This window comes from Marinomonas phycocola (assembly GCF_047525455.1).
Lineage (GTDB): Bacteria > Pseudomonadota > Gammaproteobacteria > Pseudomonadales > Marinomonadaceae > Marinomonas.
This window is the reverse complement of record NZ_JBLIXL010000001.1, coordinates 115,343-230,685: the sequence shown is the minus strand read 5'-3', so window position 1 is coordinate 230,685 and position 115,343 is coordinate 115,343. Positions and strand designations below refer to the sequence as shown.

The 115,343-nt window shown below is 39.9% G+C and carries 113 protein-coding genes, 1 tRNA gene, 1 pseudogene and 1 riboswitch (2 of these 116 running past the window's edge); of the genes and pseudogenes, 59 read left to right on the top strand and 56 right to left on the bottom strand.

From position 1 onward, the window contains the following. From ACMUMJ_RS01125 to sbcB, 3 genes are all read right to left on the bottom strand, one after another. Positions 1 to 1,496, bottom strand: partial view of a methyl-accepting chemotaxis protein gene (locus ACMUMJ_RS01125; protein ID WP_414676956.1) — the 5' portion only. 322 nt of this gene lie to the left of the window's left edge; the window shows 1,496 of its 1,818 coding nt (coding positions 1-1,496); the start codon lies at positions 1,494 to 1,496; its stop codon lies beyond the left edge, outside the window. A gap of 158 nt (positions 1,497 to 1,654) precedes the next feature. Continuing rightward, a complete protein-coding gene (locus ACMUMJ_RS01120) occupies positions 1,655 to 2,671 on the bottom strand; it encodes an AI-2E family transporter (protein WP_414676955.1) in 1,017 nt (338 codons plus the stop codon). Positions 2,672 to 2,683: 12 nt separating this feature from the next. Then, on the bottom strand, positions 2,684 to 4,147 hold the full coding sequence (sbcB, locus tag ACMUMJ_RS01115; protein WP_414676954.1) for an exodeoxyribonuclease I: 1,464 nt from the start codon (positions 4,145 to 4,147) through the stop codon (positions 2,684 to 2,686). Between the two features lie 79 nt (positions 4,148 to 4,226). Between sbcB and ACMUMJ_RS01110 the strand changes: the two genes are divergently transcribed. Then, entirely contained in the window at positions 4,227 to 4,730 is a 504-nt protein-coding gene (locus ACMUMJ_RS01110) for a YchJ family protein (RefSeq protein ID WP_414676953.1), read from the top strand. Positions 4,731 to 4,778: 48 nt separating this feature from the next. Next, positions 4,779 to 5,414, top strand: a complete 636-nt coding sequence (locus tag ACMUMJ_RS01105; RefSeq protein WP_414676952.1) for a GNAT family N-acetyltransferase — start codon at positions 4,779 to 4,781, stop codon at positions 5,412 to 5,414. 115 nt (positions 5,415 to 5,529) lie between these two features. Here ACMUMJ_RS01105 and ACMUMJ_RS01100 read toward each other — a convergent pair whose 3' ends face one another. Genes ACMUMJ_RS01100 through alc form a run of 3 tightly spaced genes read right to left on the bottom strand, consistent with a single transcriptional unit; the run spans position 5,530 to position 8,410 of the window. Then, complete coding sequence (locus ACMUMJ_RS01100) at positions 5,530 to 6,834, bottom strand: urate hydroxylase PuuD (protein WP_414676951.1); 1,305 nt, start codon at positions 6,832 to 6,834, stop codon at positions 5,530 to 5,532. Between the two features lie 10 nt (positions 6,835 to 6,844). Then, entirely contained in the window at positions 6,845 to 7,375 is a 531-nt protein-coding gene (locus tag ACMUMJ_RS01095; RefSeq protein ID WP_527195812.1) for an ureidoglycolate lyase, read from the bottom strand. Positions 7,376 to 7,417: 42 nt separating this feature from the next. Continuing rightward, positions 7,418 to 8,410 carry an allantoicase gene (gene alc / locus ACMUMJ_RS01090; RefSeq protein ID WP_414676949.1) on the bottom strand — a complete coding sequence of 331 codons (993 nt, stop codon included), beginning with the start codon at positions 8,408 to 8,410 and terminating at the stop codon, positions 7,418 to 7,420. A 215-nt stretch (positions 8,411 to 8,625) separates the two neighbouring features. Here alc and ACMUMJ_RS01085 point away from each other — a divergent pair, with 215 nt between their 5' ends. After that, positions 8,626 to 9,513 carry a MurR/RpiR family transcriptional regulator gene (locus ACMUMJ_RS01085; protein ID WP_414676948.1) on the top strand — a complete coding sequence of 296 codons (888 nt, stop codon included), beginning with the start codon at positions 8,626 to 8,628 and terminating at the stop codon, positions 9,511 to 9,513. Between the two features lie 169 nt (positions 9,514 to 9,682). Beyond that, entirely contained in the window at positions 9,683 to 10,957 is a 1,275-nt protein-coding gene (gene aroA / locus ACMUMJ_RS01080; RefSeq protein ID WP_414676947.1) for a 3-phosphoshikimate 1-carboxyvinyltransferase, read from the top strand. Between the two features lie 171 nt (positions 10,958 to 11,128). On the opposite strand, the gene ACMUMJ_RS01075 is transcribed toward aroA, so the two are convergent. The 10 genes and pseudogenes from ACMUMJ_RS01075 to ACMUMJ_RS01025 all read right to left on the bottom strand — a co-directional run bounded on the left by ACMUMJ_RS01075 (position 11,129) and on the right by ACMUMJ_RS01025 (position 20,127). Next, a complete protein-coding gene (locus ACMUMJ_RS01075; RefSeq protein ID WP_414676946.1) occupies positions 11,129 to 11,503 on the bottom strand; it encodes a hypothetical protein in 375 nt (124 codons plus the stop codon). Positions 11,504 to 11,672: 169 nt separating this feature from the next. Next, positions 11,673 to 12,842, bottom strand: a complete 1,170-nt coding sequence (gene thiH, locus ACMUMJ_RS01070) for a 2-iminoacetate synthase ThiH (RefSeq protein ID WP_414676945.1) — start codon at positions 12,840 to 12,842, stop codon at positions 11,673 to 11,675. Then, positions 12,842 to 13,630: a thiazole synthase gene (locus ACMUMJ_RS01065; protein WP_414676944.1), complete on the bottom strand. Its 789-nt coding sequence runs from the start codon at positions 13,628 to 13,630 to the stop codon at positions 12,842 to 12,844. Before ACMUMJ_RS01065 ends, thiH begins: the two co-directional genes overlap by 1 nt. Position 13,631: 1 nt before the next feature. Further along, on the bottom strand, positions 13,632 to 13,832 hold the full coding sequence (thiS, locus tag ACMUMJ_RS01060; protein ID WP_414676943.1) for a sulfur carrier protein ThiS: 201 nt from the start codon (positions 13,830 to 13,832) through the stop codon (positions 13,632 to 13,634). Continuing rightward, the gene (thiE, locus tag ACMUMJ_RS01055) at positions 13,832 to 15,463 is read right to left on the bottom strand and encodes a thiamine phosphate synthase (RefSeq protein ID WP_414676942.1); all 1,632 of its coding nucleotides are present in this window, start codon (positions 15,461 to 15,463) and stop codon (positions 13,832 to 13,834) included. Before thiE ends, thiS begins: the two co-directional genes overlap by 1 nt. Then, entirely contained in the window at positions 15,463 to 17,493 is a 2,031-nt protein-coding gene (gene thiC, locus ACMUMJ_RS01050; RefSeq protein WP_414676941.1) for a phosphomethylpyrimidine synthase ThiC, read from the bottom strand. Before thiC ends, thiE begins: the two co-directional genes overlap by 1 nt. A 168-nt stretch (positions 17,494 to 17,661) precedes the next feature. Next, a riboswitch (TPP riboswitch) is annotated at positions 17,662 to 17,764 on the bottom strand. A 99-nt stretch (positions 17,765 to 17,863) separates the two neighbouring features. After that, positions 17,864 to 18,004 carry a hypothetical protein gene (locus ACMUMJ_RS01045; RefSeq protein ID WP_414676940.1) on the bottom strand — a complete coding sequence of 47 codons (141 nt, stop codon included), beginning with the start codon at positions 18,002 to 18,004 and terminating at the stop codon, positions 17,864 to 17,866. A gap of 134 nt (positions 18,005 to 18,138) precedes the next feature. Beyond that, positions 18,139 to 18,336: a DUF1289 domain-containing protein gene (locus ACMUMJ_RS01040; protein ID WP_414676939.1), complete on the bottom strand. Its 198-nt coding sequence runs from the start codon at positions 18,334 to 18,336 to the stop codon at positions 18,139 to 18,141. A 227-nt stretch (positions 18,337 to 18,563) separates the two neighbouring features. Then, a pseudogene (locus tag ACMUMJ_RS01030) lies at positions 18,564 to 18,878 on the bottom strand (histidine kinase). A gap of 226 nt (positions 18,879 to 19,104) precedes the next feature. Further along, positions 19,105 to 20,127, bottom strand: a complete 1,023-nt coding sequence (locus ACMUMJ_RS01025) for an ester cyclase (RefSeq protein ID WP_414676938.1) — start codon at positions 20,125 to 20,127, stop codon at positions 19,105 to 19,107. A gap of 201 nt (positions 20,128 to 20,328) precedes the next feature. On the opposite strand from ACMUMJ_RS01025, the gene ACMUMJ_RS01020 reads away from it, so the two are divergent. The 13 genes from ACMUMJ_RS01020 to ACMUMJ_RS00960 all read left to right on the top strand — a co-directional run bounded on the left by ACMUMJ_RS01020 (position 20,329) and on the right by ACMUMJ_RS00960 (position 33,448). Then, positions 20,329 to 21,384: an ABC transporter ATP-binding protein gene (locus ACMUMJ_RS01020; protein ID WP_414676937.1), complete on the top strand. Its 1,056-nt coding sequence runs from the start codon at positions 20,329 to 20,331 to the stop codon at positions 21,382 to 21,384. 50 nt (positions 21,385 to 21,434) lie between these two features. Then, positions 21,435 to 22,643, top strand: coding sequence for an ABC transporter substrate-binding protein (locus tag ACMUMJ_RS01015; protein WP_414676936.1), 1,209 nt, complete (start codon positions 21,435 to 21,437; stop codon positions 22,641 to 22,643). A 74-nt stretch (positions 22,644 to 22,717) separates the two neighbouring features. Continuing rightward, complete coding sequence (locus ACMUMJ_RS01010) at positions 22,718 to 23,740, top strand: carbohydrate ABC transporter permease (protein ID WP_414676935.1); 1,023 nt, start codon at positions 22,718 to 22,720, stop codon at positions 23,738 to 23,740. A gap of 4 nt (positions 23,741 to 23,744) precedes the next feature. After that, positions 23,745 to 24,962 carry a carbohydrate ABC transporter permease gene (locus ACMUMJ_RS01005; protein ID WP_414676934.1) on the top strand — a complete coding sequence of 406 codons (1,218 nt, stop codon included), beginning with the start codon at positions 23,745 to 23,747 and terminating at the stop codon, positions 24,960 to 24,962. Between the two features lie 44 nt (positions 24,963 to 25,006). Continuing rightward, the gene (locus ACMUMJ_RS01000; RefSeq protein WP_414676933.1) at positions 25,007 to 25,540 is read left to right on the top strand and encodes an ester cyclase; all 534 of its coding nucleotides are present in this window, start codon (positions 25,007 to 25,009) and stop codon (positions 25,538 to 25,540) included. 94 nt (positions 25,541 to 25,634) lie between these two features. Next, positions 25,635 to 26,603 carry a nuclear transport factor 2 family protein gene (locus ACMUMJ_RS00995; RefSeq protein ID WP_414676932.1) on the top strand — a complete coding sequence of 323 codons (969 nt, stop codon included), beginning with the start codon at positions 25,635 to 25,637 and terminating at the stop codon, positions 26,601 to 26,603. Positions 26,604 to 26,654: 51 nt separating this feature from the next. Beyond that, positions 26,655 to 27,665, top strand: a complete 1,011-nt coding sequence (locus tag ACMUMJ_RS00990; protein ID WP_414676931.1) for a nuclear transport factor 2 family protein — start codon at positions 26,655 to 26,657, stop codon at positions 27,663 to 27,665. 118 nt (positions 27,666 to 27,783) lie between these two features. Beyond that, positions 27,784 to 28,800 (top strand): LacI family DNA-binding transcriptional regulator, encoded by a 1,017-nt coding sequence (locus ACMUMJ_RS00985; RefSeq protein ID WP_414676930.1) that lies wholly within the window; start codon positions 27,784 to 27,786, stop codon positions 28,798 to 28,800. Positions 28,801 to 28,966: 166 nt separating this feature from the next. After that, on the top strand, positions 28,967 to 30,280 hold the full coding sequence (gene hisD / locus ACMUMJ_RS00980; protein WP_414676929.1) for a histidinol dehydrogenase: 1,314 nt from the start codon (positions 28,967 to 28,969) through the stop codon (positions 30,278 to 30,280). A gap of 3 nt (positions 30,281 to 30,283) precedes the next feature. Then, positions 30,284 to 31,051: an SDR family NAD(P)-dependent oxidoreductase gene (locus ACMUMJ_RS00975; RefSeq protein WP_414676928.1), complete on the top strand. Its 768-nt coding sequence runs from the start codon at positions 30,284 to 30,286 to the stop codon at positions 31,049 to 31,051. A gap of 21 nt (positions 31,052 to 31,072) precedes the next feature. Next, a complete protein-coding gene (locus tag ACMUMJ_RS00970; RefSeq protein ID WP_414676927.1) occupies positions 31,073 to 32,041 on the top strand; it encodes a cupin domain-containing protein in 969 nt (322 codons plus the stop codon). Next, positions 32,034 to 32,747, top strand: coding sequence for an alpha/beta fold hydrolase (locus tag ACMUMJ_RS00965; protein WP_414676926.1), 714 nt, complete (start codon positions 32,034 to 32,036; stop codon positions 32,745 to 32,747). The genes ACMUMJ_RS00970 and ACMUMJ_RS00965 overlap by 8 nt, the downstream gene beginning before the upstream one ends. Continuing rightward, positions 32,744 to 33,448 (top strand): RraA family protein, encoded by a 705-nt coding sequence (locus ACMUMJ_RS00960; RefSeq protein WP_414676925.1) that lies wholly within the window; start codon positions 32,744 to 32,746, stop codon positions 33,446 to 33,448. Before ACMUMJ_RS00965 ends, ACMUMJ_RS00960 begins: the two co-directional genes overlap by 4 nt. A 217-nt stretch (positions 33,449 to 33,665) precedes the next feature. Here ACMUMJ_RS00960 and murI read toward each other — a convergent pair whose 3' ends face one another. Both murI and ACMUMJ_RS00950 read right to left on the bottom strand, forming a co-directional pair. Further along, positions 33,666 to 34,316, bottom strand: coding sequence for a glutamate racemase (gene murI, locus ACMUMJ_RS00955; RefSeq protein WP_414676924.1), 651 nt, complete (start codon positions 34,314 to 34,316; stop codon positions 33,666 to 33,668). Positions 34,317 to 34,400: 84 nt separating this feature from the next. Continuing rightward, entirely contained in the window at positions 34,401 to 36,050 is a 1,650-nt protein-coding gene (locus tag ACMUMJ_RS00950) for an NAD+ synthase (protein ID WP_414676923.1), read from the bottom strand. Between the two features lie 73 nt (positions 36,051 to 36,123). Between ACMUMJ_RS00950 and ACMUMJ_RS00945 the strand changes: the two genes are divergently transcribed. Continuing rightward, positions 36,124 to 36,360, top strand: a complete 237-nt coding sequence (locus ACMUMJ_RS00945; RefSeq protein ID WP_414676922.1) for a PP0621 family protein — start codon at positions 36,124 to 36,126, stop codon at positions 36,358 to 36,360. A 95-nt stretch (positions 36,361 to 36,455) separates the two neighbouring features. Here ACMUMJ_RS00945 and ACMUMJ_RS00940 read toward each other — a convergent pair whose 3' ends face one another. The 6 genes from ACMUMJ_RS00940 to ACMUMJ_RS00915 form a co-directional block, all read right to left on the bottom strand. Next, entirely contained in the window at positions 36,456 to 36,989 is a 534-nt protein-coding gene (locus ACMUMJ_RS00940) for a hypothetical protein (RefSeq protein WP_414676921.1), read from the bottom strand. Between the two features lie 30 nt (positions 36,990 to 37,019). Continuing rightward, complete coding sequence (locus ACMUMJ_RS00935; RefSeq protein WP_414676920.1) at positions 37,020 to 37,937, bottom strand: type II secretion system protein; 918 nt, start codon at positions 37,935 to 37,937, stop codon at positions 37,020 to 37,022. 40 nt (positions 37,938 to 37,977) lie between these two features. Beyond that, complete coding sequence (locus ACMUMJ_RS00930; protein WP_414676919.1) at positions 37,978 to 38,334, bottom strand: hypothetical protein; 357 nt, start codon at positions 38,332 to 38,334, stop codon at positions 37,978 to 37,980. Further along, positions 38,334 to 38,834 (bottom strand): GspH/FimT family protein, encoded by a 501-nt coding sequence (locus ACMUMJ_RS00925; protein ID WP_414676918.1) that lies wholly within the window; start codon positions 38,832 to 38,834, stop codon positions 38,334 to 38,336. Before ACMUMJ_RS00925 ends, ACMUMJ_RS00930 begins: the two co-directional genes overlap by 1 nt. Positions 38,835 to 38,921: 87 nt before the next feature. Then, positions 38,922 to 40,256, bottom strand: coding sequence for a DUF5610 domain-containing protein (locus ACMUMJ_RS00920; protein ID WP_414676917.1), 1,335 nt, complete (start codon positions 40,254 to 40,256; stop codon positions 38,922 to 38,924). A 174-nt stretch (positions 40,257 to 40,430) separates the two neighbouring features. Beyond that, complete coding sequence (locus ACMUMJ_RS00915; protein WP_414676916.1) at positions 40,431 to 41,306, bottom strand: alpha/beta fold hydrolase; 876 nt, start codon at positions 41,304 to 41,306, stop codon at positions 40,431 to 40,433. A 70-nt stretch (positions 41,307 to 41,376) separates the two neighbouring features. Here ACMUMJ_RS00915 and pabB point away from each other — a divergent pair, with 70 nt between their 5' ends. The 3 genes from pabB to ACMUMJ_RS00900 all read left to right on the top strand — a co-directional run bounded on the left by pabB (position 41,377) and on the right by ACMUMJ_RS00900 (position 44,297). Continuing rightward, positions 41,377 to 42,783 carry an aminodeoxychorismate synthase component I gene (gene pabB, locus ACMUMJ_RS00910; RefSeq protein WP_414676915.1) on the top strand — a complete coding sequence of 469 codons (1,407 nt, stop codon included), beginning with the start codon at positions 41,377 to 41,379 and terminating at the stop codon, positions 42,781 to 42,783. Between the two features lie 9 nt (positions 42,784 to 42,792). Further along, the gene (locus ACMUMJ_RS00905; protein WP_414676914.1) at positions 42,793 to 43,443 is read left to right on the top strand and encodes an NUDIX hydrolase; all 651 of its coding nucleotides are present in this window, start codon (positions 42,793 to 42,795) and stop codon (positions 43,441 to 43,443) included. A gap of 119 nt (positions 43,444 to 43,562) precedes the next feature. Further along, positions 43,563 to 44,297, top strand: coding sequence for a phosphoadenylyl-sulfate reductase (locus ACMUMJ_RS00900; protein ID WP_414676913.1), 735 nt, complete (start codon positions 43,563 to 43,565; stop codon positions 44,295 to 44,297). A gap of 38 nt (positions 44,298 to 44,335) precedes the next feature. On the opposite strand, the gene ACMUMJ_RS00895 is transcribed toward ACMUMJ_RS00900, so the two are convergent. Continuing rightward, positions 44,336 to 44,626: a LysR family transcriptional regulator gene (locus ACMUMJ_RS00895; protein WP_414676912.1), complete on the bottom strand. Its 291-nt coding sequence runs from the start codon at positions 44,624 to 44,626 to the stop codon at positions 44,336 to 44,338. A gap of 125 nt (positions 44,627 to 44,751) precedes the next feature. Between ACMUMJ_RS00895 and ACMUMJ_RS00890 the strand changes: the two genes are divergently transcribed. Then, a complete protein-coding gene (locus ACMUMJ_RS00890) occupies positions 44,752 to 46,092 on the top strand; it encodes an anti-phage deoxyguanosine triphosphatase (RefSeq protein ID WP_414676911.1) in 1,341 nt (446 codons plus the stop codon). Here the strand turns inward: ACMUMJ_RS00890 and ACMUMJ_RS00885 are convergent, their stop codons facing one another. Genes ACMUMJ_RS00885 through ACMUMJ_RS00875 form a run of 3 tightly spaced genes read right to left on the bottom strand, consistent with a single transcriptional unit; the run spans position 46,093 to position 48,445 of the window. Then, entirely contained in the window at positions 46,093 to 46,635 is a 543-nt protein-coding gene (locus tag ACMUMJ_RS00885; RefSeq protein ID WP_414676910.1) for a GNAT family N-acetyltransferase, read from the bottom strand. A 6-nt stretch (positions 46,636 to 46,641) separates the two neighbouring features. Then, positions 46,642 to 47,691, bottom strand: coding sequence for a DUF2333 family protein (locus ACMUMJ_RS00880; RefSeq protein ID WP_414676909.1), 1,050 nt, complete (start codon positions 47,689 to 47,691; stop codon positions 46,642 to 46,644). Between the two features lie 10 nt (positions 47,692 to 47,701). Beyond that, positions 47,702 to 48,445, bottom strand: a complete 744-nt coding sequence (locus ACMUMJ_RS00875; RefSeq protein WP_414676908.1) for a hypothetical protein — start codon at positions 48,443 to 48,445, stop codon at positions 47,702 to 47,704. Positions 48,446 to 48,599: 154 nt separating this feature from the next. Here ACMUMJ_RS00875 and ACMUMJ_RS00870 point away from each other — a divergent pair, with 154 nt between their 5' ends. The 10 genes from ACMUMJ_RS00870 (at position 48,600) to purD (ending at position 59,703) form a co-directional block, all read left to right on the top strand. Continuing rightward, complete coding sequence (locus ACMUMJ_RS00870) at positions 48,600 to 50,453, top strand: protein-disulfide reductase DsbD (protein ID WP_414676907.1); 1,854 nt, start codon at positions 48,600 to 48,602, stop codon at positions 50,451 to 50,453. A 128-nt stretch (positions 50,454 to 50,581) separates the two neighbouring features. Continuing rightward, positions 50,582 to 51,031, top strand: a complete 450-nt coding sequence (gene aroQ / locus ACMUMJ_RS00865; protein ID WP_414676906.1) for a type II 3-dehydroquinate dehydratase — start codon at positions 50,582 to 50,584, stop codon at positions 51,029 to 51,031. A gap of 63 nt (positions 51,032 to 51,094) precedes the next feature. Beyond that, positions 51,095 to 51,541 carry an acetyl-CoA carboxylase biotin carboxyl carrier protein gene (gene accB / locus ACMUMJ_RS00860; RefSeq protein ID WP_414676905.1) on the top strand — a complete coding sequence of 149 codons (447 nt, stop codon included), beginning with the start codon at positions 51,095 to 51,097 and terminating at the stop codon, positions 51,539 to 51,541. 20 nt (positions 51,542 to 51,561) lie between these two features. Continuing rightward, positions 51,562 to 52,902, top strand: a complete 1,341-nt coding sequence (gene accC, locus ACMUMJ_RS00855; RefSeq protein ID WP_414676904.1) for an acetyl-CoA carboxylase biotin carboxylase subunit — start codon at positions 51,562 to 51,564, stop codon at positions 52,900 to 52,902. A gap of 59 nt (positions 52,903 to 52,961) precedes the next feature. Next, positions 52,962 to 53,858 (top strand): 50S ribosomal protein L11 methyltransferase, encoded by an 897-nt coding sequence (gene prmA, locus ACMUMJ_RS00850; RefSeq protein ID WP_414676903.1) that lies wholly within the window; start codon positions 52,962 to 52,964, stop codon positions 53,856 to 53,858. A gap of 38 nt (positions 53,859 to 53,896) precedes the next feature. Further along, positions 53,897 to 55,213, top strand: coding sequence for a DUF3426 domain-containing protein (locus ACMUMJ_RS00845; RefSeq protein WP_414676902.1), 1,317 nt, complete (start codon positions 53,897 to 53,899; stop codon positions 55,211 to 55,213). Positions 55,214 to 55,381: 168 nt separating this feature from the next. Further along, positions 55,382 to 56,356, top strand: a complete 975-nt coding sequence (dusB, locus tag ACMUMJ_RS00840) for a tRNA dihydrouridine synthase DusB (protein ID WP_414676901.1) — start codon at positions 55,382 to 55,384, stop codon at positions 56,354 to 56,356. Between the two features lie 101 nt (positions 56,357 to 56,457). Next, positions 56,458 to 56,736, top strand: a complete 279-nt coding sequence (gene fis, locus ACMUMJ_RS00835; protein ID WP_191602910.1) for a DNA-binding transcriptional regulator Fis — start codon at positions 56,458 to 56,460, stop codon at positions 56,734 to 56,736. A gap of 81 nt (positions 56,737 to 56,817) precedes the next feature. Continuing rightward, positions 56,818 to 58,395, top strand: coding sequence for a bifunctional phosphoribosylaminoimidazolecarboxamide formyltransferase/IMP cyclohydrolase (gene purH, locus ACMUMJ_RS00830; RefSeq protein ID WP_414676900.1), 1,578 nt, complete (start codon positions 56,818 to 56,820; stop codon positions 58,393 to 58,395). A gap of 24 nt (positions 58,396 to 58,419) precedes the next feature. Continuing rightward, positions 58,420 to 59,703 carry a phosphoribosylamine--glycine ligase gene (gene purD / locus ACMUMJ_RS00825; RefSeq protein WP_414676899.1) on the top strand — a complete coding sequence of 428 codons (1,284 nt, stop codon included), beginning with the start codon at positions 58,420 to 58,422 and terminating at the stop codon, positions 59,701 to 59,703. Between the two features lie 125 nt (positions 59,704 to 59,828). On the opposite strand, the gene ACMUMJ_RS00820 is transcribed toward purD, so the two are convergent. Further along, positions 59,829 to 60,086 carry a hypothetical protein gene (locus ACMUMJ_RS00820; protein ID WP_414676898.1) on the bottom strand — a complete coding sequence of 86 codons (258 nt, stop codon included), beginning with the start codon at positions 60,084 to 60,086 and terminating at the stop codon, positions 59,829 to 59,831. Positions 60,087 to 60,142: 56 nt separating this feature from the next. On the opposite strand from ACMUMJ_RS00820, the gene ACMUMJ_RS00815 reads away from it, so the two are divergent. From ACMUMJ_RS00815 to yfaE, 8 genes are all read left to right on the top strand, one after another. Next, positions 60,143 to 62,407 (top strand): 7TMR-DISM family protein, encoded by a 2,265-nt coding sequence (locus ACMUMJ_RS00815; protein ID WP_414676897.1) that lies wholly within the window; start codon positions 60,143 to 60,145, stop codon positions 62,405 to 62,407. A gap of 36 nt (positions 62,408 to 62,443) precedes the next feature. Next, entirely contained in the window at positions 62,444 to 62,785 is a 342-nt protein-coding gene (locus tag ACMUMJ_RS00810) for a histidine triad nucleotide-binding protein (RefSeq protein WP_414676896.1), read from the top strand. A 16-nt stretch (positions 62,786 to 62,801) separates the two neighbouring features. Then, entirely contained in the window at positions 62,802 to 63,434 is a 633-nt protein-coding gene (gene coq7, locus ACMUMJ_RS00805) for a 2-polyprenyl-3-methyl-6-methoxy-1,4-benzoquinone monooxygenase (RefSeq protein ID WP_414676895.1), read from the top strand. Positions 63,435 to 63,437: 3 nt separating this feature from the next. After that, entirely contained in the window at positions 63,438 to 64,079 is a 642-nt protein-coding gene (pdxH, locus tag ACMUMJ_RS00800; RefSeq protein ID WP_414676894.1) for a pyridoxamine 5'-phosphate oxidase, read from the top strand. Between the two features lie 78 nt (positions 64,080 to 64,157). Next, complete coding sequence (locus ACMUMJ_RS00795; protein ID WP_414676893.1) at positions 64,158 to 64,895, top strand: heparan-alpha-glucosaminide N-acetyltransferase; 738 nt, start codon at positions 64,158 to 64,160, stop codon at positions 64,893 to 64,895. A 312-nt stretch (positions 64,896 to 65,207) separates the two neighbouring features. Beyond that, positions 65,208 to 67,472: a class 1a ribonucleoside-diphosphate reductase subunit alpha gene (gene nrdA / locus ACMUMJ_RS00790; RefSeq protein ID WP_414676892.1), complete on the top strand. Its 2,265-nt coding sequence runs from the start codon at positions 65,208 to 65,210 to the stop codon at positions 67,470 to 67,472. Between the two features lie 115 nt (positions 67,473 to 67,587). Then, positions 67,588 to 68,721, top strand: coding sequence for a class Ia ribonucleoside-diphosphate reductase subunit beta (gene nrdB / locus ACMUMJ_RS00785; protein WP_414676891.1), 1,134 nt, complete (start codon positions 67,588 to 67,590; stop codon positions 68,719 to 68,721). Continuing rightward, positions 68,705 to 69,001, top strand: coding sequence for a class I ribonucleotide reductase maintenance protein YfaE (yfaE, locus tag ACMUMJ_RS00780; protein ID WP_414676890.1), 297 nt, complete (start codon positions 68,705 to 68,707; stop codon positions 68,999 to 69,001). Before nrdB ends, yfaE begins: the two co-directional genes overlap by 17 nt. A gap of 6 nt (positions 69,002 to 69,007) precedes the next feature. On the opposite strand, the gene ACMUMJ_RS00775 is transcribed toward yfaE, so the two are convergent. Then, positions 69,008 to 69,613, bottom strand: a complete 606-nt coding sequence (locus ACMUMJ_RS00775; protein WP_414676889.1) for a CDP-alcohol phosphatidyltransferase family protein — start codon at positions 69,611 to 69,613, stop codon at positions 69,008 to 69,010. Between the two features lie 70 nt (positions 69,614 to 69,683). On the opposite strand from ACMUMJ_RS00775, the gene ACMUMJ_RS00770 reads away from it, so the two are divergent. Further along, a complete protein-coding gene (locus ACMUMJ_RS00770; RefSeq protein WP_414676888.1) occupies positions 69,684 to 70,445 on the top strand; it encodes an alpha/beta fold hydrolase in 762 nt (253 codons plus the stop codon). On the opposite strand, the gene ACMUMJ_RS00765 is transcribed toward ACMUMJ_RS00770, so the two are convergent. Genes ACMUMJ_RS00765 through ACMUMJ_RS00755 form a run of 3 tightly spaced genes read right to left on the bottom strand, consistent with a single transcriptional unit; the run spans position 70,416 to position 74,239 of the window. Beyond that, positions 70,416 to 71,333 carry an ABC transporter substrate-binding protein gene (locus ACMUMJ_RS00765; RefSeq protein ID WP_414676887.1) on the bottom strand — a complete coding sequence of 306 codons (918 nt, stop codon included), beginning with the start codon at positions 71,331 to 71,333 and terminating at the stop codon, positions 70,416 to 70,418. The genes ACMUMJ_RS00770 and ACMUMJ_RS00765 overlap by 30 nt on opposite strands. 21 nt (positions 71,334 to 71,354) lie before the next feature. After that, entirely contained in the window at positions 71,355 to 73,367 is a 2,013-nt protein-coding gene (locus tag ACMUMJ_RS00760) for a TonB-dependent receptor plug domain-containing protein (RefSeq protein WP_414676886.1), read from the bottom strand. After that, positions 73,364 to 74,239: a prephenate dehydratase gene (locus ACMUMJ_RS00755; RefSeq protein WP_414676885.1), complete on the bottom strand. Its 876-nt coding sequence runs from the start codon at positions 74,237 to 74,239 to the stop codon at positions 73,364 to 73,366. Before ACMUMJ_RS00755 ends, ACMUMJ_RS00760 begins: the two co-directional genes overlap by 4 nt. 137 nt (positions 74,240 to 74,376) lie before the next feature. Here ACMUMJ_RS00755 and yidD point away from each other — a divergent pair, with 137 nt between their 5' ends. Further along, a complete protein-coding gene (gene yidD / locus ACMUMJ_RS00750) occupies positions 74,377 to 74,601 on the top strand; it encodes a membrane protein insertion efficiency factor YidD (RefSeq protein ID WP_414677092.1) in 225 nt (74 codons plus the stop codon). Between the two features lie 35 nt (positions 74,602 to 74,636). Here yidD and acs read toward each other — a convergent pair whose 3' ends face one another. The 3 genes from acs to ACMUMJ_RS00735 all read right to left on the bottom strand — a co-directional run bounded on the left by acs (position 74,637) and on the right by ACMUMJ_RS00735 (position 78,181). Then, positions 74,637 to 76,589: an acetate--CoA ligase gene (acs, locus tag ACMUMJ_RS00745; protein ID WP_414676884.1), complete on the bottom strand. Its 1,953-nt coding sequence runs from the start codon at positions 76,587 to 76,589 to the stop codon at positions 74,637 to 74,639. 87 nt (positions 76,590 to 76,676) lie between these two features. Continuing rightward, positions 76,677 to 77,432 (bottom strand): class I SAM-dependent methyltransferase, encoded by a 756-nt coding sequence (locus ACMUMJ_RS00740; RefSeq protein WP_414676883.1) that lies wholly within the window; start codon positions 77,430 to 77,432, stop codon positions 76,677 to 76,679. Between the two features lie 134 nt (positions 77,433 to 77,566). Next, the gene (locus ACMUMJ_RS00735) at positions 77,567 to 78,181 is read right to left on the bottom strand and encodes an HAD family hydrolase (protein WP_414676882.1); all 615 of its coding nucleotides are present in this window, start codon (positions 78,179 to 78,181) and stop codon (positions 77,567 to 77,569) included. A gap of 258 nt (positions 78,182 to 78,439) precedes the next feature. Here ACMUMJ_RS00735 and ACMUMJ_RS00730 point away from each other — a divergent pair, with 258 nt between their 5' ends. After that, positions 78,440 to 79,468 (top strand): TAXI family TRAP transporter solute-binding subunit, encoded by a 1,029-nt coding sequence (locus ACMUMJ_RS00730; protein WP_414676881.1) that lies wholly within the window; start codon positions 78,440 to 78,442, stop codon positions 79,466 to 79,468. 153 nt (positions 79,469 to 79,621) lie between these two features. Further along, positions 79,622 to 81,739, top strand: a complete 2,118-nt coding sequence (locus ACMUMJ_RS00725; protein ID WP_414676880.1) for a TRAP transporter permease — start codon at positions 79,622 to 79,624, stop codon at positions 81,737 to 81,739. 173 nt (positions 81,740 to 81,912) lie between these two features. On the opposite strand, the gene ACMUMJ_RS00720 is transcribed toward ACMUMJ_RS00725, so the two are convergent. The 3 genes from ACMUMJ_RS00720 to ACMUMJ_RS00710 all read right to left on the bottom strand — a co-directional run bounded on the left by ACMUMJ_RS00720 (position 81,913) and on the right by ACMUMJ_RS00710 (position 85,214). Continuing rightward, positions 81,913 to 83,766 carry an ABC transporter ATP-binding protein gene (locus tag ACMUMJ_RS00720; protein WP_414676879.1) on the bottom strand — a complete coding sequence of 618 codons (1,854 nt, stop codon included), beginning with the start codon at positions 83,764 to 83,766 and terminating at the stop codon, positions 81,913 to 81,915. A gap of 138 nt (positions 83,767 to 83,904) precedes the next feature. Then, positions 83,905 to 84,357: a GNAT family N-acetyltransferase gene (locus tag ACMUMJ_RS00715; protein WP_414676878.1), complete on the bottom strand. Its 453-nt coding sequence runs from the start codon at positions 84,355 to 84,357 to the stop codon at positions 83,905 to 83,907. A gap of 152 nt (positions 84,358 to 84,509) precedes the next feature. Beyond that, the gene (locus ACMUMJ_RS00710; RefSeq protein ID WP_414676877.1) at positions 84,510 to 85,214 is read right to left on the bottom strand and encodes a pirin family protein; all 705 of its coding nucleotides are present in this window, start codon (positions 85,212 to 85,214) and stop codon (positions 84,510 to 84,512) included. A gap of 136 nt (positions 85,215 to 85,350) precedes the next feature. Here ACMUMJ_RS00710 and ACMUMJ_RS00705 point away from each other — a divergent pair, with 136 nt between their 5' ends. After that, a complete protein-coding gene (locus ACMUMJ_RS00705) occupies positions 85,351 to 86,262 on the top strand; it encodes a LysR family transcriptional regulator (protein ID WP_414676876.1) in 912 nt (303 codons plus the stop codon). 40 nt (positions 86,263 to 86,302) lie between these two features. On the opposite strand, the gene ACMUMJ_RS00700 is transcribed toward ACMUMJ_RS00705, so the two are convergent. Both ACMUMJ_RS00700 and ACMUMJ_RS00695 read right to left on the bottom strand, forming a co-directional pair. Beyond that, complete coding sequence (locus ACMUMJ_RS00700; protein WP_414676875.1) at positions 86,303 to 86,881, bottom strand: NAD(P)H-dependent oxidoreductase; 579 nt, start codon at positions 86,879 to 86,881, stop codon at positions 86,303 to 86,305. A 106-nt stretch (positions 86,882 to 86,987) separates the two neighbouring features. After that, positions 86,988 to 87,326 carry a MerR family transcriptional regulator gene (locus ACMUMJ_RS00695; RefSeq protein ID WP_414676874.1) on the bottom strand — a complete coding sequence of 113 codons (339 nt, stop codon included), beginning with the start codon at positions 87,324 to 87,326 and terminating at the stop codon, positions 86,988 to 86,990. Between the two features lie 136 nt (positions 87,327 to 87,462). On the opposite strand from ACMUMJ_RS00695, the gene ACMUMJ_RS00690 reads away from it, so the two are divergent. Further along, positions 87,463 to 87,813, top strand: a complete 351-nt coding sequence (locus tag ACMUMJ_RS00690) for a HopJ type III effector protein (RefSeq protein WP_414676873.1) — start codon at positions 87,463 to 87,465, stop codon at positions 87,811 to 87,813. A gap of 3 nt (positions 87,814 to 87,816) precedes the next feature. Here the strand turns inward: ACMUMJ_RS00690 and ACMUMJ_RS00685 are convergent, their stop codons facing one another. After that, positions 87,817 to 88,020 carry a DUF1289 domain-containing protein gene (locus tag ACMUMJ_RS00685; protein WP_414676872.1) on the bottom strand — a complete coding sequence of 68 codons (204 nt, stop codon included), beginning with the start codon at positions 88,018 to 88,020 and terminating at the stop codon, positions 87,817 to 87,819. Positions 88,021 to 88,227: 207 nt separating this feature from the next. On the opposite strand from ACMUMJ_RS00685, the gene ACMUMJ_RS00680 reads away from it, so the two are divergent. Both ACMUMJ_RS00680 and ACMUMJ_RS00675 read left to right on the top strand, forming a co-directional pair. After that, entirely contained in the window at positions 88,228 to 89,055 is an 828-nt protein-coding gene (locus ACMUMJ_RS00680; protein WP_414676871.1) for an HAD family hydrolase, read from the top strand. A gap of 204 nt (positions 89,056 to 89,259) precedes the next feature. Beyond that, positions 89,260 to 89,424: a hypothetical protein gene (locus ACMUMJ_RS00675; RefSeq protein WP_414676870.1), complete on the top strand. Its 165-nt coding sequence runs from the start codon at positions 89,260 to 89,262 to the stop codon at positions 89,422 to 89,424. A gap of 54 nt (positions 89,425 to 89,478) precedes the next feature. Here the strand turns inward: ACMUMJ_RS00675 and ACMUMJ_RS00670 are convergent, their stop codons facing one another. Both ACMUMJ_RS00670 and ACMUMJ_RS00665 read right to left on the bottom strand, forming a co-directional pair. Beyond that, entirely contained in the window at positions 89,479 to 91,005 is a 1,527-nt protein-coding gene (locus ACMUMJ_RS00670; RefSeq protein WP_414676869.1) for a TyrR/PhhR family helix-turn-helix DNA-binding protein, read from the bottom strand. A 473-nt stretch (positions 91,006 to 91,478) separates the two neighbouring features. Beyond that, positions 91,479 to 92,720, bottom strand: coding sequence for an ROK family transcriptional regulator (locus ACMUMJ_RS00665; protein ID WP_414676868.1), 1,242 nt, complete (start codon positions 92,718 to 92,720; stop codon positions 91,479 to 91,481). Positions 92,721 to 92,864: 144 nt separating this feature from the next. Here ACMUMJ_RS00665 and ACMUMJ_RS00660 point away from each other — a divergent pair, with 144 nt between their 5' ends. Together ACMUMJ_RS00660 and ACMUMJ_RS00655 are read left to right on the top strand one after the other, a co-directional pair. Next, complete coding sequence (locus tag ACMUMJ_RS00660; RefSeq protein WP_414676867.1) at positions 92,865 to 94,049, top strand: AGE family epimerase/isomerase; 1,185 nt, start codon at positions 92,865 to 92,867, stop codon at positions 94,047 to 94,049. A gap of 246 nt (positions 94,050 to 94,295) precedes the next feature. Then, entirely contained in the window at positions 94,296 to 95,249 is a 954-nt protein-coding gene (locus ACMUMJ_RS00655) for a LysR family transcriptional regulator (RefSeq protein WP_414676866.1), read from the top strand. A gap of 155 nt (positions 95,250 to 95,404) precedes the next feature. On the opposite strand, the gene can is transcribed toward ACMUMJ_RS00655, so the two are convergent. From can to ACMUMJ_RS00635, 4 genes are all read right to left on the bottom strand, one after another. Further along, on the bottom strand, positions 95,405 to 96,016 hold the full coding sequence (gene can, locus ACMUMJ_RS00650; RefSeq protein WP_414676865.1) for a carbonate dehydratase: 612 nt from the start codon (positions 96,014 to 96,016) through the stop codon (positions 95,405 to 95,407). After that, positions 96,009 to 96,875, bottom strand: coding sequence for a putative RNA methyltransferase (locus tag ACMUMJ_RS00645; RefSeq protein ID WP_414676864.1), 867 nt, complete (start codon positions 96,873 to 96,875; stop codon positions 96,009 to 96,011). Before ACMUMJ_RS00645 ends, can begins: the two co-directional genes overlap by 8 nt. A 105-nt stretch (positions 96,876 to 96,980) precedes the next feature. Then, positions 96,981 to 97,904: a DUF1853 family protein gene (locus tag ACMUMJ_RS00640; protein WP_414676863.1), complete on the bottom strand. Its 924-nt coding sequence runs from the start codon at positions 97,902 to 97,904 to the stop codon at positions 96,981 to 96,983. A gap of 5 nt (positions 97,905 to 97,909) precedes the next feature. Next, positions 97,910 to 98,311: a YqcC family protein gene (locus ACMUMJ_RS00635; protein ID WP_414676862.1), complete on the bottom strand. Its 402-nt coding sequence runs from the start codon at positions 98,309 to 98,311 to the stop codon at positions 97,910 to 97,912. A 1-nt stretch (position 98,312) separates the two neighbouring features. Here ACMUMJ_RS00635 and ACMUMJ_RS00630 point away from each other — a divergent pair, with 1 nt between their 5' ends. Beyond that, positions 98,313 to 99,380, top strand: a complete 1,068-nt coding sequence (locus ACMUMJ_RS00630) for a DUF3549 family protein (RefSeq protein WP_414676861.1) — start codon at positions 98,313 to 98,315, stop codon at positions 99,378 to 99,380. Between the two features lie 103 nt (positions 99,381 to 99,483). Here the strand turns inward: ACMUMJ_RS00630 and ACMUMJ_RS00625 are convergent, their stop codons facing one another. The 3 genes from ACMUMJ_RS00625 to rlmKL form a co-directional block, all read right to left on the bottom strand. Next, positions 99,484 to 99,744 carry a formyltetrahydrofolate deformylase gene (locus ACMUMJ_RS00625; RefSeq protein WP_414676860.1) on the bottom strand — a complete coding sequence of 87 codons (261 nt, stop codon included), beginning with the start codon at positions 99,742 to 99,744 and terminating at the stop codon, positions 99,484 to 99,486. 414 nt (positions 99,745 to 100,158) lie between these two features. After that, positions 100,159 to 101,016 (bottom strand): formyltetrahydrofolate deformylase, encoded by an 858-nt coding sequence (gene purU / locus ACMUMJ_RS00620; protein WP_414676859.1) that lies wholly within the window; start codon positions 101,014 to 101,016, stop codon positions 100,159 to 100,161. Positions 101,017 to 101,159: 143 nt separating this feature from the next. Then, on the bottom strand, positions 101,160 to 103,370 hold the full coding sequence (rlmKL, locus tag ACMUMJ_RS00615) for a bifunctional 23S rRNA (guanine(2069)-N(7))-methyltransferase RlmK/23S rRNA (guanine(2445)-N(2))-methyltransferase RlmL (RefSeq protein WP_414676858.1): 2,211 nt from the start codon (positions 103,368 to 103,370) through the stop codon (positions 101,160 to 101,162). 128 nt (positions 103,371 to 103,498) lie between these two features. Here rlmKL and rmf point away from each other — a divergent pair, with 128 nt between their 5' ends. After that, positions 103,499 to 103,708, top strand: coding sequence for a ribosome modulation factor (rmf, locus tag ACMUMJ_RS00610; protein WP_414676857.1), 210 nt, complete (start codon positions 103,499 to 103,501; stop codon positions 103,706 to 103,708). A gap of 94 nt (positions 103,709 to 103,802) precedes the next feature. On the opposite strand, the gene ACMUMJ_RS00605 is transcribed toward rmf, so the two are convergent. Beyond that, positions 103,803 to 104,837 (bottom strand): quinone-dependent dihydroorotate dehydrogenase, encoded by a 1,035-nt coding sequence (locus tag ACMUMJ_RS00605; protein WP_414676856.1) that lies wholly within the window; start codon positions 104,835 to 104,837, stop codon positions 103,803 to 103,805. 75 nt (positions 104,838 to 104,912) lie between these two features. Next, a complete protein-coding gene (locus tag ACMUMJ_RS00600; RefSeq protein WP_414676855.1) occupies positions 104,913 to 105,134 on the bottom strand; it encodes a DUF2835 family protein in 222 nt (73 codons plus the stop codon). Between the two features lie 126 nt (positions 105,135 to 105,260). On the opposite strand from ACMUMJ_RS00600, the gene ACMUMJ_RS00595 reads away from it, so the two are divergent. Genes ACMUMJ_RS00595 through ACMUMJ_RS00565 form a run of 7 tightly spaced genes read left to right on the top strand, consistent with a single transcriptional unit; the run spans position 105,261 to position 113,170 of the window. Continuing rightward, a complete protein-coding gene (locus ACMUMJ_RS00595) occupies positions 105,261 to 106,229 on the top strand; it encodes an AAA family ATPase (protein ID WP_414676854.1) in 969 nt (322 codons plus the stop codon). Between the two features lie 14 nt (positions 106,230 to 106,243). Continuing rightward, positions 106,244 to 107,161 (top strand): DUF58 domain-containing protein, encoded by a 918-nt coding sequence (locus tag ACMUMJ_RS00590; RefSeq protein WP_414676853.1) that lies wholly within the window; start codon positions 106,244 to 106,246, stop codon positions 107,159 to 107,161. Beyond that, positions 107,161 to 107,637, top strand: a complete 477-nt coding sequence (locus ACMUMJ_RS00585) for a DUF4381 domain-containing protein (protein ID WP_414676852.1) — start codon at positions 107,161 to 107,163, stop codon at positions 107,635 to 107,637. The genes ACMUMJ_RS00590 and ACMUMJ_RS00585 overlap by 1 nt, the downstream gene beginning before the upstream one ends. Next, positions 107,630 to 108,625, top strand: coding sequence for a vWA domain-containing protein (locus ACMUMJ_RS00580; RefSeq protein ID WP_414676851.1), 996 nt, complete (start codon positions 107,630 to 107,632; stop codon positions 108,623 to 108,625). Before ACMUMJ_RS00585 ends, ACMUMJ_RS00580 begins: the two co-directional genes overlap by 8 nt. Continuing rightward, a complete protein-coding gene (locus ACMUMJ_RS00575; protein WP_414676850.1) occupies positions 108,625 to 110,394 on the top strand; it encodes a VWA domain-containing protein in 1,770 nt (589 codons plus the stop codon). Before ACMUMJ_RS00580 ends, ACMUMJ_RS00575 begins: the two co-directional genes overlap by 1 nt. Further along, the gene (locus tag ACMUMJ_RS00570) at positions 110,388 to 112,211 is read left to right on the top strand and encodes a BatD family protein (RefSeq protein ID WP_414676849.1); all 1,824 of its coding nucleotides are present in this window, start codon (positions 110,388 to 110,390) and stop codon (positions 112,209 to 112,211) included. Before ACMUMJ_RS00575 ends, ACMUMJ_RS00570 begins: the two co-directional genes overlap by 7 nt. Before the next feature lie 50 nt (positions 112,212 to 112,261). Beyond that, positions 112,262 to 113,170 carry a Dyp-type peroxidase gene (locus ACMUMJ_RS00565; protein WP_414676848.1) on the top strand — a complete coding sequence of 303 codons (909 nt, stop codon included), beginning with the start codon at positions 112,262 to 112,264 and terminating at the stop codon, positions 113,168 to 113,170. 85 nt (positions 113,171 to 113,255) lie between these two features. Here the strand turns inward: ACMUMJ_RS00565 and ACMUMJ_RS00560 are convergent, their stop codons facing one another. The 3 genes from ACMUMJ_RS00560 to hbs form a co-directional block, all read right to left on the bottom strand. Beyond that, positions 113,256 to 115,085, bottom strand: coding sequence for a SurA N-terminal domain-containing protein (locus tag ACMUMJ_RS00560; RefSeq protein WP_414676847.1), 1,830 nt, complete (start codon positions 115,083 to 115,085; stop codon positions 113,256 to 113,258). An 80-nt stretch (positions 115,086 to 115,165) separates the two neighbouring features. Next, a tRNA-Asp gene (locus ACMUMJ_RS00555) sits at positions 115,166 to 115,242 on the bottom strand. Between the two features lie 58 nt (positions 115,243 to 115,300). Beyond that, positions 115,301 to 115,343 carry the 3' end of a non-specific DNA-binding protein Hbs gene (hbs, locus tag ACMUMJ_RS00550; protein WP_414676846.1) on the bottom strand. The gene runs 230 nt beyond the window's last position, so only the last 43 of its 273 coding nucleotides appear in the window; the start codon falls outside the window, past its right edge; it ends in the stop codon at positions 115,301 to 115,303.

Sequence of the window (115,343 nt, the reverse complement as noted above, 5' to 3'; positions counted from 1 at the left end):
TCGTTGAATGAAGTAATCATTGATGAAATTTCTTCCGTCGACTGATGAGTGCGTTGCGATAAAACCCTAACCTCATCAGCAACCACAGCAAAACCACGTCCTTGTTCACCTGCACGAGCCGCTTCAATCGCAGCATTTAAAGCCAGTAAATTTGTTTGTTCTGCAATACCACTAATAGTCTCCACGATAGAGTTAACTTGAAGACTTTGTTTCTCTAATTGAGAAATAATACTAGTCGCGCTATTTACCTCACTAGACAGTTTATTAATGGAAACCTCGCAACTTTCAGCCACCACTTGACCCTGGTTTCCTATTTCCACAGAATGGTTTGACGCTCTTGCTGTTTTTTCAGCATTTTTTGCTATTTCATGCGTTGCTGACGACATTTCAGTCACTGCAGTAGCTACCATAGTAATTTCATCTTGCTGAGCTTTTGTACTTTTAATTTGATTCGCCGCCGAATTAGAAACCGATTTAGCTTCCGTCGTTAATTCAGATGTTACATCTTCAATTTTCAATAAAATATCTTGTAAATGTTGCGCGAAATTATTGAAATTACTAGCAAGCCGACCAATCTCATCGGATGAATTAACCGGGATACGTTTCGTTAAATCCCCATTACCTTCAGCAGCCAATTGCAATGCACTAGAAACTGTCGTCAAACTAGAAAGCAAAATTTTAATACCTTTTGAGGCAATCACTAAGAAAACAACAATTAACACAATAGCCAATACAATCAAGAAATTCATTAAGTCTTTGACTGGTTGAAACAATACAGATTGCTGACCTGACATGATAAGATAGAAGTTCGTTCCTTCTAAAGGCGTTTTAGAAACAAAATAACCTTCACCATCAAAGTTCAATTCAAAAACCATGTCATTTAAACTATCATCTTGAATCATATTAAGGGTTAAATCTGTATCTAATTCTGAAATAGGCTTAGTATTAAATGCCGATTCAGGATGTACGATAACAGTACCGTTTTGCGCAACGATAAACGCAAAACCATCACCAGGAACATATAGCCCTTTAATTGTCTCCAACATATAACCTAAATTGATAGTGCCGGCCATAACCCCCAGAGTATGACCATTGTTTATCACTTTTTTAGCCACACTAACAATCAGTGCACCTGATGCAGCAGAGGTGAAAGGGGCTGTAGTAATCACATCATCACTCTCTAATGCAGCTTTATACCACCCTCTTTTTCTTGGATCGTAGTTTTTGATTATGTTCAAACCTTCTGGCATATGCATATCCCCATTTGGCAAACCATAATATGCTTTTGATAAACCAACACCTTCTTGCACAGCAACTAACATTTCTGCGATATCCGCATGTTCTGTTTTTCCACGAACCGCTTTTGATAAAGACACCACCCCATCTCGCTGAACTTTCAACCAGTTCGATAATCGAGTAGCGTTAACCTTCCCTATGTGCAATAAATCGTCTTCAATGGTTACTTGCGTTTGCTTATTGATATTGTAGATAGACACAACGGTTAAAATACCTGAAAGAAATACAAGCATAAGCGAAAAAGTTATAAATATTTTTTTAAAGAGAGACATTTTTTACCTTCAAAGCGTTTTTACTTAGAATCACTAAATGTAATTATAACTCTATTCCAAAATAAAGCATGACATAAACATTATAGTCAATGATCTCCCAAAAGCACTGCAACCCAATGGGTTTTAGGGTTGGTTTCCATTGCAATTTTCACAATGATTGTCAGAGGGATCGATAACAGCATACCAACCGGCCCAAATACCCAGCCCCATAATAACAATGATAAAAAGACCACTAACGTAGAAAGCCCTAATCCTTTCCCCATGTATCTTGGCTCAATAATATTCCCGACAACTAAGTTAATCACCACATAACCAAGCGCCGTTAAACCTGCCGCAAAACCGCCTAATTGCACAAACGCCAACATAACAGCAGGAATGGCTGCGATAATCGAACCAATGTTAGGCACAAAATTCAGGAAAAAAGCAGAAACCCCCCACAGTATGGGAAAGTCGACACCCAAAATAAACAACCAAGTACTGACCACACAACCAGTTAGAATGCTCACAATGGTTTTAATCGCTAAGTAACGGTTCACCGCACTGGCGAAATCTTTAAAATTCTTCAGAGAAGAACGAGCATCACCCAATGCATGTGACAGCTTTTCAGGGAAGTCTGCCGCTTCGAATAATAAGAACACTACTGTCATTATGACTAGAAACGTATTCGTCAACACATTTCCAAGACCTGACAGGGTGTTAGCAACAACCTGCATTAAAACCGATGGGTCAAAGTATCCTCTTAATTGTTCACTAGAAACATGCAGCCCAAAACGATTAAGCAGCTCAATAATCCCCCCTAACTCTTGGGTCATGCGAATCTTATAATTTGGCAGCTCTTTATAGAAGCCATCTAACGATGCCCCAACAAACACCCCTAAAGATCCGACGCTAATCAGTATTAGCAATACAATAATTGTCACCGCAATCCATGTTGGCACACCTCGACGCCTTAAAGCCGCTAAAAAAGGCGCGCAGATTATGGCAATGAACGCAGACAACATAAAAGGCACGACAATTTCAGACGCCGCCTTCAAACCTGCAATGATAATCACCAAGGCAGACAGCCCAATCAACCAAGAAGTACCACGATTTAATTCACTCATTCTGATTCCTTTTTACTCGTATTCTTCATTCAGAGGATAAATACTTTGCCCGTAGTCTGCCAAGTCTTGCAACATGATTTGCCGAGCGTTTGTTAACGCCTCATCTTGTGCAATTTGATTGAGTTTTGCGAAATAGGCGTCCATATGAATACTGCCACCACCATCCGCTTCCATCAGGCGAACTCGTCGATATTCTTCCCACTCTTCACGCTGAGTATCGGACAATTGATCAGGGTAATTCCGCCCAATGTAACGCATTAGCATTTCAGGTAAACGTCGATCATCAAAAGATAAAGACAATTCAGATAAATGCTCTGGAGACGTTGTACGAATAATTTCCATGCGCTTTTTGTCATCATTTGAAAAGAACCCACCCGAATACAGCATTTCATCAGGATCCTTATGAACGGGGCGGGATTCTTGTAAAAAAACTTGTGATATTTTTTCTGTTAATCCCTGTGCATTTTTAATAATCGACAAATTCTTACGACACACATCCCCATCTAGAGCCAACCGTTCCACCACAGAAGCGTCCTTCAAAAAAGCACTCGGAGCAACCGCAGGGCAACGATTGTAATGCACAACTTTTAATGGAATACGCGACTCCCCTCCCAAATCCTCCGCTTTACTGAATACTCGATTACGAATGTCATCGACAGATAAATCCAATAGAACTTGTGCATCTTCCATTAGATCAAATAATATCACACCATTCTTGTTGGTTGGGTGAGGGGCAATCGGAACCACAAATGCAGCGTATTTTTTATCTCGGCCAAACATACCGGATATATGTAGGAAAGGCGTCATTTTGAATGCATTAATAAAAGTTTGTAGCTCAGATTTTTGACGCATTTTAAAATAATAGTCAAACAACTTTGGCTGTTTATCTTTAATTAACTTCGCCATTTCGATCGTGCCGTACACATCTGATAATGCATCATGAGCCTGCTCGTGCATAATGCCATTGGCCTTAGTCAGAGACTCCAATTTTAGAGAAACGTTACCTTCCTCGTCCGTAGGCCACTTAATTCCATCAGGTCGAATAGCGTACGCCATTCTCACCAAGTCGATGACATCCCAACGGGAGCAATTATTTTGCCATTCACGTGCATATGCATCGATAAAATTGCGGTAAAAACTAAAGCGCACCACTTCATCATCAAACCTTAAAGTGTTGTACCCAAGAGAACAGGTGCCAGGGACAGACAATTCTTTTTCGATTTCTTGCATAAACTCAGCTTCGCACAAGCCTTCCCTATTTGCATCTTGAGGGGCAATTCCTGTCAATAAGCAAGCTTCAGGGTTTGGCAAAACATCTTCAGCTAAGCGGCAATAAAACATAATTGGCTCGCCGATAAGGTTAAATTCCAAGTCTGTACGAATCCCTGCAAACTGTATGGGGCGGTCTTTAGCTGGATCAACGCCTGTAGTTTCAAAATCGAACCAAAAAAACGAGGTAGGTGCTGAAGAAGTCACTAATTATTCCTGTTAGACAATAAAATAAAAGGTATTATACGCACCTTGGGGATTTTTTGGCGACAAGAGGATAGAGAATATGCCGACACCGAGTAATTGCCCGTGCGGAACAGCACGTCCTTATGAAATGTGCTGCGCTATGTACCATAATAATCCTGGCACGGCGCCAACAGCAGAAACCCTAATGAGGTCTCGTTATTCTGCATTTACTTTGAATAAATTTGATTACATTCAAGACACGCAAAAATTGGACTCAGGCCAAGAACAATCGGCTGGAGACATTGCAGACAGTAACGATCATACCCAATGGATAAAACTGGAAGTTATCGACACACAAGACGGTGGAGAGAAAGACCAAACCGGCATGGTGTCATTTTGCGCCCACTTTAAAGAGGGCAAACACATAGGGCGTTTGTCCGAGCGTTCTCTATTCAAACGAATTAATGGTACTTGGTACTACACATCAGGTGAGCACGAAGTACAAGGTAATACACCGTTAATTAAAACACCCGACATGAACATTGGTCGTAACGATCCATGTCATTGCGGTTCCACTAAAAAATTTAAAAAATGCTGCGGCTAAGACACCTATTATTGTGAGCGAATTAAATGAGTATGTTGAGGTTTTTGTATGAACTGGGTTGAAATTCTTGGGTATGTTGCATCATTTTTAGTAGCAATATCTCTCATGATGAGCTCAATTGTTCGGCTTCGCTGGATCAATCTTGCTGGTGGCATTGCGTTTTCTGCTTATGGCTTCATTATTGGAGCCTACCCAGTTGCTGCGGTCAATGCATTTATTGCGTGCATTAATATTTTCTTTCTTATTAAAATTTATCGTTCACAGGTGGTGTTTAATGTCATCGAAAGTGGCTCAGAATCTGGGCAATCTGGTTACATCGGTTACTTTTTAGACTTCTTTTCTGCAGACATTGATGCAATTTACCCAGACTTTAAACGTCGCTTAAACATGCCGAATCGTGAATATTTTCTACTAACAGAAAAAGAGCACGTTGTTGGCATTATTTCAGGCATTCAGCACACAAAAAGTCACTTTGAAATCGATTTAGACATAGTGACTCCTGCTTATCGTGACTACAAATTGGGGAACTATTTATTTGGAGAGGACAACAATTTCGCTAGCAAGTTTGCTTTCACCAAAGTAACAGCCAATGTTCAAACAGAAGCATACCAAGCGTATTTATTAAAAGTGGGATTCATTCCAGAAAATCAACATATCTGGGAATACCGCATACCAAATACGTAATTATGCAAAGTTTGAAAATTAAAAATAATAGAAAATTAAAAAGGCCGTTCTATCAGCTTTTTTATTTTCACACTGTATGTTGTTTCTGGATTGAGCTGAATTCACACTTATATCACTATTCATGTGCTAAAAACCACTCTTCTACTGTCGCTCTTTCTTCATCCAACATTTTAGTTAGGTTCCCTAATGGCATGGTTTTTTGCAAGACAGACTGTTGATAAATTTTGATCCTCTGCGTTTGAATCTGTGCGGCCGTGTCAAACATAACGCCCGCTGGTGGGGTAGAAAACATTTGAAAGCTAGGTTGCGCACTGTGACACGTCGTGCATCTTGCCTCTACAATCATCTGAACTTTCTCATCCAGACTTTCAAGTAATGGCGCTTGCTTTGATTCTATGACACCACTTTCTAGGTTCGTCTTTACATTGACAACGTGTTTATTCACATTTTTACTCGCCGACAAACTCTGTTGATCCTGAACCGTGGAGTCACTTATCTGAGTTTTTTTCGGAAGTACATATCTTTCAGGTTGCGTAACCCATGCTAAGCTTAATAAGCAAAGGCAGGCTACAGGCAAAATCCACACAGATTTTTCCGGCTTGTGGCGAATATTAAAGTAATGTCTGATTCCTGCGCTTAATACAATAAGCACCATTAATATCAACCAATTCAGATCACTTCCGTAAGTCGAAGGATAATGATTGCTTATCATTATGAATAAAATTGGTAACGTTAAATAATTATTATGCCTAGAACGAAGCAGCGCTTTGGCTCCGTATTTAGGATCAACCGCTTCGCCTTTTCCTACCGCGGATAACAAAGCTCTTTGAGACGGCATAATGACGTGAGCAACATTCGCAACCATAATAGTACCGATCATAGCCCCTATATTTATAAAAGCGCCTCTCCCACTAAAAATAAGAGAGAGGCCATAGGCTACTAGAGCAAAGCTACCCAAACCTAAAATGGTAAGTAACATGGGTTTATGAGCTAGTGTATTACTTGCCAAATCATACACGATCCACGAAGCCAAAATACAAACCATACTGATCATCACGGCTTGCCAAGGTGCGAGTTCCAACACAGCTGGATCGATCAAATACAAACTGGCATTGAAGTAATATTGCACGATGAGCAAGCCCATACCTGTTAGCCAAGTAGTATAAGCCTCCCATTTAAACCAATGTAAGGTTTTCGGCATAACCTCTGGTGCTGTTTCGTATTTCTCTAATCGATAAATTCCTCCTCCATGAATCGCCCATAAATAGCCCGCTATGCCTTCTTTTTGTGGGCCACTGCGAACTAGATTATTTTCCAACCAATTAAAATAAAATGATGCACCTATCCACGCAATACCGGCCGTGATATGGAACCATCTAACAAATAAATTGAGCCATTCAAGTAAATGACCTTCTAACATAATTCCTCACTTAACTGGAAAATCGAGCAAAATCCGTTTCATCTATTTGATAAACGAATGCTTCATCAAATTCATACTCATCACAATTATGACCTGAGCCTATTCGGTCAATAACCAAAAAATCCGCCGCGTCACCCAAGGCAATTAAAGGATGGTGCCACGTGCCACACGCATAATTCACGCCTTGTGATGCCTTAGCCCAAAACACTTTCATTTTATGAATATCTGGACGATGTTCATCCAATGATGGAGCAACCACAATAAGATACGGTTTTTGATTCAGTGGCATAAATGCTTGTGACCCTAATGGATGGCGCTCTAGCATACTGATACGCAAAGGAAAGACTCTGGCATCTCCACGAAATATACTAATTCCAACATTGGCTGGATTGACGTCATCCGACACAATATCTACTTTCGCAAGATCATGGAAACGCGTTGTCGTCCCTTTATTTATTAAATAATGAGTCGCTGCGTTTTGAGCATCAATAACATCTCCATAGAATTGGAAGTTCTCTGGCGTTAATCGGTCTATCTGCATGTGCATACTTCACCTTTTATAAAATACATTTATCATCATGCATTATGAAAATATCGGTTTACCCAATAAACGTATTCGGCTAACACCCCCATCCGGAAAGATATTTAAACGAATGTGCGTAACTTTACCCACTGCGGCGATTTCTTCATTAAAACAATGCTCATAATCCGCTTTCAAACTTTGCTTAGGCAACAGTTCTTGCCAATAAATACTTTGAGCCGCCAGACTGGTGTCAGGCAACCCTTCAATGTTTGCATATTGAATAGAGCAAGCATCTGGGAAATTGCCTTTAAAATACGCCGTATCTACTACTATTGAATGGATCTCTCCAGCATGCCCCAGAGCCATAATGACCCAATCGTTGCCGGGTTCTCTGCGTCGTCGAGTCTCCCAACCGTCTCCCATATTCAACCCTTTACCCGGTAGGTTTAAATTTTGAATACAGCCATAGTGTTCATCGTTTGCCTCTATGGCTCTTCCACCATGTTCCAAAGCAAGTAAATCGATATTCGTGGCATGTTTAAAAGATTGCCAATCAATATTAGGTTGACCATACACTCGCAAACGCGCCACACCGCCATCAGGGTAGATAGTTAATTTCACATGAGTAAATACTTGTTGGCTCTGAACGTCGACAAGATGCTGCTTGTCGCCTTCTAGAGAAACAGTCTCCGTTATATCCACCCATACAGTTTCGTCGCTTATCTCACCTTCAGCATAGCAGGCTTGTATTAACGCCGCTGGAGGGTAATTTCCTGTAAAATGCCGTGTGTCTATATCTAAAACATTGATTCGCCCAGATACACCTAATTTCACAATGCAATAATCATAACCTTCTGTTCTTTTTCGACGAGATTCCCAGCCGTCCATCCATTTGCCATGCTCATCGTACTTACCTTCTATAAACACGGCATCATGATCTTGTAACATACGTTCTTTAGGCGCAAAAAAATCATCGCTCGCATAGATCGCTTGTGCCCCTAACCTTTCTGAGGCCAAATTAACACCGTACCAGTTTGTAGATTTATTAGACATAGACGCTCCTAGAAAACACAAAAAGACAGAATAGTTAAAACACCCAAAAAAAACAATAATTTCACAATAACAAAAAAGAAACAATTGTTTCGTATTTATTCTTGAAAATATCCTATCTTTTCGAGACATTTTGCAATCAACAAAGTTTAGCCCTTCCAAGAACCTCTTTTTTCCGTCATTATTCCCTAAACTTTGTCTATGAAATCAATGAAACAATGCAAGACCAATCAATAGAGCAACGAATTAAAGAGATTTACGAAAAGTTATCTCCAACACAACAGAAGCTAGCAACTTGCATCCTTAACCACCAAGGAGACATTGCAACCTATTCAGCGACGGAATTATCTAAGCTGGCAGGAGTTTCAAAATCAGCTGTTACCCGTTTACTACAACGACTTGGTTATCGTGACTTTGGGGAAGTTAAAAAGCAGGTGCGAACAGCAAGGCGATGGGGAGCACCTGTCGCGCAAAAAATATCCGAAGGACAAACATTATCCACCTTGTTTCAAGATCACATTAAGTGCGATCAAAACAACATTCAAAAAACACTCGAATCCATTCATCCAGAAAGCTATCAAACCGCCATTACGTGGATTAGTCAGGCACAAAAAGTCTATATCATTGGTTATCGAAATAATTATGCACTGGGATTGCACTTACGCCAGCAATTGACACAATGCCGCTCCAATATCACGCTTCTTCCGATTCCAGGTCAAACCTTGGGAGAAGAAGTCGCTTCTTTCATGAAAGAAGACATTGTGATTGTAATGGGCATACGTCGCCGACCTTCGTGGCTAAAAAATCTCATGGGCACCATTAAAACAAAAGGCATTCGTTTGATCTACATTACCGATCATGCGGATGTGGCCCCAAGTGACATCAGCGATTTGCATTTTTCATGTGCTGTACGTGGTGTCTCTGCCTTCGATTCTTATGCCAGTGTCATGAACCTTATTAGCATGATGGCGAACAGTGTGTATCAAGAGTCTTATAATGATGCTCATACTCGCATTCAAAAAATTGAATCAACGTACAAAACACTCAATGAGTTAGACATGGCGGCATTAACGAATGGTGCATCATTAGACGATGTGGATGATTAGTTTGCATCATGAATACCCGATTAAAGACGGTTCTACCGTTAGCTAATTCAAAAATCATTCTTAATGTCTTTTGAGTCAGAACAATGTCCTAACCTGTTTACTGGTCATCACTAAAACGTAACGAATTATCAATATTAAACTATCACGCTTATCAACATCAGGAATTACAATGCATTCAATTACTCTTGGCCCCCTAACCTCTGCTAATGGTGAAATTCAGATTCCAGGATCAAAAAGCCTATCAAATAGAATTTTACTGCTGGCAGCGTTAGCAAAAGGCACGACTCGGATTACCAATCTATTAGAAAGTGATGACATCCGACATATGCTCAATGCACTTACCTCTCTTGGTATCAAGTACACCCTTGAAGATCAAAACACCTGTATTGTTGAAGGCAATGGTGGCCCATTTAACGCGACTGAAGCGGACCTCTTCCTTGGCAATGCGGGTACGGCAATGCGCCCTTTGACCGCGGCATTATGTTTAGGCGAAGGTCAATTCCGCTTACATGGTGAGCCAAGAATGCACGAACGACCAATTGGCGATTTAGTTAAATCATTAAAAGCCCTAGGCGTTGATATAGAATACCAAGAGACCGAAGGTTACCCACCATTGCTTATTAAAGCGAATGGCTTATCTGGTGGTGAAGTGTCTATTAAAGGCCATATTTCTAGCCAATTTTTAACGGCTATTTTAATGTCTGCGCCCCTCGCTCAATCCGATTTAACCATTCATGTTGACGGTGATTTGGTTTCTAAGCCTTACATCGATATCACTCTACATGCTATGAAACAATTTGGTGTTGTTGTAGAAAACAATAACTACCAATCCTTCATTGTTAAAGGCCAGCAAACATACCAAAGCCCAGGCGATATTATGGTTGAGGGTGATGCCTCTTCTGCGTCTTACTTCCTTGCAGCCGCAGCCATTGCGGGCGGTAAAATCAAAGTGCACGGTGTTGGCTCAGATAGCGTCCAAGGTGATGTCAAATTTGCAGAAGTCTTATCTGCAATGGGAGCAAAAATCACCTATGGGCCAACATGGATCGAAGCTGAAAAAGATCAATTGAATGGCGTTGATTTGGATATGAACCACATTCCAGATGCGGCTATGACGATTGCCACTACCGCTCTTTTTGCAAACGGCCCGACACGTATTCGTAATATTTATAACTGGCGTGTAAAAGAAACAGACCGTTTAGCTGCGATGGCAACCGAATTGAAAAAATTAGGAGCCACAGTCGACGAAGGTGAAGATTATATTTACGTTGAACCATTAAAAGACGTAAAACATGCGGCTATTGATACTTACGATGATCATCGTATCGCGATGTGTTTTTCATTAGTCGCTTTCTCTAACTCACAGGTGACGATTAATGACCCAGGCTGTACATCAAAAACCTTCCCGACGTATTTTGACTTATTTGGAAAAGTTTCAAGCTAGCTATTGGACCTTTACCTAAAAAGCATAGCAAAAAAAAACCCCAACTTAATTAAGTTGGGGTTAACGAGGGTCTGTACAGAGGCTAGTTTAAACAAACTCAATAGGACTGGGATAAAACGTCAAGTCACAAAAAATACTTGTCTAAAGACTGCAGACAAAACTAATGCTGTATTAACCTTTGTCTTCCATTTTGTCCTTCATTTTATCCTTCATTTCTTTGCCATACTTACCGTGTTTACCACGATGTTTCTTCATTTTTTGCAATTTTTCGACTTGCTCTGGAGTCAATAAAGCTTCCAATTGTGTCTTATGAGATTCACGTAACGTTTTCATTTCTAATGAATTTTTCTCTAGCAAGGTCGTTACTTCCGCTTTAGTCGCGTCATCTAATTCCAATACATGAGCCAAACGATCTGCCATTTTGGATGAATCATGCATTCCATTTCCATTTTTATGACCGTCAGCCATAACATTGGTTGCTAAAGATGCCGTGACCAAAGCCGTAAAGCCGACTGCGCTCATTAGTCCCATTTTTTTAACATTCATAATGATCTCCTATTTGTTTCTATTTCGTTCGTTTCGATGAGTTCATTATGAATCACTTTATTGTCAATGTGTGTCAAACTCAGGTAACCACTAGGTAAAGGTTGTCAGATGACCGTCAGTAACTTTAGTTTCGTGCAAATAACGCGACCCAACTCTACTTGAATTCAAGTTATGAGTTGTACGCTTTATCCCAATCTTTCCAAATTACCTCTAAGCCATGAGACTGGATTAATTTGGCAATGTCAGAAACCTGTCTCTCATCCGATATTTCAAATTGCTTTAATGCGGATTGAGCATCTTCTGCGTAACCACCCGGTTGAGTTTTTGATTCTGCACTCATGCTGGTAAAGCCGATAGGCAATACATGATCTCGAAAATGTGCGGATTCACGTGTCGACAACGAAAGCTCTACATCTGCATCGAACAGTCGCCAAGCACAGACTAATTGGACTAATTGTTTATCGGTAATTTCGGATCCCACCTCTATACCTCCTTCACAGGGTCGAATGCGTGGAAAGGAGATACTAAAACGAGATCGCCAATACTGTTTTTGTAAGTGACGTAAATGATGCGCCAGAAACACGCTGTCCGTTCGCCAATCGTCCAATCCTAACAACACACCTAAACCAATTTTGTGCACCTGTGCTTGGCCAATCCTATCAGGAGCATCCAAACGATAATTAAAATCCGACTTCTTACCCTTGATATGATGTTTTGCGTACGTCGTTTTGTTGTAGGTTTCTTGATAAACCAAAACAGCGTTCAAACCCAAGCCACGTAAAGCAGAATACTCATCCACCTCTAATGGCTGAATCTCCATTGAAAGGTAGTTAAAGGATGGCGTAATGATTGGCAGCATTTTTTTAAAATACGACAAAGACACTTTTGATGTCTCACCAGTGACCAGTAATATGTGATCAAACCCTTTTGTTTTTAACGCACGTACTTCATTTTCAACATCACTTTCATTAAGTGTCAAACGTTTAATAGGATTACTCATCGAAAAGCCGCAGTAACTGCATTCGTTCGCACAGGTATTCGACAAATACAAAGGCGCAAACAAACTCATACCAAAACCAAAGCGCTGTCGAGTAAGTTGCTGACTTTTGGCTACCATTTCAGGTAAAAAAGCTTGAGCAGCAGGGGATACCAGCGTGATAAAATCGTCTATTTGAAGATTTTTTTTCACCAAGACCCTTCGAACATCTTCTGCGGTTTGACTGTCAATACTTGCCGCCGTGGTTTGCCAATTTAGCGACGATACGACATCGCTAAATTGACCCTGAACAGCAGTCGATTGACCGATAAAATTTAATGGTGCAGCAATACTGTTCGACATTAGACCAATCCTGCTAAAAAATCGGTCATTGGGCTCGACGCCGCCGCATGCTCTTCCATAGCCAGACCAGAGCGAAACGCCAAACGCCCAGCTTCTACCGCTAAACAAAAGGCATATCCCATGGATTCTGGTTGGCGGGCCACCGCCATTGCGGTATTTACCAAAACAGCATCTGCACCCAATTGCATGGCTAATGCCGCATCCGCAGGGGAGCCAATCCCAGCATCGACAATGACAGGAACACTGCTTTGTTCAATAATAATTTCCAAAAAGGTACGGCTGGCCAATCCTTTGTTTGATCCGATAGGCGAGCCTAATGGCATAACACAATGACAACCAACTTCCTCCAACCTTTTACACAAAACAGGATCAGCGTGAACATAAGGCATCACAATAAACCCCTGCTTTATAAGTTGCTCTGCTGCTTCGAGTGTTTCAACTGGATCTGGCATTAAATAGCGTGAGTCAGGGTGAATTTCTAGTTTCACCCAATTGGTCTCTAACGCTTCTCTTGATAAATTCGCAGCGAATACCGCTTCCTTTGCGGTTCTCGCTCCAGAAGTATTTGGCAACAATTTCATTCCGTGCTGTTGTAATGGCTGCAAGATATTATCACTTTGATTAACAAAATCCATCCGTCGCAGAGACAAGGTGACTAACTCACTGCCACTGGCTTTAATTGATTCAATCATTGATTCTGAATTGGCGTACTTTCCTGTCCCAGTAAACAAACGTGACTGAAATGAATGGTCGCTAATAATAAGAGGATCATTTTTTATCGTATTCATGTTATCCACCCACGATCGATTCAAAAATTAGTACCGTGTCTCCATGACGTATCAAGGTCTTTCCCCATACGCTTTTAGGCACAATGTCGTCATTCAGAGCGACAGCGACGCCCTCTTTATTTGATTCTAAATGCCGAATTAAGTCTTCCACCGATTCGCCAGAGAACGAAAACAAAGAATCATTAAGTTGGATCTCTTTCATTACACAGTCATCCTTTTTCTTGATACGTTATAAGAAGACATTCTTTGCAAAAAACCCGTCACAACGGCTTCAGGGTTAGATGATTCAGTAATCGCCGTCACCATCGCAATACCATCCACATTGGTCTGTAAAACATCATCAAAGGCGGCTTCCCCAATGCCTCCAATGGCGACAGTGGGATACACGCCTGATAACAAGCGAATGTATTTTGTTAATCGCTCTATACCTTGTGGTTGAGAAGGCATGTCTTTGGTTTTTGTTGGAAAAATATGACCAAGAGCAATGTAGCTAGGGCTCACATTTTGCGCTCTCGCTATTTCAAAATAACCATGAGTACTCACCCCCAGACGAAGCCCAGACGCGGCAATGTAGGCCAAATCGGCTTCAAGCAAATCCTCTTGACCAAGATGAACACCATAAGCACCGTATTCAATGGCTTTTTGCCAATAATCATTAATGAAAACCTGAGCACTGTAGCGTTTACCAAGCTTGACCGCTGTTTTGATGTTTTGGTCTAAACAGGGTGATTGAGGGTTTTTGATGCGCAATTGAATCGTTTGAATGCCCGCTTTCAGTAACCGCTCAATCCATTCAGGGGAATCGACCACTGGATACAACCCGAATGAACGAGGCTCCATGGATAAAAATGGCTGAGTAGACCGATCCGATTGAAAAACGTCTTGTTCGTTTGAAGTCAGTATCTCGGGCAAATGCTCAATTTTATCTGGCCAACCACACGTCCCTAAAGGCCCCTCTCCTTTACCCACTTGATAGCTTTTTTCTAGAGCATGATTAATATAACTTTTCGCTAAGGTGATACTGTCTAGCGTATCGTACCCTAAAGACAAAAAAGCACTTAATGCCGTTGCAAAACTGCATCCTGTTCCACGGCTGTGACTCTGTGTTTGCCTTTTCGATGAAAAACCAATAGGGAAAGACAAACCCTCCACCTTCACACTGGAGGTAAAAAGCCAATCTACACAGTCTTCAGAAGCATTCGACTTTCCCCAAGCATGGCCACCTTTAATCAACCATTTTTTCTCTCTAAAGCTCGGTGACTGCACCATAAACGCATTAAAACATTCAAATAAACGGCTAGTGATCGATGAATCAATTATCGGTCGATCCTCCTTCAGGTTCACCATCAACGCGAATTCATCGGTATTTGGCGTAATCCAATCCACTATTGTCAGAAGCGCCATTAACGATTCAAACGAATCATGCCCTTCAGCTTCATCATGAATAGAGGAACAAAATAAGCTCTGCCCCGTGGAAGAGACGCCCACAGGATCAAGCACAATTTGACAATCTGGGTAGCCAATCTTTATTTTCTTTAACCAAAAAGACGTCGCCAGCATTAATTCATAATTAGACAAGAGTCCAATTTTTATAATGTTTGGCTGCATGTCCGATAAAATGCTTTCCCACTGCGCATCAAATTGCTGCTTTGCAATGGGAAATACATGGGAGACACCTTGTGAGTTTTGAGCAGTTAACGACGTGACAACGGTGACAATATGCACGCCTAAATCCTGCCCAACACGGATATCAGCTTGTAAGCCAGCATGCGCACTCGGGTCAGAGCCCCCGACACACAAAACAATCGGCATTAATGAGTTTGTTGAGAACATTAATCCTCCTCACGTTGTAACTGCTTACCCTGATTGAGTGACACCTCATCCTGTAATCGATCCGTTGTTAAATACACATCGCTGCCTAGTGCTTTAAATTGCTCAGACATTTTTTGCATACCTGATTGGGCATCTAAATCCGTGAGCTCTGTTGCGTCAATACGCTGTAGTTTTGTGTCATCAAGACCTTTGGCATAGTCCCTTACTTCTTGTGTAATTTTCATCGAGCAGAACTTTGGTCCACACATAGAACAAAAATGAGCCACTTTTCCTGACGCCTGAGGAATCGTTTCGTCGTGATAGGCTCTTGCTCTGATTGGGTCTAGAGAGAGGTTAAACTGATCTTCCCAACGAAACTCAAAACGAGCTTTAGACAAAGCATTATCACGCACTTGAGCGCCCGGATGTCCTTTTGCCAAATCCGCAGCATGGGCCGCAATTTTGTAGGTAATTAAACCTTCTTTAACGTCTTCTTTGTTTGGTAAGCCTAAATGCTCTTTTGGTGTGACATAACACAACATGGCACAGCCATACCAACCAATTTGTGCGGCACCAATGCCTGATGTGATGTGATCATACGCAGGGGCGATATCTTGTGTTAACGGGCCTAATGTATAAAACGGTGCTTCATGACAGTGCTTCAACTGCTCCGCCATATTTTCTTCAATCAGTTGCATCGGTACGTGGCCTGGACCTTCAATCATAACCTGCACATCGTATTCCCAAGCCACCTTGGTTAATTCACCCAAGGTTCTTAACTCTGACATCTGAGCCTCGTCGTTCGCATCCAGAATAGACCCGGGACGCAAACCATCACCCAAAGACAATGCCACATCATATTGAGCACAAATTTCACAAACTTCTCGAAAACGCGTGTAAATGAAATTCTCTTCATGATGAGATAAGCACCATTTCGCCATAATCGAACCACCGCGAGACACAATGCCAGTCAAACGCTTCGCTGTCATGGGGACAAAACGCAATAACACTCCCGCATGGATAGTAAAATAATCCACTCCTTGCTCGGCTTGCTCAAGTAAGGTGTCACGAAATACGTCCCAATTTAAATCTTCAGCTACGCCATTCACTTTTTCCAACGCTTGATAAATAGGAACCGTTCCGATTGGTACAGGTGAGTTTCTCAGTATCCATTCTCGGGTCTCATGAATGTTTTTACCCGTGGACAAATCCATCACGGTGTCTGCACCCCAACGAGTCGACCAAACCAGTTTCTCAACTTCTTCTTCAATCGATGAAGTTACGGCTGAATTACCGATGTTTGCATTCACCTTAACTAAGAAGTTGCGCCCTATGATCATTGGCTCGGATTCAGGGTGATTAATATTATTCGGTATGATTGCACGGCCTCTCGCCACTTCATCACGAACAAACTCTGGTGTAATGTGTTGCTGAATATTCGCTCCGACGCTTTTCCCTGAATGTTGTCTACGCAAGAGCTCGCCTTGAATTGCATCAAAATTTTGGTTTTCACGAATGGCTATGAATTCCATCTCAGGCGTAATAATGCCTTGTCGAGCGTAATGCATCTGCGTTACGTTTTTACCTGGCTTTGCTTTCTCTGGTTTTGGTAAATTCTTAAAACGTAATTCATCCAAAGCCGCATTTTCTAAGCGTTCATTAGAAAACTTCGACGATAATTGTGTTAATTGTTCCGTATCTTTACGAGCATCAATCCAACTTTCTCTTAACCTTGGTAACCCTTTATGGACATCGATCGTTGCCTTAGGGTCTGCATACGCGCCGGAGCAATCGTAAATATAAATGGGGTCATTTGATTCAAAGGTGAGATTGTTTGGATCTGAACCAATCGCAGTATCAGAGACATTAATTTGACGCATAGGAACACGGATAGAGGGATCTGAACCTTCAATATAGATGCGTTCTGAAGAAGGAAAAGGTGTCGCTTGAAGCGATTCAATAAAGGCTTTAGCTGCTTGACGAGATGCTTCTCGGCTGACTTTATTTGGTTTTTTTATAATGTTGTTTACTGATTCATTATTCGATGACATAAGCCGTTCCCTAAAAGTAAAATGAGAATTGCTTGTCTAAAATGAGGCTCATTGAAGGCATTCCAAAAATGGAATTATGCTTCAAAAATTTTCTACAGGGATTAATACGACAGCACCAAATACAACCGTAAAATCCCGGTAGAAGTACATTCGATGCAGAAAAGAAAAGATTACGATTTTCTTGTTTCCTACGCAGGTTTTTAACCCTGATCAGGTTCTGCGGATCCCGCTTATAAGCGATCTCAGCCAAATGGCACTCCGACAAGTAATTGCACAATACCCAGTAATAATACGCTTGTAAAGCCTTAAAATTTGTCTGGTTATGTGAGAGCCATATTCATTTGGCGTATTTTTAATGTTACAGGCAACATTAAAATTCATCGACGGCTAGGACTTTGCGCCCTTGACTAAGCAGTTCCTCTACTCGATTTTTCATATTAGTAAACGCGTCTTCAGAGCCCCAACTGATCGAACCCGCCTCTTCCACGCAATTCTCTTTGCCAATGCTCACACCCTACTCACTGATCGTATTGACCGATCCATTCGAAAATATCGCTTTAATGATTTTTGGCCCACCTGCAGGGCCACGTCGATGAGATGACTGTAATAATAAGAATAAGAAGCGTATTAAACAATACGACTTCATTACTCACTGTAAAAAGGGCTGTTTTTCTCTCTTTCTTTTACTTTCTCTAATATTTCTTTTTGTTCTGCAATGCTTGCCCGACCCCATTTAGTAATTTCCCCACCCGTTCGGTAACAACCAATACAAATATCGTCATCATCTAAGCTACACACATTGGTGCAGGGAGAAACAACAACACCTTTATCTTGTGACTTCATTTTCACATTCCTCAAACAAGAGTAACCGTGTATAAAAAATTACGGTATTTTAACTACATTTGCTTAAAGAGATAGGTATTATTTCGGCTAACTGGAAGGGTTCTATTCAATTCTTTAAGTATCAAGGAATATCGCCCCTGTTCATCTTTACTAACTTGACTGATTTTTAGACACCTGTACGATCACCGCGCGGTGTATTCTTCAAAATACGATTATGCCACTTTCAACTAGGGGTTGAATCGTAAAAAGGGCGTACTTAGGTACTTAGCTTCTTCTAACCCACTTTCAATAATCAAATTGTATTCTAATCGATCCCCCATTCTTACTTTTTGAATCGCCAAGTAAGCCTTTACGGTTTCTAATTCATTTTTAATACAAATAATTTGTGTTTGAGCTTTGGTTATGGATGCTCTCAAAAGATCCGTCATTTTCTTTGAGGAATCAGGCTATAAATCAATTAACACACGAATATTTTCCAATGTATTAAAGAGAAAATGCGGCTCCATTTGAGATTGCAAAACGTTATAACTAGACTCTGCCATTTTTTCTTACAGTAATGTTTTCAACTCCTGCTCTTGTAGCTCTTTATCTTTTCGATTAAGTCTATGAGTAATATAAAAAATATAAGTAATGAAAAAACTAAATAATACTCTTAATAGCACCTCTGAAAACGGTGCTTCCAGTATTCACTTCTGTACTTCACCAAACAAAAACAGCGTTACAGCCCATGTATTCTTATTCGGTCTAAATAAACAGGCTGTAAGTGGGCTATTTTTCAAATTGAAGTAAACGAGCCTTATTTAGCTCTTTCATCCTTCCAAGTACATCAACACCAATTTGATTATAAACATCCAACAAATCAATTAAGACCCAGTTTTCTCTAATTAAATGGCCTTCTACACGCCAAAAATCTAAACTACGCATAGTAATTTCCTGATTCGAAGGAGCAATACCTAACCACCCGCCATGACTAATTGTCATTGACATGCCAGGCCACGCAGTGAACCCCACGTAATCACCATCAGCAAATAGAAAACCTTTCTGAGTATCTCCAACACGGTTTGGCAACGCGTTTAAAAATGGTATTTGATGCCAGTTTCTAAACCCTTTAATACCTCTCGCAGTACCAATACCTGATGGTCCATACCAACTGCAATTTGGATGCCAATATTGATCTAGTTTCATAGCATCAACGCCCCCATCAGAAAACTCCCCCAATGACTCGCACATATTAGCGACGATATCCAAGCTTATCGCTGAGCGCTCCGAATTGTCATCAGAAGCAATAATGCCATCTTGTGTTGCAGGCCCAGGAACATGCCATTCACGACCAAGACTTACAGACAATGGCCAAACACCTGCCTGCATCATCACTTCAGGAATATCCCATACTGCCTGCATTTCAACAATTCTTCCCTCTTCTATCCGGAAAAACTCATGAAATCTCATACTCACTTGATGACCAGTAGGCAATATATCTAACCAAGGCTTTTCAAACGACCCTGTATAATAACCACAACATCCTACCCACTGACTTTGATGATTTGAACTCCCCGCCATTACAATAGTATCTCTACGCTCTAACCCTATAAACGCTTCCGATAAAGGGCGAAAAACTCGACTTATTAAATCTTGTTTTGATGCTAACGTTTCAAACGGAAAAGAAAGTTGCAACACCGCATTCTCTGAGAAAATCTCATCAACAACGCTGGAGAAGTTGCTTTCAGAGTAGTTATACAGTGACTCTCTCAATTTTTTAACTAACCCTTTGTTTTTAATATTAATTAGCATGATAAAAATAACCTCTAACGATGGATTTAGTATAATCTACAGAATAAAATAGATTCCCAAATATCTTTATATTTCAATAAAAATGGAACGTCTAAAAACAGATATATCAAAACGTTAATACAAAAAAATATTGCAAGAATCAAGGAATTATGGTTATTTATTGCATACGTATTCAAAGAAATCAACAAAACGAGTGAGAGTATGGCCAAGATACAGTTAAAAAACATTTGCAAGCGCTGGGGGTCTACCACTGGCGTAAAAGATTTTAATTTAGATATAGAAGATAAAGAGTTTATCGTATTCTTAGGCCCATCAGGTTGTGGAAAGACAACAACCATGAGAATGATTGCTGGTTTAGAAGACCCTACAGAAGGCGAGATTTACATTGGAGATACGTGTGTTAATGGTTTTGATCCTAAAGACAGAGACATTTCCATGGTATTTCAAAGCTACGGTCTATATCCAAACCTCACTGTCTATGAAAACATAAGGTTTCCTTTAAAAATTCGTAAAGTCGACTCTAACACTCATGATGAAAGAGTCAATAGAGCCTCTGATATGGTTGAATTGGGCCAATTACTCGAGCGCTATCCGCGTGAGTTATCTGGAGGACAACGTCAAAGGGTAGCCTTGGCTAGAGCCATCGTTCGTGAACCAAATGTGTTTTTAATGGACGAACCACTTTCTAACTTGGATGCAAAACTCAGAGTCTCGACTCGTGCTCAAATTAAGCATTTACAACATACCTTACAAACAACCACTATTTATGTAACTCATGATCAAATTGAAGCAATGACCCTTGCTGATAGAGTCGTAGTTATGAGTATGGGAGAACTGCAGCAACTAGGTACACCTACTGAAATTTATGACAGGCCAGCCAATACATTTGTTGCTAGCTTTATCGGCTCACCCGCTATGAATTTATTAGATGGTGACATAATAAATAACCAATTTACGGCAGAACATACTAAGGTTGATAATGTCTCAAATCAACTGCCTAGTAATATCACCATGGGATTTCGCGCTGAAGATATTCAAGTAAGTACAGAGGTAGAAGGCGACATCACTGCCCCTGTATACAGTATCGAGTTACTTGGAGATTCAACTCTTATTTCCATAAAAATAAAAGACGCCCTGCTTATTGCAAAGGCAGATAAAACTTTCCGTGCAAAAATCGGTCAGCCCGTCAGCTTCATTATCCCACCGGAAGCAAGACACTGGTTCAATCGTGAAGACGGATCACGTATTGATATTTAATTAATCCAATAATAATAAAACGCCTCTACAAATCACACAGGAACCTAAAAATGAAAAAACTAACTCTTACATCTCTTATTGCTTTAAGCACCCTAAGCACTTTTGCCTATGCAGACTGTGCATTTGAAAACACTCAAGAAGTAAAAACCATTTCAGCAAGCTTTGCCGCCTGGAAAGCTGTTACAAAATCAATGGCGGAGTGTGGCAATGTCAGCTCCACCCTTGATTCAGAATTTAAAACAAAAGTTGGTGCGGCATTATCTGCAACCCCTTCTTTGTATCATATCAGTGGCGTTGCAAATGGCACTTTTGTCCCTTTATTGAATAATGGTTTATTAAGGCCACTGGACGATCTTGTCGTGAAATATGGAAAAAACCTGAACGCCAATCAGTTTATCCAAATAGACGGCAAAACGATGGCTATTGCCATGATGATCAATACACAACACTTTATGTATCGTAAAGATATTTTAGATCAAGTCGGTTTAGAAGCACCTACAACATGGGAAGAGGTACTCGTTGCAGCCGAAAAAATAAAGCAGGCCGACATTATCCAATATCCGTTAGGAGGAACTTACAAAACCGGTTGGAACCTAGCAATGGAATTCATAAATATGTATTTGGGCTTCGGCACCGACTTATTTGATGGTGATAAACCTAATGTTGATAATGAATCTGGCATAAAAACATTGGAAATGATGAAAAAGCTAACTGCTTATATGGATCCTGAATACTTAATCGCCGACTCTACTTTTGTTCAAAAACAGTTCCAACAAGGGAATGTTGCGATGGCGAATCTTTGGGCTACTCGCGCAACAGCTCTCGACAATAAAGAAGAATCACAAGTTGTTGGCAAGGTTTACATGACCGCAGCGCCTAAATCGATACCTGAAGGTCATCCTGCAAGCACCATGTGGTGGGACGGTATTACTATTGCAAAAAACATCACAGATGAAGAAGCGGATAATGCTTTTAGAGTTGCTCTAGAAGGTTTAGATGAAGAGATGGTCAAAGAAAACACAGATGCCGCTATATGGTTAATAAAAGGATACGTTCCAACACGCCTAAGTAATGGAGCCATTCAAAATGCAATAAACAGAACACCAAGCTACCCTCTGACAGCGAATATCGGATTAATCCATACCGCATTGGGAAAAAATGTGTCTGACTATTTAACAGGCCAGAAAACAGCAAAAGAAACGTTACAGTCCGTTGAGGAAGATTATATCTCAGCGGCAAAAGAGTCTGGATTATTGTAATACATACCTCTTTTTAAACGGGTTGGTTTTTTGAAGCCAACTCCACTTAACGTTTATTTAATGCGGTAACGAGCATGAAAAACAAAACTTTCTTTACCTTTGTTGCACCGTCGCTTGTGATGATGCTTGTATTTATTGCCATTCCATTAGTGTCGGTATTTATACAAAGTTTTTATGTCACACAGGGTGTATTCGAAACAGTCACAGTAGAAACCTGTACTCCCAGTTTTCCTACTTCAATTTGTGAGTCAACTGAAAAAACAATTCCTATTTTAGACGCAAATAATAATCCCTTAACACAGACTGTATTTGTAGGGTTAGATACTTATCGAGCGTTGCTAGAACCGGATCATGTCTCTGATTTGATGAGTAATGGGCAATTTTTGGATGTTTTTAGCTCCATTGATTTCTATAAAGCACTACGCTTTACCTTAATGTTTACCTTAATCACTCTCCCTTTAGTGATTGGTGTTGGTTTATTAATTGCTTTAGCTGTTAATAATGCATCTAAAAAAGTCAAAGGCCCTATCATTTTCGTTTCTCTACTGCCTTTTATCATTACTCCCGTCATTGGTGCGCTTTCTATTAAATGGTTATTTATTGGGGAAGGTTTACTAACAAGAGCATTAGAAAACATAACAGGGGAAGAAATCTCAATGTTTGCCCAAGGCTGGACGATTGAGCTCTTAATGATGTTCTACCGTGTCTGGCACGTTGCACCTTTTGCATTCGTTATCTTTTATGCAGGTCTGCAATCTGTCAATCAAGATACCCTCGAATCCGCCATTATTGATGGTGCATCTCGTTTCGAACGCATTAGATACGTCGTTATTCCACACTTAATGCCATTGATTTACTTTATCGCATTAATTCATTTGATGGATACCTATCGTGTATTCGAAGAAATTATTGGTTTCTCAAGTGAAGCTCATGTTATTTCACTACAGTGGTTAACTTTTGACTTTTTAGAACCTGATGATACAGGGAATAGAGCGATATCAAGAGCCTCAGCGTCATCCATGTTAACCATGGTTGGTATCATTATTTTACTCGTGCCAGTGCTAAGCCGCACACTTCGCGATCAGAAAAAAGGATAATAAGATGGAAGACGATACGCCTAAAGCGTTCCAACAAACGCCTTTATTACGCTTCACCAGCTATAGCTTCCTTGCCTTTTGGGCACTTATTGCTGCGTTTCCGCTTTTTTGGATTTTCATCATGAGCTTTAAGCTACCAATTGATGCATTTGCCCAAAACCCTTTAGACGTCATCTTAGGGGATAACACAGCAAACTCTGCCAATGCACTGAGCATTATTGATGTTCTTCTAGTCGGCTTTTTTGCTTATTATGCATATCAAATTCCGATCAGACTGTATCGAACAACATTGGAGTATTTTGTACCCAATCAAAATCAGAAAATGGGGGCCTTCTTTCTTGGACTGTCCTATATTTTAATCTTAATTGGTTTTGCATTTTATCTTGTGCCTGTTGTCAGTAACCTTATCAATACCGTTTTTAGTGTTATCCCATTATTGTCTTTGCTCGCGGAGCCTTTAATCGGTTATACACTTGAACATTATTATGCGGTTTGGGTAGAAAATGAATTTTATGTCCAGTTCAAAAACTCATTAATCGTTACCACAGGGGTAGTGACTATTTCATTAACAGTGGGAACGTTAGCGGCTTATGCACTATCTAGAACAACGTCTAACATTGCTATTTGGCTACTTATCACCGCCCTGGTTTTTAGAGCTTTACCACATTCTGTGCTAGTCACTGGTTACTTACCTTTCTTTATAGAGTCTAAAGAAATACTAGAACCTCTGTGGGGCATGCCTATTATTGGCTGGATTCTAAGTGCTTTATCGGACACGCCACCAACCTTATATGGCCAACCTCTGGCAGTTATTGCGGTACTGGTTGCCATTAATCAGCCTTTTACTATTTGGATGCTGCGCTCTTTCTTTATGAATGTGCCAAAAGAATTGGATGAAGCCGCACGTGTAGATGGATGCACCCACTTTCAAGCATTTAGAAAGGTGATTTTACCTGTAATGTGGCCTGGGCTTATTACTACTGGATTGTTCTCATTCTTACTGGCATATAACGATTATCTAGTAACGTCATTACTGCTTGATAATCAAAATCAAACGATGGTTCCAGCGATTACCGCATATTTTAACAGAGAAACCACAGCAACAGATCAAGTCGAAGCCATTGCAGCGGCGACATCCATTACTGCACCGTTGTTTCTTCTCGTAATGCTATTCCAAAAACAAATTGTTTCTGGTCTCACCGCTGGCGCAGTGAAAGGGTAACCTTTCACTGCTATATACATTTACAAAATGATTGGAGCTCTATAATGAAAAGACCCGAAGTACAACAAGCGCCTTTTACGTTAGACAACGACTTAAGCAAAACAGAGAAAACTAGGGCCGTTGTTGAGGCAATGGTAAATGGTCTCAACGATCATGATATTGCAGGCATGGGTCGCTTCTTTGACGAAGATTTTCGCTGGATCGGTAACACGGGGTGCGGATTTAAAAATGGCTTAGAAGAGTTCCAGAATAACTGGCAACGCCCTTTCCAAGCAGCATTCAGTGAGAAAGTGTGTACCGATGAAGTTCGTATTGCCGAAGGAGAATGGATGGCTGCTTTTGGTCGCCAAAATGCGAAACATACGGGTGTCTTTATGGGGATTGAGCCGACAGGGAAAGATGTGGAAATTCGTTATATGGATTTCTGGAAAGTGGTTGATGATAAAATTGTCGACAATTGGGTTATGATTGATTTTCCTTATGTATTAAAACAATTAGGGAAAGACATCTTCAACGGAGAGGGCTGGGAGAAATTGGACTCTACAGAGATACAACACCCTGTTACGCCGTTAAAATAATAATAGAGAGTATTAAATACAATTCGCTTCGAACTGAGTTTAATACTCTATTTACCCTTCGTCTCTAATGCATGCTTTTTGTGAGTAACCTATAATGCAAAACTTTGATTCTAAATTCCTTGATTTACCCGACTACATTATCAAAATCACCAAAGAAATTTGGGAAGATCGAGGATTAAGTACGCTTCATCAATATTATGGAAAGGATATTATTGTCCGAGTGCCTGCGACAATCATTCGAGGAAACACCAATGTTATTGCCTCTACAATGGCAACATTAAATGAGTTCCCTGACAGAACACTACTAGGCGAAGATGTTATTTGGTCCGGGGATGATCAAGCAGGATACTTGTCATCACACAGGATTTTTTCTCAAGCAACACACCTAAAAGACGGCGTTTTTGGAAAAGCCACAGGCAAAAAACTCGGTTTCCGCATTATTGCTGATTGTTATTGCATCGATAATCAAATAACAGATGAATGGATGATTCGAGATCAAGGTGCCGTTGTTACACAACTGGGTTTAGACCCTAAGACCTACGCCCATAATCAAATTCAGGATGAAGGAGGGGTCGATAAGGCGACTGTACCCTTTAACCCCTCCATCGATGTGGTTGGGCCTTATACAGGAAAAGGCAACGATAACTCAGTGGGGCAAGCGTATGCCGGAACGTTACAACGATTAATGAATGCTGATTTTAATGCCATTTTCACGCTTTTTGATAGAGCAGTACAAACAGAGTACCCTAATGGTGTTTCGGACCATGGTCATAACAGTGTAGATTCTTTTTGGCTAGGTTTACGCTCCTCTTTTCCGAATGCAACCTTTTCTATTCACCACACCATTGGTCGCAACGACGCTGGTCTGGCCGATAGAGCCGCTATTCGTTGGTCACTTTCTGGTAAACATGAAGGTTGGGGGCGTTACGGACAACCAAGCAATGCAGAGGTTTATATTATGGGTATAAGCCATGTTGAATACGGTCCACGAGGCATTACTCGTGAATACGTGACCATAGACGATACAGCAATTTGGAAACAAATTTTATTACATACAGGTTAAAAAAAATTAACAACCTGAATTAGATCAACTTCCTATATGTAGACCTTAATTATGAGTATGTTTCAAGAAAGCAAACAATTAGTACGAGCGTATTTTAATGCTATTGAACAAGCAAGCGTAGATACGTTAGACGAGGTCATGTCGGAATACATAGCTACTGACTATCTCTGGCGAGGCGTTTACCCTTGGAGAGAAATAAATAATGTTAACGACGTTACTCAATCCTTTTGGAAACCTTTATTCACGTCTATAAAACACCTACAACGTCGGCAAGATATTTTTATTGCAGGTGAAAATGAGCTAGGTGGAGAGCACTGGGTAATGAGTATGGGTAACTTTATGGGGCTATTTGATGAAGACTTTTTAGGAATCAAAGCCACTCGAAAAATTATCAACTTACGCTACGCAGAATTCAATTGTGTTGAAAATAGAAAAATCACAAAGACAGGCTTGTTTATCGATCTTATTGGATTAATGGATCAAGCAGGAGCTTACCCCCTACCGCCATCCACAGGTGTTTATTATAACTATCCTGGACCAAGAAATCATGATGGTTTATTGTTTCAAGATGCGCCAAAAAGCGAAGGCACGAAAACGCTCGCCCTCATTAATGAAATGATTACGGACTTAGATACCCTCAACAAAAGTGGTTCAATGACTTGCACCCCTGATGTATTAGAAAAAACGTGGTCTAAAAATATGATGTGGTACGGCCCTGCGGGTGTTGGGGCAACCTATACCATTCCTCGATACCAAGAACAACACCAACTGCCTTTTCGCTCAAGCATGGGAGATAAAACGTTTCGCGGTCATGAATGTCGTTTTGCTGAAGGAAACTTCGCTTGTTTCTTCGGCTGGCCAAACCTATCCAATACCCCTCTAGGAGGATGGCTTGGTTTGCCTGGAGGTAACGTTAATGCAGAGATGCAAGTTGTCGACATTTATTGTCGTGAAGGAGACAAACTCAGTGAGAACTGGATACTTATTGATATCCCCTATTGGTTAAAACAACAAGGACTGGATGTACTAAAGCGAACAGAGGGTATTCTTAATCCAAATTAGTCGTAACTCTAGCGCTGGGATGAGTCGCTGTACTTTAAAAAAAAGCTTATAATGCGTTGTTTTTAGCATTGTAAGCTTTTTCAAAATACCTGTTTAGACTATGACGAATAACTCGAATATGAATAAAAAACCCAGTTCTGTAGATGTTGCCAAAGCCGCTGGTGTAAGCCAGTCTATGGTGAGTCGGGCTTTTACACCAGGCTCCTCTATCAATCCAGAAAAAAGAGAACTCATTTTTTCTAAGGCAAAAGAACTTGGGTATCGGCCTAATATTATGGCTCGTTCCATGATTACGAAAAAAAGTAAAATTATTGGTTTTGTATTTGGCTATCTAGAAAATCAATACTACCCTCTTGCTCTTGAAAAGCTTTCTCGTGAGTTTCAAGCAAAGGGCTATCACAGCCTCATGTTCTTTTCTGATAATCAAAGCTCTGCCGATGAAATCGTTCAAGAATTTCTTCAATATCAAATTGATGCCGTTATTTTAGCGTCCGTATCATTATCTCCAGATTGGATTGAAGCATGCCACTCACTCTCTGTCCCCGTCGTTCTCTTTAACCGAGCAATAGAAACTGATGATGTCACCTCTGTTACCTCTGAAAACTATGAAGGAGGCAAAAAAGTAGCTCACTACTTAGTTAAAACAGGCCATAAAAGAATCAGCTATATCTCTGGATTTATTGAGTCATCTACTAATAAAGATAGGGAAAGAGGACTGATTGATGGGTTAAAAGAACGAGGTCTTGAGATTTTTTCAATAGAAAGTGGTAACTACAACCAAGAACAAGCCAAGCAAGCGACTCTTTCCATGTTCTCAGAAGACAAAGACCTTAAACCAGATGCAATTTTCGTAGCCAGTGATCACATGGCATTCGCCGTCATCGACACCTTACGATACGATTTGGGCTTGCATATCCCTAACGATATCTCTGTTATTGGATACGATGATGTTCCTTTAGGCTCTGCACCCTCTTACAATCTCACAACAATGAGTCAACCTATTGATGAAATGGTGTCACTCACCGTAAACGCAGTGCTAAACCGAATAGATCAGCCTGATCATATACCTGAAAGAATTGAAATTCCTAGCCAACTGGTCAAACGTAACACAGTCAAAGATCACACCCATTTTTAACCGCCACTAAAAAATTTATAAATTGATATCAGTTTATGAAAATTTTTTAGATCACCTATTGCATACGTATTCAAAAGGATTAATATGAAGAGAGATTTATTAAAGACATACGCCTACGTAGGCGTTTTTATTAGAGAACAACTAAAAAATACTCAGAGGCACCTTAATGGCTATTTATTTAAAAACCGGGAAAGAAGAAAGCATTGTTGCTGAAATAAATGCTCAAGTAAGAACCATTGTTGAGACAGCCATTCTTGACGTCGAAGCACGTGGAGATGCGGCAGTCCGCGAAATGTCCAATAAATTTGATAGCTGGGATCGTGAAAGCTATCAGCTAACGCCAGCCGAAATTCAAGCGTGTTTAGACAGTCTAAGTGATCAAGAGTTGAAGGACATTGAATTTGCTCAAACACAAGTACGTCGCTTTGCTGAACACCAGAAAGCATCAATGGTTGATATTGAAGTTGAAACATTACCTGGTGTTATCTTAGGCCATAAAAACATTCCAATGAACTCAGTGGGCTGTTATGTCCCAGGGGGAAAATACCCTATGGTTGCCTCTGCACACATGTCTGTACTAACGGCAAATGTTGCAGGAGTTAAACGGATTGTATCTTGCGCACCACCTTATAAAGGCAAACCGTCCGCTGCTATTGTTGCTGCTCAATACTTAGCTGGTGCAAATGAAATTTATGCTCTTGGTGGCATTCAAGCCGTTGCAGCAATGGCCATCGGCACAGAAACAATCAAACCTATCGACATGTTAGTTGGTCCTGGTAATGCGTTCGTTGCGGAAGCGAAGCGTCAGCTCTTTGGCCGTGTCGGAATTGATTTGTTCGCAGGCCCAACAGAAACACTTGTTATTGCTGATGAAACCGTCGATGGAGAAATCTGCGCTGTTGACTTGCTTGGCCAAGCGGAGCATGGAACCAACTCCCCTGCGATTCTATTGACCAATTCAGAAAAACTGGCCAAAGACACAATGGCTGAAATTGAGCGCCAGTTAATGATTTTACCGACAGCGGAAGCGGCTCGCCAAAGCTGGGAAGAATATGGGCAAATCATTGTTGCTGAAAGCTACGAAGAAATGCTTGAAATCGCAAATGAACTTGCTTTTGAACACGTTCAAGTAATGACTGAACGTGACGACTGGTTCCAAGAGAACATGACAAACTTCGGAGCATTGTTCCTAGGCCCTAGAACCAATGTTTCTTACGGTGATAAATGCATCGGCACAAACCATACATTACCAACAAAAAGAGCGGCTCGCTTCACTGGTGGGCTTTGGGTTGGTAAATTCATTAAAACCTGTACCTACCAAAAAGTATTAACAGATGAAGCATCCGCTCATGTAGGCGAACACTGCTCTCGTTTGTGTGCTCTTGAAGGATTCGCAGGTCATGGAGAACAAGCCAACATCCGCGTTCGCCGATACGGTAATCGCGTTGTAGAGCCTTATACAGCAGTACAACCTGAGTAACTCATGATGAACTTACCTAAAACACCGTCTTTTAAACTCCAAGGCAAACGAGCCTTGGTAACTGGAGCAGGCAGAGGGATTGGCTTAGCATCTGCTGTCGCATTGGCGGAAGCAGGTGCGCATGTCACTCTTACCGCGCGCAGTCAAAATGAAATAGAAAGTGCGGCTCAAACAATTCGTAAACAAGGATGGCTTGCAGACGCAATAACACTGGATGTTACAGACTTAAATCAAGTTGAGCAGTTTATTGAGCACTCTGATCCTTTTGATATTTTAATTTCCAGTGCAGGAGGCGCTCGCCACAGCGCGGCTCTAGAAGTTTCAGAACAGGATTTTGATTTTACATTTTCTCTAAATACAAAGTCTGCATTCTTTGTAGCTCAATGTGTCTCAAAAAAGCTTATTCAACATAACTTACCTGGAAGCTTAATTACAATATCCAGCCAAATGGGCCATGTTGGTGGCCCAAATAGAGCCATTTATTGTGCAAGTAAGCATGCCGTTGAAGGCTTTACAAAAGCCATGTCAAAAGAATTAGGTGCGCATCACATTCGTATAAACACCTTGTGCCCTACTTTTATTAAAACCCCAATGACCGAACCCGCCCTACAAAATGCCGACTTCAAAGCGTTTGTTGAAGATATGATTGCTTTGCGTCGGGTGGGCGAAATTGAAGATATTATGGGCCCAGTTGTTTTTCTTGCATCCGACGCAAGCGCTCTTATTACCGGTAGCGCATTAATGGTCGACGGTGGCTGGACAGCGTATTAAATGACATTCAAGGTGAAAAAATTGGATAAGTACTCTTTAGAACAACGCATTGTTAGGTATGGGGAACTCGTTCCTTGTAGAACCGCCTTCATTGATACCCATACCCCAGGGTCAGATCAAAAAGAAAATTTTACAATCATTGGTGCGGGGGTATCTGAAAGTGCGGATCAACACGTTCATATCCGTGATACGCCAGGTTTCAATATTGGTGCCGCCGGACAGCCTCCCGGATGTACGAACTCACTGCACACTCATCGCACAGCAGAAGTATTCTTTGTACATAAAGGAACATGGCGTTTTTTTTGGGGTATTGACGGCAAAGATGGAGAATTTATTGCTACTGAAGGCGATTTATTCAACATTCCCACTGACATCTTTCGAGGATTTGAAAATGTGGGTAAAGAATACGGCGTGATTATGGCGGTACTTGGTGGGGATGATGCAGGTGGCGGTGTTATTTGGGCGCCTCAGGTCATTCAAACAGCCAAAGAGCATGGGTTAATTCTGGCTGAGACAGGTCGCCTATACGATTCCAAAAAAGGAGAATCCTTACCTGAAGGCGTTAATCCAATGCCATTACTCAGTGAAGATGAGTTAGCTAGGTTCCCTGTTTTAACCGAACAAGATGTGATACCTAAATACGTCGCACGCTATTTAGACATGAAAGCCATGGGCAATAAAGCATCAGTCCAAGTATTAGGTGAAAAAGGTCTATTAAAAGACAAGCCAGGATTTGAAATAGATTTCCTACAAGCAGGACAAACGAATATAGGCCAACCCTATTCGTGCCAAGAACACGAAATCTTTATGGTTCATGAAGGTCACTGGAGAATCGAAGTTGACGGTGTCTCATCTGTCCTCGCACCAGGAGACACCTGTGCGGTTCCACCAAACTTAATAAGAAACATAAAACCAAGCATGAGTGGCTCTACTGGATTATTTCTTATTCGTAGTACAGATGATGAAGCAGGTTACACACAACATGACTAAAACAAAAGTGCCTCTGGTGCTAATTCCAGGCATGATGTGTGATCATCGGCTGTTTACACATCAACTTGCCGCATTTTCTAACACCAGAGACGTTCTAATTGTGAATGCATCTCATGGATCAACAATGGAGGACATTGCTCTCTCTATCTTTGATCAAATTCCCTTCAATTACTTTGCTCTTGGGGGATTATCCATGGGCGGGATTGTTGCAATGGAAATGGCACGCCAGCGCCCTGAATCCATTGCAGGGCTTGCTTTAATGGACACAAATCCATGGGCAGAAAAAGAAGAGATTAAAGCAAAAAGGCAACCCCAACTTGATATGGCGAATAATGGCGAGTTTCTCAAAGTAATTAGCGAGCAAATGGCGCCAAACTATGGTGGTACAGAAAAAGAACAAGTCAGTCAGCTTGACTGTATTCTAAGTATGGCTGAAAGCCTAGGCAAAGACGTTTTTATCCAGCAGTCTTTAGCATTACGAGATCGACCAGATCAAACCCACACACTGGCAAATTTTCATAACCCCTCTATCGCATTAGTCGGTGAACATGATTTGCTCTGCCCATTAGATCGCCATCAAGCAATTGCCAATATCATGCCAGATTGCCAATTATCTGTTATCCCAAATGCGGGTCACTTAATTACATTACAAGCGCCTACAGCAACAAACTACGCTCTTGCTGCTTGGCTGGAGACTCTTACATGAAATTTGATAAATCGTATTTTGACGCTCTACGCTCTGTAGATACACCATCAATAGCCAACGCCATTGAAGTGGTTCTGGGGAAACGCCAAGGCACGGGATTCACTCGCAAAACAGTATTAGCCGCCGATCCCGCTTTGCCTCCAATTTGCGGTTTTGCTAGAACAGCAAAAATTAAAGCCGCTATAGCAAGTAAAGAAGAGCCTCACATCATTGCAACTCGTCGAATGGCTTACTATGAATATATGGCAAACTCACCTGAACACAGCATCGCAGTTCTAGAGGACTTAGATTATCCAGACTGCGTCGGTGCCTATTGGGGAGAGGTAAATACTACGGTTCATAAAGGTTTTGGCTTAGGTGGCACGCTAACCAATGGGGTAATGAGAGATCTCGATGCATTAGCGGAAGGGTTTCAAGTGATTGCAGGTTCTATTGGTCCATCCCATGCGTTTGTACGTGTAGAAGAAATAGACACAACCGTCACCCTGTTTGACCTAACCATTCACCCTGGAGATATGATCCATGCAGATAAACATGGAGCTGTCGTTATACCTAAAGCGGCTCAATCTGGTTTAGTCAGCGCCATAGAGAAAATGATTTTACGGGAAAAAATTGTGTTAGACGCAGCAACAAAACCAGGCTTTAATTTCGAATCCTTTAAACAAGCTTGGGCAGAATTTGAAGCACAACGGGAAAAATAACACGACGGCACTTACTGCGGTTAATTGAACAGCACGGCGTCATTCTAATAATGAACTGACCCTTAATAATTGGATTGTACCGTGCTTTTTCACATGAGGGTAATGCACTCTATCGATAAACGGTTCTGAGAGATGTAGGCTGTTGAAAAATACTGAGCATCACCCAAGCTTTCTTTTGATAGGTGGTTTTGTGTTACTACTTTGATAACAGAATGTTCTAATAAAAAAACACCCTTTCAGCAATCGCTGAACCAGAATCTATTAATTGAACACTCTCACCAAGTATGGCTTGAATTTCTTCTTTTAAAATTGGGAAATGAGTACAGCCTAAGACCAAACAATCAACATCCTGATGAATAGACAACGCTTGTAATTCACGACGTACTTTTGATAGTGAAACCGACCCCTTCCAGAATTTTTCTTCCGCCAAGTGCACCAACTCTGTTGAACCATACAAATAAACAGGTTTATCTGGTACATACTGCTCAACCAAGTTATTAACATATGCACTCTTCACTGTGGCGGGTGTCGCTAATAAACCCACGCTTTTTTGACTCATGGCACTAGCGGGTTTAATAGCCGGCACCACCCCCACAATTGGAATGTTGGTGCTTGCTCTTAAAAAATCTAATCCTTGTGTACTCGCGGTATTACACGCAACAACAATCAAGTCTATGGTAGGAACCATTTGAATGGCAGTTCGCAGCTTTGCTAATAAACGTTTGTGTAGAGTTGACAAAGTCAATTTGCCATAAGGCCTATAAAGATTGTCCATAAAGTAGTAAAAGCGAGTGTGTGGAAGTTTACTTTGTAAATGGTCCAATACGCTGGTACCACCAACACCCGAATCAAAGACAGCGATATTCATCTTTATTGCACTCTAACAAATCAATACCATTCAAAGCATACAAGATAAGCGTTACTCACATGCTTTGAACGGATTGAAAAAACGTTACTCCCCAATATGCCAACCATTTGTCATAGGATAACGACGATCACGCCCAAACCCGCGCTCTGTCAATCTAACGCCTGTGGGCGCTTGACGACGCTTATACTCATTAATATCAACCAGTCTTAAAATACGATACACCGTTTCACGATCAAATTTTTGCGTCTCTAAGATGTCCTCTGCACTCATATCTTGTTCAATATACATTTGCAGAATTTGATCTAACGTATCGTAATCAGGAAGTGAGTCTTCATCTTTTTGATCTGGTGCTAACTCAGCTGAAGGTGGGCGAGTTATCACTCTATCGGGAATGACGTAACCCAATGTATTTCTATAACGACACAACTTAAATACCAAGGTTTTAAAAGCGTCTTTCAATACAGAATAGCCGCCCACCATATCCCCATAAAGAGTGGCATAACCGACTGCCATTTCACTCTTATTACCCGTTGTTACCACCATATAGCCTTTCTTATTTGAAATAGCCATTAAGGTAACGCCGCGAGTTCGTGCTTGTAAATTTTCCTCTGTTGTATCTCTAGAGTAACCAGCAAATTCAGGCGCTAAGATATCAGTGAAAGCCGTCACCATCGATTCGATTGGTAAAACACTGTATTCCACACCTAAAAGTGTCGCCTCTTCTTCTGCATCTTCAAGGCTCATTGACGATGTATAGGTATAAGGCATCATTACCGCTTGCACTCGATCAGAGCCAATAGCATCGACAGCAACAGCAAGTGTTAAAGCCGAATCAATACCACCACTTAAACCAAGCACAACACCCTTAAAACGGTTCTTCTCAACGTAATCTCGTAAACCAAGCACCATCGCTTGGTAGACACTGGCTTCCACAGACAAGGCTGGCGCAATGCTTCCTGAACACACCTCGACTCGTGGTAACACATCTCGGCTCTGCTCATCATGAATGATAAACTCAGCGATAAAGAGTCCACTTTCATACCAAGGCGCTTGAATCACTTTTTGTCCACGATCATCTACAACAAATGACCCTCCTTCATAGACTAACTCGTCTTGAGCTCCCATATAATTGACGTACACTATGGGTAACTGAGTTTCAATCGCTCTTTTATAAAGCAGTTGCTCACGCTCTCCCATTTTCTCAATATGAAATGGCGATGCATTCAAATTTAAAACCAGTTCAGCGCCAGCGGCTTTTGCTTGTGCAATAGGTTCAGGATGCCAAATATCCTCACAAATACTTAAACCAACTTTAACGCCGTCAATATCAACAACTAGTGGGTCTCTACCTTCAGTAAAGTAACGCTTGTCATCAAACACTTTAAAATTAGGCAGTTTTTGCTTAGCGTATTCTCCAAGTAAATGACCGTTATAAATAACACACGCGGAGTTAAACAATTCACCATTAATGCGTCTTGGATACCCTACTACAACATAAATGTCATAAACTTCCTCTAGGATAGTGTGCAAAGCTTGTTCTATACGATGATCCAAGCTAGGTCTTAACAAAAGATCTTCTGGCGGGTAACCTGTCAATGTTAATTCAGGGAAAACAACCACTCTTGCTTGATTGTTTTGTTTTGCCTCTTTTGCAGCTGCTATTACTTTTTGAGTATTACCTTTAATGTCGCCAACCAGCATATCAAGCTGGGCCATTGCTACTCTGAATGTCATACGGTTACTATCTCGTTAACTCTGTTAAAATAGAGCTCTATTGTCGTGGAATTACCCAACTAAGGTAAAGTATATGATCGTCCGTTTCATCGTTTTTATTATTATTTCCCTGCTTCTTTGGTGGCTTTATCGCAATATTAAAGCCCTAATTGGACAAAAGACAGACTCTAAAAAAGATTCTGCATCTAAAGAAGCGAAGGACGTGGACATGGTTCAATGTGAATATTGCAAAATATATACACCTAAAACCCATGCAGTGAAAGGCCCTAAAAACACTTTTTTTTGCAGCCAAGAACATAAAGAAAAGTAAGTCTAAATACGAATGCAACACTCTATTTAATTTAATTCATTTATTACATGATAAGTCCTTGCTTATTCATTCTAAACTTTTATGGACAAAAGCCATTAATCTGGTTGAATGTAAAAGACCATTTGACCAAATATGCTGAATTTATCGTTTACTTGGTTCAACCACCAGCAATGAATTTCAGGTGAATCAAGATATTGTGGCACTGATGACTTTGTTAAAGACACTAACGCGACGGCTTGAGCACAAATCCGAAACGTTATCTTATTTTCCCCTTCACTCTCTACAAATTTGAAGGAATTCATATTCCATTGAATTTGCACACCATTATCTAATGTCGCTTTATATACCCAAACGGTATTCTCTTTAATGGGGCAAAAACCATAACACACACTTGGCGTTGCTTTTGTAATGTCTGCATTATAAACAATCTTTTGAATGAAGCCCCCCCAATAATTAGCATCCGCGGTAATAGGTGCCTGCAAAGCGTTCCAATGTCGCATATCAGACAACTTTTGATAAAACACTAATGTAAAACTGGCAATTGCCAAGGACAATAAAACAATAGGGAAACCAATCCAGCCTCGTAAAGCATATCGATTCACAAAGCACTGCCTGTTAAATTGAATCATTCAACCTCCTGCTGAATTTTGCCCTGTATTTTAAAGGACAGACAACGGAACAATGAAATCAATAATCGAGTCACAACGGCTTTGGTAGCTCCATGTATCCCCTCGAAAGGTAGTATATTGACTTGTAGGAAAAGACGGGGCATTTGTGCAATCTTCAAAAGTAACCAAGGCCTCAACCCAAAGCGCATTGAGTTTTGAGCGATCATACTCTCCGTATTCAGTCGACAATTCATCCAATACACCATCCGAGTCATTGTCTAGCATCGGATAAATGGCTATCTTTTTTACGCCACTCCATAACTCCAATGAATTGCCGGAACGCAATGGCGTTCTCCAAAATGCTGCGTGCCCATTTTTTCCCTTCGATACGTACCAAACATAGGGTTCAAACCTAAATAGTGCCCCACTGGGCCAAACACCTAATGAATTCGGTTGAATTGCGTTAAATTGAACGGTAATTCTTGCCCCTGAAACCTGAGAAACCCAGCCTTGATACTCAGCTTCACAATGTGAAAACAAAACCGTTTGATTCGTTTTCCATTGACAGGACGAGTCGAATTCAAACTCATTTCCATTGATTGTTTGAGTCGATCCACACTGACCTGAAATACCTCCTTTTAACCAATCACTTCCTTTTTCTAACGTTTTATTTTTAATCCGTGAAGGTATTTGAGACGAATTAAACTGTCCGATTTCAATTATCGATTCAGCCCCAGAATAACAACCATTTCGTACAATGGATTGCCATTGCGCCATGACATTATCTTTGAATCCTTCCGACCATGACAAACTTAGAAGACGTTGCTGAACTACCGTGCTGTGATCTTTTGACTGTATTAAAATAGGCACAGTATACGACAGTAATATCATGATAATGGCCGTACTTATTACAACTTCAAATAGAACCCAACCAGATTGAGACGAGCGAATTTTAACAAATTGGTTCATGCTATTCCTTTAGCGTTGAAAGCGTCACAACATACCTTATTTAATAACGACTCTTAAACCATCGTTCTAACTCTTTTCCTGAGCAACGATTGCAATTTGGCCGTGACACCGAAGGTTTATTTATGGCGCTCGTTCCTTGACTCACCGAACTTTCCTTTAATTTAGTACTTTCTACCAAAAGCCAGGTTTGGTTTTGAAGCATGTGCCGCATCATAATCAATTCAGACTCTTGTTGATGTTTTCTATGATTTTCAAGTTCATGACCAATAGCATCCCACTGAGAGCGTATTTGAGTTTGAAGAACCATCAAAACCACACCAAGTAAAATGCAACTTCCCATCACTTCAAGCAATATCCAACCTCTTTGTGAAGCTCGGTGAGAACAAACGTATGGCATTAACACAAAATATCCTCTGTGTTTTCTATTTGCATTTCAAGTAAAGGTGAAGAATAAAATCGCCCACTTTGATTCAAACGAATATAGCTATAAAACGTAGCATCACAGAGATAAAAAGTACCGTTTTGATAGCTTGATAAACCATTAGGCAAGAAAGAGACAGATGTTTTATGCACAGGAAAACCTTTCCATTTCACCTCAATGTCATTTGGGAATACGTGAGAGTAAAGAACATCATTTTGAATTAAAATGGATACGCCTTGAGACCAATTACCATTGCAAGAAACCCCGCCACAGAGGATTACTTCTGTTTGTGAGTTCACAGCAAGCTGCCTAGCCCTTAATAAGGATAGCCCCAGATTTTCTTTTGCTTTTAATAACGTGTTTTCATTAGAAAGAAGAGAAAATGCATTCGACGAAGATAAAAAAACACTGACTGACGATACAATCGTAATAACGACCAATACCTCAATTAACGTAAATCCTTTAACTTTATTCATAAAGAAACATCCTTGTCTCTTATTTTAATAAACTAACACTTATTTATTGGTCACAGCGACAATTAAAAGCGCGACGCGCTGTGTCATTTATACTTGAGTGCTGTCTCTTTCTGGGGCAGTAACACCACTGCTTTCAGAATTGACTGTAGAAGCACTAGGATCAAGATCATTTATAGGGTCATTTTTAGACAATGCATTTGAAAATAAAGAATTACTGAAGCCCAAAATATCTGCAACATACTGCTTCCTTTCTTCCCATTCAGCACGCATCTCTAAAATACGATCTAGAGTCTGGCTGGCCACCTCATTCATATTTTCAAATTGAGAGGTTACCTTTTGAGACAATTCACTTAACTTTTTATTGTATTCAGCCAAAGGCTTAATCACAGATTGCCCTAAGCTCTCTGGCGCATTTCCTTGAGTCCGACCATACGCTGCGGCAGCACTTGACTGCCTAAATGATTCAGTATGGTTTAATTCCATTGCAAAACCCGACAATTCACTAGAGTCATAACCCAATTTGAGGCCTTGCTCGAACGCAGATTTCATATCGCCACTAAAAAAGGTGTCTGCCACATCAGCCAGATCAGTAACAAGAGCATTGATTGCTTCTAACTCTGCGTCATCTAATTCACCATCAAGAGAGAACTCAAAAGCAAACTCGCTTTGGCTGCTCGTATAACGAGAATACTCACTGGCACTGCCTGATTCATTTTGCACTTTTGCAGAGGATATTTGCTCTTGATACGCCTGTAACGCGGACAGAGATAAGCTAACAGTGTCGCCATCACGAGTCTCAATCTGAATATCAGTGGAGCTTGTACGACGATATTGCGTCTCGGATGTAATTGCCGCCCCACTTTCAATGGCTTCAATCTCCGCCGCTTTTTGAATGTCAAAAAAGCGATCTGATAGTGATTCAAACCCTTTAGCAATGTGACTTTCAGTATCCGCAATATTTGCTTTCACACCATCATTAAGCCATTCTAAGCCTTTTAACTGTTCAGTTGCATCTTCTATGCCTTTGCTAACGGCTGCTTGCGCTGTTTCAAATACGCTTTTCAATCTTTCTTCACTGGCACCGCCATCACGCAATTTGTCCATATAATTACCGACAAAGCCAATAATTCGCTGACTGACCGATTCGGGAGAATAATCATTTTTAGAGGCTTGATTCTTACCCGCTTCGCTTGTTTTTTCTGAGGTAACGACTTCTTGTGACGAAGAGGTTCTCGAAACATAAGAAAATAAACGCTCTTGCACAACACCCATTGCACGGGCGCTTTGACTTGCAGGGTCGTACTTATCAGATGAACGAAATGTTTGATTAACAGGAGATTGAAGCTCTCTTTCAGTTCTTTGAAAGTTACTGTGGTAATTTACTTTTGATAAATCACTCGCTGCTTTAAAAAAGTCAGACATCATATGCCGCCTTGGTCAAAAACCTAATAAATTTACTGTATCGTCAGTTATCGGCCAAGACCGAGCAAACTTTAATCAATTATTGCATTAAAAAAAAATATTTGAAAATATCTAAAAATACCTTTAAAAACAAATAATTCTTTGATCATAAAGAATTACAATATCAAAAATACCTCATGGCTCTTTTAATGAAAACCAATTATCGAGTATTTTTCCGATTTTTCTTGGCTTTTGGAAGGGCAACGAATGATCTGCTCCAACAATACTCTGATGCCGCCACCCATCAAATTGACTCTCCAATACATCATAATGCTGAATTAAAGACTGATGGCTAATACCACCCGAAAGAATGAGTACTTGATTGGTTAGTCGTAGCAAATCATCTCTTAAATGAGAGTGCTTAACATACTCATCCACCAACTCTGTCACTGAATCAAGTGCATAAGCAAAACCAAACGGTCTATGAGCAAGCCTTGATTTGGCTATAGTTTCAGTAGAGGTTTGCTTTCTTCTATTAGGAGACACACCATCCATAAAATTTGAAACGCCCAATTCAACATCACCAGTTTCACGAATCACATCTGATGCTGCACGATATTTATTGCGCAACTCTTGCAATTCAAATAGATCCACACGATCTAAAGCTGCCGGCTCTAAAAGCGCCATTTTCGTTAATTTAGGCAAGCCTAATCCAATCCTTAATTGGTTTAATAATAAAGTAACCAAACCACCTAAAGAATAGCCGATTACATCAAATGTCTGCCATTGTAAAAACTGAGTGAGAGCGTGAATGTCTTCTGCTAATTCGATTACAGACACAGGCTCCTCTTCTCCCGAATGTCCATAGCTTTCACCCATACCTTTTAAATCTGGAACCAATATAGTTTCCCAATTCGTTAAATAAGGCAGCATCGCGTCCCACGTTAACTCACCTCCTACTCCCGCGCCATGTAGCAACATTAAACACGACCCTTTTGGCGCTTGAGAGTGGTGATACTCTCTATAAGCCAATCGCGTATGAGGAGACTTTATAAAAAAAACGTCTGTCACTTTATAATATACCTGTGAGAACTTAAATTATGTCGATACAATACCAAACTTTATATTTCTTAGGTTTATTATGGCAGACATTAGACTGATAAATCTTCCTTATCAAGAAGAATTAGTAACACTGTTCGAACAATTTCGAGACCTTCCTTTACCGATACTGTTAGACAGTAATCATAATCATTTCTCAGACACACGATTTGATATTATCGTTGCGGATCCATTAGCAACGATAAGCGCAAATGCGCACACCCATACATTAGAATGGAAAGATCAAGCATTATACGACTTTTCTAAAAAGCGTTCTCCCTTTAAAACAATTAACACGTTACTTTCTCTTATTTGTGATGAACCATGGGCAAAAAGAGCCTCCAAAAAATACCCTTTTACAGGAGGCGTCATGGGATACTTTGCTTATGAAAGCGGTCAATATTTGGAAGAATTACCAGAGTCAACAAAGCGAGATATCACATTACCAGATGTAGTAGCAGGTCTGTATGGGTGGGCTATTATTAGCCTTCATGAATCTAAAGAGACCGTATTGATCTTAACGCCTTGGTGCGATCAAACTAGTGAACAAGACATTGTAAAGCGACTGACAAAAGACAATCTCAGAACACGCACTGAATTTACTTTACACGATAAATTCACATCAAATATGTCTGCCTTCGACTACTCTGATAAATTCAATCAAGTGCAGCACTACATTCGCGCAGGAGATTGTTATCAAGTAAACCTAGCGCAACGTTTTAGTGCAACATGCCACGGTGATGCATTTGTAGCCTACCAAAAACTTAGAAAAAGCTGCCCTACTCCGTTTTCAGCATACATTGACGTAGCACCACAGCAATCCATATTAAGCCACTCACCAGAACGATTCTTCTTGTGTAATGATGGCCAAGTAGAGTCCAAACCGATTAAAGGCACCCGCCCTAGAGGAAAAACGCCTCAAGAAGATCAGCAATTGGCACAAGATCTGCTAAATTCAGACAAAGACAAAGCAGAAAATGTCATGATTGTGGATTTACTCAGGAATGATATGGGGAGAAGTTGTTTAACAGGCAGTATAAAAGTCCCCAAATTGTTTTCGCTTGAAAGTTACGCAAATGTGCATCATTTAGTTTCAACGATTACAGGTAAGATTGCGAATAATTGGGAGCATTTCACTGTCTTTCAAAATGGTTTCCCTGGGGGGTCGATTACAGGTGCCCCTAAGATCCGCTCAATGGAAATCATCGATGAATTAGAGCCTCATGTACGTTCAGTCTATTGCGGCTCTATCGCGTATTTTAGTAGTAATGGAGAAATGGATTCCAGTATTACCATACGAACTCTTGTTGTTGATCAAGAAAACATTCATTGCTGGGCGGGAGGTGGATTAGTACTGGACTCAAAGAGTGAAGAAGAATATCAAGAAACCTTCACAAAAGTAGAAAAATTAACCCATACTTTAGAAGTAAACTTTCATAGAAGTAAATGACGGATATATATGAGCGATATTAAACAGTTTTTAGGCTCCCCCCCTCTGTCTCCCAACATTGAACAGATTCGTATTGCGTTAGATGCTTATGAATCTGACCGAATAATGCTTAATCCAGGCATCAAGCTTAGCTCTGAAACAAATTCACTTTCATTTAAAACAGCCGCTGTTCTACTTCCAATTTGGAAAGATGATACTGGTGTTCTGCATGTATTATTAACTCAACGAGCAAAACATTTAAGAAACCATCCAGGGCAAATGGCTTTCCCCGGAGGTCAGCATGACAAGGAAGATTCAAGTCTAATTCAAACAGCGTTTAGAGAAACTCATGAAGAAATAGGCCTATCGCCAGACTGTTTTCAATTGGTCGGCGAACTCGGTGATTATTTGACCATATCCGGTTTTTGCGTAAAACCCGTTATCGCTGAGGTAATTAATTTGCAAACACTGACATTGTCCAGTGATGAGGTAGAATCCACTTATTGGATACCACTTGATTATTTATTGACGCCTACGAATTACAGCTTCACTCGAAAAAGTCTGTCCGACATTCACACTGGATACTTTGAAGTCAAATATCAAGATATCACTATCTGGGGGCTCACTGCTGGGATCCTATACGGTTTATACAAAGCGCTGGACTCTCAAATCCGTAATTAATTTTATTAAGACGGTTTCTACTTTATAACTTCAATTATAAGGTTAGTGCGCTTTTGTCTTTCCTCTCTTTTCAACATATTGATACAGTCGCATTATCAACGATTAAATCGGAACTTTTTATGACTACATTTGATATAAATGACTTCATACAATCTCATGACATCACGGCTGCGAAAAAAATCATTCATAGTGCTTTATCGGCTTTTGATAACATTGCTATCTCTTTTAGTGGGGCAGAAGATATCATTTTGATTGATATGGCTGTAAAAGCCCAAAAAAACATACATGTTTTTTCTCTTGATACTGGCAGACTGCACCCTGAAACCTACCAATTTTTAGAAACAGTTCGTAAACATTATAATTTACCTATCCACATTTTATCTCCAGATAAAAATGACCTCGACGCGTTTACTCATGAGAAAGGCTTATTTAGTTTTTTTGAAGATGGACATAAGGAATGCTGTGGCATCCGTAAGGTTGCGCCATTAAAGAAAAAGCTACATACATTGGATGCATGGATTACAGGGCAAAGAAAAGACCAAAGTCATGGCACTCGAAGCCAATTAGACATAGCCGAACTGGACACCAGTTTCAGCACAGAAGAAAGCCCTCTCTACAAATTCAACCCGCTCGCGAACTGGAGCTCTGAAGACGTTTGGAATTACATCAAAATGTTCGATGTCCCTTACAATCCATTGCATCAAAAAGGCTTTATCAGTATTGGTTGTGAGCCCTGCACCCGTGCGGTACTACCGAATCAGCATGAACGTGAAGGCCGATGGTGGTGGGAAGAAACTGAACATAAAGAGTGTGGTTTGCACATTGGCAACATCATTCCAACTCAAAACAGTTAATTCAAGTGACACATCGAAGGTACTTAACAAGGAAGGCGTTATGCCGCGCCCTCCCCTTGCACACTTGTTTCTTTTTGATACCAGTTTTCTAAAAAAGCTTGGTACTGGTCGGCCAGCTTAATCGTATATTGATACAACATTTCACCTGCGGGTGTCATCTCAAGTGATTTTGCTCGACGAATAACAAGCACCTTTCCTAATTCTTTCTCTAATTTTTGGATATGTTGTGTAACCGCTGGCTGAGTAAGACCTAATTCTTTAGCTGCTTGAGTAAAACTAAGCGACTCAACCAAGGTTTTAAACGTATTAAGATGATGACTACTAAGCATAAATTGTCCTTATAGAAAGCACTATTATGCCCAATTCAAATCGCTCAAACATTGACCTATATCCGCTTTTAATGAAAGATATGAATTAAAGTTGCCACTTTTCTTACATCGATCGAGGTATTACGATGAAAAGCACACTTCATTTACCATGGCAGGAACGTCAATCAGGTGCCGCTCTGTCTAGAAATAATGATTACCGAACGCCTTATCAGCGGGATAGAGCGAGAATCATCCACAGCGCTGCGTTTCGCCGCCTTCAATCAAAAACTCAAATCCTCGCCATTAGACAGAATGATTACAGCAGAACACGATTAACTCATTCTTTAGAAGTGGCTCAGATTGGTAGCGGCCTAGTACATCAATTGAAGCATGCTTTTTCTGATAATAACGGATTACAAGAATGGTTAGCCGACGAAGCTTTAATTGAAACCATTTGTTTAAGCCACGATATTGGACACCCGCCATTTGGACACGGTGGAGAAGTTGCGCTTAATTTTATGATGACAGAGCACGGTGGCTTTGAAGGCAATGGTCAATCTCTTCGAATTTTGGGAAAGCGTGGCTCCTACTCCCCAACGTTTGGAATGGACATTACGCGGCGCGCCTTGTTAGGCGTTCTGAAGTACCCTGTGTTGCATCATACCGTCGTTGGGCCTTACCCAAAAAAACCAGACAACTTCAGGCAAATCAAAGCCTCTATTTGGTCTCCTCCAAAGTGCATTTATGAAGAAGAACAACAATTGCTCGAATGGATATTGTCCCCTTTTTCTGAACAAGATAAAAAAGCACTCCAAACAGTCGAGCATTCTCAGGAAAAACGACACAGCTATTCATCTCATTCCAGTTTTGATGCTAGCATCATGGATTTAGCAGATGATATTGCCTATGGTGTCCATGACCTAGAAGACGCTATCGTATTAGGAATGATCACTTTACCAATGTGGGAAGAACATCTTCAGCCTATTCTAAGCGAATTACCTTGTGACTTTTTACGCGCTCAACTACCCACACTAAAAAGCAATCTATTTAGTGGCCAAAGTCATTTACGCAAAGACGCAATAGGCCAGCTAGTCAGTTGGTTTATTACATCCTGTATTGTGCATGAAAATACTCACTTTGATCATCCTCTATTACGTTTTCAGGCGGCCTTACCCACAATACAAAAAACGGCTCTGAATGCACTTAAAGGCTTTGAGATGCAACACATTATTTTAAAACCTGAAGTACAAATGCTCGTTTATAAAGGCCAGCAAATGATCATGGAAATATTTGATGCATTAAGTTCTGACCCAATGCGTTTATTGCCTAGAGAAATAGCAAAAGAGTGGAAAAACATTGAACATAGCGGCGGTAATTGCCACAGAATTATTTGTGATTACATGGCATCTATGACGGATGACTACGCCAGCAGACTGTATAACAAACTCTTTGTACCAAGCCTAGGCTCGGTTTTTGAACCGATGTAACTAAAATAACTGTTTCCCTAAAAGCAACAAATCGTGTCTATTACCATCAATAGACGCGATATTAGGCAGACACCCCCACTGCTCATAGTTATTTTTTTCAAACAAGCAAATGCTATTTAAGTTATGTCTATAAATACAAGCAACTATATGTGAAACATCTATTCTTCTAACAAACGCTTCCAAAAAAATAAGCGATTTAGAAGCCAACCCTTGATTTTGTGCAGAAGGAGAAATATATATTCCAACTTCCACTGCACTAGAAAACGCAGGCAATCCATAAAAATCTTGAATAGAGAACCATCCAATAATTTTCCGTGACACTTCAATGACCCACATGGGCCTTTTATTGTATGAGGCTTCCAACCAATCAATCACTGAAATCAATGTAATAGGCGAAGTATGTCCACACGAGCACCTTGTTCTCACAGCTTCATTATAAATTTCTAAAATAGCAGGAGCATCTTCCATTTCAGCAATACGGAAAAAAGGCGCATCATCAGCGCCTTTTTCTGTCTGAATAATCAAATGGTTTATCTCAGACAAATAAGATTATCCTTGTTCTAGCAATCGCCTTAAATCACTCATTGCTGAGTGAGCGCGTGAAATATACGACGCCATCACCAAAGAATGATTCGCCAAAACACCAAACCCACTGCCATTTAAAATAATAGGAGACCATACGGTACTTTGAGTAGACTCAAGTTCACGGATAATTTGACGCAAACTCACTAAAGCATTTTTATCTTGTAGAGTAAAAACAAAATCAACCTCAACCGATTTCAATATATGAATTAATGCCCAACTAGCACCTCTTGCTTCATAGAAAACATCGTCTATTTTAGACCAAGATGTTTTCACGCGTTGCTGATCATCGTTAGAGGTTGATTGTTGAGCGTTTGCCTCTCCAGCAAGATCTGTATTCTCTCGAACTTGAATAACACTTGCTGATAAACGCTGAGACAAACTGCCTAAACGCGTTTCCACATCGGCTAACCAATTACGTAAGTTGTCCGCTCGTGCATAAAACTGAACGTTCTGATCTTCTTTTTTCGCTAGACGATCCAGATATTCTAATAATTCTTTATTACCTCGACGATACTCTCCTTCACTGGAAGGTAAAGCCCAACTGTTCGCATCAAAGTTAAACTGAGGCTCAGCCACTTTTAAATTTTCATCTTCTGTCGATTGAGATTGTGAGCGACTAAAATCTTTACGCAGCGCTCTTGCCAAATCACGAACTTGAACCAAAACACCAAACTCCCAGTTTGGCATATTGTCCATAAATACACCCGGTGGCATTATGTCGTTACTAATAAAGCCACCGGGTTTATCTAGCAAAGTTTCAACCATGGTATGTAATGTACTGGTTGTTGTGTAACCTACTACCAGCTTTTTACTGTTATTTAAATAACCTCTCGTTTCTGCACGCTCTTTTGCCACAGAGACAACGTCAAACGGTTCTGGCTCAGAACTCCAATAGATACCTAAAAAAGACAGCAAGCAGAGTAGAACAATTAAGAACGCAGCCACGCCCTTTCCTATTCCTGACATATTCTCACGGTTATTCCAAAACGCTAACTTGCTCAACATATTCGACATATTGCCTATCCTATTGTTGCTTAACTTCAATCATATAGCTTGGACGATGAAAGATCATACCTCTCACCCGAAAATCAAGCACTCGACTGTTAATTATTTGATACAGAAGCCTCGCTTCTTTATCGTTCACCCAATTAATTTCTAACGTCGCTTGCTGTGCTGCAACCTTGTCTATTATGGGCTGAATTCGCTTAAGAATCTCTTCTTCAGGTAAAGAAAAGAGTGTTTTTGGCAAAAAGTACTGGTTCAAATTACTCTTTTCTTTTTTTATGACATTTTTAGACTGAATCTTAGCTTGGGCTGAGCTCTTTAAACTGCTTCTGTATGATTTGATACGTTCCGCTGTTTCCTTAATTAAAGGATCATCAGGGTTAACCGAAGAGGCGGAATCTAAATACTTTTGCGCCGCTATAAATTGCTGCTTTCGCGCTTTCGCCCAAGCAAAATCCGTGTAGTGTTGCACAATTCTAGCAAGCCCAAACAAGGCTTCACTGTTTTTAGAATCTCTCCCTAATGCAGCTTGATAATACATGTTTGCATTATTTTCTTCTGGCGTTAGTAATTTCAATTGGGACAGGGCCAACTTCCCCCTTTGAAGTAAATTAACTAAAATCGGGTCTGCTTCTTTACTCTTTCTTGACTCATCATGTAAAGCATTAGTCGCTATAATACCTTTGTTCGCTTGATGATCACTTTTGAAAGAGACTGGCAAACTTTGCTCACTTCCTACAGCATTATCTTGAGTTTGACTCACGCTACAACCACTTACAAAAAGTACGCTACAAAGTGTAATAAAAAATATTTTCTTCAAATCTATCTCTTTATCTCTGAAACTTTAGCCATTTTTGTGGGTCTATTACCGTATTCACTAAAGTTGGGTTAAACACACTTATATTAAGTTGGGCTTCATGCGTTTTATATTCACTATTATCTTATTATGTATTGCTTCCGTTGTGCAGGCTTTTGACGTAAAACTGCCATTTTCATCGCAACAACCTACTTTTTTAAATGTAAATCAAGCATTTCAATTAAGCATATCTGCACCTAAAGACGGTGCCATCAGAGCAACATGGATTGTCGCAGATGGATATTACTTATATCAACACCAATTTAAATTAAAAGGAAAAGATTCTGACACACTCTCTTTTGCCCCTTTTTCAAAAGGCGAAGCAAAACATGACGCCTACTTCGGTGATGTTATTGTCTACAGAGATCGCTTTACAGCAGAAATACAGTACGATACATCACTCCCTGAAGGCCATTTAATTCAAGCCTCCTTAGGTTATCAAGGGTGTGCAGATAAAGGACTGTGTTACCCACCGCAATTAGAACCTTTTGAGTTTCCAGTCCCCGCATCGTCGGAGAATACAAAACAAATAAATAATGTGCACGACAACCCCAAAAGTATAGATTTAACAAAGAAAAAAACACAGATATTCACACCGTCTTCTACGAATAGTGTCATAACCCTATTAGCAGAGAACTCTTGGCTAACTGCCGCAATGACACTCTTTGGTTTAGGTTTGCTCTTATCAATGACACCCTGCGTATTGCCAATGGTTCCAATTGTGTCAGCCATTGTCGTTGGAAATAAAAAAGAACCTCTTAAAGCTTTTTATTATAGCGCTCTTTATGTTATTTCAATGGCGCTAACCTATGCACTGATTGGAGGACTTGTTGGCTTTTTTGGTCTTCAACTCAATTTACAAGCGTATTTACAAGATCCTATTGTGTTAATAATCAGCGCAATTCTATTCATTGTTTTAGCCTTTTCAATGTTTGGTCTGTTTGAACTTAGAATGCCTGCGTTCATTCAACCTAGAATAAATGCAAATGCATCAGAAAAATTATCAAACAAAAGTCTTGGCGTTTGCCTCAGCGCCGTTTTTGCCACTCTCGTTGTCTCTCCTTGCGTTTCAGCTCCTCTCGCTGGGGTACTGCTGTTTATCAGCAGCCAAGGAGAAACACTCTATGGTGCTTTAATGCTCTTTATTATGGCATTAGGAATGGGGGTTCCATTACTTCTTGTTGGCATTTTTGGCCCATCGATCTTACCAAAGTCAGGTGAATGGTTAGAAGATATTAAAGTTTTAATGGGGTTTGGATTGATTGGTGTTGCCACTTGGCTAATAACCCGCTGGATTAACATTGAGTTTCACCTCTATTTATGGGGCATTTTGCTCATATCTATTGGCTCATACTTCTTGCATTCTCTTATTATTGGAAAACTCCACCCTGTTCGTCTCATCATTACAAGCGTCACTTTATTAATTGGCTCACTGTATTTTATTGGAGGCGCATCGTCGCAAAGCAGCTTACTCCATCCTCTTGGATCACCCTCCTCAGCGACATCAAGTACCACTATCAATAAACAAGAAGAACTCACATTTGCCACCGTTACCTCTCTTCAAGAACTGGACCTTTTTATTCAATCCACCGCTCAAAAAGCCCCTATTATGCTGGATTTTTACGCCGATTGGTGCATCAGTTGCAAAGTCATCGAACATGAGATTTTTTATGACAAATCCGCTTATTCAATGTTAAAAAACATGACACTAGTAAGGGTTGATGTCACTAAAAACGATGTGGGGAATCAGAAAATAATGCAACATTATAAAGTCTTTGGCCCACCTTCGCTTATTTTTTTAACCCCTATAGGAGATGAGTTAAACCAGCTTTCACTCCAAGGAGAACCGTCGTTAAGAGAGGTCATTGAGCGCTTAAGCTACTTAGAAAAAGAGTTTAGTCAATATCCAGGATAAAAAGTGGTTTACTACTGTTCACTTTTAAACAGCCAAGAGCGATAAAACGTATTTTTTACAACAAAACTAGACAAGTTCTCGCTTTTTATCGATAATTTCAGGTCAAATCACTGCAACTTGGAAATGGAATGGCGAATTTTTTAGTTCTTAACGGCCCAAACCTAAACCTACTCGGAACACGTGAACCCGAGATTTATGGACATACGACTTTAGATGACATCGCTGAAAGTTTAAGTACTAACGCTGTTAAAAAAGGGCACACGGTTAAGTTTATGCAGTCGAATGCCGAACATATCTTAATTGATGAAATCCATTCATCCAGAGCAAATACAGATTACATTATTATCAATCCTGCAGCCTTTACTCATACTAGCATTGCTATTCGAGATGCATTACTCGGTGTCAACATTCCCTTTATTGAAGTGCATTTATCCAATATACACGCCCGCGAACCGTTCAGACACCACTCCTACTTTTCCGATGTCGCAAAAGCGGTAATTTGCGGCATGGGCGTTCTTGGCTATGAATACGCTTTGGACTTTGCAATACAAGAGTACGAAAAACTGGTTACCCATTAATTACAATAAAACCCTGTATCGAGAGATAACAGGATACATTGACAATGACAAAAGAGAGTTATTATGGACATTCGTAAAATCAAAAAACTGATTGAACTGTTAGAAGAGTCGAACATTTACGAAATTGAAATTAAAGAAGGTGACGATGCTGTACGAATCAATCGTGGCAGCGCTCCAGTTCAATACGCACCTGCACCCGCTCCTGCTGCTGCACCAGCTTCTGCTGCGGTTGCATCACCTATTATTGCTGAAGCAAGCGCTCCTGCTGAAATCGCAGGACATGTTATCCCATCGCCAATGGTTGGAACGTATTATCGTTCTTCTGCGCCAGGTGCAAAACCCTTTATTGAAGTAGGTCAAAAAGTAAAAGTGGGTGATACGATTTGTATCGTTGAAGCAATGAAAATGATGAATCAAATTGAGGCAGACAAATCTGGTACTATCGGCGCGATTCTCGTAGACGATGGTGACCCAGTTGAATTTGATCAACCTCTTATTACTATTGTTTAATTTAACGAATAGGTTTTATCATGCTTGATAAAGTTTTGATTGCAAACCGAGGTGAAATTGCATTGCGTATTTTACGTGCATGTAAAGAACTCGGTATAAAAACAGTAGCCGTTCACTCGAAAATTGATCGCGACCTACTGCACGTACGTCTAGCGGATGAGTCCATTTGCATTGGCCCAAACCCTTCCGCACAAAGTTATTTAAATATTCCTGCCATCATCAGTGCAGCAGAAGTAACTGACAGCTCTGCAATTCACCCAGGTTATGGCTTTCTTGCTGAAAACGCAGACTTTGCAGAACAAGTAGAGAATTCTGGTTTTGCTTTCATTGGCCCCAAAGCTGAAACAATTCGCTTAATGGGTGACAAGGTGTCTGCAATTGACGCTATGAAAAAAGCCGGTGTCCCAACAGTCCCAGGCTCAAATGGCCCTGTTCCATCTGACTCTGATGAATGCATTCGCATCGCAAAAGAAATTGGCTACCCAATTATTATTAAAGCAGCAGCTGGTGGTGGTGGCCGCGGTATGCGCGTCGTTCACAGTGAAGCGAGCTTATTAAAATCAATTAGCATTACCCAGTCAGAAGCAGGTTCATACTTTGGCGATAGTACGGTTTATATGGAAAAATTCCTTACAAACCCAAGACACGTTGAAGTACAGGTTTTAGCGGATGGTCAAGGCAATGCCGTTCACTTGTATGACCGTGACTGTTCACTACAACGTAGACATCAAAAGGTTTTAGAGGAAGCTCCTGCCCCTCACCTAGACCCTAATGCACGAGCAGCATGTTTAAAAGCCTGCGTTGATGCTTGCTTACTTATCAATTATCGTGGTGCAGGTACATTTGAATTTTTATACGAAGACGGTGCATTCTATTTCATCGAAATGAATACACGCGTACAAGTAGAGCACCCTGTTACTGAAATGGTAACGGGTATTGATATAGTCAAAGAGCAATTGCGTATCGCAAGTGGTTTAACACTCTCTATCACTCAAGAAGACGTGGAATTGAATGGTCATGCCGTTGAATCACGTATCAATGCGGAAGACTCTAAAACGTTTATGCCTTGCCCTGGTAAAATCAATTATTTCCACGCACCAGGCGGAATGGGAGTACGTGTTGACTCCCATCTTTACAGTGGTTATAGCGTTCCACCTACGTATGATTCAATGATTGCAAAAATCATTGCTCATGCTCCGACTAGAGAAATGGCCCTTAAACGGCTGTCTGTTGCTTTAGATGAAACTTTTATTGATGGAATTAAAACTAACATTGCTTTGCAACAAGATTTAGTAGAAGACGCTAATTTTATTGCTGGTGGTGTTAACATCCATTATTTAGAGAAAAAACTCGGTCTATAAACTTACCAGACTGCTCTATCGAACATAGAGCAGTCTTACATTATTTTTTGGATACCCTTATGCCTTGGTTGCAAATACGTACTCATACAACCCCTGAACATATCCCTCAACTCGAGGATGTTCTACTTGAATGTGGCGCCATGGTCGTTACCTTTGAGGACGTTAATGATGATCCAGTTTATGAACCAGAATTAAACACAACACCGTTATGGAACCAAACTAAAATAACGGGGTTATTTGAAGCAGATGCCGACGTAGAGTCCATCAAACCAATATTAAACAATGCAGCGAAAGAGTTAAATTTAACACTAGATTTCAAAATAGAAATTTTGGAAGATAAAGATTGGGAAAGAGAATGGATGGACAACTATCATCCCATTCAATTTGGCGAACGCCTATGGGTTTGCCCAAGCTGGAGAGAAGTTCCAGAACCTAACGCAATCACATTGATGCTTGATCCAGGCCTTGCTTTTGGAACAGGTACACACCCTACTACTGCTTTGTGTTTACAGTGGCTAGATTCGATAGATTGCAACAACAAGACCATTATCGACTATGGGTGCGGCTCAGGGATTTTAGGCATAGCTGGGTTATTGTTGGGGGCAAGTAACATGGTGGGCATCGATATCGACCCTCAGGCCGTGCAAGCAACCCAAGCCAACGCAGATAGAAATGACATTGACCATTCAAGACTCGAAGTAAAACTCCCTCCATGCGAAAGCGACTTGCAAGCCCAAATAGTAGTGGCCAACATTTTAGCCGGCCCTTTAGCCCACTTATCGACAACAATTTCTGCACTGGTTGCCCCTGGTGGTCAGCTTGCATTATCAGGCATTTTAGCGTCACAAGTTCAAGAAGTAATTGACGCTTATACACCATGGTTCATCATTGACTCAATTACAGAACGAGAAGAATGGGTTAGGATAGTAGGCACAAAAAAAGAAACCATTAATTAGCACAGCCTTTCCTATACAATTGGAACTCATTTTCAACTATGACTGATAGCATTATTACTCGCTGCCCTAAATGCTCCACTGCGTTTCGCGTCGGTACAGATATCCTTAGCATGGCGAAAGGAAGAGTACGGTGTGGACAATGCTTTCATATTTTCGAAGCAAAACCAATCAAAGAAAACCCTCCCACCCCAGCAACATCAGAGAAAGTCGCTACAACAGAAACAGCGCCAGAGCAGCCAGATAAGAGCGAACATAAACAAGGCTTAGTAAAGCCCAGCAAGAAACCTTTCTTTTCCGCAGCAGAAGAAGACCATCAGGTTAGCCCTGAATGGCTGCATACCCTATTTGATGACTCAGATCTGACACCTATAGACAAGCACAATCACGAAGCGAACTTAAACAAGCAATCACAAAAAGCCATTGAAAAAAACAAAATTGATCACGATGACTCTTACGAGCAAAATCAATGCCCCCATGAAGAGCCTGCCCCATGGGAGCGTGAATTTGCGGAATTAGAGCCTATTAACACTAGCACCTTGCAAAATAAAAGAAATACGAACGGTAAAGAAACGCTACAAACACAAAATACCTCTCTATCTCCATCCGTGCAAATTTATAATGAAAGTATCAAGAACCTAGGAAATACAACCAAAAAAGAACAAGAAGAGCAAACCTCTAAAAGTACAGAACTTCAATCTTACGTTGAAGAAGTTGAAGAACCAGATTACATGAAGGCACTCCATACACTTGCGCAATCAACAAGCGATCAACGTCAAAACACCCAAGAAAAAACCAATAAAGCAAGAAAAGAAGCCCAAGAACGTCTGGCGCCACTTATTAGTAACGAAGACACGCCCCTTAAAAAAAACCATTCTTTACTATGGCTATTTGGCATTCTCTTATCGATGACAGCATTGTCTTTTCAAGCCGCGTTTCACTTCTTTGATGATGGAAGTCGCTCAGCAACATTCAGACCTTTTTATAAAACATTTTGCAGTTATGTTGAATGCACTTTACCAAACTTTGTCGACATTTCAGCCATCAGCATTCAGCACGTCAGAATCCAAAGTCATCCAACGAAAAAAAATGCATTACTTGTTAACGCCATTATGACGAATACCAGTAATTACTCTCAAACTATGCCAAAAATCGCCTTGGAATTTTTTGATTTAAATGGCGTACCAGTTGCAGCAAGATTGTTTTCTCCAAACAGTTTTTTACATAAAGACTTCCTAGACATTACCTATATGCCTCCAAACACACCTATCCACATTGTTCTTCCAATTTACGACCCTGGAACTCAAGCGGTTACCCATAGACTAAAAGTACATGCGTCTGACACCCAATCGTATTAATTTTTATTAATAATGTAATAAAAATTAAAAAAGAACAAAAAAGAACAAAAAACAATCAACTTTTATACTTGTCAAGACTTCAAAAACGTCTAAGGCATAGGTATTATTCACGCCCGCTCGACACGGTTATAGATCTTTAACACACCGAACTCAATAAACAGGAACAACATGGCATACGCTATCGGTCCCTATTCGCTGACTAACCCTCTAATTCTCGCCCCAATGGCTGGCGTGACGGATCTCCCCTTCCGTCAATTATGCCATTCTCTTGGAGCGGGTCTTGCAGTATCAGAAATGGTGACCTCAGATGTGCGCTTATGGAATTCAAGCAAAAGTAAACACCGTCTTGTACATGATCTAGAAATATCACCAAGGTCAATACAAATTGCTGGTGGCGATCCAGAAATGATGAGCGAGGCGGCAAAACTAAACGCCTCATTAGGCGCGCAAATTATTGATATCAATATGGGTTGTCCGGCTAAAAAAGTCTGCAACAAAGCGGCTGGATCGGCACTTTTAAAAGATGAAAAGCTTGTTCGTAGTATATTGGAATCGGTCGTAAATAGCGTTTCCGTTCCCGTGACTTTAAAGATTCGCACTGGATGGAGCCTCGAATCTAAAAACGGCCTTAGTATCGCTAAAATGGCAGAAGACATAGGTATCCAAGCTTTAGCGGTACACGGTAGAACGAGAGAATGTCGATTTAAAGGTGAGGTTGAATACGACACAATTGCGCAAATAAAACAAAACCTAAACATTCCCGTTTTTGCTAATGGGGATATTACAAATGCATATAAAGCAAAATTTGTGAAGGATTATACCCAAGTAGACGGACTTATGATTGGCCGAGCTGCTCAAGGTAAACCTTGGATCTTTAGAGAGATAAATCACTTTTTACAAACAAATGAAGAATTATTACCACCGTCGATACAGGAAATCGCTCAACTGGTTATAGAGCACGTGAGAAAGCTGCATGATTTCTATGGGAATTATACTGGCGTTCGAATTGCCCGTAAGCATGTGGGTTGGTATTTACAAACACTTTCTGATGACTCTCATTTTCGCAGTACGTTTAATCGTATTGAGAATCCGGAGGAACAATTAGAAGAATTAAATCAATTTTTTACTCAACGGTCCCAATAGTTGGGTAGAATTTGCTCTACAGTGCGTTTCGCCCGTTTTAAACAGGCTTTTAAAATGAAACACGCTACATTTTGGTTAGCTTTAAACTAGAAGGTCCTTCTGTGTTAGAACAAACTCACAATCACACATTTCAAGCGGCTTCATCTGAAGAGTCACAAACGTTACGTGACAATGTAGATAAAGCGTTAAAAAATTATTTTTCCCATCTTGATGGGCAACCTATTACAGACCTTTACCAATTGGTTTTAGCTGAGGTTGAGGCGCCTCTTTTAGAATCGGTAATGAGTTATACTAAAGACAACCAAACTAAAGCGTCAACAATTCTCGGTCTTAACCGTGGTACGTTACGCAAAAAACTGAAACAATACGGCATGCTATAGAGTTTTAAAAAGGGCGATTTACGCCCTTTTTTGTTTTACCCCTCTCCGTTTAATCTAAAAACCGACTATTACGAGACTACGATGGCAAATCAAGACCAAGTTACCCCAATTAAAAGAGCATTAATTAGTGTATCTGATAAAACAGGTATCGTGAACTTCGCAAAAGAGTTGACTGCGCTCAATATTGAAATTCTTTCAACTGGCGGTACATATCGTCTTTTACAAGAATCAGGCGTCAAAGCAACGGAAGTATCTGATTACACTGGGTTCCCTGAAATGATGGATGGCCGTGTAAAAACATTGCATCCAAAAATTCACGGTGGAATTCTTGGCCGTCGAGACATCGATCAAGACGTAATGAAAGCACACCAGATTGATGAAATTGATATGGTTGTGGTCAATCTATATCCATTTGAAGCAACAATTGAACGCCCTGATTGCGATCTGCCTATGGCAATTGAGAACATTGATATTGGTGGACCCACAATGGTTCGTTCAGCAGCTAAAAATCATAAAGATGTCACTATTGTTGTAAACCCAAGTAATTATCAATCCATTATTACCGCACTTCAAGAAGACAAAGGGTTAACACTCGAAACTCGCTTTGATCTTGCAGTACAAGCGTTTGAACATACATCCGATTATGATGGTGCAATCGCTAACTTTTTGGGTAAAAAGGTTAAAGGAGGAAGTGACCATTTTCCCCGCTCATTTAATCTACAGTTTAATAAATCCGAAGAAATGCGCTACGGTGAAAACCCTCATCAAAAAGCCGCTTTCTATGTTGAAGCTAACCCAAAAGAAGCATCAATCAGTACTGCCAAACAAGTTCAAGGCAAAGCGCTTTCTTATAACAACATTGCCGATACCGATGCGGCTTTAGAATGCGTCAAGAGCTTTAATCAAACCGCTTGCGTTATTGTCAAGCATGCCAACCCTTGTGGCGTTGCAACAGCATCGTCTCAATTAGAAGCCTATGATTTGGCATTCAAGACAGACCCAACATCTGCTTTTGGAGGCATCATTGCATTCAACCAAGAATTAGACGCTGAAACAGCATCCGCCATCGTTGAGCGTCAATTCGTTGAAGTAATCATTGCCCCAAGCGTTTCTAAAGAAGCCGCTGAAATCGTGTCTAAGAAACAAAACGTCCGCCTACTTAGCTGTGGCGAGTGGTCAAAAGAACCCCCTCCGGCTTTAGACTATAAACGCGTCAATGGCGGTTTATTAGTTCAAGATCGTGATGATCATGTCATGACGTTAGAGGATCTAACCGTTGTGTCTAAGCGCCAGCCAACAGAAGACGAACTGAACGATTTATTATTCGCGTGGAAAGTCGCTAAATTTGTTAAATCAAACGCCATTGTTTATGCAAAAGCAGGGCAAACTATTGGTGTCGGCGCAGGACAAATGAGCCGAGTTTACAGTGCTAAGATTGCAGGTATCAAGGCAGCCGATGAAGGCTTAGAAGTTATTGGATCTGTAATGGCATCAGACGCGTTCTTTCCATTCAGAGACGGTATTGATGCCGCTGCTAAAGCAGGAATTAGCGCCGTAATTCAACCAGGTGGCTCCATGAGAGATCAAGAAGTTATTGCTGCTGCTGATGAAGCAGGCATGGCTATGGTCTTTACTGGCGTACGTCATTTCCGCCATTAATATTGATACCATTAGGAGAACTCAATGAAAGTATTAATTATTGGTAACGGTGGCAGAGAGCATGCTTTAGCATGGAAAGTTGCCGAGAATAACTCAGTTACACACGTATTTGTTGCACCGGGAAATGCAGGTACAAGCTTAGAAAATAAAGTTGAAAACGTTAGCATCAATGTGACCGACACAAATGCATTAGTCACGTTTGCTAAAAACGAATCCATTGACTTAACCATTGTTGGCCCTGAAGCACCTCTTGTTATTGGCGTTGTAGATGCATTCGAAGCAGAAGGCTTGAACATTTTCGGCCCATCAAAAGATGCGGCTCAATTAGAAGGCTCCAAAGCCTTTACGAAAAACTTTTTAGCGCGCCATAAAATCCCTACAGCTTCTTACGGCAACTTCACTGAAATTGCCCCTGCTGTTGCCTATATTAAAGAGCAAGGCGCCCCTATCGTTGTTAAAGCCGACGGCTTAGCAGCAGGTAAAGGCGTCATTCTTGCTCAGACTGAAGCGGAAGCCATTACTGCTGTAGAAGATATGCTTGCAGGCAATGCTTTTGGAGACGCTGGCAACAGAGTTGTTATAGAGGAGTTTTTAGTTGGTGAAGAAGCCAGCTTTATTTGCATGGTTGATGGTGAAACCGTTTTACCTTTAGCAACAAGCCAAGACCATAAAGCACGTGATATCGGCGATCTGGGCCCAAATACTGGCGGCATGGGCGCTTACTCTCCTGCACCTGTGGTTACCCCTGAAATCCATGACCGCATTATGAATGAAGTGATCATGCCGACGGTCAAAGGCATGAATGCAGAAGGCAATCGTTATAGAGGCTTTCTTTATGCTGGTGTTATGATAGCAAATGATGGAACACCAAAAGTACTCGAATATAACTGCCGCTTTGGAGATCCAGAAACACAACCAATATTAATGCGACTGCGCTCTGACCTCGTCTCTCTTTGCCTATCAGCAATCAAAGGCACCCTAGATGCACAAACCTGCGATTGGGACCCAAGAGCAAGCTTAGGCGTCGTGTTAGCTGCTGGTGGTTACCCTTATGACTATCAGAAAGGCGATGTTATTACAGGTCATGACACAACACTGGATACTCATCAAAAAGTTTTCCATGCAGGCACTACCATAGAAAACGGACAAATCGTTACAAACGGTGGCCGCGTTCTTTGCGCAGTCTCTCTGGGCGACACGGTATCAGAAGCGCAAGTTAGTGCTTATGATGTCGTTAGAAAAATAAATTGGGATAAAGTGTACTATCGAACAGATATTGGACACAGAGCAGTTTCTAGAGAAAGCTAACGTTCTTTAACGCTAAAAAAGCCCATTTCAAAATCTGATTTGGGTTTTTTATAATACACAGTTCATAATGCATTCGTTATCCAAGGCGTAGTATTTTAAAATCGTCCATATCTATAAAAATACCGCTACCTATCTTGATATTTACTTTTAACTTTTTCATTAATAAAAGTACGATACGGTCGGCCTATTTCGACCAATAACAAACCAAATAGAACACCTGAAACCCATTGCAGATCCAATAAGAAACCTAGAGAAGCAATCAGAGCGTACGAATAAAGAAACGTTGACCTCAATGCTGGCTTTGTTTTGCGAGCGAAAAATGTAACGCACAACAGAGCAACACTCAACCAAACATAATATTCAACTAAAAATGTATATAGCATTTGTCCCCTTATATAGTTAATAATATTGTCTTTCGATGTTATGGATAATCAATACGATGAAAACCGTTGCTTTCTTCTTCACTTTATTATTATTTTCCATGAAATCTTACAGCGAGTCTCGTATTGCAATCATTAATGATGAAAACACGTCTATCAATTTAATCGCACTTTCTGAGGTTTACCAAGACGCCAAAAAAACCAATGCTTTTACCGATGTAGTCCAGCTGTCGAATGATGGGTATTTTACACCATTCAATGAACCCTTCATACAATTAGGGCCATCCAGTGGCAACGTGTGGATTAAAACAGAGCTGTCTTTTAAACAGAGTACAATCAACCATTCTTACCTGTATATTAAAGCGCCTCAAATTGATGAAATTGACATCTATTTCCCTCAAACAGCCCAAGAGAAACTGGCCTATTCTCTAGGGAAAAATCAATCTTATACTTTCAAAAAAATACACCATCCAGAGCACTTAATCCCCATACCTAATACCACTCACAACACCGTTATCATATACATTAAACTCACATCAAGCAGTACTCTCACAGCTCAAATTTTTGCAGTGGACAGCACAGAAATCATTAAAATAAGTTTGAAAAGTTTATTATCAACTGGGCTTTTGTCCGGCATAATCTTGATTTTTCTTATCGGAAGCATCCTATTTTTCATCTACACACGACACAGCATGTATATAATATACAGCGTGTTTTTGTGCTGCACATTGATCATCCACCTTTCTCATCATGGATTAATCAACTATTTCCTTTTTTCCGATGACTTAACTGAAGAAAAGCCAATCAGTTTATTCTTTTTATTCTATCTATCCAGTTTAGCTTTCTTCTCTCGGCACTATTTGGATACCCAAGTCTACTTCCCGAATATAGACCGAATACTCTTATTAATTGGTTATTTAAACCTTATTTTGAGTCTGATTCTTTCCATAAACCCAGACAGTTTCAGTAATGCTTTTTCTCTGACCAACATCCTCATAACAAATACTATTTTAGTTGGTTTTGCACTGTATACATTCATAAAAAGAGTTCCTTACTCAGGTTATTACTTTGCCTCCAGAATCATTGCATTTCTTGGGTTCTACACTTGGGCAATGAGTGCTTATGGAGTTTACCCTAGCCCATTTTTTTACCAGTGGGGATTAACGATTATTATATTTTTAGAATCCAGCCTCTATTTTAGTGGAATGGTTAAACGCCTTACACACTTTAGCCACTCTCCCACGAACAATCCGCTACCGACCTCCATCACAGAAGCACAAGCCATATTAATTGATGCAGGAGAAAGGATGAAAAGACAAGTCAATGTATTAGACCATTACATTAGATTTTGGCAATCTACTCAGCTAAAAGATGATGAAAAAAGCCTCACTTTAGAGGCGACCCTTGCATCAAACAATATCAAATTATTAATAAAAAACCTGACACTTCTAACGAATAAAAAGCCGAAACAAGAGCCACCAATACTTCTTGACAAAATCATCCATGACGCCTTAGAAGGCTTTAACAGTATCGATCAAGACAATACAGATTTATCGTTAACCTCTAAAGGAACAAAAAACATAGAAGTATTAAAAAACGCGTATTTATTTCAGCAAATAATCATTAATTTGGCGCAAGAGTGCAAACATCTAAATGATCAACTGACAACTATCCACGTGATTCATACTGAGCATACTAAATTGGGTATAAAAACGTTAGATATTACTTGTGAACCACTCCCTAATCGATCAAAAAACGACCTCCATTCCTTTAACCTTGGAATGGGTTTAATCAAAGAGATCATCGAACACTTAGAAGGGACCATAAACATCACACAGGACAATAGCCTATCCATTAGCATCCCTATTCAGACTCGCTTGCAATTTCTACCTTACGATACTCTAGAGGCGGAGCCAGCCCAAATTTTTGTTATTGGCAATGAATCCATATTAGTGCAGAGAACCATTCGATCACTGCAAATTTGGCCAAACAATGTGGTGCAAATCAAGAACATCAGTGAGTTACTAACCGAAGTAAAAACATTACAAAATGAAAATACAATCAATCTTGTTCTTATGTTTGAAAACGAAGGATACATCCCAAACCTTGCTTTAAAACAAATTAGAGAGAAGCTTCATGCAGGAGATCAATGTATTTTAGTCACAGAAAACGATAAAATGTCCAGAAATTATGCACTAACCTTAGGGTTTGATGATTTATTTTCAAATACCAATGTGGAGCAACAATTAAGAGAAAGCTTAGAGCGCTTTACCTTAAAAGGACTACGAATTAAAAACGCGTCGTCGCAAACAACCAAGAAATGATAGAACACACTTGCATTAATACTTATAGAGGTTCCTATGGATTGCTTATTTTGCAAACTTGTCGCTAAAGAAATACCTGCTACTATTCTATTCGAAGACGAGGATGTTATTGCATTCGAAGACATTATGCCTCAAGCCCCTGTCCATTTTTTAGTCATCCCTAAGAAACACATATCAACACTTAACGATATTAAAGACACAGACTCCGCTATTATTGGCAAATTGCCTATTATCGCGAGTAAAATTGCTAAAGAAAAAAAAGTAGACCAATCAGGCTATCGAGTAGTAATGAACTGTAATGAAGACGGCGGACAAACAGTGTACCATATACATATGCATGTCCTTGCCGGAAAGCAAATGACTTGGCCTCCAGGCTAAAAAGAGCTTAACTACAATGATTTCATTTTTAGATAAAAAGATAATTCAATTGGATCGAGCCTTACGCACCATTACACAAGGGGCATCAACGGCATCAAGGCCATCACCCGCAGATCAACATCCAGAGTGCGGTTTATCTCTTGATGAGCAAAAACACACGGTAGGATTAATGCGAATTAATCACACTGGGGAAGTATGCGCTCAAGCTTTATATGCAGGCCAAGCAACCACAGCAAAACTTGACCATATTCGAGAAGAAATGGAACACGCTGCGAATGAAGAAATCGATCATTTGGTATGGTGTGAGAAGCGATTAATCGAACTTAATAGTTCTCCTAGTATTCTTAACCCTTTATTTTACTCTGCCTCATTTATGATCGGTGCCGGAGCAGGTTTGATAAGCGACAAGTTGAGCCTAGGCTTTGTTGCTGCAACGGAAGATCAAGTTTGCCTACACATTGACAAACATCTCGCCAGTTTGCCGGATAATGATCAACGCAGTAAGGCTATTTTAGCCCAAATGCGCATCGACGAAGCGCAACATAAAGAAATGGCACTCAATTCTGGCGGATACAAGTTCCCTCCAGCAATCATGAGCATTATGACTCAAATATCTAAAATCATGACAACGACGACTTATAGGGTATAATTTATGAACCGTGACATCAGTTCCATCAGAAGAGACTACCAGTTTGAAGATTTACTAGAAGACAGCTCACCGAGCAACCCTATGCAACTATTTGACACTTGGTTAGATAACGCAATTGAATCATGCCCAGAAGATCCAACAGCAATGATTTTAAGCACTGTAGACCAAAATCAAAAACCTCATGCGCGTGTTGTGTTACTAAAACAAAGAAATGAAGAGGGTTTTTCCTTTTTTACAAATTACGACAGCAATAAAGGAGAGCAACTTGCTCAGAACAAGAATGCATGCCTTACTTTTTTTTGGCCTTCTCTCAGTAGGCAAATACGTATAGAAGGCGAAATTAAAAAGGTTTCTCGTGCAGCATCTGAAGCGTATTTTTCCAGTCGCCCTAAAGGCAGCCAACTGGCTGCAACAGCATCAGAGCAAAGCAAAGTAGTATCAAGTCGTGAATCATTGCATAAAAAATTCGATGAGCTTGAGCAACAATATATAGATTCAACAGTCCCATGCCCAGAAAACTGGGGGGGGTATGCATTAGAAGCAAAATACATTGAGTTTTGGCAAGGAAGACCTAGCAGATTGCACGATAGGCTATCATACAAGCTAGAGAACACTCATTGGCTAAGGTCACGTCTTGCCCCTTGATAAGAAAAGCCATAGATGCAAGGCAAATAAGATCGGCTTTGCATCTTTTACACTCGTCTAATAATACACCCATTCCAAATGCAAATACCCACATCAAACACATCTGTGTCAACCAATCGTAACTCTCTATTAGATACCTATAGAGGGGCCGCAGTCTTTTTGATGATTATTTTTCATTTTTGCTGGGATCTGAGAGAGTTTGGCTACATTGATTACAAATTAAACGACACTTTTTGGGTATTATTTCGCTCAGTCATTCTCTTTTTATTTCTTACAGCAATAGGCTGGTCTGCTTATCTTAGCCAGAGGACACTAACCAATAGACAACATAAGATTCGTCGTTTTCTTCTACGCCAAAGAAAACTCTTAATAGCATCGACCGCCATATCTCTTGCCACATACGTGTTTTTCCCTAATCAATGGATTTACTTTGGAATCTTACATTTCATCTTAATTGTCAATTTTATACACTATCCTTTTGCATCTTACCCGATAATAAGCGCAGCAATTGGAGCACTTATCGGCACTTTATACTATTTGACTGATCTACTCCTCTTTCCCAGTATTTACGGTTTTATTACTGAATCACTGGGAGCACCAAAAAATACACTCGATATAATATACCCCTTCCCATGGGTTGCCTGTGTGTTTATAGGCCCTATCTTTGGCAAATACATCCCAAACAATGCATTAATAGCATCACCCTATTTAATTTATATTTTTGCTTGGTTAGGGCGACATGCTTTAAACGTTTATCTACTCCACCAGATTATTCTCTATAGCTTAGTTAGCCTCATTTACAACCTACTAAACTGACTTTTTTGCACACTTATTAAGCATAAATGAACAAACTCTTTAACCTAGAAATTCTTTTAAAATATAGTTTAATTCTATTGCCAATTTGTTAGTTTCGAGAACAAGAGCCTATTAACGTAAGTGATCACTTATTAAGTTTTCAAAGACCTTAAAATCCTTTTTTTCAAGTCTTGATTTTCTACTCAATGAGTTCTATCTTCTACCTCATAATTTAAATGAATTACTACATATAGTGTCTCTAAGTCTAAAAAACACTATATGCAGTATTATCATTTCTCTTCTCTTCTGAACAGCACAGTTGGATATAACGGCATGACCACAATCACAGTTTCAAAAAGAAACGGACAAACAGAAACAATAAATCTAGAAAAAATTCATAAAGTGATTACTTGGGCAGCCGAAGGCTTGAATAATGTCTCTGTATCCCAAGTTGAGTTAAAAGCACAGATTCAATTTTTTGAAGGCATCAAAACCACTCATATCCATGAAACACTGATTAAATCTGCCGCTGATTTAATCTCAGAAGAGACGCCAGATTACCAATACCTTGCAGCTCGTCTTGCCATTTTCCATTTGCGTAAGAAGGCATTCGGAGAGTTCGAACCACCACACCTATTCAAGCATGTTCAAAATTTAGTTTCGCAAAATCGTTACGATAATCACTTATTAGAAGACTACACGCAGGATGATTTTGAGAAAATGAATGACTTTATTGATCATTCTAGAGATATGAATTTTTCTTATGCTGCAGTAAAACAGCTTGAAGGAAAATACTTAGTACAAAATCGTGTTACAGGACAAATATACGAAAGCCCCCAATTTATTTATGTACTCATCGCTGCTTGCTTATTTTCGAAATACGACAAAGAAACCCGCTTAGATTACATTCGTCGCTTTTATGATGCAGTATCACAATTTAAGCTATCACTTCCAACACCGATTATGTCCGGGATTCGAACTCCAACCCGCCAATTTAGCAGTTGCGTATTGATAGAATGCGGCGACTCTCTAGATTCTATTAATGCTACATCTAGCGCCATTGTAAAATACGTTAGTCAAAGAGCAGGTATTGGTGTAAATGCGGGTGCAATTCGTGCATTAGGAAGCCCAATAAGAGGTGGAGAAGCATTCCACACTGGCTGCATTCCCTTTTACAAACATTTCCAAACAGCGGTTAAAAGCTGTTCTCAAGGAGGTGTTCGTGGTGGTGCAGCCACTATCTATTATCCAATTTGGCACTTAGAAGTTGAAAGTTTACTGGTTCTAAAGAATAACCGTGGTGTCGAAGAAAACCGAGTTCGTCATTTAGATTATGGTGTTCAATTTAATAGACTTATGTATCAACGCCTAATTTCTGGCGGTAATATCTCCTTATTCAGCCCATCAGATGTTCCTGGCTTATACGATGCATTTTTTGCTGACCAAGAGAAATTTGATCGTCTTTATGTTCAGTACGAAAATGATCAGAATGTTCGAAAAACAACCATTAAAGCATCCGATCTATTTACTTTATTTGCATCTGAAAGAGCAAGCACAGGTAGAATTTATCTTCAAAATGTCGATCATTGCAATACTCACAGCCCATTTGATCCAGCCGTTGCACCAATCAAACAAAGCAACCTTTGCTTAGAAATTGCGCTTCCAACAAAACCATTAAATAAAATTGATGATCCAGAAGGTGAAATTGCACTGTGTACATTGTCTGCTTTCAACCTTGGCGAACTTGAAAGTTTAGACGAACTAGAGAGCTTATCTGAATTAATTGTCAGAGCATTAGACAGTCTACTTGATTATCAGAACTACCCTATTTTAGCTGCGCAAAATGCAACTGAATTACGCCGAACCTTAGGCGTTGGAGTGATCAACTATGCGTATTATTTAGCTAAAAATGGCGTTCGATATTCAGATGGCAGTGCCAACGAACTAACTCACAAAACATTTGAAGCCATCCAATACTACCTTTTAAAAGCCTCTAATAAATTGTCTAAAGAATTTGGCCCTTGCCTTGCGTTTAATGAAACAACGTATTCTAAAGGCCTATTACCAATTGATACCTATAAAAAAGAATTGGACGCTGTTTGCCAAACTGAATTAGCGTATGATTGGGAAGAGCTAAGACAAGACATCGTTACACATGGCTTAAGAAACTCTACATTGACAGCACTTATGCCTTCTGAAACGTCTTCACAAATCAGTAACGCGACAAATGGAATCGAACCACCACGCGGTTTTGTTTCTGTCAAAGCCAGCAAAGATGGCATCTTAAAGCAAGTCGTTCCTGAGTTTGATAAGTTAAAAGACAAATATGAATTATTGTGGAACATTCCTTCAAACGAGGGCTATCTACAGCTTGTAGGTATCATGCAGAAATTTGTAGACCAAGCAATTTCTGCAAACACAAATTATGATCCTCAACGCTTTGACTCTAACAAAGTCCCAATGAAGATTTTACTGAAAGATCTATTAACTGCTTACAAGCTTGGTGTTAAAACTCTGTATTATCACAATACTCGTGATGGTGCAGAAGACAAACAAGAAGACATGGACGACTGTGCTGGCGGTGCATGTAAGATATAATAGACATGTTATAAGCAGGATGCGGAAGTAGATTTATTCTAGTTCCGCATTTTGCGTTATGCTTAATTTAATGCTTCTTATTTAATACCATAATTTAAAGGATACAAACCAACTCATGAGCTACTCTACTTTCAACAGAAAGCATTTTGATAGTATGAAAGAACCTATGTTCTTTGGGGAAAATGTCAACGTTGCGCGTTATGATCAACAAAAACACCCAATTTTTGAAAAGCTCATTGAGAAACAACTGTCTTTCTTTTGGAGACCCGAAGAAGTCGATTTATCGTCTGACCGTAAAGACTTCCAAAACCTTGAGCCTCATGAACAGCACATATTTTTAAGCAATTTAAAATATCAAACCCTACTTGATAGCGTCCAAGGCCGCTCTCCAAATGTAGCATTGCTACCCATAGTCTCTCTTCCAGAGTTAGAAACATGGATCGAAACGTGGGCATTTAGTGAAACCATCCACAGTCGATCCTACACTCATATCATTCGTAACATTGTGAATGACCCAACGACTGTGTTTGACGACATAACGGTGAATGAAGAAATCACACGCCGCGCAGACAGCGTTTCAAAATACTATGATCAGCTTATTGAAATGGTGAATCTATACAATACCCTAGGGGTTGGCACACATGTCATTTCGACACGTGGAGAAGTAACCATCAGTCTTCGAGAATTAAAAAAAGCCCTTTACCTCACCATTGCTTCTGTCAATGTATTAGAAGCCATACGTTTCTATGTCAGCTTCGCATGCAGCTTTGCATTTGCTGAACGAACTTTGATGGAGGGTAACGCTAAAATAATTAAACTTATTGCACGAGACGAAGCCTTACACTTAACTGGCACCCAACACATGCTAAACATTATGGCAAACGGTCGTGACGACCCTGAAATGGCCATTATCGCAGAAGAGTGCAAAGAAGAAGTTGCTGAAATTTTCATTGATGCTGCGAAGCAAGAAAAAGAATGGTCGCAGTATTTGTTTAAAGACGGCTCAATGATTGGCTTAAACACTGAAATTTTAAGCCAATATGTTGAATACATTACCAACATGCGTATGCAAGCTGTCGGTTTATCACCGCATTTTGAAACAAAAAACAATCCAATTCCTTGGATTAACTCTTGGTTAGTAAGTGACAATGTTCAAGTTGCCCCTCAAGAAGCAGAAATCAGCTCTTATTTAGTCGGTCAAATTGACAACGATTTAGGCGATTCAGATTTCGATGACTTCGATCTATAATTCTACACAGGAAAACACCTCAAGCGCCATTCTCCATCGAGTACTATTGAAGGAAAAACAGGTGCTGGTAAATGAAGCAGAACCACTCTTACCTCAGCTCGAAAGAGCGGGGGTATTCGTTGATTATCAATGCCGTGAAGGGTACTGCAGCTCGTGCATGCTAAAGTTACTTAGAGGGCATATTATTTACCCCACAGAACCCTTAGCTTGGGTTCAAAATGGATACATACTGGCTTGCTGTGCCATAGTCAAGAGCGATATTGAAATTGCATTTTTATAACGGTCTCTATTTTAATGTTCTATAACCTGCATACAAACGAGTACAAGTTGTGACCCAACACAAAGCACCAAATAACCACGCTGCGGTCGCAAAATGATGCGGAAACAAGCATACAAAAATATAGAACCCGATAGTCTCTGCCCCTTCAGTTAACCCACCAATATAAAATAATGATTTACTACCATAATCCAATGACCGAATTTCTCTTTTTTCGGCCATGATGGCAAATGCCAAAAAACTGCTCCCAGTTCCCATAAAGGAAAAAATCAAAAAGCTGGCCGCAACCGCGTTATTAACAGAATCAACCAAAGAAAAGCCAAAAATGACCGCCGAATAGAAAATAAAATCTAATGTAATATCAAGGTAACCACCAAGATCTGTCGGTTTTTTAAGACGTGCTATGGCACCATCTAACCCATCCATGAATCGATTAATTAAAATAAAAATTAATGCCAAATCATAACGTTCGTAAACCAGTGCAGGTAATGACATCATACCAACAACAAACCCAAACATTGTGGTTTGATTGGCAGTGATACCCAAACGTACCGCTAAAGAAGCCACTTTTATCAATGGGTTTCGTAGCTGTTTAATAAAATATTTATCTAACATTAAAAACAATCTTTATAGAAAAGTATGAAACTTGCTAAACTGTGAATTTTATCTCACAGAAAATACAATTATGATTCATGCAAAACAATACGGTCAAACAGGCGATCACCTTATCATTCTCCATGGGCTTTTTGGAAATAGCGACAATTGGCACTCTATTGCACAAAAGCTGAGTGAAACATTCCAAGTGCATTGCTTAGATCTGCCTAACCATGGTAACTCCTCAAACCTTGATGTAGCCACCTACCCCAATATGGCCAACGTAATTATAGAATGGATGAAGCAACACAATATTCGCCAGTCTTATTTGTTAGGACACTCAATGGGTGGAAAAGTTGCAATGCAATTGGCATCTAATGCCCCTGAACGCATTTTAAAACTGATTGTGGTCGATATTTCTCCTGTTGATTATAGTCCAAGTCATTTAGAAATTTTTGAAGGATTAAAATCTATTGATTTAGAAGCAACAAAAACTCGTGCTGATGCCGAGAAGCAATTAGAAAAATACGTCAGTGATCTCAACATAAGACGCTTTTTGATGAAAAACTTGGTTAAATCAGAAGGCCTACTTAAGTGGAGAGTTGCACTTGAATGTTTGTACAACAATTACCCAACCATTCTAAAAAGTCCTACATTAAACGAGCAATACACTAAACCAACGTTGTTTATGAAAGGAGAACTTTCCAATTATATTTTGCCAGAACATAAAGACCACATTTTAAATAGTTTTCCAAATACCGACGTCAAAGTTCTTCAAGGTACAGGCCATTGGTTGCATGCTGAAAAGCCCATTCTATTTACTTCACTTATTAAGCGTTTTTGCACAACCTGATTCAGCACAAAGGCCAAAGGTGTTCTCAAGGTACTCAGATGACGGTAAAACAATCCCAAAAGATCGAACAAGATAAGGGTTAAAAATAATTTTTAAGTTTCTGGGGTATAACGCAGGAATATTTTGATGAACATCCTGATCATACTGAACTAAAATGTTTGTTAACTCTTTAATTTGCTCCTCTGCATCAGAATAGATAGAGAATAAAGCCCCTGCTTTCACAAAGTTGTTGGACGGTCCAATCATAATTTTTCTCTGCCGAAAAAACAACTTTAGTACGTCTTGAATGGTTTGATGTTGATATAAGTCCGTATCAATAATTGAAAATAGCACATCAGTATCGACTAAAATACGATTGATCGTCTTGATAATAGCATTTCGATCATTTGGCACCGAGCTAAATACAAAACGAAGATCATATAAGGCCGCCTGAGCTTGATAATACGCTTCATTCAACCTAACACTCTCGCTGTATATCAATCCAAGTCGACTGATATTGGGTAAAATGTGTTTAAATAAACGCAGTCGTAACGATAAATCTGCACCAGAGAATACCGCTGTTGTAGAAGACACGCAGGTTTGGGACTCTGACAAGAACTCTTCTTGCCCTATAAATACTGCCACTATTTTCTTCCCAGAATGCGCCTTACAAACCGATCTGAATGCCCTTGCACCCACTGCAATAACAACCGGAGGTAACGCATCACTATTTTGTCTTCTGTATTCTGTTGCTGTTATCGCATCAATATCTGTTAAATCTGAGTACACTCCAATTTTATTAATAATAACATTACTCGCCTTAAACCCTCTCTCGTACACGAGAACAGCGTCAGCATAGTTAGCCGACGAGAAACACATGATAAAAAACACAAAAAATGTTTGTTTCATTACTCATCCATAAAGTAACTATTAAAACTTAAAACCTGCAAACCCATAGTAAAACCGGTCATTCAGATACAGATTGTTTTTAATCAAAAAAGGGTTGTCATCTAAGCGTTTTTCAAGACCGATGCCAAAACTAACTGACCTATGATAGCTTAGAGGATAATCACCAGATAACCATACATTTACATTTTTGTAATCGTATCCACCTAATTCTTTAGCATAGATATATCGACTATTCGCTCGCAGATAAGCAGAAATCGGCGCACTAATTAATAAAGACGCTGTATTAGGGGACGTTGTATCCAACAGAGATCGATCCTCTGTTTTTGTATTTTGATAGGCGTAAGTAAAGCGAGCCAATACATCGTTTTGGGAACGCCAATCCAATTCAAATTCAACTCCGTTTACAGTGAGATCCATTTTCTTACCTTCTTCAATCACCGTGTCTCCAATGCCAAACAATTGTTTGTTGCTCAGAGCCAGATCTGTAATTTGATCACGGTAGACACGAATATCGTAGGTTATTCCATATGTTGGCACTGAATGAAAATACCCAATTTCATAGCTAGTAATAGACTCTTCATCTTCACCATCTTTTGCATAAGTAACCCCTGATTGCTCTCCAGAGGCCAACGTTACACTCCATCTTGCATGCTGATCAAAAATATCTGGTGTCCTTATTGCTTTTGACACATTAAAACGCACTGACTGATTTACCCCAAAGCGCTTCGTGACCCCAAATTTAGGTGAAAAATACACATCATCTATTTTACTTTTTTCAAGCATACCACCTGCATTAACTATCCAATCTGTATCAAGGTAATATTCAACATTGGATGAAACTCTAATCAGCTCATCACTTTTGGTGCCCTGTAAGTAAGACTGAGAATCAGCCTCATCATAACGATAGTTAAAACTGGTGACCAATTTAATGTCCTCGTTTAACTCTAAGCTACTTTGAATGCCAATATCCTGACGGGTTTCAACCAAATCATTAAAATAAGAAGAGTGAACAATGCTTTCAAGTGAATATGAATTAAAAAAAGCAACATATGGATTCGTCTGGAAAGTTTGACCTCGAATGTCAACTTCGGTCACTACATTGGGAATAGAAATAAAACGCTCTTCAAGAGAGTCCGATCTTTCATAATAATAATGCATACTAACTTCATGATTCAGCGATACTTGCTTTAACCAATCAAGTTTAAAATACGCTCTATCTGTTTTTTCTGTCGGCGCTTTACTCTCAAATGAGGAACTGGACGATTCTTTTTTAGCCGTATTTTGAGCACCACCAAAATCCAACTCAAATTGCTCATTATGACTTTCATGCACAACATACACATTCGCAATTTGAGTATCATAGCCATCATGTCGCTTTGCATTTGATTGATCAACGTCAAACCCATCTATATTTTTAGACGATACTGACGCCCGATAGCTCCAAGGTCCATTCAAGTCACTGTATTGGGCATATAGATTATAATCCCCTCTACTATCTGTGTAGCTACTGACAGCGCCGCCTAACGTGTCTTGAGGAGCTCTAGTAATGATATTGATAACCGCAAAAAATGAGTTCGCGCCATAGCTTGCCGCATTCGGTCCACGGTTAATCTCAACTCGCTCAACGTCTTCAATATTTAATGGTAATTTAGACCATTCAACACGAGCCAATCCAGAGCTATAAACAGAGCGGCCATTAACTAAAACCTGAATCCGTCGATATTTGTCGAGCTGAGTACCATGATAAGCAACCACTATCCGGTTTGAATCGTAAAACGGGGCGACAAAAAAACCTGGCACAAATTGCATTAGCTCTTCAACGGTTCTTACACCTGAACGCTGAATAAACGCTCTATCAAGTACAGATAGAGAGGAAGAGACTTCCTGCCTAGATTGAGAAATCTTTGACGGTGTCACCACTTGATTTAATGCTTCACCAAACACGCCAATAGAAACTTTATTATCTTGAGCTATCACATCAGATAAAGAACAAGTCACGACAACGCAGAAAAGTATACCAAGGCTTTTTTTCATTGATCTTTTACACTTCTGTAATCGTCGGCTAAATATGTCCCGAGCATCCTGATGTCTTCTGAAAAAAAGCGAAGTTCTTCCAGTGCTAGCTGCATTTCAGGCGCCTGGAAGTGCGATTCAACATCAATATAAAATTGAGTCGCAGTAAAGCGCCCATTGACCATATAGCTCTCTAACTTCAATAAATTAATATTATTGGTAGCAAACCCGCCCATTGCTTTATATAAAGCAGCTGGAACATTTCGTACACGAAACATAAAGGATGTGATATAGGTCTTACTCGAATCAAAAATAGGCAATTTATGCTGCTTTGCAAACACAAGAAAGCGCGTTGTGTTTCCTTTCGTATCATTAAACTCGGATTGTAAGATTTTTAGATCATATAACTCGGCCGCTAACGAAGATGAAATGACCCCCAGAGTCGAGTCCTGAGATTCTGCTAAGTGTTTGGATGCGCCAGCCGTGTCATACATAGCAACATTCGTCGCGCCTAATGACTTAATATTAATATCGCATTGCGCCAATGCCTGTGGATGACTACCGACTCTTTTGATATCGCTTAAATCACTTCCATGGCAACCTATTAAACAATGGTTTACCGGTTCAAAATGCTCCTTTATTACATACAGCTGAGTTTTTTTTAGCTCCCGATAAATTTCTTCTACACGACCAGCCGTTGAGTTTTCTACTGGTATCATAGCCAGTGTTGCCTCGCCTTTTTCCACCATTTGCATTGCATCTACAAACGTTGCGCAATTAACCGAACGCAAATATGGGAATGCATGTTTGCAGGCAAGGTGCGAATAAGCGCCAGGCTCTCCTTGATAAGCAACAACACTCGTAGAATCAAGAGATGAGCAATTCGCAAGCATAAGATCCTTCCTTAAATATAAATGCCAATACCTTACCAAATTACCAAAATCAGCACCAGCTAAGACAAAATAAATAAGAGCCAAAGAATTTAATAAAGAATATAATGGACAAAATCCAAACAGTCTACGGTATCGGTATGTTTAAAAAAATAACGCTAACCTTAATAAAAGGCTACCAATATACGATCAGCCCTTTATTAGGAAACAATTGTCGTTTTTATCCAAGTTGTTCAGAATATATGATAGAAGCCATTGAAAAACACGGAGCAATCAAAGGCACAAGACTTGGATTAAAACGGTTGTCCAAATGCCACCCATTCCATGAGGGTGGCGTTGATGACGTTCCTCAAAAAAAAGAGTGAATTTCTTAAACAGAGAATCACTCTTAATGAATCATTTATCCATTTAAACGGTGCTCAATTAGGTCGTCGACCACGCTTGGATCGGCAAGCGTGCTTATATCGCCTAATTGGTCATGCTCATTCGCAGCGATCTTCCTTAAAATACGGCGCATAATTTTACCTGAACGTGTTTTAGGCAGCCCCTTAACGGCCCATTGAATTAAATCAGGTGAGGCAATTGCACCAACATTTTTCCTAACAAACTGCCTGACTTCCGCAGTTAACGCTTCAGTTATCGTTACACCATCAACAGGCGCTATATAAACATAAATCCCTTGCCCTTTAATATCGTGAGGGTAGCCTACGATTGCTGCTTCCGCGACAGCAGGGTGTGCAACAAGAGCACTCTCTATTTCAGCCGTGCCCAATCGGTGGCCCGAAACATTTAACACATCATCTACACGGCCCGTAATCCAGTAGTAACCGTCCTTATCTCGCCTGACACCATCTCCTGTAAAATACATACCTTCGAACGTGCTAAAATACGTTTGTTCAAACCGAGAATGATCTCCGTAGACAGAGCGTGCTTGTCCCGGCCATGAATCAAGTAGAACCAAGCTGCCTTCCGCTTCGGTATTCCCTTCAATAATCTGTCCATCAGCATTAACAAGTGCAGGTTGAACGCCAAAAAGCGGCCCGGTGCAAGAGCCCGGCTTCATCGCTAGCCCCCCTATTCGTGGACTCATCATGATACCACCCGTTTCTGTTTGCCACCAAGTATCAACAATTGGGCAACGCTCTTCACCTACTTTAGTATAATACCACCACCATGCTTCTGGATTGATTGGCTCACCGACACTACCAAGAAGCCTTAAAGAATGACGGTGCGATGTTGCAATGGACTCATCACCTCTGGCCATCAATGCACGAATGGCTGTAGGAGCAGTATAAAGAATAGACACATTGTACCTATCCACTACCCGACCAATACGGCCACTATCAGGATAAGTTGGGACACCTTCAAATAAAATGCTGGTTGTGCAATTCGCTAACGGCCCATATACCATATAAGAATGCCCCGTGATCCAGCCAACATCTGCTGCACACCAATAGATATCATTACTTTTGATATCAAAAACCACTTCGTGTGTTAACGATGCATACACCATATACCCACCTACCGTATGCACAACACCTTTTGGTTTACCTGTCGAACCAGATGTATACAGAATAAACAACGGATCTTCGGCATTCATTGGCTCTGGTTCACACTCATTATCACAGGTATCAATAAGCTCTTGCCAATTCACATCAAGATCATCATTCGATAACAACTCTGCTTCGGTATAAGGGAATACGACAACATGTTCGATAGTAGGACATGCATTATTCGAAAGCGCTTGGTCAACGGTCTTTTTCAAAGGAATTCTTTTGCCCGCTCTTTTTCCTTCATCTGCGGTCAAAATCGCTTTAACACCGCAATCATTTAAACGATCTGCAATAGCATTTGCAGAAAAGCCGCCAAAAATGACCGAATGAATGGCACCAATTCGAGCACAAGCAAGCATCGCATGTACCGCTTGCGGGATCATCGGCATATAAATAGCCACTCGATCGCCCTTGGCCACTCCTAATTTTTTGAGGCCATTCGCCAGTTTCGCGACCTCATCATGCAACTGCTGATAGGTGATTATTTGATCATCACCTTCTACGTCACCTTCCCAGTAATAGGCTACCTTATCTGCATTTTTGGCAAGGTGGCGATCAGTACAATTATAAGATGCGTTTAAAACACCATCTTCAAACCATCGGATGCTAACATCACCTTTATTAAAACGCGTATTTTTAACTTTCGTATAGGGCGTCATCCACTCAATTCTCTTACCAACCTCACCCCAGAACGCATCAGGGTTTTCCAAAGATTTGGTATAAAGCGATTGGAATTTTGATTGTTCAATATTGGCTTGACGTTGAGCTTCGCTAGGCAAAAAAACTGAGTGTTGATCCATTTGTAGGCTCCTATTTATTAATTTTATTATTAAGCAACCATTACTATATACCGTTTTAAATACCAATATAAAATTTTCATGTCTCTTTTAAGAGGCATTAGGTAAATTGAAACGACCTGCTTTTACAAAGAATGGCAATGTGATTGATTTTTTTTGCAACGGATCGCCCCAAAGTTTAATCATTTCATCCCAAGCCTTTTGTAAGAATTGATCTCCTTCAGACTCTATTAATAACGAAGTAGCAGACCAAGATCGTATGTATTCGAATACTCGGTAAGCACTCCAGTTCTGAGTTAATTCAAATTGGGGTACATCCATCATTTCCAAAGGGAAATCGATGTCTTTGTATTCACGCCATAATAGACGACTTTCATCTTTCCAATGGGTGTGCACTTTTTTAAGAACATAACGATCAATAACATCGTCTTCATGTTCACCTATTCGTATCCAATTGTACCCCCAACAAACAAACAAACCATTGGGTTTTAATACACGCCTTAATTCATCCCAAAAAGAATCCAGGTCTAACCAATGGAGAGCATGAGCAACACAAACAACATCAAAACTATTATCCGAATAAGGCGTCTTTTCAGATTGACAGACTTGATAATGAATCTTACGATGGGGTGTTGCTTCTGCGACTTGAGTCTCGCTTACATCAGACGCTTCTACTGACTCAAAATAGGCTGCAAGGTCAATAGATGCTTGTCCAGTACCGCAAGCCGAATCCCATACAAGAGAATGGCCCGATGCTTGTTTTGCTAGCCAAAAGTACAATTCAGCAGGATAAGTTGGCCGAGCTCTAGAATATATATCCGAAGCAGTATCAAAATAAGATTTCATTAACCCATCCCTCCTTTACATAATTTTTTTCAAACGCAGCACATTAGCAGTACTTTGTTAATCAACGCAATAATCTGATCGATTTATTCGTCTAACTAGAGAACACAAAGCACTCTTTTAGATATTGCAACAACTTATACAATATTGTATTTAATAAGAATATTCTTTGTCTCATTAACCCCCTTCGCCTGATGGGCAATCACTCCAAGCATACGAGCCGCTTCTACATTTATCAGGTTATCATCAATAAAAAGAATTTCTTCTGGCGCAACGTTAAGCGATTCAATAACGTATGCATACACCTCTTTTTCTGGTTTTACTAAACCCATTTGATGAGACGCAAAGTAACTTTGGAAAACACCGCCTAGCTTCATCTCAACCATCAATCTTGGCCAGTGCGCTGAGTTAGTATTCGATAGCACGGCTTTATGGCATTGAGGCTTTACCTCTCTAACTAAGTCTAGCGCACCATCGAATAATCCTTTTGGCCAATTTGAAAATCGTGTTTTAAATACATCGACCTCCCCTAATGTCGGTACGTCTTGTGTCATTTGATTGGCAAAGGTATCAAATGACACCATTCCAGAATCAAAACGCTTTACTATAGGCGAATTTAGCCATTTTACCCAAACGTCAGCTTCGCTATTTGAAGTACCTAGCATTTCATTCAACTCAGCTTTATCACCTAAATCAACCAACACATTACCTAAATCAAACAACACAACTTTTATAACGCTTGCTTCTTTCATAAAAACCTTCTGAGTGGCAATATTTTGCTCATAAAAATCCATTTTTTCGAAAAAATAACGAATAAGCTGGAAAACTCTATGAATTTAATAAGCTATTTTTTGCCTATTAACCCATTTGCTCTATAGGCTATTTTTTACTTAAAATACGTAAAAAATAACATAAAAAAACAAAAGAACCATAAAAACAACAACTTATAAAAACAGGCACAATAATTGTAATCCATTTAGGTGACAGAACCTAACTAGGAGAAAAATAATATGAAACTGGGCTTAGTCGCAAAAACATTCATTACAACTACTACTGCAGCTGCAATTATGTTGTCTGCATCTCAATTACACGCTGCAGACAAACGCAACTACATTATGGCAACCGCTTCGACAGGTGGCACTTATTACCCTGTTGGTGTTGCAATCGCTACGTTAAGCAAAGTAAAACTTGAGCCTAAACATGGCCTATCCATTTCTGCAATCAGCTCTGCCGGATCGGGTGAAAACATTAAACTGCTTCGTGAAAACCAAGCTCAGTTCGCCATTTTACAAGGTTTGTATGGTGCATGGGCATGGAACGGTGAAGGCCCTCTAAAAACATCAGGCAAACAAACAAACCTACGCTCTGTAAGTATGCTTTGGCAAAATGTTGAGCACTTTGTACTTAAGAGCGATTTAGCTAAAACAGGTACGGTAGAAGATCTTAAAGCGCTGCAAAATGGCAACAATAAGTTCTCTATCGGTAAAAAGAACTCTGGGACTGAAGGTTCTGGCCGTCAGTTATTGACAGGCTTAGGTATTGACGCGGATCAGTTTAGTTTAGCTTATATGGGTTACGGCGCCAGTGCTGATGCCATGCAGAATGGTAACATTGATGGCATGAACACTCCGGCAGGTGTTCCTGTTAGCGCAATTACGCGTGCTTATGCCTCTATGGGCGATAAGGTAAAAGTGCTAGATTTTACTGATGAGCAAATGAAAGAAGCAAACGGTGATTACACACTTTGGACTCGTTATGTTATTCCTGCAAATACCTACCCTGGACAAACCGCTCCGATTAACACGGTTGCTCAACCTAACTTCTTAGCAGCAAGAGCGGATTTATCAGATGATGATATTTACCTACTTACGAAGAACATATATGAAAATTTAAGCTACTTAAGCGCCATTCATAAAGCAACCAGTGTTATGTCTATTGAAAAAGCCATCAACGGCCTTCCTATGCCATTACACCCAGGTGCAGCACGCTATTATCGTGAACAAGGTATTCAAATCCCTGCTCACTTAGTCGCAGAATAGTTAACCACTCAGTTACTAAGCGTCTATCCATTAACCAGCAAATAGTTATACTTACTATTTGCTGGTTAATTTACGGCAAATACACATAAAACATTTGCACCTAAGAATAGACACTTTCCCAGATTTTCTTTGTTTTATAAAGGTAGTTGCTCTATGTCATCGCCAACTAGCCAAACTCACACGTCAGCGCCAGACCTACAAGATTTCGAAACAAAACATCGATCTCAAGCAGGAGTTACACGTGTCATTTTTGCTTTTTCTATTTTTCTAGCCATTGCTCACATTTATATCAATACGATTGGTACGTTACCTGAACTCTGGGTTTCTGCTTTCCATTTTTCAGGATTTGGTATTCTGTGCGCACTGCTTATCCCAGCTCATCCGTCTCTTTTAAAAAGCAAAACTGCCTTGGTCATCGACATCTTGATGATCGTTGCCTTAGCAGGAATAACGGTTTACGTTGTTCTATTTGAAGATGCTTTGTATGCACGTGGCGTAACATTCAATACTGGTGACTGGATAGCATCCAGTGTTGCCATTCTTTTATCGTTAGAGCTGATACGACGCACCAGTGGTTGGTTTATACCTGCACTGATTGTCGTGGCACTCACTTATGTTGTGATGTGGGGCCAATGGATTGGTGGGACATTTGCTTTTCCGGGACTTAGCTTAGAAACATTGCTCTATCGTAGCTATTTTAGTACCGATGGTATGTTTGGCTCAATATCAAGAATTTCATGGAGCTTTGTTTTCATGTTTATTCTATTTGGCGCTTTCTTAGTAAAATCCGGTGCGGGTGATTTTATCATTGATTTATCACGTTCACTTGCCAGCAAAATGATAGGCGGACCGGGGTTTGTTGCGGTATTAGGATCCGGCCTGATGGGTTCTGTATCCGGCTCATCTGTTGCAAACACAGTGTCCACTGGTGTTATCACCATTCCTCTTATGAGGAAAGCAGGTTTTCCGGCACGATTTTCAGCGGGTATAGAAGCAGCCGCATCAACAGGCGGCCAGCTAATGCCTCCAGTAATGGGTGCAGGTGCGTTTATAATGGCATCTTACACACAGGTATCTTACGTCACTATTATCAGTGTTGCCGCGATACCGGCTCTTCTTTATTTCTTAAGTGTCGGCTTTTTTGTCCGCGTTGAAGCAAAACGAAGCAAGGTTATTGCCGTTGAAGACGATGGTCCAACGGTAGGCAGCGTTTTTAAAGCAGGCTGGCATCATATAGTACCGTTAGCTGTTTTGGTGACTTTATTAGTACAAGGGTTCACCCCAACATACGCTGCAGGCATTAGTATTCTAGCTGTTATTTTTTCATCTTGGCTTTCAAAACACCATCGAATGAACTTAATGGACATTTTAGATGCTATGGTTCAAGGTGCGAAAAACATGTCAACAACCGCTGTATTACTGGTAGGTATTGGCTTGGTGGTTAATGTCATTAGTACTACTGGTGTGGGTAATACATTCTCATTGATGATCACTGGATGGGCGGGTGGAAGCCTTATTTTCACTATCATCTTAATTGCTTTAGCGTCATTAATATTAGGTATGGGCTTGCCCGTTACCGCATCTTACATTGTTTTGGGCACTCTTTCAGCGCCTGCTCTGTATTCCTTGATCGCTGAAAGTCAATTAATAGATATGATGGCTAACGGTACGTTACCGCAAGCAGCTCACGCTGTCTTTATGCTCGTTGATCCCACATCACTTACAAAGTTAGCTGCTGGAATGCCTGTAGATGAAGCAACCTTATTGCTATCACAAGTTCCTGGAGACTTTAGAGGCATGCTACTAGACCAGTCTCTTGGAGCAGAGGCCGTGGCAATGATTTTAGTAACCGCCCACATGATTATTTTTTGGTTGTCTCAAGACAGTAACGTGACGCCACCTGTTTGCTTAACCGCCTTTGCCGCTGCAGCAATTGCGAAAACACCACCGATGAGAACCGGATTAACCGCTTGGAAGCTGGCAAAAGGGCTTTATATTATTCCTCTACTCATGGCGTACACACCATTAATAGGTGGCACCTTTGAAGAAATGGTACGCCTCACCATCTTTGGCATTCTTGGCCTTTATGCCTTTGTTGCTGTGATGGAAGGGTATTTAGAAGATCAATTAAGTCTACTTAATCGAGGGTTACTGCTCGTCGCTACCCTTGCTTTATTATGGCCAGGTGTGGATTTAATTTGGCAATTAGTAGGCTCTGTTATCTTCTTCGCCATCTTTATGAAAGGATTTAGAAACTACTCTAAAACCTAAAAGCTAAAACACACTGTCTATAGCTTAATTGGGTATGACATAAAACAGCCCTAGAACGATCATTCTCTCAAATCGTTTTAGGGCTTTTTATTACCTACCGTAATACTTACATTCGATTTCTATTAACGATCAATTTCTATTCACTGTCTATTTTTATTTGAAATCTATTTTTATTAAATGCTGCTTTCAGAGGCAACCTCTTCTTCCGCTAAAAAACCACCCGTCTGATGACTCCAAAGCTTCGAATATACACCACCGAGCTTAACAAGCTCATCATGAGTGCCCTGCTCTATCATTTGACCTTGATCCAATACAATTAATCGATCCATCGCTGCAATTGTCGATAATCGATGAGCAATAGCAATGACCGTTTTATTTTCCATAAGCTGATACAAACTGGCTTGAATAGCCACTTCCACTTCCGAATCAAGCGCGGAGGTGGCTTCATCCAATACTAAAAGAGGGGCATCTTTTAATAATACCCTCGCTATTGCTATACGCTGACGTTGACCGCCAGAAAGCTTCACACCTCGCTCTCCTACCATGGCATCGTAGCCACTGTTACCGAATGGGTCCGTCAATTCCAAAATAAACTCATGGGCTTCGGCCCTCTTAGCCGCATCGATCATTTCTTCTTCTGAAGCGTCTGGTCGACCATATAAAAGGTTTTCTCTAACAGTACGATGCAGCAAAGACGTATCTTGAGTCACCATGCCTATTTGTGCTCTTAAGCTGTCTTGCGTTACTTCTTTAACATTCTGACCATCGATAAAAATTTGTCCTGTTTCCACATCATGAAAACGCAACAATAGATTCACTAATGTGGATTTCCCTGCACCTGAACGCCCGACTAATCCTACTTTTTCACCTGGCTTAATAATTAAATTTAAATGGTCAATCACGCCTGAACTTTTCCCATAATGGAAACCAATATCGCGATATTCCACCTCGCCTTTAGACACACTTAAATTCTGTGCGTTTTCTTGATCTTGAATGGTTAACGGTTTAGACAATGTCTTCATACCATCCGCGACCATACCAATGTTTTCGAATAATGCACTAATTTCCCACATAATCCATTGTGACATGCCGTTTAACCTTAGCGCCAAGCTCACAGCAATCGCAATCGCACCAACACTAATAGCACTGCCAATCCATAAAGCAATTGCTAAGGACGCCATCACAAACGCCAGAAGATAGTTACACACCTGCACACTAACATTAATTCCCGTCACCAATCGCATCTGCACATGAACCGTTTGCAAGAAGCCATCCATACTTTTTTGAGCATAATCTGCTTCACGATCAGTATGAGAAAACAACTTGACGGTTGAGATATTGGTATAACTGTCGACGATCCGCCCTGTCATTAAAGAACGAGCGTCCGCTTGCTTCGTTGATATTTGTTTTAGTTTTGGCACGAAATACACTTGAATGGATGTATAAGCCACCAACCAAACCAACATAGGTATCATCAATCTATAATCTGACTGTGCAATCAATACCAGCATTGATATGAAATACACTAAGATATACACCAATACATCCAACAGTTTCATTACGGTTTCTCTCACTGCTAAAGACGTCTGCATGACCTTAGTCGATATCCTTCCCGCAAAATCGTCTTGGAAAAAGTGAACACTTTGCTTAAGCAAATACCGATGTGCCAACCAACGTATTCCCATTGGGTAATTACCCAGTAACGTTTGATGAACCAAAGCCGAATGAAAGAACGTCAATACAGGCATTGCGATTAAAACCATCGCCCCCATCCAAAACAAGCGACTGGACTCTTCTTCTAAAAACGTTTCTGGGTCTTTCGAAATGAGCCAGTCAACCAACTGCCCCATAAAACCAAATAACGTCACTTCCAGAATCGCAATTAGTGCTGTCAGAATTGACATCAATACCAAAGGTAAACCAACGCCTTTCGAGAAGTGCAGGCAAAACGCCAATAAACCTGTTGGTGCCGATATAGGTTCTCGATCAGGGAAAGCAGGAATGAGCCGTTCAAAAAATTTAAGCATGATCTACCTTGTTACAACCAAACGTGTATTAAAAAGCGCCGAGAGCGTGAGAAAGATACGTTTCTATTGAATTATTTTGATCTTATAAAAGCGCCCAAAGTTTAGCATGAAATGACTATCATTTAGGTGCAAAGATAGTCAGTCGATAGAGCACGAGTAACTATAAGCGTAAAAACCAGTATCTTGTTTGAACCCAATTTTTTCATAGAGACTCTGAGCCAGTGTATTGGTTTTTTCGGTTCCTAAATCGACCCTCATAGCACCTTGCTCTTGCGCCCACGACAACACAGTTTTTACCAGTAATGCCGCAGCGCCATGACCACGAAAAGAGGGCAAAATAAATAAGTCATTTAAAATCACAATTGCACCAAGAGACACACTGGAGAATGTCTTGTAGTTTTGCACAAACCCGACAGGCGCTCCCTCATCAGAGTAAACAACAAAGATAGTTGACTCACTTTTCAGCAGCCTTTCTTCTAAATACGCTTTATATCTCTCTGGGTCTGAGGGTTTCTTATAAAACATCATATAGTCATTAAATAGAGGAGCCACATCATCGATACGATTAGCATCAATTTTCACTATTTCCATAACCTATCCCTAATTTTATTCAAATGCTCAAAGTGAGCCCAGTCTACCCCGACTCATCAAATCTGTCTAACAACGAGACACGCCATATTACGGCTTTTTATATATTACACTCTCATCCTTGAGTCGTGACTTAAAGTGCTAATACATACCTATTATGTTGCTTTACTTACAATTAGCAATTGCAGATCCGATTGCCCAGTGAGTTGCAACGTTTGACTCAATATCAAATCCCCCTCTTGAACACGAGTGGCGTCTCTCTCATAGGCCTCTGTGGGTTCACTCACCAACGCAGCACCCGTTACAATATAAATTAAACCTTCCCTATCAAGATCAATTTTTTCACCCTTCTTAAGATTTACGATATCGATTAAAGTATGACTGTCAAACGTAGCTTGCTGGAATTTATTCCCCCCATAAATACGCGTTCTACCCTTTTGCTGAAGGACATATGCTTTGTAAGATGCTGACTGTCCTTTTTCTTCCGGTAAAACCCAAACTTGAAGCATCCTGTTTTCAGCACCGTCAGGATTAATTTCATCGTGTGAAAAACCATCGCCGCCAGCCCGTTGAACCTGAACATCTCCAGCAATTAAATCTTTTCCATGCTCCATAGAACCCTCATGACTCACTCTTCCTTCAACAATAATTGAAATAACATCAATTTCACTATGAGAATGCATTCCAGATGTGCCATGTGGCTTGTACTTAGCGTCAGCCAAGTAAACCATATTCCCAAACCCTTCAAATGTTTCTGGTTTTTTACGGTTCCCAAAAACTCGGCTGTCTGTAACTAACCGATGCTCGACAATACCTGCGAAGCCACCTAAAGCTAACGTGTCTCTTGATAAAATGTTCATCGTCAAACCCTCTTTAATCAATCTACTTAATAACGCGTTTAATGAATAACGCCATATTAAGAAATAAAGATTGTTTGATAAATGCAGTTATGTTGAAATGATTTTTCCATTTTCAACAACAATAGAATGCAAATATATGCCAACAGAACCCTCCCTCAACGACATGATGCTTTTTATTGCCGTTATCGATGCAGGCAGTTTTACACTAGCCGCCGATAGGCTCATGATGCCTAAAGCCAACCTCAGTCGGAAAATTTCTCATTTAGAAAACCGATTGGGCATCACTTTGCTAGAACGTACGACTCGCACCCAGCACATCACAGAAGCTGGCCAACGCTATTTAACGCATTGTCGTCGTATTCAACAAGAATTAGAATTAGCCGATGCCACCATTGAACAGATACTAAACAGAGTAGAAGGTCATTTAAAAGTAGGGGCCTCTGTGGGGATGGGCCATGAAATACTAAAGCCTGTCTTAGGTGCATTTATGCATCAGTATCCAAAAATAAAACTACAACTTAATTTGTTGAATCGGCGCGTTGATTTGATAGAAGAAGGGTTTGATTTAGTAATTCGCATCGGTGAATTGAATGACTCACGACTCATTGCTAAACGCTTAGGTACGGTCAATCGAAGGCTTTATGCTAGTCCAAGCTACTTATCACGCCATGACAAGATAATGTCGATTGAACAGTTAGCCATACATGACTTTTTATTAATGAACAGAGCCCAAACTAATGACATTATTTCTATTACATCCGGCAACATTAAGCATGACATTAACATCGACCCCAAATTAATTGTGGACGATTATCTTATTTTAAAACAAATGACGATAGATGGTTTAGGAGTCGCAATCATTCCAGACTACATGTGCCAGCAGGCTTTAAAAGAAGGCTCGTTAGTGGCATTACTTCCTGATTGGGAAATGCCTCCTGTTGACGTATACGCCTTGTACCCCAAAAACAGGCTTAATATTCCAAAAGTTAAGGTATTTATGGAGTACATACAGAAAATATTTCAAGAACGACTGTCAAATACCCACTAAAATTTCCTATATGCATTTCGTATAGAATGCTACAAACAATCTAATAGGCATTTTGACCCAGTTTTGAAATAGCAGCAGACCACTTTTGTCTAGCCTCAGTCGTCGAGCTGATAATGGGACCAAACATATTACTTTTTACCGAATGAAATCCAACAAATTTTAGCGTAGCAATCTTCAACTGTTTAAGCGCCGGAGCTCCTTGGACGAAAGAGTAGTACCAAGGTGGCGTGTCCATCGTCATGACAATGCGCGCGGTTTTGCCTGTTAATAATTTTTTCGGCATTGCTTTGCCTTTTTCATATTGAAATGCAAAACCAGGCAAAAAAGTCCGATCAATTAAACCTTTTAATTTTGCTGGCAGCGCGCCCCACCAGACGGGAACAAAAATAACCAAATGATCACACCATTCAAGCGACTCTTGAAATGCCGTCAGAGACGCCTCCATTACCTGTTCTTTCGCATACCCATGGGAAAGGTCCAAATCAAATGCCAAGTCAGACACATTGATCAACTGAATGTCATGTTTTTGCCTTGCCGACTCGGCATACACTTTCGCCAAGTGGTTAGCAAAGCTATCTTTTTTGGGATTGGCGGCCAATATTAATATTCGCTTACTCATTTTACAGTCCTAAACAATTTGATTAGCACTAGTATACGGTCTACCCTTTAGGGGAGAGTCAAGCGGCTCTGCTCAAAGAAATAAGAAAAGTGGAAGTCTGGCTTCTCTACAGAGAAATCTGCTCATAACACTGATCTAAGCTGTCGATTTTATTCTGTATGTCATTTAACTGCGCCATTAGCTGAATGCGCATCTCTCTCAAGAAATGTTTAATTTTCAACCAATCAATTTTACCGTTTTTGTATGTGATCGCACCTTTAAGCTGAGACAGCGTTACACCTAATGCCTTCGCTTCTTTAATCAATAAGAGCAGCTCAATATCCATCTCTGAATACACTCGATAACGGCCAATTCTCTCTGGCGCTTTTATTAATTCTTTTTCTTCATAAAAGCGAATGGCCTTTATTGACAAGCCAGTTCTTTTTGACGCTTCACCAATGTACATAACTCTACTCACCCGCAGACATTTATAACATCACAAAACAGTATCAAAATGGTTGGTTTTCTCAAACTCATGACTCTCATTTCTATTCAATAATGCCGTATAATCCCTCATTTATTCATAATCTAAGGATTACGCCATGCTTACCACCCACTCTTTAATTGAATTATTAAGAGCAACACCAGAGCAAGTTGAATTTACTCAAACAATTTCAACCATTGAACAAGAGTACACATTCGCCCCAGCCAAGTTTGTAAACGGCTCACAGGTTAATGAAGCAGGGGAAAATAATGGATCGTGCAAAATATTCGCTTTTGCCATGCTAAACGAACTTAGCCAACAAGAAACATTACACCTTTTTGGGGATTATTACCGAAAAGACGTACTTGAACATCCTCTAGCAGAAGATCATCAAAACATCCGTCAGTTTATTAAGTGCGGTTGGGAATCGGTTAAATTTGATACGATTGCTTTAACGCCTAAATCGTAATATTTACTTAGATGTAAGTTTTGCATCAGGATAAAGGCGATGACGTTCTAATCGTCTTTTTTCCGCCTCTCTCAACGCCTCTTGAATGTCTTTTTCATTCAACTCGTGCCAACGCAAAATCTCTTCCAATGTTCGAAAGCAACCCATACAGACGTCTTGTTTGTCCAAACAACAGTTTCTAATACAAGGTGTGGTTTTCGTATCCAAAGGCATGAACTCCTGATTTAAAACTCTTATTTTTCTATTACTAAGAATAAATCAACCGACCCTCTTTACTCAAACGATTTACGAAAAAACACGAACAAAAACAAACTAATACAAATCTTTATCTTACTTCGTAAACGTATTAAATTTTTTTGAACTCTTGTAAACTAAACACATTACGATAATAAATGACAAGTAAACGAGGCAGTTATGGAATTAGTTGTATTTGATTTGGATGGTACCTTACTTAATCGAGAACAATCCTTGTCTCCTTTTACTTGTGAGATACTTCATAAACTGCAAGCAGCAGGTATCGCTTATACCATCGCCACAGGTAGAACTCGTCTTGCCGCAGCACCTTGCATTCAAAATCATCACTTCCCACAGGTTCAGATTTTTAAAAATGGGATAGAAGAATGGGATCCAAAAACGCAATCTTATCGCCACAGATGTTTACTCTCTCGGCCAGAGATTGAGGATACACTCTCTCTATTTGAAAACGAAGAAGTCACTCCGTTTATTTTTTGCCTCGAAGAAGATGGTTCTCAGTCAGTCTATCACCCACCTCTTAAAAACCATCTTTGCAATACAATTTTTGGTGAACTGGGTTGCCATGAAGATCTTGTATTAAACCCTTTGTACAAACTTCACAAAGACACATTAATCACCAACATTAGTGCTATGGGCTCTCCTGAAGCTGCGACAAGAATCGTTGAATCAACACATGACTCGTCACCTCACCTCATTGCCTATTCCGGTGGAGGAATCTATCAGAAAGACGCTTACTGGATTGACATTCATCACAGAAGAGCATGCAAAGGAACCGCCATTGAATTACTAAAAAAAGAATTGGGTCTATCTAAGATCATTTGTTTTGGCGATGGAGACAATGACTTAAGCATGTTCGAAGCCGCAGACGAATCTTATGCCATGGAAAACGCGAATGAGAAAGTGAAAACAGCAGCAACTAAAGTAATAGGTCATCATGACGATGACGGAGTCGCGCACTTTTTAATCAAGCGCTTTAGCCTAGCCTAAATGATAAGAATTAAGGACAATTTGTAATAATTGTTTTTCCCAATTGAAATTACCAAAGCCGCCCTTATATTTAAGGAATAATATTTGAGTCACTTTTTACGAAAATGTTATGAATCAAGCTTGCGAGTACTACTTTAAAATGATAAAACTCATTCCTTTCAAAGTATTACCTATTACTATAAAACACTCTTCTTGGAGTAGACTATGATTGAATTTATTTTTTTTGCATTGGTTTGTGCAGCAATAGGATTGATGGTTAAGCAACTTGACATCACTGTATCTCAAGAAAAAACACAACTAAAGCCTATAAAAATAAAGGAAGAAGAAAAGACCAAAAGTTTAAAAAACAAGATGAAAAACCGATTTTAATTCGCATTTTTCATTTATATTTCTAACCTTTAATGCTTAAAGCTCGATTCAGTTTTAAACATTTTTCACTTTCTTACGAGTCAAGGCAGCGTGCCCTATACCATATTCCCTTAACTTATTTGCGACGGCACTGTGGCTTAAACCGACTTTCTTGGCCAATAAACGACTGCTAGGGTAATTAGGATACAAATCTTTAAGTAGCTTAGCCTCCCAATGCTTCATGGTCTTATCAAGAGAGTCATCTATGAGTTCAACGGATTCAGTCCCTGTCTCTTCATTATCGTATTTAAGATCGCCAACACCTATCATCTGAGTTTGATTTAACGCTACGGCTTGTAAACAGACATTTCTAAATTCATTCAAGTTACCAGGCCAAGAATACAACTGCATTTTAATACTGGCCCCTTTACTGAGTTTAGGTTTTGACAGCTTGAGCCTTTCAGCGACATCTTGCACATACAGATCGGCCAAACCAGCAATATCTTCTTTCCTCTCTGACAAAGATGGCACTCTCAGGGTGAGAGCAGAAATTAAGTAAAACAGCTCTTCAAGCAATACAGAGGATTGCCTTAATTCATTCAATGACAAATGCGAAACTGTAACCAAACGCATACCAAAGTTTGAATTCGACTGCGATTGCGCTTTCAAATATCGAATGAGAGATCTTTGAGACGCCTCAGATAAAGATTCAGGCGATTGAATAACGCACCACCCAGAACTCGCTCTCATCTTCTCTATGGTTTTCTCAGTGACATCGCTACTTGTCCTCCACACAATTTTACTGTCCATGTTATTTTGTGTTGCCCACCAATTCTGATACATTGCATTAATCAAATCTTCTTTACCAACACCAACCGAACCAAAAACATACATTGGCATATCTAATGCGAACATAGCCTCTGCACGCTTTAAACAAAGCTGCATAGCATCACTTAATGCGATATTGTGAATTAAATAGTCCGATAAATGCAGTTCAGTATTAGGCGCTCTACGTAAACTGGCAGTCTGCTGATCAAGCCTTGCTTCTGATTTTAAGTTAATCACAAAACCCGCTGGTATCGATTGGCCATCTTGGTCAGGCACAAAAATCGGCAACATCTCCAACAACATGTTTTGGCTATTAACACGGATTCTTTTACTTTGTATTTGTGTGGAATTACTAGAGACAGGTGGATGAAAACGAACGCCTTTTATAAACTTACTTAAAGGTTGATTAAGTAACTGATCTTGATCAACACCAAGGTCTTGTAATGCAATCTCTGTTGCCATCGTGACATTACCTTGAATATCAACCGAAATAACGCCATCAGGTAAGGCTTTTAGCAGCGTCGATAACGCATTTTTTTCACGCTCTGATGGCGTAAACATAACGGTTTTAACGTCTTCAACCCCATCTATCCGACGAATAGTTGCAAGCAATGTTTGTAATTGATCAAAAGATATATCAGGAAAAGCGATGTGCATCAGCCTCTGATCAACATCAACTTCTATTATTTTAATATCAATCCCATAAGGAATAAACAGATCAAGCACTTCTCGTGCGATTCCAATTCGACTTTTACACTGTATTTCTAAACGCATGACACCGCTCTTTTTTTATTATTAATGTATAAACAAAGGTGTTTAGTTCGCCTATATAGTCATTCTCATTAGGCAATAAAGGCAAAGTTTCTGATTATTTTCCCACTAAAACTATCACATTGTCGGACAATATTTCTATCCTCTCTCAAACGCATATCTCACTCAAAATACAACGAATGATATCGCTTCATTAGAGAGCTTTTGAAAAAATAGGCTTTGTTTTCAAGGAGATTTTACGTTTCACTTACTTATTTCTACGATACTAAAAGTAAACAGAAAGAGCTATCAAGTGCATCTTCGACACCCCGTAGCACATTGTCAACAATAGAGTAAAAAACATAGTAGTAAATCAAAAAACATCGACACCCTATACTGAAGCAGTGTTCGAGTGTGATGCATAATACTCTAATCGAGTGCTCTATGTAGAAAAGACACGCTGTGCGGATGCAACCTAACGACATCTTAATATGCGCTTACTTTTCACTTCGAATAAGTAATAATGATCGATAGGGTGCAAATGTATCATACAAAGGTAAGATTGCAGCACCTAACATACCTGACGTCTCCCCTGTTTCGGCAGCGACTAAAGGCGGCATGTTCATTCCAAGAGGACACATTATTTCCAATTTTTCCGTTAATACAGATAAAAGCTTGCATTGCAGCATTTGCGGTAAACGCCCCCCAAATACGATACTTTGAGGATCAAACAACGCCACTACAGAAATTATTCCAGGTAAAATTTCAGAACTTACAAGGTCAATCCATTCATCAACTAAGAAATGAACACCAACATCACTCCACCCCTCTTCGTTGGTAGGGTAGGTTTTTCCTTTCATACTAAGAAAATGAATTAAAGACGAAAGAGACAATACTTCTAATATTTGTTTGCCGAGCACACCTGTCGCCGTTGGAATTAATCCAAAACTACCCGATTTTCCATTCGCACTAAAGTAACACTCATCATTTGTAACCGCCCCACCGCCGCAAGCAGAACCAATGAAAATATAGAAAAAATCGCTTCGCTTCGCTTCACTCGACAATAACAATTCGTTCAGAGCGGCTGCATTGGCATCGTTTTCTACAACACAGGATAAATTGGTTTGTTCTTCCAGCCATATTGAAAACTCATCTGTTTCCCAATAACGAAGTGATTGCTCTAAATATGGCAAATCATGTCGCTGCTCTTCATCTGATACTAACGAATTTAGCCATAACGACATAAAGTCAGGCTTAGCAAGACCAATACCTTGCACGCGATTCCATTTTTCGCCCAAAGTTGTTTTTACTTCGTCAATCAAACTTAACGCAATACTTTTAGCTTCTTCTTCCGTTGGAAATTGCACTGAATGCTCTCTTAACAAGATACATTGTCCACTAAAATCCAACAGTGCAGCGCTGATATGGTCTCTGTCTACATTGATTCCGAGGCCATAAGCCCCTTCAGGGCAAATGGTTAACATAATCGATGGTTGACCACGATTCCCTTTCACTTTCCCCGTAACTTCTAGCATGCCTTTTTCTAACAAAGAAGAGATAATCACCGAAATAGTTTGTGCGCTTAACCCTGTCTTAACAGCAATTTGGATACGAGAGATATTAGGGTTTTTCCTTACAATATTGAGGATGACTCTTTCATTATACAAACGCCCTTGCTCTGAGGTGCTACCTAAACTCGCTTCCTGCCTAAATTTTGGCACACTACCCAATTTTGCCATATCTTTTCAACCCCGTTAAACCGCTTGCAAAGAACAAGAAGGCGATAAGCTACCTGCTCAGAATTAATAAATCTAATTGATTTAAATGCTTTAACTTTCTATCATCATCGAAACCTTACTTCAACGACATTTCGAGGCAACAACATGAAAAAACACAACGATTTTTCTTCTATCGATTTCCTTAATCAACATATACAAAAAACGATGGCATTCTATCATCCTAAATGCATTGATGATAATGGCGGCTTTTACCAGTTTTTCAAAGACAATGGTGATATTTATGACTCAGAAACGCGCCACTTAGTCAGTAGCACTCGTTTTATTTTCAACTACGCTATGGCGTATCAAGCTTACCAAAAGCCAGAATACTTAAACGCAGTTCGTCATGGACTGCTGTTTTTGAGAGAAAGACACCTAACTGAAAACGGTGGCTATGTTTGGCTTCTGAAAGGAGACGAAGATCTCGATCTCACAAATCATTGCTATGGATTAGCCTTTGTACTACTTGCTTATTCTGTGGCTTATCAAGCCGGTGCCATTGAAGCAAAACCATGGATCAATGAAACGTTTGATTTAATGGAAAAACATTTTTGGTCAGAACAAGACGGACTCTATAAAGACGAGATTTCAGCAGACTGGAAAGGCGTTTCCCCTTATCGTGGGCAAAATGCCAATATGCATTCATGTGAAGCCATGATTATGGCCTTTGACGCGACTGGGGATCAAAGGTTCTTATTGAGAGCAAAGCTACTCGCAGAAAATATATGCCAACGTCAAGCCGATTTATCTCAAGGTCAAATTTGGGAACATTACGATGAACACTGGGAAATAGATTGGGAATACAATAAAGACGACCCAAAAAACCTTTTCCGCCCTTGGGGCTTCCAGCCTGGCCATCAAACAGAATGGTGTAAATTATTGATGATGCTCAACAGCAGAGAGCCATCAAACTGGATGGTCGAAAAAGCGAAGTTTTTATTTGATGCCGCATGGAGATCATCATGGGACAGTGTAAATGGCGGACTGTGCTATGGGTATGACCCTCAAGGTAACGTATGTGATGGCGAAAAATACTTCTGGGTGCAAGCAGAATCTTTTGCCGCCGCCGCATGGCTTGCAAAAGAAACTAGCGATTCCAGCTACTGGGACAAATACAATGCTTTGTGGAATTATAGCTGGAACAATATGATTGATCATAAATATTGTGCGTGGTTCCGCATTTTAACGCAAGATAACCAAGCCATTGATGATTGCAAAAGCCCTGCAGGAAAAACGGATTACCATACAATGGGAGCCTGTTACGAAGTAATAAAAGTGCTGAAATCCTAGCAGTCTCTAGGCTAAAAAGCAGCACTACAAATTGAACGGTCGTTATTTTATACTGCAACCAAAGCGCCAGAGAGTGTTTTTATCCATTTGATTATGAAACCTCTCTGGCTTTTACTTCTTTGTAAAGACCGAAGCTTGTTCAACATATTATTCGGCGTCATTCTATCCATTAGACAACAGTCTCATTTTTCATCCTCTTTGAAATAACGTATTATGCTCCACCACAACATATGGGGAAAGAAGACGATGCAGCTTGATAAAGTTGACCTTAATCTACTACGCTACTTAGATTCATTGCTAAGAGAACAAAACGTGACTCATGCAGCGAATCAACTTGGCATTACTCAACCAGCTATGAGTAATGGCCTAAGAAGATTGAGAGACCTTTTTCACGACCCTTTACTTGTAAGAACCAGCGATGGTATGAAGCCAACCGCATTAGCTACTCAACTCCAGCCACGCGTTCAATTAATTTTACAATCCGTTGATGAAGTCCTACATTTAGGCAAAAAATTTGATACTAAATCGAGTACACGTGTTTTTCGGATTATGGCCAGCGATTACGCTGAAGCAACGCTTATTCCACCGTTAATGGATCGCCTTCAGGCCGACGCACCGAATGTAATATTGGATGTAATGAACCCCAGTGATGTCAGCTTTCATGATGTAGAAAAAGGCAAGGTAGACATTGTTATCAATCGTTTTGATACCCTTCCTCAATCTTTCCATCAAAAATCTGTCTGGGTAGATCGCTTTTCTTGCCTTGTTCCAAAAAACAGCCCAATAGCAAAAAACTTCACTTTGGAAGCGTATTTAGAAGCACAACATGTTTGGGTAAATAAAACAGGGTTTGGTGTTGGGGTTGGCATTCAACCAGAAGAAGTTCAAAAACTAGGCTGGGTTGATAGCACATTAGCGAACTTAGGCCATAAACGAAACATCCGCTTATTCACACGTAATTATAATGTTGCTATGCGAACATCACAGCAACTTGGACTCATTGTTACGCTACCTTCTCTCGCGACACGTTTGATGGAAAAAAACGATAATATCATCGTCTTGGAGCCGCCATTTGAGATTCCTCCCGTAGAATTAAAAATGCTGTGGAGCCCATTATTGCAACACGACCCAGGACATATGTGGCTAAGATCGACTATTTCAGAGTGCGCTAACATTATTGCCGAAAGCAATCCAATATAAAATTCCCAGCAACTTATAAAATAGAAGAAGGCATGAAGGTACCGTTAACTCAACCTTCTGCTATTTTTTAATTCTGTAGTGACATACTTATAGAAACCTTTGCACGACTACTATGCTTGTTAATACTTTGTTAAAAACAGACTCAAAATGCGCATTTATAACTTATGAACGGATTCCATTACGCTCACATCTAGATCATGAAGAATGCCATTTTCAATACTGTAGATCCAACCATGAACTTGTACATCTTGCCCTTTATCCCATGCATTCTGCAAAATACTTGTCTGGCATACATTGGCAACTTGCTCTATCACATTCAGTTCACACAAGGTATCAAAACGTTCTTTTGGATCTGTTATTGCGTCCATTTTCGTTTTATGAAAACGATAGACATCTTTTACATGCCCAAGCCAATTATCTATCAAACCATTCTGCTCTGCCCCCAAGGCGGCTTTAATTCCTCCGCAACCATAATGGCCGCACACTATAATGTGCTTCACCTTCAATACGTCCACTGCAAACTGAATAACCGATAAGCAATTTAAATCTGAATGGACCACAACGTTAGCAATATTACGATGAACAAATATTTCACCCGGTAACAAGTTTACAATTTCGTTTGCAGGTACACGACTGTCAGCACAACCAATCCATAGATACTCTGGCTGCTGTTGCTTTGATAAGGTGGAAAAAAACTCCGGATCTGCCTCATTAATTTTAGCCGCCCATTCACGGTTACTGTTAAACAATGTATCTAGCTTAGTCATTATTATTCTCTATTATTTCTGTATTTTTTATATACCAACGTAACTTTACGTCTGCAGTTAACTCTAAAGATTCAATCTGTTCTAACGCTTTTTTCCCCTCATAAGGCGCTTTATGTATATGAGGCGTCATGGACAGTAGATTCTGGATATGAGCTTGTGACGAAAGTAAAAAAGGGAACGTCAGCGCTTGTTCCTCTACTAATGAAAAGCCCTCTACACCTTTAGAATAACCATCTTCATAATCATGTATTTTGGGATACAGAATGCGTCTTAATTCAATTAAATGATCCGCTCCAACATCCACCATTAACAATCTACCAGTGGGTTTTAGCACACGAGAAAATTCAGAAAAAATAGGAAAGCCAAATAAACACGTCACCACATCAAAACACTCACTGGCTGTTGGAATATGAGCATTACTGCCCACTACCCAATGAATGAATTTATTCGATTTACTGGCTGTAGTAATCGCCCATTTTGAAATGTCCAACCCCATCACATCTAAGTATTTACCATTTGATGTGCAGTTTTGTTTAATGTGATTTAAGTAGTAGCCATCACCACAACCTGCGTCCAAAAGACAGATGTCGCGGTTAAATACATCCTGTGCCAGTAAGTACGATGTTATGGTTTCTGCAATGGGTTGATAATGATCTAATGCTAAAAAATCCCTACGAGAAGCAACCATTTCTTTGCTGTCACCGGGGTCTTTAGATCGTTTATTTTGAACGGGTAATAAATTGATGTAACCTGATTTTGCTAAATCAAAGCTGTGACCAGATAAACAAACAAAACTTCGATCCTTCAAGGTTAGTGGGTGCTTATCTAGAGGGCATATTAATGCATTTAAAACAGACACATTTTTTCCAACGTAATTTTTCCTATAGTCTAGAGATAACTCGAATAAGTAACAAGCTAATTCAAAATTCATAACATGAATCAAACCGATTTTCCCAACTATTATCTACCAAGCATCAGGTACGATAAAAACTCGCTCATACGGATAACCACCAATTACCTTATTTGCATTCAAAACATCTTCTGGGCTTTGATTCCAAACAGAATACATTTTTGGTCGAATGTCACTTTTAAAAGAGCGATCTAAATCCAAGCACACACTTTCATAGGATTGTATCTCTTCCCTTTTTATATTATTGAAAGTCATCCATTTCGGTTTAATGAGCTCATAGAACGAACACTTGTTGAAGCTCTTAGTTTTAAATTCTGTTAATCGAATCCAGTAGGCATTCTCATTATCAGACGCCATTCGTTTCCCATTAAGTTCAACATTTTGAGCAGACTTTTCCCTTTGTAAATCCTCACTTTTTCGACCATCAGTAAACAAGTAGCCAAAAATAAGCAACATGGGTTCAACAGCTTGATAAATACCCCATTGCTCCAAGTACGATCGACCTATCTTTGTTTCTAAAATCCTAAGTTGCTTTGCTCTTGCTTTCTCACTTTTTTTACTCAAACTGTCTGTTTTGTTTGGCCCAATCCATTCAATATCCCCCCCCTGTTTAACTTCTAAAAAGTATTTTATCGCTATCTCAAATTGAAAAAATCGACCATCGGGCGTTTTTACCAGCATGTCAATTTCCCCCAAGGTCTTGCCGTTTTCATCTGACAGTTGCTCGTGTTCAAAGACAACCGTTAATGTCGAAAAATAGCGAATGGCAAACGAAAACAGCACTTCAAAATAAGCGCCTAAGAAATGAGACTTACATTGGGCCACACAATCTAATAACGTGGCTGGACCACGATCAAGCTCGTTTAGCTTTTCCTCAAGCCCTTCCTCCCACCACAGAGACAAATCCAGATCAGCCACTATCATAGGAGCACTAAAAACCCAAGCGAGGTCATTTACCACTTGATGTTTATAATTCATAACGATTATTGGCTTCCAGTAGAAAGCAATACGTCAATAGATTGGATAACTTGTATGATGGCAATAGACTCAGAGTCCTTAACCAATCCAGCTGCAAGATATTCTTCAGCCATAGGAGAAATATTACATTGTGAAGGTAAAGATGCATGGCTCTCTATCATGCTTTTGAAGGTAGGCAGTAAAATAAACTTTAACCATTGCAAAAAGTTCATGGTATCAATACAAAAAGGTTTTTGGCTTGTTAGGTCTTGTTCACTGGGCACATCCATCTCCCATAAATCTGTTTTTCGTAAAACCATTTCAAGTTCTAATAACAAATCAGCAAGACGATGGTACTTTTCCAACCTGATTTCTCCTCTAAAAGACGGTAAGATTAGCTTAATTTCTAGTACTGGAACAGAGAACATAATGAGATCCATAGAATCTTTAGCCGATTTATTTGAATTAGCGCAATGCAAAGCAACCTATTTTGATTTGGGCCGACATATTCAAAAGCTTACACCGCAAGAAACCATTCAATTTGATCGTCAGCAAGCGGCTTATCCTTATCCCTATAGGCAGCAAGCTACTTTTGCTATTGTCTTACACCCTAAAACGGACAAACTCAGTTCAGATAACATGAGCATCTGGTTCATTCGCTTGCCCATTGATGAAAAAGGCAGCATTAATTTGGGTACTCGAGATCATTTAATAAAATCGATCGTAGATAAAATTTTAAAAGATGACAACTCGGCAGACTTATCAGAAGCCTTAACCGACAACCCTTATGCCTTCAAACCCGATATTGAGCGTATGGCAAGTTTTCATGCCATTTTAGCAAAGCAAATGAACAAAGAGCCGTCTTCGTACTTTTCAGAGCTAATAACCTATCTCACTGGTGACATTTCAAGAGAAGATGACAGTTGGAACACCATCGGAATACAAGGAATAGCAGACTTGGCAACCAGAGCCAATGAAGATAAATACAAACCTATTATCAAAAAAACATTGCGAAACGCCCCTCTAACACTCGCCTCTGCACTCGCAAAAGCCTTGGAGCATGAAGAGCTGGATGACGATTATCTCATGTTCATTGTCGCTGAATTTCGAGAATCCATAAACATTGAGTTTAAGGCTTCCTTAATACGAGCCGTTTCACGCTCTAATGGGCATCAAAGATTAAGTCAAATATTGCAACTCTCTCTTGTCAGCGGAGAGAAAAGCGCCAACGACGATCAACTGCAACTCATCGTCGCGTTAGTCGCTAAATGTCCTCATTGGCTAGCCAACGATTCAGAGTTATTGCATTTAACCATGGAAAACTTAGCTCAACGTGATGATGGTTTTTATGCGTTCAGCAAAATATCAATCGAGCTAACCCACACTCATTTAGTAAAAGACGCGCTTTGGTCTTTATTTAGAAATAATAAAATTGGCTCTCGTCTTGCGCAAGCCATAACTCATTTATTCAATAAGTCCAATAAAACGCTGCAATAAGCGTTTAAATAAGATCATTTATTCAATAATGCTTGGCTCGAAGAAACAGCTAAATACAAGTTGCAGATAAAAAAGGCTTTCATAATAGAAAGCCTTTTTCAATTTAATGATGAGTATGTGAGCTTTTAATGGGTGAACGCATTTGTTTGCGATATTCCAGAAACTCTTCGCTAAGCGAGTAATCTCCATCATTACCGTGCTTTAGTGCACCGCGATTTACCAATGCATCCAAAGTTTTAAACAGTACTTTTTGTTTTCGATCACCTTTCATAAAATAAAAGTGTTCTTCAACTTGAACAACTTTAAAACCAGATTCTAAAAAGCCAATACATAAATTCTGTGTAGGTGTTAATTTAAGTTTCATAACTCAACCTCTCGGTTAATATTTATACAACAGCTTTCATTAAGGGAGGTGCGAATAAGTCCTCTTGTCTCAGCATGTGGATAAAAGCCGGCTATTCGAGGCGAGTATCGAATGTGAATAGCTGGCCTATTTTAGAGATACTCAACAAAGAATACTGGCTTTTAGACCATGCCCTGCGGGTCTTTCAGAGAAAACGCCACATTTCGTTACAACTCTTTGAAAGGGATTAACATTCCTGCAGAATCGTGCCTTATTTGACGGTTTCTCTGAAAGACTGAGTCTTAGTAGACTTATTCGCACCTTCCTTAACTATAGACAAGATTCTGAAAAATCATACATGCATTACTATTAGCCCACACTAAATACAGTTATTTACAGCTCCATTTAATTATTTAACATAGTGTTCAGTAACATTTACGCCTCAAAAATAACCGTTTTATTACCATGAACGAGCACCCGCCCTTCTAGGTGTAAACGCAACCCTCTTGAAAGAACCAACTTCTCAATGTCTTTACCCAAACGCACCATATCTTCTGCAGAATGGCTATGACGTACACGGATCACATCTTGCTCTATTATAGGACCCGCATCCAGTTCCGCCGTGACGTAATGACAAGTAGCGCCAATCAATTTAACTCCACGAACGGCTGCTTGGTGATACGGTTTCGCACCCACAAAAGAAGGTAAGAAACTGTGATGAATATTAATTACTTGATACTTATATTTTTCACATAGATATTCAGGAAAAATTTGCATATATCGAGCCAAAACAATGGTATCTGCACCAGATTCATCAATGTGTTTTTCTATTTCTTTAAAGGCAGACATTTTATTTTCTTTTGGCACAGCAACACAGTGATATGGAATTTTATACCACTCCACCATTGACCTTAGATTTTCATGATTGGCAATCACACCAACAATGTCACAATCCAATTCTCCAGTATGCCAACGATGCATAATATCGTTTAAGCAATGAGATTCTTTGGTTGCCAACAAAATGACTTTTTGCTTCTCCGTACTATCCGTTATACACCAATCCATTTGGTATTCATCGGCGATGGTAGAAAATTGTGTTCTAAACTCATCAACATTAATAGTTAATGTCGCTGCATCAATTTCATGCCGCATAAAAAAACGTTGTTGATCCAAATCCGTATGATGACTGGCTTCTAAGATTGAGACGTTTTGGTCATTTAAAAATTGACTCACGGCGGCAACAATTCCAACTTTGTCTGGACAACTCATAACAAGACGAAGGGTCTTTTTCATATCACTACTTCTAAACCTTTATAATCAACTTAGTATTTTTAGTGCTTTAAATTTATAACATGCATAGATAAGTAATCCAGCAACCCAATTCCCATTTTTATCAATAAAAAACACCATCAAATCACTGTTTTTTTTTAAACAATCTACATATCAGAAGAGAATAGATCGAGGTTAGAAAGTTGAGATTGCTTACCTTTGCTGTGCTTAATAACCCAACATTGATGGATTTTTACATTACGTTCAAAATCCTGATCTATGGATTGCTTAGTAATATTTTCAACGGCATATCGACTTAAAATTTCTTCTGACATCATGAAACGGCGAAAATTATTAGAGAAAATTAATTCTCCATCGTCTTCCAAGCGATCCATTGCCAAGTTAATTAGATCAACATGATCTCTTTGAATATCCAGTACATCGGCCATTTTCTTAGAGTTTGAGAAGGTAGGAGGGTCCATAAAAATAAGGTCAAACATCTCTTCGCTTGATTTCAACCATTCAATGCAGTCTGCACGCACCACTTGATGATCTCTTTCAGAGAATTCATTTAATTCAATGTTTCTGCGTGACCACTCAGTGTACGTATTTGACATATCCACACTTAATGTTGAACGAGCTCCACCTTGCCCTGCATGCACAGATGCAGTTGAGGTATAACAGAATAAATTAAGAAAACGCTTACCGTTGGCTTTTTCTTGAATCAATTTACGTACAGGACGGTGATCTAAAAACAACCCTGTATCTAAATAGTCTTTTAGGTTTACGATAAAATCACAATCGTACTCTGAGACAATCATTTCGTGCTGTGATGTATCTAATTTTTCATACTGACCCTTACCAGATTGGCGTTGACGGTATTTCAGCACAACCTGTGACTCAGGAATATTCAACGCAGAAGGGACTGCCGCAATCACATCATATAGGCGCTGTTGTGCTTTTGCCGGGTCAATACTCTTAGGGGCTTGATATTCTTGAACATGCGCCCAATCACCGTAAATATCAATCGCGACTGCATACTCAGGCATATCTGCATCGTAAACTCGATAACAAGAGACTTTCGCTTTTTTGGCCCATTTCCCCATTTTTTTAGCATTTTTCGTCAAACGATTCGCAAACATTTGTGAACCAGAGCTAAGGACAGAAGCAGAAACCACATCATGCTTGATGAACTTATCTTCAACAGGGAAGCGATAAGCTCGACATTCAATGCCACCGTTTATAACACGTGTGTATTTATCTGGACGAATAGGAATTTGTTTAGCCAAATTCTCCATACTAGTCAACATAAAAAAGCGCCAGCCATCACAATGGTTAACGACCCACTCACCTAACTGTCGATACAAAGACATTAATGCCATTTCTTCACCAATACGTTCACCGTATGGTGGATTCGAAATCACTAAGCCTGGCTCATTTTTTAATTCAAAGTCATGATCTTGAAAAGATGACATAGACACATCAATAAAACCAGTTAGCCCAGCTCGCTTAATATTTTCTCTTGATGCGGCAATGGCGCGTTGCTCAGTATCCGTACCTTTAAAATCAATCGTCACGTCATCAAATGACTTCTTACTGTTTTTTGCTTCGTCGTTTAAACGCTGCCACATTCTATGGTCGTGTTGCTGCCAACCTTTAAACCCCCAATAAGTGCGACGTAATCCGGGAGCCATATTTAACGACATCATAGCGGCTTCAACTAAGAATGTGCCTGAACCACACATAGGGTCAACTAATTGAGTGAAGCTTTCATCCACGCCCCAGCCTGCACGCATAAGCAAACCCGCCGCTAAGTTTTCTTTTAACGGAGCAAATGAACCACTTTGACGGTATCCACGACGATGTAGACTGTCACCTGACAAATCCAAACTAACAGTAATGACGTCTCTTTTTAAACGTACGGCAATTCTTATATCAGGCTGGCTTTTTTCTACACTTGGACGATCACCAGTGCGTTCAACAAAGTAATCCACAATGGCATCTTTTGTTCTTACGGCACCAAACTGAGTATTACGGACAGTTTCATTCGTCCCATGAAAATCAATGGCTATTGTTGATGTCTCACTTAAATGTTGGCCCCAATCCATTGACTTAACACCGTCATACAAATCATCGGCTGACGTAATATTAAACTGTTTTAATGGCAACATAACACGATTACCAACACGTGACCAAAGACAGGTTTTGTAAGCACCTTCAAGGTTGGCCTTTAATTTCACTTGGGCTTCACCCAATCGCGTGTCCACTAACCCAAGAGCATGCAACTCTTGCTCTAGAACATTTTCCATACCCAAAGGGCAGGTTATTTCCAATTGATAAGATTGAGCTGTTTCAAGCATGTCGGTAACTGTATTCATGTTTTAATTACTTTTTTGTACTAATTAATGTTTTTTTAGACGAAAGTATTTTTAGACAAATACTAAAACCTAAACTATTTGTTAAATGCTCACTAAACGATAATACACATAGAAAGAGGACTTTTCTTATGAAGAAACAAAAACGCGATCTTCAACACAGAGCTTACATTAGAGGTTACCGTGCAGGTATGGCAGGACGCTCTAAAGGATTATCCGATCAATTTTCAGGACATGCCCGACCAGACTGGCTTGCAGGATGGCGGGAAGGCCGTGAAGACATGTGGAGCGGTTTCACCTCTGTCGAAGGCACACATAAAGCAGCGACCCTTCTAAATTAATGTTGTTTTTTGTTTCTATAAATCTTCACGTAAAACCAAGTAGGCCATAATACAACTTACTTGGTTTTGTGATAAAAATTAATTCACTGCTCTATTATTTTGAATTTTCTCTCATATAAGCAGACGTGTTTTCAACCGCCTCGCGCACTAAGTCTGGTCCACGATATATAAACCCTGAATAGACCTGCACCAACTTTGCACCTGCTTGCAATTTCTCGACGGCGTCTTTGCCATTTAGAATGCCACCAACCCCAATAACAGGTAAGGTATCTTTTAAATGATCGTGTAGCACTCGAACCACTTCAGTTGATGCATCTCGTACAGGAGCACCACTTAGACCACCCGCCTCATCTGCATGTTTATGGCCTTTAACAGAATCACGAGACAAGGTTGTATTCGTCGCAATAATGCCATCGACTCCCTGCTCATAGAGTGTATCCGCAACCAAATGAATTTCATCAGCAGACATATCTGGTGCAATTTTTACAGCTAAAGGCACTTTTTTCCCATGTTCATCAAAGTATCGATTTCTGGCGTCCACCAAAGGTGAAATAAGACTCGCCAAACTTTCTCCAAACTGCAACGTTCTTAAGCCAGGAGTATTGGGTGAGCTGATATTCGCAGTGATATAATCAGCATAAGGAATCACGGCATTCAAACAGGCTAAATAATCATTAACGGCATCTTCAACAGATGTGGTTAAGTTTTTACCAATGTTAACACCTAAAACCCCTGGATATTGGTGCTGCTTGATTTGATCAACCATGTGATCCACACCCTTATTGTTAAACCCCATACGATTGATAATGGCTTGGTGTTCAGGCAGTCGAAACAATCTTGGCTTTGGGTTACCTGATTGACCTTTTGGAGTCACTGTTCCTACTTCGACAAAACCAAAGCCTAATGCTCCCATTGCCTCAAATGCATCTGCATTTTTATCAAGACCTGCAGCCAATCCAACAGCATTAGGAAACGTAAGTCCCATCACATCGACAGGAACAGAAGGAACATCTTCAGTAAAAAGCTTATTAATACCAATACGCTGCCCAGCTGCGAGTAACTCTAAAGACAATTCATGAGAAACTTCAGCGTCTAATTTAAAAAGTAAAGAACGAGCTAGGTTGTACATTTGGAGAGTCCTCTAAAGATAATAATAATGGAATTAAAACAATGGTTAATGGCATTCGAATAAACTGTGTATCAACTAGCCGATTTTTTTCACACCTACCAGCTTGTTCTTGTCATCAAATTCTACTTCGTAAGTACCATACAAACCTTGGTGTGTGACAAAAGACTTAAAAACTTGTAGTGGAAGTTGAACATTTCGTCCATCTCGGCTTTTTGCCATTAAATTTTTAACCGTTCCGCGGTACATTTCCTTGAACTTAAATGCAGAGACACTAACGTCTAATACTATTTTTGCCATCAAAAAGCCCTTTATTACGATTCTCTTACGTTTACCATATTGTTTTCTCTATTTTTAATCCATTAAGATTACGCATTATATTGCGTCTCCCGTTTTAATAACAGAAGTATGAGGAATATAGCACTAATGGATGCCCTAATTCGAACCTTACAGGACGAACTCAACAAAACCATTGTTGGACAAGCAGACCTAGTTAAGAACTTACTCATTTCATTAATTGCAGATGGACATGTTCTACTTGAAGGTCCTCCAGGCATTGCAAAAACTACGGCAGCAAAAGCACTAGCAAACAGCATAGACAGCCAATTTCATCGAATTCAATTTACACCTGACTTATTACCCGGTGATGTAACCGGCTCTGATATTTATCAACAAGCAACCGGGGAGTTTGAATTCGTTTCAGGCCCTATCATGAATAACATCATTCTAGCCGATGAAATTAATCGCGCCCCAGCAAAAGTGCAATCTGCATTGCTTGAAGCCATGGGGGAAAGGCAAGTCACCGTAGGAAACAAAAGTTACTCATTACCAGAGTTATTTTTTGTTATTGCAACACAGAACCCGATTGAACAAGAAGGCACATACCCTCTTCCTGAAGCACAATTAGATCGCTTTATGATGAAAATAAAAGTCGATTACCCCAGCGCAAAAGAAGAATTAGAAATACTGCGCAGAGTCAGATCAATCCAATCGATAGAAAAAAACGCTTTAGCATCTGTCTGCTCAATAGAGAACATTCTTAAAATGCGTACAGCCGCATTGAACCTTTATATGGCCGAGACGGTTGAAGAATACATAGTACAACTCATTATGGCGACCCGCCATTCTGAACATTATTTACAAACAAACAAACAAAAAGAAAGTGCCAGTTTAATTGAATTTGGCTCAAGCCCCCGTGGAACATTAGCACTGGATAGATGCGCTAGAGCACACGCTCTTCTTAAAGGTAAAGACTATGTTACACCTGATGATGTAAAAGCTGTTGCCCACAGCGTGCTCCGTCACCGTATATTACCGTCTTTTGAAGCAGAAGCGCAGGGGTTCACAACGGACATCATTTTGAATACTTTGTTAGAGCGCGTACCAGTAATATAAAGCAGGTTATATATATGGATTTTCTTATATCACCCGATTCCCCTATTCTAGCTAGCGATGATTTAATTGCGCTCGCACCCTATGCAAAACATTTAGGAAAAGCCCCAAAAAAAACGCATCATACTTTACCTAATGGGCAACACCAAAGACAAGTAAAGGGCCACGGTATAGAAATGCTGGAATTAAGGCAATATCAAATGCACGATGAACTTCGCCATATCGACTGGAGGGTAACAGCAAGAACAGGAGAGGCACATACGCGAATTTATGCCCAAGAAAGCGAAAACAAACGACTTTTAATTTTAGACATCAGTGGTTTAGGGTATTTCGGCACTCAACACACTTTCATTTCGACCCGTATGGTACAAGTTGCATGTATCATTGCGTGGCGCACTCAAATAAAAAAAGATAACTTAGGGTACTGCTTAAGCTATGGGGCTCAAACCTACCAAAGATCCGCAACCCATAATAAAAAAAGCTTTTCACTGCTAATGTCCCAGCTTGCAGATGCAACCAATCTAGACAATAGAGACACTCCCATTTCTACAGAAGCTTGGGAATTACTCCACCATTCAAAGTCCATAAAACAACAAAACATCATCATCCTAAGTGATCGATTGGACCTGCCCTCAACAAGCATAAATCGATTGTCTAAACTGGCCAAGCATAACCACATACACTGGATCAATATCATCGATGAGAATGCGCAAAAACTGCCTAAAGGACAATATCTTATGGAAGATAAGGACGGAGTGAAATGGCTCTCTGTTTCTAAGAAATCTCAGCACCGTTTGAAAGAACAATCAGAGCAAAGAAATGCATTGCTAAAAAAGCAGTTGAACTCGTTTGGAATGACCCTGCATTCTTACAATTTAAGTGAATCTCCTATTACCATTGCGCGAAATTTATTAACATTAGGAGTCATTAACTAATGGATAAAGCGCTAAACACGAATATTGATTTACCAAATAAAGCCTTTATATTACCAGAAGCCATTCCAATGTGGCCGCCCGCTTGGTGGACTTGGCTCGTACTGCTATTTGTGATCATTATAATATCCATTCTATGTATAACGCTGTATCGCGATCAGAAAAAAAATGCGTATCGAAAAGAAGCTATGCAGTTGCTAAAAGATACAGATGCATTAAGCGATAAAGCACTTCTTACACATTGTCACACCGTGATTAAGCGCTGCTTAGTCAGTAAAAATAGGACATTTGATGCAGCGATTAGTACGCAAGAACTCACTTCACTATTAGATAAGGATATGCCTAAGAATCACTCTTTTGAATCTCTAGGATCATGGTTCATAGACGGTCAATATCAGTCCGAATTGCATCTCGAACAAACCGATCGTGTGAATTTGCTTATGACAACAAAACGATGGATAAAAAAACACCATGCTTGAATTTATATGGCCTTGGTTTTTTATTGCACTGCCTCTGCCTTTGCTAATGCGCTTTATAAAACCCACCAAACCAAACAAAGCGGCCGTCTGGTGGCCGAATGCTAGCATGATAGCGAAGCAATCAAATGCCAATTCAGAAACCCGTTTTATAAAAAAGCCTACTACATTGCTTTTTTTCTTAGCTTGGGTGCTATTGATAACGGCTATTGCTAGACCCATATGGATTGGAGAACCAACCAAAATAACACCGTCAGGAAGAGATCTATTCATTGCATTGGATTTATCAGGAAGCATGCAAGTTACCGATATGTATATAAATGATCAAACCGCAGACCGATTAAGTGCCGCCAAACACGTTCTGAAACGCTTTATCGAGAAGAGAAAAAGCGATCGTATTGGCATCATCGTCTTTGGCACAAAAGCCTATTTGCAAGCGCCTCTAAGTTACGACATTGAGACCTTGAACCAATTAATTGATGAAAATCAAATTGGCTTTGCAGGCGAACAAACAGCCATAGGAGATGCCATTGGATTAGGCATAAAGCAATTAGAAGAAAAAGAAAATGACAAAAAAGTAATGATCCTAATGACCGACGGAGCAAATACAGCAGGTCGAGTACAACCGTTACAAGCCGCTGAGTTCGCAGCAACACAACATGTAAAAATACATACCATTGGCATTGGTGCCGATGAAATGGTCGTTCAAGGTTTTTTTGGACCTAATGTAATTAATCCCTCATCAGATCTAGATGAAAACCTACTTAAAAATATCGCAAGCACTACTGGAGGTCATTACTTCCGAGCGAAAAGCACAAAAGAACTCAACCGTATCTATGAATTAATCGATGGCCTAGAACCCACTCCTAGTGAAGCATTATGGCAGCGACCTAAGACAACATTATTACACTGGCTAGGATTAGCCAGCCTAATATTAGTCGGTTTCGGCCTCGTATTACAAACTAAAGTATTCAGAAGGGAGATCTCGTAATGGAGCTGCTTCCTGGCCTTTATTTTACTCGTCCGACTTGGCTCCTGTTTATGATTATTGTATTCATTTGCGTTATATTTGCGAGTAAAAGGACATCGACACAAACCACTTTTGAGCATTTTATTGACCCAAAGCTTTTACCTTTTTTAACCAAGTCCAATAAAAGAAACAATCTAACAAAATGGTTAGGGTTAGCCTGCACACTTCTAGCGATTATCGGTTTATCTGGAATAAGTTGGGAGAAAAGCGTACAGCCAACTTATGATACAGATTCAAAAACAATTTTACTTATTGATCAATCCATCTCTTTATATGCCACAGACATAAAACCAAACAGGCTTACTCGCCTAAAGCAAAAGTTGCGAGACATTATTGAGCATATCGATGAAGGAGAAATAGCCATGGTCGCGTTTGCAGGTGATGCTTACACGATTAGCCCCTTTAGTTCCGACAAATCGACTATTACTCATTTTTTGCTCGCATTAGACCCGTTGATTATGCCGCTGTATGGCAGTAATCTTTATTCAGGAGCACAAGCAGCACTCTCTCTATTAAAAAATAATGTCTCTCCAGCCCATTTAATTATATTCACAGACGATGTCAGTGAAACAGAGCTTGCTACTATTCCTCAAATCAATGGTATAAAATCAACAGAAGTCAGTATCATTGGAGTTGGAACACAACAAGGAGGAGAAATTGTCTTACCCGACGGAACTCGATTACGAAAAAATAACCGTTTAATTAAACCATCCTTGCCAACCAATCGACTAAGTAGCCTTGCGACGTCGCTTAACGGTAAATATTTTGACAGCCAATTATCAGACAATGATATAGAGAAATTAACCACTGTAAATATCAATAATCAATCTCTTCTTCAACAATCGAATACGCTTAGCAATATATGGGTAGAAAAAGGCCACTGGCTCTTAATTCCTTTTCTAATTTGGTTATTAATTCAATTCAGACCAGGGGCATATCTTGTTCTGCTCATAAGCATAAGTAGTTACTCACCTGAGAGTACCGCTTCTCCGTTAGAATGGTTTATGACTGAAGATCAAATTGCTCAAAAAAGAGTGGATGATCACAATTGGGAGGAAGCATCTGAGCTTTTTAAAAACAAACAGTGGCAAGCTGCGTCAAATTACGCTTTAGAAAAATACGCAGAGGCCGCAGACATGCTAAAATCCAACCCACAAACAGCCAACGATTTTTACAATTTAGGCAATAGTCTTGCCTTATCTGGGCAAATAACTGATGCAATAACCGCCTATGAGAAAGCTCTTGAACTAAAGCCAGAGTCCCAAGAAACAAAAGAAAATTTAGAGTATTTAAAGCAGCAACAAAAAGAACAAGAACAATCAAAGAATGACGAGAATAAAAGCGACCAAAACGATCAGTCTGACTCTCAAGAAAATGACGACCAAAACACAGAAAATCAGCAACAAGAAAATGACGATCAAAATACAGAAAATCAGCAACAAGAAAATGACGAACAAAATACAGAAAATCAGCAACAAGAAAATGACGAACAAGAACAAAATGAACAAGACAGCGGTCAAAAGCAAGATGAGCCTGCTAGCCAAAATGAAGAAGCTACAAAAGCAGATGAAAACACACTGAGTAATGAAGAAAAACTGGCTTTAGAACAATGGCTTAGGCAAATTCAAGATGATCCCGGTGGTTTATTAAAACGCAAACTTTGGTATTTACATCAAGAAAAGCGAGCCGAAAATCGATTTAAACAAGAGGACGGGCTACCCATATGGTAGTAATATACAAAAGCTTACGCCGTATTTTATTTAGTAACGGCACATTAACATTCTGCATTGCATGCCTTGTTTGCCTAACGAGTATAAACGCCTTTTCTGCATCCGTGATGGCATCGCTAAACAAAAACAGCGTTGTTGAAAACGAAGTTGTGCAACTCAGTATTAGAACCGATTTTCCTGATACAGGATCAGGCCCAGACCTAACACCCTTAAAAAGGGACTTTGACATATTAGGACAAAGTCAAAACAGTCAATTTAGGTTTAATCTAGGGACAAGCCAAGCTCTTAATTTTTGGGTTATCAATTTAATGCCAAAATCCGTAGGTAAAATCGAAATCCCCCCCATTAAAGTTGGAGAGCACTCATCAGACGCCCTTATTTTAGACGTTAAAAGCGCCCCTCAACTACTTGATCATAACGGTAACGCTCCCGTTATTTTAAAAATGAGGTCTTCAGAACCTCAACCTTATTTACAACAGCAAGTCATTTTAACCATGGAGCTGTACACATCCGTTGCTCTGCAAAATGCCAATATATCCACGCCTAGTCATGCAAACCTCATCATAGAAAGGTTAATAGATGACCAAGTACGTAATGAGACAATTAATGGCACCACATATCAAGTATTAACAAGAGAATATCTTGCGTTCCCTCAAGTAAGCGGTCAGCTGGATCTAGTACCTCAAACCATATCAGCAATGATTAACACATCAACGGGAAGAAGAGTGATAAAAGTACAAAGTTTGCCTATATCATTAGAAGTTCTCCCTATTCCTGCGAGTTATTCCAATGATTATTGGCTGCCAGCAGAAAGCGTTTCCATCACCAGCAACTTAGCTCCTATGGAAAACGCTCATGTTGGTGACACCCTCATTTGGGAAATTTCAATCGATTCTACAGGCGTATTGCCTGAGCAAATTCCACCTATTGCCTTCTCCAGTACATCGGAATACAAGCTGTATCCTCAACCAGCAAAATTTAATAGTCAGAAAAGTGCATCAGGCATAAAAGGTAACCAATCTCTAGTCATTGAGGTTGTTCCGACTAAAGACGGATCAATCACCCTGCCATCTGTTGAAATTCCATTTTGGAATGCAGAAGAAAGAAACCTAGAAGTCGCATCAAGCGATAGCATTTCTCTCACCATTTTACCTTTAAGCAACACGAATCAGAATCAAGAGTATCGCTCTTCCAATCAGCCCTCAAATCTAGTACAAAACCACTCAGCAGCAGCTCAATCAAAAACAGAAAACAGTAAACCCATTTCATTAGCAAAAAATCAAAAGGAAGAACAAGAGAAATCTCAAACGATTGATGTTGAATTGGAAGTCACTGGCGCAGCAGATAATTCGAATATCAAAGTAATAGTGTCTGCCATAATCTCTATTGTCATCCTAGTATTGGGCGTATGGTTTTACAAAAAGAGGAAACTAAATACGACGTCTAAGGAAGAAGATAACATTCCGACAATTAAGGAGTTTGCGCCATTAACTCTACAAGATGAAAAAGCGGCCTACTCACAATTATTACAGTGTTGCCATAACAATCAACTCAACGCCCTTAGAGGCTATCTTCTTGAATGGGCAAGAATACGATGGGGTAATGAAAACATTTTTGGCCTTGAAGACATAAAACGCCTTAGCAATTCTGCCGAAATATCTCAACTTATTATGGAGTCTGAACTCATTATGTATTCAGATAAAGCCAGCACTCAGTGGGATGGCCAAGCCTTAGCAGAGGCACTTGAAAAGAACATTAATGGCGTGCAAAAAAGCAGCCCTTCAGATCAATTAAAAACCTTGTACCCCAATTTTTAATTGGCCTTCAATTCAAAGCAGTAAACTCAATCGACTATAGGAGGTGCCAAATGTTATTCACTCACCAAACAGGCATTACCGCTAAGGCATCACGTGATGCCATTTTTGTCACTTTAAATGTCAACCCTGGTCGTCATAAGCAAGTCCGTCAGTCACTCAAGCAACTGCCTGAAATCATTTCAATCATGCAAGAGAAGTTTAATGATGCTGATTTACATGCAACAATCGCCATAGGCAGTGAATATTGGTCCCAACTCTCTAGTCAACGCCCTAAGCTACTCACTGGCTTTATTGAAATTGATGAACAACAAGCACCATCCACGCCAGTAGATTTAGCCCTACATATTCGCTCCAATAGAAAAGACATAACTTATCTACTTACTCAAGAGATCTATTCATCTCTAAAATCAGACACGTCTCTCATTGACGAAGTGGCGTGTTTTAAATATTTAGACAATCGAGATTTAACAGGTTTTGTTGATGGCACTGAAAACCCAACGGGAGAAAATAGAGCAGACGTTGCGCTCATTGGAGAAGAAGACACCGACTTTATTGGAGGCTCGTATCTTCATCTACAAAAATTTATTCATAACCTTGACAAATGGAAAACCATTACACAACAAAATCAAGAAGATATCATTGGCAGAACAAAAGAAGATAACATTGAGTATGCCTCTAACAAAAAGTCTCTTCATGCCCATACAAAGCGCGCATCCATCAAAGATGAGCAAGGTGTGTCATTAGAAATTCTCCGCCAAAGTATGCCATTTGCCTCTCTTCAGGAATCAGGTCTAATGTTTGCCAGCTATTGCAAAACACCAAATAATTTCAACCTCATGTTAAAAAGCATGATTATAGGTGATCAAGAAGGAAATACAGACCATTTAATGCGTTACACTCAAGCCGTGACTGGCCAAGCTTTTTTTGTACCTAATATAGAATGGTTCCACCAGCTGTAACAATAGGGTTAGACGTGCGTTTTATAACGTCCAGGTCAAAAAAAACCACCTATGAGGTGGTTTTTTTGACCTAAAAACAAGTATATTAACGCTCGATCGTTGCAGCATTGGTCAACAAAGCTTGTTGAGCCTCAATAGATAACGCAGCACTTGTTTGATTGATATAACGCTCATATAAAACAGACTGCTCATCTTCATTTTCTGCTGGCTTAGTTCCAATCTCAGACAACCTAATTACAGCTAAGTTACCATTCGATAAACGCTTGATTGCAGTAGTAGGAGCGGACTCTGGATGAGCTAATGTAAACGCTAGCTCTACAATTTCACCCGTACCACGAGTTGCAGCCTCTTCATTGCTCCAGAGTTGAGAATCAAGATTCAATAAAGCTGAATCCGCTTTAGCTTGTAAAGACGCCACCGCTTTTTGTTGAGTCAATACTGATTTAACTTGCTCAAACGCGTCTTCTAGAGACTTCAATGACTCCTCATTGTGCTCATTAATTCGAACTACAATCACTTCATTATCACTTAATTCAATCAAATTACTGTTTTGACCATCTTCTAGAACTTGAGGGCTAAAAGCGGCTGAAATAATTTGTGGATTTGACGTTAACGTATCCGAACCGCCACTTCGACCAAATAAATCTGTAGTAGCAATATCAACATTGTATTCTTGCGCTAACGAATCTAATACATCACTTGCATAAGCTAAGTCAGAGATATTCTCGTGCTCATCCAATAACGCACTTTCAACTTTACGAGCTACAATCTGCTCTTCCAACTGATTTTTTAGCTCATCAAAGCTGGCTACATCTACTTTCACCACGTCATTTAGCTTAATTAAATGCAGACCAAACTCCGTTTCGACCGATTGAACTTCATCGAGGGACATACTAAATAAAACAGAATCAAAGTCATCACCCATTATGCCTTTTTCAACGTAACCCAAATCACCGCCAGAACGTTTAGATCCTAAATCATCTGAATAGATTTCTGCCAGTTCAGAAAACGAATCGCCAGCCGCTAATTTAGCTTCTATCTCAAGGATCAATGCCTTAGCCTGCTCATCAGAACGTTCATCGCTCAGTTCAAGCAATATATGTGATGCCAAACGCTCCTCAGATGGACCAGACGAGATTACAGCATCGTATTCTGTTCTAAGTTCCTCATCAGTGACTTCAATCCTATCCTGCAAATCAGATGACTTAATCAAGGCATAACTCAAAGAAACCTGTTCTTCTTGTTTAAACTCTTCTGGGTTCTCATAGAAATAAGTTTCTATTTCCTCTTGAGAAACAGACATTTGTCCAATTTCGGTAGCAAGATCAAACTCTACATAATCAAAAGTACGAGTTTGATTTTGTAGTTTAATAATACCTTCAACTTGATGAGGAACAACAAAAGCGGATGCTGTTACAGCGGAACGCGCTTGTTGTAACAAAACATCTTGTCTAATACGGTTCTTAAACGTAATTGGGGTATAACCTAATGAACGAACAAAATTTAAATATTTATTTTGATCAAATTGACCATTTGTCTGAAATTCTTGAGCCTGCAGTAAATACTGATCCACTTGAGCATCAGAAACACCTAAATTCAGGGATTCAGCATTACTAGATAAAACAGCACGTTGAATTAGTTCATCTAATGCTCGTCTTTGTAACAAGGTATCTTCAAGCAAAGCAGGATTAATTTGGTTTCCCATCATGGAAATTAATTGGCGTCTTTGCGCTTCTGCTGATTGCAATAAATCAGTACGTGTAATTTCAGTACCATTTACCTCAGCAACCGTATCAGAAGAGGTAAAACCGGTTACTAAAGCATCCACACCAAACAATGCAAAAGTTACTACAATGAAACCCACAATAATTTTGACGACAATACCGTGCGACTTATCTCTTATATTTTGGAGCATGTTGCCTCCATGATGCTTTCCTTTAAGAATATATATACAAAAAGAGGTGTACTCCATCTGGAACACACCTCTTTGTCTAATGGGGGAACAGACGGGACTCGAACACGCGACCCCCTGCGTGACAGACAGGTATTCTAACCAACTGAACTACTGCTCCATTACTCTTCAAACAATTAATTATTCAAATGACCATTCAAACATAAGTCATTTAAATATTAATTAACAGCGTCTTTAAGACCTTTACCCGCTTTAAAACCA

Excerpts from the sequence above, each read along its gene's own strand:
- ACMUMJ_RS01120 (WP_414676955.1), bottom strand. The coding sequence starts at position 2,671 with ATGAGTGAATTAAATCGTGGTACTTCTTGGTTGATTGGGCTGTCTGCC.
- ACMUMJ_RS01110 (WP_414676953.1), top strand. The coding sequence starts at position 4,227 with ATGCCGACACCGAGTAATTGCCCGTGCGGAACAGCACGTCCTTATGAA.
- ACMUMJ_RS01105 (WP_414676952.1), top strand. The coding sequence starts at position 4,779 with ATGAACTGGGTTGAAATTCTTGGGTATGTTGCATCATTTTTAGTAGCA.
- ACMUMJ_RS01100 (WP_414676951.1), bottom strand. The coding sequence starts at position 6,834 with ATGTTAGAAGGTCATTTACTTGAATGGCTCAATTTATTTGTTAGATGG.
- ACMUMJ_RS01095 (WP_527195812.1), bottom strand. The coding sequence starts at position 7,375 with ATGCAGATAGACCGATTAACGCCAGAGAACTTCCAATTCTATGGAGAT.
- alc (WP_414676949.1), bottom strand. The coding sequence starts at position 8,410 with ATGTCTAATAAATCTACAAACTGGTACGGTGTTAATTTGGCCTCAGAA.
- ACMUMJ_RS01085 (WP_414676948.1), top strand. The coding sequence starts at position 8,626 with ATGCAAGACCAATCAATAGAGCAACGAATTAAAGAGATTTACGAAAAG.
- aroA (WP_414676947.1), top strand. The coding sequence starts at position 9,683 with ATGCATTCAATTACTCTTGGCCCCCTAACCTCTGCTAATGGTGAAATT.
- ACMUMJ_RS01075 (WP_414676946.1), bottom strand. The coding sequence starts at position 11,503 with ATGAATGTTAAAAAAATGGGACTAATGAGCGCAGTCGGCTTTACGGCT.
- thiH (WP_414676945.1), bottom strand. The coding sequence starts at position 12,842 with ATGTCGAACAGTATTGCTGCACCATTAAATTTTATCGGTCAATCGACT.
- ACMUMJ_RS01065 (WP_414676944.1), bottom strand. The coding sequence starts at position 13,630 with ATGAATACGATAAAAAATGATCCTCTTATTATTAGCGACCATTCATTT.
- thiS (WP_414676943.1), bottom strand. The coding sequence starts at position 13,832 with ATGAAAGAGATCCAACTTAATGATTCTTTGTTTTCGTTCTCTGGCGAA.
- thiE (WP_414676942.1), bottom strand. The coding sequence starts at position 15,463 with ATGTTCTCAACAAACTCATTAATGCCGATTGTTTTGTGTGTCGGGGGC.
- thiC (WP_414676941.1), bottom strand. The coding sequence starts at position 17,493 with ATGTCATCGAATAATGAATCAGTAAACAACATTATAAAAAAACCAAAT.
- ACMUMJ_RS01040 (WP_414676939.1), bottom strand. The coding sequence starts at position 18,336 with ATGAAGTCACAAGATAAAGGTGTTGTTGTTTCTCCCTGCACCAATGTG.
- ACMUMJ_RS01025 (WP_414676938.1), bottom strand. The coding sequence starts at position 20,127 with ATGCTAATTAATATTAAAAACAAAGGGTTAGTTAAAAAATTGAGAGAG.
- ACMUMJ_RS01020 (WP_414676937.1), top strand. The coding sequence starts at position 20,329 with ATGGCCAAGATACAGTTAAAAAACATTTGCAAGCGCTGGGGGTCTACC.
- ACMUMJ_RS01015 (WP_414676936.1), top strand. The coding sequence starts at position 21,435 with ATGAAAAAACTAACTCTTACATCTCTTATTGCTTTAAGCACCCTAAGC.
- ACMUMJ_RS01010 (WP_414676935.1), top strand. The coding sequence starts at position 22,718 with ATGAAAAACAAAACTTTCTTTACCTTTGTTGCACCGTCGCTTGTGATG.
- ACMUMJ_RS01005 (WP_414676934.1), top strand. The coding sequence starts at position 23,745 with ATGGAAGACGATACGCCTAAAGCGTTCCAACAAACGCCTTTATTACGC.
- ACMUMJ_RS01000 (WP_414676933.1), top strand. The coding sequence starts at position 25,007 with ATGAAAAGACCCGAAGTACAACAAGCGCCTTTTACGTTAGACAACGAC.
- ACMUMJ_RS00995 (WP_414676932.1), top strand. The coding sequence starts at position 25,635 with ATGCAAAACTTTGATTCTAAATTCCTTGATTTACCCGACTACATTATC.
- ACMUMJ_RS00990 (WP_414676931.1), top strand. The coding sequence starts at position 26,655 with ATGAGTATGTTTCAAGAAAGCAAACAATTAGTACGAGCGTATTTTAAT.
- ACMUMJ_RS00985 (WP_414676930.1), top strand. The coding sequence starts at position 27,784 with ATGAATAAAAAACCCAGTTCTGTAGATGTTGCCAAAGCCGCTGGTGTA.
- hisD (WP_414676929.1), top strand. The coding sequence starts at position 28,967 with ATGGCTATTTATTTAAAAACCGGGAAAGAAGAAAGCATTGTTGCTGAA.
- ACMUMJ_RS00975 (WP_414676928.1), top strand. The coding sequence starts at position 30,284 with ATGATGAACTTACCTAAAACACCGTCTTTTAAACTCCAAGGCAAACGA.
- ACMUMJ_RS00965 (WP_414676926.1), top strand. The coding sequence starts at position 32,034 with ATGACTAAAACAAAAGTGCCTCTGGTGCTAATTCCAGGCATGATGTGT.
- ACMUMJ_RS00960 (WP_414676925.1), top strand. The coding sequence starts at position 32,744 with ATGAAATTTGATAAATCGTATTTTGACGCTCTACGCTCTGTAGATACA.
- murI (WP_414676924.1), bottom strand. The coding sequence starts at position 34,316 with ATGAATATCGCTGTCTTTGATTCGGGTGTTGGTGGTACCAGCGTATTG.
- ACMUMJ_RS00950 (WP_414676923.1), bottom strand. The coding sequence starts at position 36,050 with ATGACATTCAGAGTAGCAATGGCCCAGCTTGATATGCTGGTTGGCGAC.
- ACMUMJ_RS00945 (WP_414676922.1), top strand. The coding sequence starts at position 36,124 with ATGATCGTCCGTTTCATCGTTTTTATTATTATTTCCCTGCTTCTTTGG.
- ACMUMJ_RS00940 (WP_414676921.1), bottom strand. The coding sequence starts at position 36,989 with ATGATTCAATTTAACAGGCAGTGCTTTGTGAATCGATATGCTTTACGA.
- ACMUMJ_RS00935 (WP_414676920.1), bottom strand. The coding sequence starts at position 37,937 with ATGAACCAATTTGTTAAAATTCGCTCGTCTCAATCTGGTTGGGTTCTA.
- ACMUMJ_RS00930 (WP_414676919.1), bottom strand. The coding sequence starts at position 38,334 with ATGCCATACGTTTGTTCTCACCGAGCTTCACAAAGAGGTTGGATATTG.
- ACMUMJ_RS00925 (WP_414676918.1), bottom strand. The coding sequence starts at position 38,834 with ATGAATAAAGTTAAAGGATTTACGTTAATTGAGGTATTGGTCGTTATT.
- ACMUMJ_RS00920 (WP_414676917.1), bottom strand. The coding sequence starts at position 40,256 with ATGTCTGACTTTTTTAAAGCAGCGAGTGATTTATCAAAAGTAAATTAC.
- pabB (WP_414676915.1), top strand. The coding sequence starts at position 41,377 with ATGGCAGACATTAGACTGATAAATCTTCCTTATCAAGAAGAATTAGTA.
- ACMUMJ_RS00905 (WP_414676914.1), top strand. The coding sequence starts at position 42,793 with ATGAGCGATATTAAACAGTTTTTAGGCTCCCCCCCTCTGTCTCCCAAC.
- ACMUMJ_RS00900 (WP_414676913.1), top strand. The coding sequence starts at position 43,563 with ATGACTACATTTGATATAAATGACTTCATACAATCTCATGACATCACG.
- ACMUMJ_RS00895 (WP_414676912.1), bottom strand. The coding sequence starts at position 44,626 with ATGCTTAGTAGTCATCATCTTAATACGTTTAAAACCTTGGTTGAGTCG.
- ACMUMJ_RS00890 (WP_414676911.1), top strand. The coding sequence starts at position 44,752 with ATGAAAAGCACACTTCATTTACCATGGCAGGAACGTCAATCAGGTGCC.
- ACMUMJ_RS00880 (WP_414676909.1), bottom strand. The coding sequence starts at position 47,691 with ATGTCGAATATGTTGAGCAAGTTAGCGTTTTGGAATAACCGTGAGAAT.
- ACMUMJ_RS00870 (WP_414676907.1), top strand. The coding sequence starts at position 48,600 with ATGCGTTTTATATTCACTATTATCTTATTATGTATTGCTTCCGTTGTG.
- aroQ (WP_414676906.1), top strand. The coding sequence starts at position 50,582 with ATGGCGAATTTTTTAGTTCTTAACGGCCCAAACCTAAACCTACTCGGA.
- accB (WP_414676905.1), top strand. The coding sequence starts at position 51,095 with ATGGACATTCGTAAAATCAAAAAACTGATTGAACTGTTAGAAGAGTCG.
- accC (WP_414676904.1), top strand. The coding sequence starts at position 51,562 with ATGCTTGATAAAGTTTTGATTGCAAACCGAGGTGAAATTGCATTGCGT.
- prmA (WP_414676903.1), top strand. The coding sequence starts at position 52,962 with ATGCCTTGGTTGCAAATACGTACTCATACAACCCCTGAACATATCCCT.
- ACMUMJ_RS00845 (WP_414676902.1), top strand. The coding sequence starts at position 53,897 with ATGACTGATAGCATTATTACTCGCTGCCCTAAATGCTCCACTGCGTTT.
- dusB (WP_414676901.1), top strand. The coding sequence starts at position 55,382 with ATGGCATACGCTATCGGTCCCTATTCGCTGACTAACCCTCTAATTCTC.
- purH (WP_414676900.1), top strand. The coding sequence starts at position 56,818 with ATGGCAAATCAAGACCAAGTTACCCCAATTAAAAGAGCATTAATTAGT.
- purD (WP_414676899.1), top strand. The coding sequence starts at position 58,420 with ATGAAAGTATTAATTATTGGTAACGGTGGCAGAGAGCATGCTTTAGCA.
- ACMUMJ_RS00820 (WP_414676898.1), bottom strand. The coding sequence starts at position 60,086 with ATGCTATATACATTTTTAGTTGAATATTATGTTTGGTTGAGTGTTGCT.
- ACMUMJ_RS00815 (WP_414676897.1), top strand. The coding sequence starts at position 60,143 with ATGAAAACCGTTGCTTTCTTCTTCACTTTATTATTATTTTCCATGAAA.
- ACMUMJ_RS00810 (WP_414676896.1), top strand. The coding sequence starts at position 62,444 with ATGGATTGCTTATTTTGCAAACTTGTCGCTAAAGAAATACCTGCTACT.
- coq7 (WP_414676895.1), top strand. The coding sequence starts at position 62,802 with ATGATTTCATTTTTAGATAAAAAGATAATTCAATTGGATCGAGCCTTA.
- pdxH (WP_414676894.1), top strand. The coding sequence starts at position 63,438 with ATGAACCGTGACATCAGTTCCATCAGAAGAGACTACCAGTTTGAAGAT.
- ACMUMJ_RS00795 (WP_414676893.1), top strand. The coding sequence starts at position 64,158 with ATGCAAATACCCACATCAAACACATCTGTGTCAACCAATCGTAACTCT.
- nrdA (WP_414676892.1), top strand. The coding sequence starts at position 65,208 with ATGACCACAATCACAGTTTCAAAAAGAAACGGACAAACAGAAACAATA.
- nrdB (WP_414676891.1), top strand. The coding sequence starts at position 67,588 with ATGAGCTACTCTACTTTCAACAGAAAGCATTTTGATAGTATGAAAGAA.
- yfaE (WP_414676890.1), top strand. The coding sequence starts at position 68,705 with ATGACTTCGATCTATAATTCTACACAGGAAAACACCTCAAGCGCCATT.
- ACMUMJ_RS00775 (WP_414676889.1), bottom strand. The coding sequence starts at position 69,613 with ATGTTAGATAAATATTTTATTAAACAGCTACGAAACCCATTGATAAAA.
- ACMUMJ_RS00770 (WP_414676888.1), top strand. The coding sequence starts at position 69,684 with ATGATTCATGCAAAACAATACGGTCAAACAGGCGATCACCTTATCATT.
- ACMUMJ_RS00765 (WP_414676887.1), bottom strand. The coding sequence starts at position 71,333 with ATGAAACAAACATTTTTTGTGTTTTTTATCATGTGTTTCTCGTCGGCT.
- ACMUMJ_RS00760 (WP_414676886.1), bottom strand. The coding sequence starts at position 73,367 with ATGAAAAAAAGCCTTGGTATACTTTTCTGCGTTGTCGTGACTTGTTCT.
- ACMUMJ_RS00755 (WP_414676885.1), bottom strand. The coding sequence starts at position 74,239 with ATGCTTGCGAATTGCTCATCTCTTGATTCTACGAGTGTTGTTGCTTAT.
- yidD (WP_414677092.1), top strand. The coding sequence starts at position 74,377 with ATGTTTAAAAAAATAACGCTAACCTTAATAAAAGGCTACCAATATACG.
- acs (WP_414676884.1), bottom strand. The coding sequence starts at position 76,589 with ATGGATCAACACTCAGTTTTTTTGCCTAGCGAAGCTCAACGTCAAGCC.
- ACMUMJ_RS00740 (WP_414676883.1), bottom strand. The coding sequence starts at position 77,432 with ATGAAATCTTATTTTGATACTGCTTCGGATATATATTCTAGAGCTCGG.
- ACMUMJ_RS00735 (WP_414676882.1), bottom strand. The coding sequence starts at position 78,181 with ATGAAAGAAGCAAGCGTTATAAAAGTTGTGTTGTTTGATTTAGGTAAT.
- ACMUMJ_RS00730 (WP_414676881.1), top strand. The coding sequence starts at position 78,440 with ATGAAACTGGGCTTAGTCGCAAAAACATTCATTACAACTACTACTGCA.
- ACMUMJ_RS00725 (WP_414676880.1), top strand. The coding sequence starts at position 79,622 with ATGTCATCGCCAACTAGCCAAACTCACACGTCAGCGCCAGACCTACAA.
- ACMUMJ_RS00720 (WP_414676879.1), bottom strand. The coding sequence starts at position 83,766 with ATGCTTAAATTTTTTGAACGGCTCATTCCTGCTTTCCCTGATCGAGAA.
- ACMUMJ_RS00715 (WP_414676878.1), bottom strand. The coding sequence starts at position 84,357 with ATGGAAATAGTGAAAATTGATGCTAATCGTATCGATGATGTGGCTCCT.
- ACMUMJ_RS00710 (WP_414676877.1), bottom strand. The coding sequence starts at position 85,214 with ATGAACATTTTATCAAGAGACACGTTAGCTTTAGGTGGCTTCGCAGGT.
- ACMUMJ_RS00705 (WP_414676876.1), top strand. The coding sequence starts at position 85,351 with ATGCCAACAGAACCCTCCCTCAACGACATGATGCTTTTTATTGCCGTT.
- ACMUMJ_RS00700 (WP_414676875.1), bottom strand. The coding sequence starts at position 86,881 with ATGAGTAAGCGAATATTAATATTGGCCGCCAATCCCAAAAAAGATAGC.
- ACMUMJ_RS00695 (WP_414676874.1), bottom strand. The coding sequence starts at position 87,326 with ATGTACATTGGTGAAGCGTCAAAAAGAACTGGCTTGTCAATAAAGGCC.
- ACMUMJ_RS00690 (WP_414676873.1), top strand. The coding sequence starts at position 87,463 with ATGCTTACCACCCACTCTTTAATTGAATTATTAAGAGCAACACCAGAG.
- ACMUMJ_RS00680 (WP_414676871.1), top strand. The coding sequence starts at position 88,228 with ATGGAATTAGTTGTATTTGATTTGGATGGTACCTTACTTAATCGAGAA.
- ACMUMJ_RS00675 (WP_414676870.1), top strand. The coding sequence starts at position 89,260 with ATGATTGAATTTATTTTTTTTGCATTGGTTTGTGCAGCAATAGGATTG.
- ACMUMJ_RS00670 (WP_414676869.1), bottom strand. The coding sequence starts at position 91,005 with ATGCGTTTAGAAATACAGTGTAAAAGTCGAATTGGAATCGCACGAGAA.
- ACMUMJ_RS00665 (WP_414676868.1), bottom strand. The coding sequence starts at position 92,720 with ATGGCAAAATTGGGTAGTGTGCCAAAATTTAGGCAGGAAGCGAGTTTA.
- ACMUMJ_RS00660 (WP_414676867.1), top strand. The coding sequence starts at position 92,865 with ATGAAAAAACACAACGATTTTTCTTCTATCGATTTCCTTAATCAACAT.
- ACMUMJ_RS00655 (WP_414676866.1), top strand. The coding sequence starts at position 94,296 with ATGCAGCTTGATAAAGTTGACCTTAATCTACTACGCTACTTAGATTCA.
- can (WP_414676865.1), bottom strand. The coding sequence starts at position 96,016 with ATGACTAAGCTAGATACATTGTTTAACAGTAACCGTGAATGGGCGGCT.
- ACMUMJ_RS00640 (WP_414676863.1), bottom strand. The coding sequence starts at position 97,904 with ATGAATTATAAACATCAAGTGGTAAATGACCTCGCTTGGGTTTTTAGT.
- ACMUMJ_RS00635 (WP_414676862.1), bottom strand. The coding sequence starts at position 98,311 with ATGTTCTCTGTTCCAGTACTAGAAATTAAGCTAATCTTACCGTCTTTT.
- ACMUMJ_RS00630 (WP_414676861.1), top strand. The coding sequence starts at position 98,313 with ATGAGATCCATAGAATCTTTAGCCGATTTATTTGAATTAGCGCAATGC.
- ACMUMJ_RS00625 (WP_414676860.1), bottom strand. The coding sequence starts at position 99,744 with ATGAAACTTAAATTAACACCTACACAGAATTTATGTATTGGCTTTTTA.
- purU (WP_414676859.1), bottom strand. The coding sequence starts at position 101,016 with ATGAAAAAGACCCTTCGTCTTGTTATGAGTTGTCCAGACAAAGTTGGA.
- rlmKL (WP_414676858.1), bottom strand. The coding sequence starts at position 103,370 with ATGAATACAGTTACCGACATGCTTGAAACAGCTCAATCTTATCAATTG.
- rmf (WP_414676857.1), top strand. The coding sequence starts at position 103,499 with ATGAAGAAACAAAAACGCGATCTTCAACACAGAGCTTACATTAGAGGT.
- ACMUMJ_RS00605 (WP_414676856.1), bottom strand. The coding sequence starts at position 104,837 with ATGTACAACCTAGCTCGTTCTTTACTTTTTAAATTAGACGCTGAAGTT.
- ACMUMJ_RS00600 (WP_414676855.1), bottom strand. The coding sequence starts at position 105,134 with ATGGCAAAAATAGTATTAGACGTTAGTGTCTCTGCATTTAAGTTCAAG.
- ACMUMJ_RS00595 (WP_414676854.1), top strand. The coding sequence starts at position 105,261 with ATGGATGCCCTAATTCGAACCTTACAGGACGAACTCAACAAAACCATT.
- ACMUMJ_RS00590 (WP_414676853.1), top strand. The coding sequence starts at position 106,244 with ATGGATTTTCTTATATCACCCGATTCCCCTATTCTAGCTAGCGATGAT.
- ACMUMJ_RS00585 (WP_414676852.1), top strand. The coding sequence starts at position 107,161 with ATGGATAAAGCGCTAAACACGAATATTGATTTACCAAATAAAGCCTTT.
- ACMUMJ_RS00580 (WP_414676851.1), top strand. The coding sequence starts at position 107,630 with ATGCTTGAATTTATATGGCCTTGGTTTTTTATTGCACTGCCTCTGCCT.
- ACMUMJ_RS00575 (WP_414676850.1), top strand. The coding sequence starts at position 108,625 with ATGGAGCTGCTTCCTGGCCTTTATTTTACTCGTCCGACTTGGCTCCTG.
- ACMUMJ_RS00570 (WP_414676849.1), top strand. The coding sequence starts at position 110,388 with ATGGTAGTAATATACAAAAGCTTACGCCGTATTTTATTTAGTAACGGC.
- ACMUMJ_RS00565 (WP_414676848.1), top strand. The coding sequence starts at position 112,262 with ATGTTATTCACTCACCAAACAGGCATTACCGCTAAGGCATCACGTGAT.
- ACMUMJ_RS00560 (WP_414676847.1), bottom strand. The coding sequence starts at position 115,085 with ATGCTCCAAAATATAAGAGATAAGTCGCACGGTATTGTCGTCAAAATT.